The organism is Streptomyces sp. SAI-170, assembly GCF_049739565.1.
In the GTDB taxonomy this organism is placed as follows: Bacteria; Actinomycetota; Actinomycetes; order Streptomycetales; family Streptomycetaceae; genus Streptomyces.
On sequence record NZ_JBMGQD010000001.1, the window covers coordinates 5,112,501 to 5,227,843 of the forward strand.

Annotated in this window: 90 protein-coding genes, 1 tRNA gene, 2 rRNA genes, 1 other RNA gene and 1 pseudogene (2 of these 95 cut by a window edge); 60 read left to right on the forward strand and 35 right to left on the reverse strand. The window is 71.3% G+C overall.

Going from position 1 to position 115,343, the window contains the following annotated elements:
* Both RKD23_RS22905 and rrf read left to right on the forward strand, forming a co-directional pair.
* A 23S ribosomal RNA gene (locus RKD23_RS22905) occupies positions 1-1,919 on the forward strand (it extends 1,204 nt beyond the left edge of the window).
* A gap of 88 nt (positions 1,920-2,007) precedes the next feature.
* Positions 2,008-2,124, forward strand: a 5S ribosomal RNA gene (gene rrf / locus RKD23_RS22910).
* A 105-nt stretch (positions 2,125-2,229) separates the two neighbouring features.
* Here rrf and RKD23_RS22915 read toward each other — a convergent pair.
* The 5 genes from RKD23_RS22915 to RKD23_RS22935 are packed head-to-tail and all read right to left on the reverse strand — an operon-like array spanning position 2,230 to position 7,804.
* Entirely contained in the window at positions 2,230-3,540 is a 1,311-nt protein-coding gene (locus RKD23_RS22915; protein WP_424855363.1) for a DUF58 domain-containing protein, read from the reverse strand.
* The gene (locus tag RKD23_RS22920) at positions 3,540-4,529 is read right to left on the reverse strand and encodes an AAA family ATPase (RefSeq protein WP_424855364.1); all 990 of its coding nucleotides are present in this window, start codon (positions 4,527-4,529) and stop codon (positions 3,540-3,542) included. Before RKD23_RS22920 ends, RKD23_RS22915 begins: the two co-directional genes overlap by 1 nt.
* On the reverse strand, positions 4,529-5,728 hold the full coding sequence (locus RKD23_RS22925; protein ID WP_424855365.1) for a DUF4350 domain-containing protein: 1,200 nt from the start codon (positions 5,726-5,728) through the stop codon (positions 4,529-4,531). Before RKD23_RS22925 ends, RKD23_RS22920 begins: the two co-directional genes overlap by 1 nt.
* The gene (locus RKD23_RS22930; protein ID WP_424855366.1) at positions 5,725-6,447 is read right to left on the reverse strand and encodes a DUF4129 domain-containing protein; all 723 of its coding nucleotides are present in this window, start codon (positions 6,445-6,447) and stop codon (positions 5,725-5,727) included. Before RKD23_RS22930 ends, RKD23_RS22925 begins: the two co-directional genes overlap by 4 nt.
* Before the next feature lie 4 nt (positions 6,448-6,451).
* A complete protein-coding gene (locus tag RKD23_RS22935; RefSeq protein WP_424855367.1) occupies positions 6,452-7,804 on the reverse strand; it encodes a glycerophosphoryl diester phosphodiesterase membrane domain-containing protein in 1,353 nt (450 codons plus the stop codon).
* A gap of 140 nt (positions 7,805-7,944) precedes the next feature.
* Between RKD23_RS22935 and mtnA the strand changes: the two genes are divergently transcribed.
* The 7 genes from mtnA (at position 7,945) to RKD23_RS22970 (ending at position 16,779) form a co-directional block, all read left to right on the forward strand.
* The gene (gene mtnA / locus RKD23_RS22940) at positions 7,945-9,087 is read left to right on the forward strand and encodes an S-methyl-5-thioribose-1-phosphate isomerase (RefSeq protein WP_424855368.1); all 1,143 of its coding nucleotides are present in this window, start codon (positions 7,945-7,947) and stop codon (positions 9,085-9,087) included.
* A 144-nt stretch (positions 9,088-9,231) separates the two neighbouring features.
* Positions 9,232-9,921, forward strand: a complete 690-nt coding sequence (gene mtrA, locus RKD23_RS22945) for a two-component system response regulator MtrA (RefSeq protein ID WP_381170004.1) — start codon at positions 9,232-9,234, stop codon at positions 9,919-9,921.
* A gap of 1 nt (position 9,922) precedes the next feature.
* On the forward strand, positions 9,923-11,956 hold the full coding sequence (gene mtrB / locus RKD23_RS22950; protein ID WP_424855369.1) for an MtrAB system histidine kinase MtrB: 2,034 nt from the start codon (positions 9,923-9,925) through the stop codon (positions 11,954-11,956).
* Positions 11,946-13,787, forward strand: coding sequence for an LpqB family beta-propeller domain-containing protein (locus tag RKD23_RS22955; RefSeq protein ID WP_424855370.1), 1,842 nt, complete (start codon positions 11,946-11,948; stop codon positions 13,785-13,787). Before mtrB ends, RKD23_RS22955 begins: the two co-directional genes overlap by 11 nt.
* 157 nt (positions 13,788-13,944) lie before the next feature.
* Positions 13,945-14,826, forward strand: coding sequence for a ComF family protein (locus tag RKD23_RS22960; RefSeq protein ID WP_424855371.1), 882 nt, complete (start codon positions 13,945-13,947; stop codon positions 14,824-14,826).
* A gap of 315 nt (positions 14,827-15,141) precedes the next feature.
* Positions 15,142-15,831: a ribosome hibernation-promoting factor, HPF/YfiA family gene (gene hpf / locus RKD23_RS22965; RefSeq protein ID WP_424855372.1), complete on the forward strand. Its 690-nt coding sequence runs from the start codon at positions 15,142-15,144 to the stop codon at positions 15,829-15,831.
* Between the two features lie 201 nt (positions 15,832-16,032).
* A complete protein-coding gene (locus RKD23_RS22970; RefSeq protein ID WP_424855373.1) occupies positions 16,033-16,779 on the forward strand; it encodes a response regulator in 747 nt (248 codons plus the stop codon).
* Positions 16,780-16,830: 51 nt separating this feature from the next.
* On the opposite strand, the gene RKD23_RS22975 is transcribed toward RKD23_RS22970, so the two are convergent.
* The gene (locus RKD23_RS22975) at positions 16,831-18,003 is read right to left on the reverse strand and encodes a winged helix-turn-helix domain-containing protein (RefSeq protein WP_424855374.1); all 1,173 of its coding nucleotides are present in this window, start codon (positions 18,001-18,003) and stop codon (positions 16,831-16,833) included.
* 47 nt (positions 18,004-18,050) lie between these two features.
* Positions 18,051-18,626: a GNAT family N-acetyltransferase gene (locus RKD23_RS22980; RefSeq protein ID WP_424855375.1), complete on the reverse strand. Its 576-nt coding sequence runs from the start codon at positions 18,624-18,626 to the stop codon at positions 18,051-18,053.
* Between the two features lie 251 nt (positions 18,627-18,877).
* On the opposite strand from RKD23_RS22980, the gene secA reads away from it, so the two are divergent.
* The gene (secA, locus tag RKD23_RS22985) at positions 18,878-21,700 is read left to right on the forward strand and encodes a preprotein translocase subunit SecA (protein ID WP_424855376.1); all 2,823 of its coding nucleotides are present in this window, start codon (positions 18,878-18,880) and stop codon (positions 21,698-21,700) included.
* 120 nt (positions 21,701-21,820) lie between these two features.
* Here secA and RKD23_RS22990 read toward each other — a convergent pair whose 3' ends face one another.
* Positions 21,821-23,017, reverse strand: coding sequence for an Rv3235 family protein (locus tag RKD23_RS22990; protein ID WP_424855377.1), 1,197 nt, complete (start codon positions 23,015-23,017; stop codon positions 21,821-21,823).
* A 319-nt stretch (positions 23,018-23,336) separates the two neighbouring features.
* On the opposite strand from RKD23_RS22990, the gene RKD23_RS22995 reads away from it, so the two are divergent.
* A complete protein-coding gene (locus RKD23_RS22995) occupies positions 23,337-23,852 on the forward strand; it encodes a DUF6912 family protein (RefSeq protein WP_424855378.1) in 516 nt (171 codons plus the stop codon).
* Positions 23,853-23,910: 58 nt separating this feature from the next.
* On the forward strand, positions 23,911-24,576 hold the full coding sequence (locus tag RKD23_RS23000; protein WP_424855379.1) for an HAD family hydrolase: 666 nt from the start codon (positions 23,911-23,913) through the stop codon (positions 24,574-24,576).
* Positions 24,577-24,691: 115 nt separating this feature from the next.
* Here RKD23_RS23000 and RKD23_RS23005 read toward each other — a convergent pair whose 3' ends face one another.
* Entirely contained in the window at positions 24,692-25,258 is a 567-nt protein-coding gene (locus RKD23_RS23005; protein ID WP_404047313.1) for a DJ-1/PfpI family protein, read from the reverse strand.
* A gap of 642 nt (positions 25,259-25,900) precedes the next feature.
* Between RKD23_RS23005 and RKD23_RS23010 the strand changes: the two genes are divergently transcribed.
* Positions 25,901-30,835: an NAD-glutamate dehydrogenase gene (locus tag RKD23_RS23010; protein ID WP_424855380.1), complete on the forward strand. Its 4,935-nt coding sequence runs from the start codon at positions 25,901-25,903 to the stop codon at positions 30,833-30,835.
* A 78-nt stretch (positions 30,836-30,913) separates the two neighbouring features.
* On the opposite strand, the gene RKD23_RS23015 is transcribed toward RKD23_RS23010, so the two are convergent.
* Positions 30,914-31,777, reverse strand: coding sequence for an ABC transporter ATP-binding protein (locus tag RKD23_RS23015; protein ID WP_424855381.1), 864 nt, complete (start codon positions 31,775-31,777; stop codon positions 30,914-30,916).
* Positions 31,770-32,705 carry an ABC transporter permease gene (locus RKD23_RS23020; protein ID WP_424855382.1) on the reverse strand — a complete coding sequence of 312 codons (936 nt, stop codon included), beginning with the start codon at positions 32,703-32,705 and terminating at the stop codon, positions 31,770-31,772. Before RKD23_RS23020 ends, RKD23_RS23015 begins: the two co-directional genes overlap by 8 nt.
* Before the next feature lie 222 nt (positions 32,706-32,927).
* Here RKD23_RS23020 and RKD23_RS23025 point away from each other — a divergent pair, with 222 nt between their 5' ends.
* Positions 32,928-33,551 carry a TetR/AcrR family transcriptional regulator gene (locus RKD23_RS23025; RefSeq protein WP_424855383.1) on the forward strand — a complete coding sequence of 208 codons (624 nt, stop codon included), beginning with the start codon at positions 32,928-32,930 and terminating at the stop codon, positions 33,549-33,551.
* 61 nt (positions 33,552-33,612) lie between these two features.
* Positions 33,613-34,188, forward strand: a complete 576-nt coding sequence (locus tag RKD23_RS23030; protein WP_424855384.1) for a hypothetical protein — start codon at positions 33,613-33,615, stop codon at positions 34,186-34,188.
* A 6-nt stretch (positions 34,189-34,194) separates the two neighbouring features.
* Here the strand turns inward: RKD23_RS23030 and galE are convergent, their stop codons facing one another.
* Together galE and RKD23_RS23040 are read right to left on the reverse strand one after the other, a co-directional pair.
* Positions 34,195-35,175: a UDP-glucose 4-epimerase GalE gene (gene galE / locus RKD23_RS23035; protein ID WP_424855385.1), complete on the reverse strand. Its 981-nt coding sequence runs from the start codon at positions 35,173-35,175 to the stop codon at positions 34,195-34,197.
* A 125-nt stretch (positions 35,176-35,300) separates the two neighbouring features.
* The gene (locus RKD23_RS23040; protein WP_424855386.1) at positions 35,301-35,780 is read right to left on the reverse strand and encodes a MarR family winged helix-turn-helix transcriptional regulator; all 480 of its coding nucleotides are present in this window, start codon (positions 35,778-35,780) and stop codon (positions 35,301-35,303) included.
* A 115-nt stretch (positions 35,781-35,895) separates the two neighbouring features.
* Here RKD23_RS23040 and RKD23_RS23045 point away from each other — a divergent pair, with 115 nt between their 5' ends.
* Positions 35,896-36,309 carry an organic hydroperoxide resistance protein gene (locus RKD23_RS23045; RefSeq protein ID WP_404047293.1) on the forward strand — a complete coding sequence of 138 codons (414 nt, stop codon included), beginning with the start codon at positions 35,896-35,898 and terminating at the stop codon, positions 36,307-36,309.
* Between the two features lie 16 nt (positions 36,310-36,325).
* On the opposite strand, the gene RKD23_RS23050 is transcribed toward RKD23_RS23045, so the two are convergent.
* The 6 genes from RKD23_RS23050 to RKD23_RS23075 form a co-directional block, all read right to left on the reverse strand.
* Entirely contained in the window at positions 36,326-37,885 is a 1,560-nt protein-coding gene (locus RKD23_RS23050; protein ID WP_424855387.1) for a hypothetical protein, read from the reverse strand.
* A 200-nt stretch (positions 37,886-38,085) separates the two neighbouring features.
* Positions 38,086-40,365 carry a bifunctional glycosyltransferase/CDP-glycerol:glycerophosphate glycerophosphotransferase gene (locus tag RKD23_RS23055; protein WP_424855388.1) on the reverse strand — a complete coding sequence of 760 codons (2,280 nt, stop codon included), beginning with the start codon at positions 40,363-40,365 and terminating at the stop codon, positions 38,086-38,088.
* A 129-nt stretch (positions 40,366-40,494) separates the two neighbouring features.
* Positions 40,495-41,352, reverse strand: coding sequence for a carbohydrate ABC transporter permease (locus tag RKD23_RS23060; RefSeq protein WP_424855389.1), 858 nt, complete (start codon positions 41,350-41,352; stop codon positions 40,495-40,497).
* On the reverse strand, positions 41,349-42,698 hold the full coding sequence (locus tag RKD23_RS23065) for a carbohydrate ABC transporter permease (protein WP_424855390.1): 1,350 nt from the start codon (positions 42,696-42,698) through the stop codon (positions 41,349-41,351). The genes RKD23_RS23060 and RKD23_RS23065 overlap by 4 nt, the downstream gene beginning before the upstream one ends.
* A gap of 7 nt (positions 42,699-42,705) precedes the next feature.
* Positions 42,706-44,091, reverse strand: a complete 1,386-nt coding sequence (locus tag RKD23_RS23070; RefSeq protein ID WP_424855391.1) for an ABC transporter substrate-binding protein — start codon at positions 44,089-44,091, stop codon at positions 42,706-42,708.
* Positions 44,092-44,607: 516 nt separating this feature from the next.
* Positions 44,608-47,805, reverse strand: coding sequence for an FHA domain-containing protein (locus RKD23_RS23075; RefSeq protein ID WP_424858315.1), 3,198 nt, complete (start codon positions 47,803-47,805; stop codon positions 44,608-44,610).
* A 328-nt stretch (positions 47,806-48,133) separates the two neighbouring features.
* Between RKD23_RS23075 and RKD23_RS23080 the strand changes: the two genes are divergently transcribed.
* From RKD23_RS23080 to RKD23_RS23095, 4 genes are all read left to right on the forward strand, one after another.
* Positions 48,134-49,798 (forward strand): serine/threonine-protein kinase, encoded by a 1,665-nt coding sequence (locus RKD23_RS23080; protein WP_424855392.1) that lies wholly within the window; start codon positions 48,134-48,136, stop codon positions 49,796-49,798.
* A gap of 130 nt (positions 49,799-49,928) precedes the next feature.
* The gene (locus RKD23_RS23085; protein ID WP_424855393.1) at positions 49,929-51,167 is read left to right on the forward strand and encodes a serine/threonine-protein kinase; all 1,239 of its coding nucleotides are present in this window, start codon (positions 49,929-49,931) and stop codon (positions 51,165-51,167) included.
* Positions 51,168-51,343: 176 nt separating this feature from the next.
* Positions 51,344-52,447: a peptide chain release factor 2 gene (gene prfB / locus RKD23_RS23090; protein ID WP_424855394.1), complete on the forward strand. Its 1,104-nt coding sequence runs from the start codon at positions 51,344-51,346 to the stop codon at positions 52,445-52,447.
* Between the two features lie 302 nt (positions 52,448-52,749).
* Positions 52,750-53,415 (forward strand): hypothetical protein, encoded by a 666-nt coding sequence (locus RKD23_RS23095; protein ID WP_424855395.1) that lies wholly within the window; start codon positions 52,750-52,752, stop codon positions 53,413-53,415.
* A 65-nt stretch (positions 53,416-53,480) separates the two neighbouring features.
* On the opposite strand, the gene RKD23_RS23100 is transcribed toward RKD23_RS23095, so the two are convergent.
* Entirely contained in the window at positions 53,481-53,675 is a 195-nt protein-coding gene (locus RKD23_RS23100) for a hypothetical protein (RefSeq protein ID WP_404047263.1), read from the reverse strand.
* A gap of 195 nt (positions 53,676-53,870) precedes the next feature.
* On the opposite strand from RKD23_RS23100, the gene ftsE reads away from it, so the two are divergent.
* The 8 genes from ftsE (at position 53,871) to dacB (ending at position 61,448) form a co-directional block, all read left to right on the forward strand.
* A complete protein-coding gene (gene ftsE, locus RKD23_RS23105; RefSeq protein WP_399642071.1) occupies positions 53,871-54,560 on the forward strand; it encodes a cell division ATP-binding protein FtsE in 690 nt (229 codons plus the stop codon).
* 37 nt (positions 54,561-54,597) lie between these two features.
* Positions 54,598-55,515: a permease-like cell division protein FtsX gene (gene ftsX, locus RKD23_RS23110; RefSeq protein ID WP_424855396.1), complete on the forward strand. Its 918-nt coding sequence runs from the start codon at positions 54,598-54,600 to the stop codon at positions 55,513-55,515.
* Between the two features lie 67 nt (positions 55,516-55,582).
* The gene (locus tag RKD23_RS23115; RefSeq protein WP_424855397.1) at positions 55,583-56,746 is read left to right on the forward strand and encodes a S41 family peptidase; all 1,164 of its coding nucleotides are present in this window, start codon (positions 55,583-55,585) and stop codon (positions 56,744-56,746) included.
* Between the two features lie 58 nt (positions 56,747-56,804).
* A complete protein-coding gene (gene smpB, locus RKD23_RS23120; RefSeq protein WP_404047375.1) occupies positions 56,805-57,347 on the forward strand; it encodes an SsrA-binding protein SmpB in 543 nt (180 codons plus the stop codon).
* A 95-nt stretch (positions 57,348-57,442) separates the two neighbouring features.
* Positions 57,443-57,811, forward strand: a transfer-messenger RNA (tmRNA) gene (gene ssrA / locus RKD23_RS23125).
* Positions 57,812-57,908: 97 nt separating this feature from the next.
* Positions 57,909-58,793 carry a DUF4232 domain-containing protein gene (locus tag RKD23_RS23130; protein WP_424855398.1) on the forward strand — a complete coding sequence of 295 codons (885 nt, stop codon included), beginning with the start codon at positions 57,909-57,911 and terminating at the stop codon, positions 58,791-58,793.
* Positions 58,794-58,860: 67 nt separating this feature from the next.
* Positions 58,861-59,829, forward strand: a complete 969-nt coding sequence (locus RKD23_RS23135) for an alpha/beta hydrolase family esterase (protein WP_424855399.1) — start codon at positions 58,861-58,863, stop codon at positions 59,827-59,829.
* Positions 59,830-59,858: 29 nt separating this feature from the next.
* A complete protein-coding gene (dacB, locus tag RKD23_RS23140) occupies positions 59,859-61,448 on the forward strand; it encodes a D-alanyl-D-alanine carboxypeptidase/D-alanyl-D-alanine endopeptidase (protein WP_424855400.1) in 1,590 nt (529 codons plus the stop codon).
* Between the two features lie 3 nt (positions 61,449-61,451).
* Here the strand turns inward: dacB and RKD23_RS23145 are convergent, their stop codons facing one another.
* From RKD23_RS23145 to RKD23_RS23170, 6 genes are all read right to left on the reverse strand, one after another.
* Entirely contained in the window at positions 61,452-62,459 is a 1,008-nt protein-coding gene (locus RKD23_RS23145; protein WP_424855401.1) for a LacI family DNA-binding transcriptional regulator, read from the reverse strand.
* The gene (yicI, locus tag RKD23_RS23150; protein ID WP_424855402.1) at positions 62,459-64,708 is read right to left on the reverse strand and encodes an alpha-xylosidase; all 2,250 of its coding nucleotides are present in this window, start codon (positions 64,706-64,708) and stop codon (positions 62,459-62,461) included. Before yicI ends, RKD23_RS23145 begins: the two co-directional genes overlap by 1 nt.
* 12 nt (positions 64,709-64,720) lie before the next feature.
* The gene (locus tag RKD23_RS23155; RefSeq protein WP_424855403.1) at positions 64,721-65,545 is read right to left on the reverse strand and encodes a carbohydrate ABC transporter permease; all 825 of its coding nucleotides are present in this window, start codon (positions 65,543-65,545) and stop codon (positions 64,721-64,723) included.
* Complete coding sequence (locus tag RKD23_RS23160) at positions 65,542-66,450, reverse strand: carbohydrate ABC transporter permease (RefSeq protein WP_424855404.1); 909 nt, start codon at positions 66,448-66,450, stop codon at positions 65,542-65,544. The genes RKD23_RS23155 and RKD23_RS23160 overlap by 4 nt, the downstream gene beginning before the upstream one ends.
* Positions 66,447-67,748, reverse strand: coding sequence for an ABC transporter substrate-binding protein (locus RKD23_RS23165; protein ID WP_424855405.1), 1,302 nt, complete (start codon positions 67,746-67,748; stop codon positions 66,447-66,449). The genes RKD23_RS23160 and RKD23_RS23165 overlap by 4 nt, the downstream gene beginning before the upstream one ends.
* Positions 67,749-67,906: 158 nt before the next feature.
* Positions 67,907-69,241: an MFS transporter gene (locus tag RKD23_RS23170; protein ID WP_424855406.1), complete on the reverse strand. Its 1,335-nt coding sequence runs from the start codon at positions 69,239-69,241 to the stop codon at positions 67,907-67,909.
* A 107-nt stretch (positions 69,242-69,348) separates the two neighbouring features.
* Between RKD23_RS23170 and RKD23_RS23175 the strand changes: the two genes are divergently transcribed.
* The 9 genes from RKD23_RS23175 to RKD23_RS23215 all read left to right on the forward strand — a co-directional run bounded on the left by RKD23_RS23175 (position 69,349) and on the right by RKD23_RS23215 (position 81,294).
* On the forward strand, positions 69,349-70,317 hold the full coding sequence (locus tag RKD23_RS23175) for a LysR family transcriptional regulator (RefSeq protein ID WP_424855407.1): 969 nt from the start codon (positions 69,349-69,351) through the stop codon (positions 70,315-70,317).
* 147 nt (positions 70,318-70,464) lie between these two features.
* A complete protein-coding gene (locus tag RKD23_RS23180) occupies positions 70,465-70,638 on the forward strand; it encodes a hypothetical protein (protein WP_424855408.1) in 174 nt (57 codons plus the stop codon).
* 214 nt (positions 70,639-70,852) lie between these two features.
* Positions 70,853-71,995, forward strand: coding sequence for a hypothetical protein (locus tag RKD23_RS23185; RefSeq protein WP_424855409.1), 1,143 nt, complete (start codon positions 70,853-70,855; stop codon positions 71,993-71,995).
* Positions 71,995-74,193 carry a polysaccharide deacetylase family protein gene (locus tag RKD23_RS23190; protein WP_424855410.1) on the forward strand — a complete coding sequence of 733 codons (2,199 nt, stop codon included), beginning with the start codon at positions 71,995-71,997 and terminating at the stop codon, positions 74,191-74,193. Before RKD23_RS23185 ends, RKD23_RS23190 begins: the two co-directional genes overlap by 1 nt.
* Positions 74,194-74,210: 17 nt before the next feature.
* Positions 74,211-75,557, forward strand: coding sequence for an acyltransferase family protein (locus RKD23_RS23195; RefSeq protein ID WP_424855411.1), 1,347 nt, complete (start codon positions 74,211-74,213; stop codon positions 75,555-75,557).
* A gap of 1,106 nt (positions 75,558-76,663) precedes the next feature.
* Positions 76,664-77,314 (forward strand): hypothetical protein, encoded by a 651-nt coding sequence (locus tag RKD23_RS23200; protein WP_424855412.1) that lies wholly within the window; start codon positions 76,664-76,666, stop codon positions 77,312-77,314.
* A gap of 79 nt (positions 77,315-77,393) precedes the next feature.
* On the forward strand, positions 77,394-78,281 hold the full coding sequence (locus RKD23_RS23205) for a hypothetical protein (protein WP_424855413.1): 888 nt from the start codon (positions 77,394-77,396) through the stop codon (positions 78,279-78,281).
* 156 nt (positions 78,282-78,437) lie between these two features.
* Entirely contained in the window at positions 78,438-79,835 is a 1,398-nt protein-coding gene (locus tag RKD23_RS23210) for a nitrate/nitrite transporter (RefSeq protein WP_424855414.1), read from the forward strand.
* A 307-nt stretch (positions 79,836-80,142) separates the two neighbouring features.
* Positions 80,143-81,294, forward strand: coding sequence for a uroporphyrinogen-III synthase (locus tag RKD23_RS23215; RefSeq protein ID WP_424855415.1), 1,152 nt, complete (start codon positions 80,143-80,145; stop codon positions 81,292-81,294).
* 20 nt (positions 81,295-81,314) lie between these two features.
* On the opposite strand, the gene RKD23_RS23220 is transcribed toward RKD23_RS23215, so the two are convergent.
* From RKD23_RS23220 to RKD23_RS23250, 7 genes are all read right to left on the reverse strand, one after another.
* Positions 81,315-81,992: a hypothetical protein gene (locus tag RKD23_RS23220; protein WP_424855416.1), complete on the reverse strand. Its 678-nt coding sequence runs from the start codon at positions 81,990-81,992 to the stop codon at positions 81,315-81,317.
* Complete coding sequence (locus RKD23_RS23225; RefSeq protein ID WP_424855417.1) at positions 81,989-82,636, reverse strand: hypothetical protein; 648 nt, start codon at positions 82,634-82,636, stop codon at positions 81,989-81,991. The genes RKD23_RS23220 and RKD23_RS23225 overlap by 4 nt, the downstream gene beginning before the upstream one ends.
* A gap of 87 nt (positions 82,637-82,723) precedes the next feature.
* A complete protein-coding gene (locus RKD23_RS23230; RefSeq protein ID WP_424855418.1) occupies positions 82,724-83,941 on the reverse strand; it encodes a hypothetical protein in 1,218 nt (405 codons plus the stop codon).
* Positions 83,938-84,261, reverse strand: coding sequence for a hypothetical protein (locus tag RKD23_RS23235; protein ID WP_424855419.1), 324 nt, complete (start codon positions 84,259-84,261; stop codon positions 83,938-83,940). The genes RKD23_RS23230 and RKD23_RS23235 overlap by 4 nt, the downstream gene beginning before the upstream one ends.
* Positions 84,262-84,783: 522 nt before the next feature.
* Entirely contained in the window at positions 84,784-85,800 is a 1,017-nt protein-coding gene (locus RKD23_RS23240; protein ID WP_424855420.1) for a hypothetical protein, read from the reverse strand.
* Positions 85,801-85,805: 5 nt separating this feature from the next.
* Positions 85,806-86,459 carry a hypothetical protein gene (locus RKD23_RS23245; RefSeq protein ID WP_424855421.1) on the reverse strand — a complete coding sequence of 218 codons (654 nt, stop codon included), beginning with the start codon at positions 86,457-86,459 and terminating at the stop codon, positions 85,806-85,808.
* A 97-nt stretch (positions 86,460-86,556) separates the two neighbouring features.
* On the reverse strand, positions 86,557-87,096 hold the full coding sequence (locus RKD23_RS23250) for a DUF1772 domain-containing protein (RefSeq protein ID WP_424855422.1): 540 nt from the start codon (positions 87,094-87,096) through the stop codon (positions 86,557-86,559).
* 255 nt (positions 87,097-87,351) lie between these two features.
* Here RKD23_RS23250 and RKD23_RS23255 point away from each other — a divergent pair, with 255 nt between their 5' ends.
* From RKD23_RS23255 to RKD23_RS23285, 7 genes are all read left to right on the forward strand, one after another.
* Positions 87,352-87,951, forward strand: coding sequence for a CGNR zinc finger domain-containing protein (locus RKD23_RS23255; protein WP_424855423.1), 600 nt, complete (start codon positions 87,352-87,354; stop codon positions 87,949-87,951).
* Between the two features lie 229 nt (positions 87,952-88,180).
* Positions 88,181-88,762 carry a sigma-70 family RNA polymerase sigma factor gene (locus RKD23_RS23260; protein WP_399642039.1) on the forward strand — a complete coding sequence of 194 codons (582 nt, stop codon included), beginning with the start codon at positions 88,181-88,183 and terminating at the stop codon, positions 88,760-88,762.
* A 50-nt stretch (positions 88,763-88,812) separates the two neighbouring features.
* Positions 88,813-89,574, forward strand: a complete 762-nt coding sequence (locus tag RKD23_RS23265; RefSeq protein WP_424855424.1) for an anti-sigma factor family protein — start codon at positions 88,813-88,815, stop codon at positions 89,572-89,574.
* 395 nt (positions 89,575-89,969) lie between these two features.
* On the forward strand, positions 89,970-90,488 hold the full coding sequence (locus RKD23_RS23270; protein ID WP_424855425.1) for a cupin domain-containing protein: 519 nt from the start codon (positions 89,970-89,972) through the stop codon (positions 90,486-90,488).
* Between the two features lie 474 nt (positions 90,489-90,962).
* Positions 90,963-93,260 carry a HelD family protein gene (locus RKD23_RS23275; protein ID WP_424855426.1) on the forward strand — a complete coding sequence of 766 codons (2,298 nt, stop codon included), beginning with the start codon at positions 90,963-90,965 and terminating at the stop codon, positions 93,258-93,260.
* 400 nt (positions 93,261-93,660) lie between these two features.
* Entirely contained in the window at positions 93,661-95,082 is a 1,422-nt protein-coding gene (locus RKD23_RS23280; RefSeq protein ID WP_404047167.1) for an NAD-dependent malic enzyme, read from the forward strand.
* 354 nt (positions 95,083-95,436) lie between these two features.
* On the forward strand, positions 95,437-95,718 hold the full coding sequence (locus tag RKD23_RS23285) for an HU family DNA-binding protein (protein ID WP_360212855.1): 282 nt from the start codon (positions 95,437-95,439) through the stop codon (positions 95,716-95,718).
* A 94-nt stretch (positions 95,719-95,812) separates the two neighbouring features.
* On the opposite strand, the gene murA is transcribed toward RKD23_RS23285, so the two are convergent.
* Positions 95,813-97,156, reverse strand: coding sequence for a UDP-N-acetylglucosamine 1-carboxyvinyltransferase (gene murA, locus RKD23_RS23290; protein ID WP_424855427.1), 1,344 nt, complete (start codon positions 97,154-97,156; stop codon positions 95,813-95,815).
* 246 nt (positions 97,157-97,402) lie between these two features.
* Between murA and RKD23_RS23295 the strand changes: the two genes are divergently transcribed.
* From RKD23_RS23295 to RKD23_RS23340, 10 genes and pseudogenes are all read left to right on the forward strand, one after another.
* Entirely contained in the window at positions 97,403-97,975 is a 573-nt protein-coding gene (locus RKD23_RS23295; protein ID WP_404047161.1) for a YqgE/AlgH family protein, read from the forward strand.
* Positions 97,976-98,004: 29 nt separating this feature from the next.
* Positions 98,005-98,292, forward strand: coding sequence for a DUF3039 domain-containing protein (locus RKD23_RS23300; RefSeq protein ID WP_386379745.1), 288 nt, complete (start codon positions 98,005-98,007; stop codon positions 98,290-98,292).
* Between the two features lie 253 nt (positions 98,293-98,545).
* Entirely contained in the window at positions 98,546-99,829 is a 1,284-nt protein-coding gene (locus tag RKD23_RS23305; protein ID WP_424855428.1) for an extracellular solute-binding protein, read from the forward strand.
* Positions 99,826-100,704 carry a carbohydrate ABC transporter permease gene (locus tag RKD23_RS23310; RefSeq protein WP_424855429.1) on the forward strand — a complete coding sequence of 293 codons (879 nt, stop codon included), beginning with the start codon at positions 99,826-99,828 and terminating at the stop codon, positions 100,702-100,704. Before RKD23_RS23305 ends, RKD23_RS23310 begins: the two co-directional genes overlap by 4 nt.
* Positions 100,701-101,525 carry a carbohydrate ABC transporter permease gene (locus RKD23_RS23315; RefSeq protein WP_424855430.1) on the forward strand — a complete coding sequence of 275 codons (825 nt, stop codon included), beginning with the start codon at positions 100,701-100,703 and terminating at the stop codon, positions 101,523-101,525. The genes RKD23_RS23310 and RKD23_RS23315 overlap by 4 nt, the downstream gene beginning before the upstream one ends.
* A 10-nt stretch (positions 101,526-101,535) precedes the next feature.
* Positions 101,536-103,173, forward strand: a complete 1,638-nt coding sequence (locus tag RKD23_RS23320) for a beta-N-acetylhexosaminidase (RefSeq protein WP_424858316.1) — start codon at positions 101,536-101,538, stop codon at positions 103,171-103,173.
* Positions 103,174-103,397: 224 nt separating this feature from the next.
* Positions 103,398-104,291, forward strand: a complete 894-nt coding sequence (locus tag RKD23_RS23325) for an FAD binding domain-containing protein (RefSeq protein WP_424855431.1) — start codon at positions 103,398-103,400, stop codon at positions 104,289-104,291.
* Positions 104,288-105,934: a 2Fe-2S iron-sulfur cluster-binding protein gene (locus RKD23_RS23330; RefSeq protein ID WP_424855432.1), complete on the forward strand. Its 1,647-nt coding sequence runs from the start codon at positions 104,288-104,290 to the stop codon at positions 105,932-105,934. Before RKD23_RS23325 ends, RKD23_RS23330 begins: the two co-directional genes overlap by 4 nt.
* Positions 105,931-108,246, forward strand: a complete 2,316-nt coding sequence (locus RKD23_RS23335; RefSeq protein WP_424855433.1) for a xanthine dehydrogenase family protein molybdopterin-binding subunit — start codon at positions 105,931-105,933, stop codon at positions 108,244-108,246. Before RKD23_RS23330 ends, RKD23_RS23335 begins: the two co-directional genes overlap by 4 nt.
* Positions 108,247-108,774: 528 nt before the next feature.
* A pseudogene (locus tag RKD23_RS23340) lies at positions 108,775-109,200 on the forward strand (SUKH-4 family immunity protein); the annotation flags it as partial.
* On the opposite strand, the gene RKD23_RS23345 reads toward RKD23_RS23340, so the two are convergent.
* A tRNA-Cys gene (locus RKD23_RS23345) sits at positions 109,196-109,270 on the reverse strand. The pseudogene RKD23_RS23340 and the gene RKD23_RS23345 overlap by 5 nt on opposite strands.
* 222 nt (positions 109,271-109,492) lie before the next feature.
* On the opposite strand from RKD23_RS23345, the gene RKD23_RS23350 reads away from it, so the two are divergent.
* From RKD23_RS23350 to RKD23_RS23375, 6 genes are all read left to right on the forward strand, one after another.
* On the forward strand, positions 109,493-110,953 hold the full coding sequence (locus tag RKD23_RS23350) for an MFS transporter (RefSeq protein ID WP_424855434.1): 1,461 nt from the start codon (positions 109,493-109,495) through the stop codon (positions 110,951-110,953).
* A gap of 82 nt (positions 110,954-111,035) precedes the next feature.
* Entirely contained in the window at positions 111,036-111,236 is a 201-nt protein-coding gene (locus tag RKD23_RS23355) for a hypothetical protein (RefSeq protein ID WP_424855435.1), read from the forward strand.
* Positions 111,233-111,607: a type II toxin-antitoxin system death-on-curing family toxin gene (locus RKD23_RS23360; RefSeq protein WP_424855436.1), complete on the forward strand. Its 375-nt coding sequence runs from the start codon at positions 111,233-111,235 to the stop codon at positions 111,605-111,607. Before RKD23_RS23355 ends, RKD23_RS23360 begins: the two co-directional genes overlap by 4 nt.
* Before the next feature lie 111 nt (positions 111,608-111,718).
* Positions 111,719-113,518: a DEAD/DEAH box helicase gene (locus RKD23_RS23365; RefSeq protein ID WP_424855437.1), complete on the forward strand. Its 1,800-nt coding sequence runs from the start codon at positions 111,719-111,721 to the stop codon at positions 113,516-113,518.
* Between the two features lie 366 nt (positions 113,519-113,884).
* Complete coding sequence (locus RKD23_RS23370) at positions 113,885-114,526, forward strand: IclR family transcriptional regulator (protein WP_404047140.1); 642 nt, start codon at positions 113,885-113,887, stop codon at positions 114,524-114,526.
* Positions 114,527-114,619: 93 nt separating this feature from the next.
* Positions 114,620-115,343: the 5' portion of a S16 family serine protease gene (locus RKD23_RS23375; protein WP_424855438.1), read on the forward strand. The gene runs 68 nt beyond the window's last position; only the first 724 of its 792 coding nucleotides appear in the window; it begins with the start codon at positions 114,620-114,622; the stop codon falls past the right edge of the window.

Sequence of the window (115,343 nt, forward strand, 5' to 3'; positions counted from 1 at the left end):
CACTGGTCTAGTGATTCCGCGCCGACAATGTAGCGGGGCTCAAGCGTACCGCCGAAGTCGTGTCATTCCAGCATGTACTCCCAACGGAGGCTGGGATGGGTAGGGGAGCGTCGTCTGCCGGGTGAAGCAGCCGCGGAAGCGAGTTGTGGACGGTTGACGAGTGAGAATGCAGGCATGAGTAGCGATACAAACGTGAGAAACGTTTGCGCCGATTGACTAAGGGTTCCTGGGTCAAGCTGATCTGCCCAGGGTAAGTCGGGACCTAAGGCGAGGCCGACAGGCGTAGTCGATGGATAACCGGTTGATATTCCGGTACCCGCTGTGAAGCGTCAAACATCGAATCCAGTGATGCTAAGGCCGTGAAGCCGCCCTGGAGCCTTCGGGTGAAGGGGAGTGGTGGAGCCGCCGGCCCAAGTTGGTAGTAGGTGAGTGATGGGGTGACGCAGGAAGGTAGTCCATCCCGGGCGGTGGTTGTCCCGGGGTAAGGGTGTAGGACGCAAGGTAGGCAAATCCGCCTTGCACATAGTCTGAGACCTGATGCCGAGCCGATTGTGGTGAAGTGGATGATCCTATGCTGTCGAGAAAAGCCTCTAGCGAGTTTCATGGCGGCCCGTACCCTAAACCGACTCAGGTGGTCAGGTAGAGAATACCGAGGCGTTCGGGTGAACTATGGTTAAGGAACTCGGCAAAATGCCCCCGTAACTTCGGGAGAAGGGGGGCCATGTCTGGTGATCCGTTTTACACGGTGAGCTGGGTGTGGCCGCAGAGACCAGCGAGAAGCGACTGTTTACTAAAAACACAGGTCCGTGCGAAGCCGTAAGGCGATGTATACGGACTGACGCCTGCCCGGTGCTGGAACGTTAAGGGGACCGGTTAGTGACCTTTCGGGGTTGCGAAGCTGAGAACTTAAGCGCCAGTAAACGGCGGTGGTAACTATAACCATCCTAAGGTAGCGAAATTCCTTGTCGGGTAAGTTCCGACCTGCACGAATGGCGTAACGACTTCTCGACTGTCTCAACCATAGGCCCGGTGAAATTGCACTACGAGTAAAGATGCTCGTTTCGCGCAGCAGGACGGAAAGACCCCGGGACCTTTACTACAGTTTGATATTGGTGTTCGGTTCGGCTTGTGTAGGATAGCTGGGAGACTTTGAAGCTCACACGCCAGTGTGGGTGGAGTCGTCGTTGAAATACCAGTCTGGTCGTGCTGGATGTCTAACCTGGGTCCGTGATCCGGATCAGGGACAGTGTCTGATGGGTAGTTTAACTGGGGCGGTTGCCTCCCAAAGGGTAACGGAGGCGCCCAAAGGTTCCCTCAGCCTGGTTGGCAATCAGGTGTTGAGTGTAAGTGCACAAGGGAGCTTGACTGTGAGACCGACGGGTCGAGCAGGGACGAAAGTCGGGACTAGTGATCCGGCGGTGGCTTGTGGAAGCGCCGTCGCTCAACGGATAAAAGGTACCCCGGGGATAACAGGCTGATCTTCCCCAAGAGTCCATATCGACGGGATGGTTTGGCACCTCGATGTCGGCTCGTCGCATCCTGGGGCTGGAGTCGGTCCCAAGGGTTGGGCTGTTCGCCCATTAAAGCGGTACGCGAGCTGGGTTTAGAACGTCGTGAGACAGTTCGGTCCCTATCCGCTGTGCGCGTAGGAGTCTTGAGAAGGGCTGTCCCTAGTACGAGAGGACCGGGACGGACGAACCTCTGGTGTGCCAGTTGTTCTGCCAAGGGCATGGCTGGTTGGCTACGTTCGGGAGGGATAACCGCTGAAAGCATCTAAGCGGGAAGCCTGCTTCGAGATGAGGACTCCCACCCACTTGATGGGGTAAGGCTCCCAGTAGACGACTGGGTTGATAGGCCGGATATGGAAGCACGGTAACGTGTGGAGTTGACCGGTACTAATAGGCCGAGGGCTTGTCCTCAGTTGCTCGCGTCCACTGTGTTGGTTCTGAAACCACGAACAACCCCACGTATGTCACAGGCGTGGTGCGGTTGACAGTTTCATAGTGTTTCGGTGGTCATAGCGTAGGGGAAACGCCCGGTTACATTCCGAACCCGGAAGCTAAGCCTTACAGCGCCGATGGTACTGCAGGGGGGACCCTGTGGGAGAGTAGGACGCCGCCGAACAATCATTCAAGAAAACCCCGCACCTTACGGTGCGGGGTTTTCTGCGTTTACGGGAAAATACATGCCCTAGGACTAAGAGGGGCTCTCTGAAGAGAGCCCCTGCTCTCAAAGCCGGCCGGCCGTCTTCAACGCCAGGTAGGCGTCCGCCAGTGCCGGAGCGAGTTCGTCCGGGGTGGCGTCGACGACTGTGACGCCGTGGCGGCGGAGTTGCTCAGTGGTGCGGTTGCGCTCCGCCTGGGCCTGGGCGGCGGCTGCGGCTTCGTAGACCGCGTCCGTGCTGCCCCTCGCTTTGGCCATGCCGGCGATGTGCGGGTCGGCCACCGATGCCAGCAGGACGGTGTGGCGCTGGGTGAGTTGGCCGAGGACGGGGAGGAGGCCCTCCTCGATCGGGGCCGCGTCGAGGGTGGTCAGCAGGACGATCAGGGAGCGGCGCGGGGCGGACCGTAGGGCAGTGGCCGTAAGGCCTCGGGCGTCGGTCTCGAGGAGCTCGGGTTCCAGGGTGGCCATGGCGTTGACCAGGGATGGGAGGAGGTCTCCTGCCGTGCGGCCCTGGACGAGAGCGCGGATGCGGCGGTCGTAGGCCAGCATGTCGACTCGGTCGCCGGCGCGGGAGGCCAGGGCGGCCAGGAGCAGTGCGGCGTCCATCGAGGCGTCGAGGCGTGGGGCGTCTCCCACGCGGCCTGCTGAGGTGCGGCCGGTGTCGAGGACCAGGAGGATGTGGCGGTCGCGCTCAGGGCGCCAGGTGCGTACGGCGACCGTGGTCTGGCGGGCGGTGGCGCGCCAGTCGATGGAGCGGGTGTCGTCGCCGGGGACGTACTCGCGGAGGCTGTCGAATTCCGTGCCCTCGCCGCGTTGCAGGACGCTGGTGCGGCCGTCGAGTTCGCGCAGGCGGGCCAGCTTCGAGGGCAGGTGCTTGCGGCTGGTGAACGGGGGCAGGACGCGTACCTTCCAGGGGACGACGTGGGTGCCCTGGCGGGTGAAAAGGCCGAGGGGGCCGTAGGAGCGGATGGTGACGCGGTCGGCTCGGCGGTCGCCTCGGCGGGTGGGCCGTAGGCGGGTGGTGGCGCGGCGGCGTTCGCCTGCGGGGACCGTCAGGCGGTGGCGGGAGGCCTCGACCTCGGTGCCGGGCTGCCAGCTGCTGGGGGGCCAGGCGTCGCGGAGGTGGGCGCGCAGGGGGCGGCGGGACGGGTTGGTGACCGTGAGGGTCACGTCGGCGGTGTCGCCGAGGCGGACCGAGGTGTCGCCGGAGCGGGTGAGGCCGAGGCGGCGTACGGGGGCCGCCAGGGCGTAGTCGCAGGCGCAGGCCAGGGCGAGGGGGCCGTTCACGGCGAGGATGCCCGTCCAGCTGGGTTCCCAGATGCCGATGGGGAGGGAGCCGAGGGCCGCGAGGAGGGCGGCGCGTCCGGTGAGTGCCATCAGCGGGGGACGGGGACGTGGGACAGGATCGCGGTGATGACCGAGTCGGCGGTCACGCCTTCCATCTCGGCTTCGGGGCGCAGTTGGACGCGGTGGCGGAGGGTCGGGAGGGCGAGGGCCTTGACGTCGTCGGGGGTGACGTAGTCGCGGCCGGTGAGCCATGCCCACGCGCGCGAGGTGGCGAGGAGGGCGGTGGCGCCGCGGGGGGAGACGCCCAGGGTGAGGGAGGGCGACTCGCGGGTGGCGCGGCAGATGTCGACGACGTAGGCGGTGATCTCGGGGGAGACGGTCGTCTTGGCGACGGCGGCGCGGGCGGCTTCCAGGTCGGCGGCGGTCGCGACAGGGCGTACGCCGGCGGCCTTGAGGTCGCGCGGGTTGAAGCCGGCTGCGTGGCGGGTGAGGACGTCGATCTCGTCCTGGCGTGAGGGCAGAGGGACCGTCAGCTTCAGCAGGAACCGGTCCAGTTGGGCTTCGGGGAGGGGGTACGTGCCCTCGTACTCGACCGGGTTCTGGGTCGCGGCGACCAGGAACGGGTCGGGGAGCAGGCGGGGGGTGCCGTCGACGGTGACCTGGCGTTCCTCCATGGCCTCCAGGAGGGACGACTGGGTCTTCGGGGGCGTGCGGTTGATCTCGTCGGCGAGAAGGAGGTTGGTGAAGACAGGGCCGGGCTGGAAGGAGAACTCGGCGGTGCGGGCGTCGTAGACGAGGGAGCCCGTGACGTCGCTCGGCATGAGGTCGGGGGTGAACTGGACGCGCTTGGTGTCAAGTTCCAGTGAAGATGCGAGCGCGCGGACGAGCAACGTTTTGGCGACTCCAGGGACTCCTTCAAGGAGAACGTGTCCGCGGCAGAGGAGGGCGACTACGAGACCGGTGACGGCGGGGTCCTGGCCGACCACGGCCTTGGCGATCTCGGCGCGCAGGGCCTCCAGAGCGGCCCGGGGGTCGCCCGAATGCCCGGTCTGCCCGGCGTTGTCAGTGGTCGGGTCCATCATGGACGGCGTACCTCTCTTTCGAGGGCGTCGAGTTGGTCGGTGAGTGCGATCAGAGCCGCGTCGTCGCTGGGCGGCGCACCGAAGAGGAGGATGTGCAGGGGCTGTCCGTCCCGGTGGAGGTGGGTGGACAGAGCGGGCAGCAGGGCTTCGGGGGAGTGTGCCTGGGAGACGGGGACGCCTACGAGGGGAGCGAGGCGGGTGCGGGTGGTGGAGCGAAGAGCGGCGGCCGCGCGGTCGCGGGCGTTGGCCTTGCGGTAGAGGCGGGCTCGGCCTTCGACGGTTTCGGAGGCGCGGATCGCCACGGGGAGTTGTTCGGGCACGAGGGGGCCCAGTCGGCGTGCCCGCCAGAGGGCGGCGAGGGCTGCGGCGATGAAGAGTTGCAGGGTGCCCCAGAGCCAGCCCGAGGGGAGCAGGTCGAAGAAGCCGCGCTCGTCGTCGCCGGTGTCGGTGGCCGAGCTGTCGGAGAGCGAGGGGAGGTACCAGACGAGATGGGGCCGGGAGCCGAGGAGTTGGAGGGCGAGCGAGGCGTTGCCCTGCTCGTCGAGATGTTCGTTGACGAGGATGTCCGTGGCGCCGAGGACGACCGTGTCGCCGTCCCCGGTCGTGTCGGGGATGCGGACGAGGGTGGGCAGGCGTCTGCTCGGGTAGCACTCGTCGGCGTCGGGGCGGGTGACGGTGTAGCGGATGCCGCCGGTGTCGGCGTCGCCCGCGCGGCGGGCCTCGGGGAGCGGGCAGTCGGCGGAGAGCGTGGTGTCGATGCTGGTCGCGGGGTCCGCGGTGACCCCGGGAGCGAGGCCTTCCACGGAGGCGATGCCGGGGGCGACGAGGACGGTGCGCCCGCCGGAGGCGGCGGTCGCGAGGAGCAGCCGGGCCTGTTGACGGTCGGTCAGCAGGTCGGGTACGGCGACCAGGAGGGTCGTGTCGGGTGCCACCGCGGCGCGGGCCGCGTCGAGGGTGGTGACCGTGCGGGTGTCGACGCCGCGGTCGGCGAGGAGTTCGGCGACGGCCCGGCTGCCCTGCGGGGTGGCGGAGCGCGGGTCGAGGGCGCCGGTGCGGGTGTCGGAGCGGATGAGAGCGAGGACCACCGCTCCGGCGACGAGCAGCGCGAGCGCGAGGGCGATGCCCCGCGTGCGGGTCCAGACCTGGCGGGCGGTGGGGGAGACGGACGTGGTGGGGAGCGTGGTGTCAGCGGTCATCCGGCTGCTCCCTGGCGGCTGTTGTCGGCCGTGGTCGCCGTACTGCTCTCGCTCAGCCGGGGTTTGGTGCGTTCCAGGTCGCGGTCGAGTTCGGCGATGTCGCGGTACGACGTCTCGGTCGCTGTGCGGCCGCCGTATGTGACGTCGTCGAAGTGCCGGGCGGCGGCGCGCAGTCGGTCGGTGTGGGCGGGCAGGGCGCGGCCCGCGGCGGCGGCCGCCTCGTCGGCGGTGCGGCCGGGCCGTGCGTCGAGCAGGGCGCGTTCCTCCAGGGAGCGGACGATGGCCCGCATGCGTTCCTGGACGGCCTGGTCGAAGTGGCCCTGGGCGGCGTGTGCCTCCGCTGCCGCGCGGTGTTCGGCGGCGCTGCGGGGGCGGTCGTCGAACAGGGCGGGGGTGGAGACGGGGCCGCGCTGCGGGGTGCCCAGGCGCCACCACAGGGCGCCGAGCGCGGCGAGGACGGCCAGCACGATGACGACGAGTCCGAGTGTCCCGCCGGGGGCGAGGCCGCCTGCTGCCTCGAAGGTGCTGCCGAGCCAGTCCCAGAAGGCGTCGAAGGCGCGTTCCAGCAGGCTCGGTTCGTTCTCGTGGTACATCCGCTTGGCCAGCTCGCGCCGGGCCGCCTCCCGCGCGGGGTCGCGCGGGACGGTCAGGGGCGGCTTGGTGTCGCCGGTTCGCGCCAGGATGGGCAGCGCTGTGAGAACTCCCCCCGTCAGGATCACCGCATCAGCTCCCGGTGGGGGCGCCGTGGCCCTGGACGCCGGCGGCGCGGGCCAGGTCGAGGTCGAGGGCCTCGCGGCGGATGCGCTGGTCGATGTAGAGGAGCACGGTCACGCCGGCCGAGATCGGGTACGTGATCATGGAGCCGATCACCGAGCCGATGCCGCTGATGATGAGGTACGTCCAGCCGAACTCGGCGTTGCCGGTGAGGAGGTTGCTGACGCCGTCGTCGCTGACGAGCAGGGCGACGACAGCGAACGGTATGGCGATGACCATGGCGACGACGTTGGCGATGATCACGGCGAGCAGCTGGATGCCGAAGACGCGCCACCAGGAGCCGCGGACGAGCTTCACCGAGCGGCTCATGGCCTTCCTGATGCTCTGCTTCTCGAGCATCAGGGCGGGCGAGGCCAGCGAGAAGCGGATCATCAGCCACAGCACGAGGACGAAAGCCCCGGCGAAGCCCAGGAAGACGAGCGTGACCGCGGCGGGCGGGGAGCCGGCCAGCCCGGCGAGGGCGCCGGGCAGAAGGCCCACGGCGAAGATGCCGGTGGCGATGAGCGGCAGCAGCAGGAGCAGGCCGAGCAGCTTGAGCACCTGCGGGCGGGCGTCGCGCCAGGCCTCCTTGGCGGTGACGGGCTTGCCGAGGACGGCGCGGCTGGTGACGGCGGTGAGCAGGGCGGTCACCGCGACCGTGGCGATCAGTGTCACCAGGGACAGCAGTGCCAGGCCGAGCAGGCTCTCGCCCATGGCGCGGGTGACCTCTTCGAGGCTGGCGTCGGGGTCGCTGAGGCTGTCGGTGCTGGTGGTGTCGTTCAGGACGAAGCCCTGGAGCAGGATGACGACGATCTCGGTGAGGACCGCGATGGTCAGCGAGATGCCGAGGACCGTGCGCCAGTAGGTGCGCATGGTGGAGACGGCTCCGTCGAGGATCTCGCCGACGCCGAGGGGGCGCAGCGGGATCACGCCGGGCTTGGCCGCGGGCGGCGGGCCGCCCCAGGGGGTGCTCCAGCCGCCAGGGGCGCCGGGCTGGCCGCCGTACCCGCCCGGACCTGCGGGGCCTCCCCAGCCGCCGGGGGCGCCGGGGGGCGGGGTGCCCCAGCCCGGGCCTGGCGGTGGGGGCGGTGGGGTCCGGCCCTGGCCAGTGGGCGCGGACCACTGTCCGGGTGGCGGTTGGTGCTGCGACCACTGCGCGCCGGGTGTCGGTGGCTGGTCAGCCGGCTGGGCGGGTGCCGGCGGCTGGTCGGCGGGCTGCGTGGGGGTCGGGCGGTCGGCGGGCTCGGGGGAGCCGGATGCGCCGGGTTGCTGCCCGTCGGACGGGGCGGATCCGGGCGAGGCCCAGCCCGGAGTGTCGTTCATCGTCGCTCCTTCACGGTGCCCGTCCGCGGTCGCGGCGGCAGGTTGGCCAACATCGTGCCATGGGGCCGTCGGGGAGGGACCGGCCGCGGTAGGGGCTGTGCACCTTCAATTGTCCGCCGGATACGGGGCAGACTGACCGCATGGCTGATCAGTACGCGCAATCCGGCGAGGACGGCCGGCCGACCGGAATACCTGTCATCCGTTGGGAGGAGCCGCCCGAAGGGCCCGTGGTGGTCCTGCTCGACCAGACGCGGCTGCCCACCGAGGAAGTCGAGTTGGTGTGCACGGACGTGCCCGCGCTGGTGGAGGCGATCCGTTCGCTCGCCGTGCGCGGGGCGCCGCTGCTCGGGATCGCGGGGGCGTACGGTGTCGCGCTCGCCGCCGCCCGTGGCTTCGACGTGGACGAGGCCGCCGTCGCGCTGGCCGGGGCCCGGCCGACCGCGGTGAACCTGTCGGTCGGTGTGCGCCGCGCGCAGGCCGCGCATCAGGAGGCGGTCGCCCGCGGTGCCGGTCCGGAGCAGGCCGCGGTGGCCGCCCTGGCGGCGGCACGGCAGCTGCACCGGGAGGACGCCGAGGCAAGCGCCCGGATGGCCGCGCACGGGCTGGCGCTGCTCGACGAGCTGCTGCCCGGTGGCGGGCACCGGATCCTCACGCACTGCAACACCGGGTCGCTGGTGTCGGGCGGTGAGGGCACGGCGTTCGCGGTGGCGCTCGCCGCGCACCGGCAGGGAGAGCTCAGGCGGCTGTGGGTCGACGAGACGCGGCCGTTGCTGCAGGGTGCTCGCCTGACGGCGTACGAGGCGGCGCGCAGCGGCATGGCGTACACCCTGCTCACGGACAACGCGGCGGGTTCGCTGTTCGCGGCAGGGGAGGTGGACGCGGTGCTGATCGGGGCGGACCGCATCGCGGCCGACGGGTCGGTGGCGAACAAGGTGGGGAGCTATCCGCTCGCGGTGCTCGCTCGCTATCACCATGTGCCGTTCATCGTGGTGGCGCCGGTGACCACCGTGGATCTGGGGACGCCCGACGGGGCGTCGATCGAGGTCGAGCAGCGCCCCGGCTTCGAGGTGACCGAGGTCACAGCGCCTCAGGTGTCGGTGTCCGCACAGGGTGGCGGGATCGCGGTGGCGCCGCTGGGGACGCAGGCGTACAACCCTGCCTTCGATGTGACGCCGCCGGAGCTGGTGACGGCGATCGTCACCGAAGAGGGTGCCGTTTCGCCCGTGACGGCCGAGGGGCTGGCCGAGCTGTGCGCCAGGTCCGGTCAGGTGCCGATCGCCTAGGCCGGGGCCGTGCTCGCCGGGGGAAGCGGACGCCGTCGGCGTCCGCCCCGGCGGGCACGGGCAGACAGTGACCGCGTCGTACGACTATCGTCACTGGCCAGTGACCTCGCTCACCAGCGTGTCTGTCGCCGTTATGAGAATGGGATGATGTCGTTTATGAAGGGACGAGTCCTTGTCGTCGACGACGACAGCGCACTGGCCGAGATGCTGGGCATCGTGCTGCGCGGGGAAGGTTTTGAGCCGTCTTTCGTAGCCGACGGCGACAAGGCGCTGGCCGCTTTCCGCGAGGCCAAGCCGGATCTGGTGCTGCTGGATCTGATGCTGCCCGGCCGCGACGGCATCGAGGTGTGCCGCCTGATCAGGGCGGAGTCCGGGGTGCCGATCGTGATGCTGACGGCCAAGAGCGACACCGTCGATGTGGTGGTGGGGCTCGAGTCCGGGGCCGACGACTACATCGTCAAGCCGTTCAAGCCCAAGGAGCTGGTGGCCCGTATCCGGGCGCGGCTGCGCAGGTCGGAGGAGCCGGCGCCGGAGCAGCTCGCCATCGGTGACCTGGTGATCGACGTGGCCGGGCACTCCGTGAAGCGGGAGGGGCAGTCGATCGCGCTGACGCCGCTGGAGTTCGACCTGCTGGTGGCACTGGCACGCAAGCCGTGGCAGGTGTTCACGCGTGAGGTGCTCCTGGAGCAGGTGTGGGGCTACCGGCACGCGGCGGACACGCGCCTGGTGAACGTACATGTGCAGCGGCTGCGCTCGAAGGTCGAGAAGGACCCGGAGCGGCCGGAGATCGTGGTGACCGTCCGTGGCGTCGGTTACAAGGCCGGACCGAGCTGACATGTCCGGGGACAGCGCCGCTTCGGCCCCCGGACGCTCCGGGGCCCGTCCGGGGCGGCCTGTCGGCCGGAGGACGGCGTCCTCGCGCTGGGGACGGTTCCTGGAGGGCGGGCTGCTGCAGGGCGGAGTCCAGGGCAGCCCGGTCCTGAGGTTGTTCATGCGCTGGGTGCGCCGGCCGCTGCTGCCGGTGATGCGGCTGTGGCGGCGCAACATCCAGCTCAAGGTCGTCGTCACTACCCTGCTGATGTCGCTGGGCGTCGTACTGCTGCTCGGCTTCGTCGTGATCGGGCAGGTGCGCAACGGCCTGCTGGACGCCAAGGTGAAGGCCGCCCAGAGCCAGGCCACGGGCGGCTTCACGGTGGCCAAGCAGAGGGCCGACGAGACCGCCAGCGCCACCGCCGACGACGCGCCCGGTGTGGACGGCCGGCCGGAGCAGAACGTCATCCAGTGGATGAGCGACCTTGTCGGCTCGCTCTCCAGCGGCGGTCAGGGCGCGTTCGACGTGGTGACCATGCCCGTCGGGGACGACGGCGGCAGCGGGCGCAGTCCGCGGGCCTCCGGCGGTGTGAAGCCCGACAAGAGCATCCCCGCGGACCTGCGCGAGCGCATCGGGGACGGCGAGGCCGCGCAGAAGTACACGCGCGTGTACTACAGCGAGCGCGGCAAGGAGTCCCAGCCGGCGCTCGTCATCGGCAAGGAGGTCAACGACCCCAACGGCGACCCGTACCAGCTGTACTACCTCTTCCCGCTCACGCAGGAGGAGAAGTCGCTCAGCCTGGTCAAGGGCACGCTGGCGACCGCCGGCGTCTTCGTCGTCGTCCTGCTCGGGGCGATCGCCTGGCTGGTGGTGCGGCAGGTCGTCACGCCGGTGCGGATGGCCGCGGGGGTCGCCGAGCGGCTGTCGGCCGGGCGGCTCCAGGAGCGGATGAAGGTCACCGGCGAGGACGACATCGCGCGTCTGGGCGAGGCCTTCAACAAGATGGCGCAGAACCTCCAGCTGAAGATCCAGCAGTTGGAGGACCTGTCGAGGATGCAGCGGCGGTTCGTGTCGGACGTGTCCCACGAGCTGCGGACGCCGCTGACGACCGTGCGGATGGCCGCCGATGTCATCCATGAGGCGCGCGAGGACTTCGACCCGGTGACCGCGCGGTCGGCGGAGCTGCTCGCCGACCAGCTCGACCGGTTCGAGTCGCTGCTCGCGGACCTGCTGGAGATCAGCCGGTTCGACGCGGGCGCGGCGGCGCTGGAGGCGGAGCCGATCGACCTCAGGGAGGTCGTACGGCGGGTGGTCAGCGGGGCCGCGCCGCTCGCAGACCGCAAGGGCACCGAGATCCGGGTCGTGGGCGACCAGCAGCCCGTCGTCGCCGAGGCGGACGCCCGGCGGGTGGAGCGCGTGCTGCGCAACCTCGTCGTCAACGCCGTGGAGCACGGCGAGGGCAGGGACGTCGTGGTCAAGCTGGCCGCGGCGGGCGGGGCGGTCGCGGTCGCGGTGCGCGACTACGGCGTCGGACTCAAGCCCGGCGAGGCCACGCGCGTGTTCAGCCGCTTCTGGCGCGCCGACCCGGCACGCGCGCGTACCACCGGCGGTACGGGTCTGGGCCTGTCCATCGCCCTGGAGGACGCCCGGCTGCACGGCGGCTGGCTGCAGGCGTGGGGTGAGCCGGGCGGCGGGTCGCAGTTCCGGCTGACGCTGCCGCGCACCGCGGACGAGCCGCTGCGGGGCTCGCCGATACCGCTGGAGCCCAAGGACTCGCGGCGCAACCGCGGACTGGACGGGGCGGGGCTGCCGCACGGGGAGAAGAGCGCCACCGTGCCCGCGCAGCAGCCGACCGGTCAGGCTCCGCTGGACCGGATCGGGCCGCTCACGACCGCCGCACCCCCGTCGGCCGACCCCACCGCGCTGCCGGGCAACGGCGCGCGCGTGGTGTCCCGCCCCCCGGGCGGCGTACGGCCGGCGGACGAGCCGCCCGCGTCGCGGCCGGGTACGGCACAGACGGAGCCGGACGAGCATGGGGAGGCATTTCGTGGGCGCTGACCGCGAGGGGGGCGCCCGGCGGATGCCGCGGCGCGCGGTGGCCTACGCCGCCTGTGGTGTCGTACTGCTGTCCGGATGCGCGTCGATGCCGGACGAGGGGGAGCTGCGCGGGGTGGACTACACGCCGCGGCAGGACTCGCAGGTACGGGTGTTCGCGGTGCCGCCGGCGGAGGACGCCACCCCGCAGGACATCGTGGACGGCTTCCTGGAGGCCCTGACCAGCGACGACCCGCACTACGAGACGGCGAAGCTGTATCTGACCCCCGCGGCGGCGAAGAAGTGGGAGCCGGAGCGCTCCACCACGGTCCTCGCCAACGGCATGGAGACCTACGTCGACGCCGCGGAGAACCGGGACAGCGGGTCCTCCTACTACGTGACGCTGAGCGGCACCCAGATCGGCGCGCTCGACGCGCAGGAGTCGTACAGCCCGGCCGGGGGCGACTACCGGCGGCAGATCCAGCTGTCGCGCAGCAAGAAGACCGGGCAGTGGCGCATCACCAGGCCGCCGCAGGGCATCGTGATCGGCCAGTCGGACTTCCAGCGCAACTACATGTCCGTCAACAAGTACTACTTCGCCTCCAACGGCGTGGCGGGGACGCCGTCGCGGCCGATGGCCGTGGCCGACCCGGTGTACGTACGCGAGCGCGTGGACCCCATGACGCACATGGTGCGTTCGCTGCTGGACGGCCCCACGGTGTGGCTCGATCAGGTCGTCAGGACGAGCTTTCCCACCGGCGCGAAGCTCAAGGCCGGCGTGGAGTCGCTGGCGCCCGACGATCAGAACAAGCTGACCGTGCCGCTGAACGACAGCGCCGCGCGGGTCGGGCCGGCCAAGTGCCGTGAGATGGCGGCGCAGTTGCTGTTCACGCTGCAGAACCTCACCTCCGCCGTGGACCAGATCGAGCTGGAGGCGGCCGGCCGGCAGCTGTGCCTGGTCACCGACGACGGCGCGGAGGCGGCGGCCGCGCGCGGTGCGACCGAGCGTCCGGGCTACCTGTACTTCCTGGACGGCAGGCACCGGCTGGTACGGATGCCGGCAGGCAGCGAGGACAAGGAGGCGCCGGCGGTGCCGGGCGCGCTCGGCACCGGGGCGAAGCAGCTGTGGGCGGCCGCGGTGTCGCGGCGCGAGGACCTCGCGGCCGGGGTGAGCCTGGACCGCCAGGAGCTGTACGTCTCGGCGCTGGAGTCCGAGGGTGCGCTCGGTGAGCCCCTGCTGGTCAGCCAGGGCAAGGCGGAGACCGACCGGCTCACCGCGCCGAGCTGGGACGCCGCGGGGAACCTGTGGGTGGCCGACCGGGACCCGAAGCGCCCGCGGCTGCTGGTGTTCGACGACGGCAAGGGCAAGCCGCTGGAGGTGGAGACGCCCGGGCTCGACGGCCGTATCGACTCGCTGCGGGTGGCCGCCGACGGGGTGCGGATCGCTCTCGTGGTGGAGAAGGACAAGCGGCAGTCGCTGCTGATCGGGCGCATAGAGCGGTCCGACAAGCCGGCCGAGTCCGATGAGCGGGCCCGTATGTCGGTGATCGAACTGCGCTCCGCCACACCGGTGTTGGAGGAGGTCACGACCATGTCCTGGGTCGGCGAGAGCCGGCTGGTGGTGGTGGGCACCGAGCAGGGGGGCGTGCAGCAGATGCAGTACGTCCAGGTCGACGGCTCCACCCCGGAGGCCCCGGCGCCCGCTGCGCTCACCGGCGTGGAGGAGATCGCCGGGACCGAGGACGGCGGGGCGCCGCTGGTGGCCCACTCGGAGGACGGGATCGTGCGGATGCCCACGGGAGAGCAGTGGCAGAAGGTCGTCAAGGACGGCTCGGCGCCGGTGTACCCCGGGTGATGCGCTGAGGTTGTGCGCGGCGTTCACGGCCGTTCTGCCGGGCTGGAGTCCGGCGGGGCGGCCGTTTTCGTGCGGTCCCTCGGGGGCGGCGGAGTTTTCCACAGGGAGTTATCCACAGGGGTGGCCGGTCGGCGCGGGCGTTGGCACAGTGGTGGCCATGCGGGGGTGGTGGCAGGACCTGACGGATCTGGTGCTGCCGGCCGAGTGCGCAGGCTGTGGCAGGCCGCGTACGGTGCTCTGCCCGGAGTGCCGTGCCGTCCTGAGCGGTGCCGCACCGCGCCGGGTGCGGCCGGTGCCCGAGCCGACGGGGCTGCCGACCGTGCACGCGGCCGCCCGGTACGAGGACGAGGTACGGGCCGTGCTGCTGGCCCACAAGGAGCGCGGGGCCCTGTCCCTGGCCCGGCCTCTGGGCGCGGCCCTCGCGGGCTCCGTACGGGCCGGCCTGCCCCGTCAGGTGGCCTCGGGGCTCGGGCCCGACCGGCCGGTGCTGCTGGTGCCTGTGCCGTCCGGGCGTGGGGTCGTGCGGGCGCGGGGGCACGATCCGGCGCGGCGGATCGCGCTGGCGGCGGCCGGGGAGCTGCGGCGGGGCGGCACACCGGTCCGGGTGGTGTCCGTGCTGCGGCAGCGCCGGCCGGTGGCCGACCAGGCGGGGCTCAACTCCCGGCAGCGGCAGCGCAATCTCTCCGGCGCGCTGACCGTGGTGCGCGGCGGGGCCGGGTTGTTGCGGGGCGGCGCGGTGGTGCTCGTCGACGACCTGATGACCACCGGGGCGTCGCTGGGGGAGGCGGCGCGAGCCGTGCGGGAGGCCCTGGACGGGGCGGAGGCCGTGGCCGGTTCTGGGTACCGCGATGTGATGACGGCCGTGTACGCGGGGGTGAGTCGGGAAAGGACAGGGGAACAGATGACGGGAGGGACAGAAGGGAGCACGGGCGGACGAGGTGGCGCACCGGGAATGTCAGCGTCGAACACAGCCGGAGACGCGGTCTGCGCGGCTGTGGTCGCAGCCTCGCCTGATGCTTTCGCTATAAACCGGAACTGACTGAGAAGTTGCATCGTTGCAGGTAATGAGAGCGTCAATTCACCTGAACGGAGGTACGGCGCTGTAGAGGGTGACGACATCCGTCCGGGCGAGATATGTTCGGTTGTGAGAGAAAGCCGCAGGCCATCCCTCGCAAATCCGAATGCCGTGCCGCTGGTTTTCCGCAATCACCGCGGCGGCGGGGTGGAGATCTTGCCCATGGGGGAGGAGGAGGTGGAAGTCACCGAGTCCGCGGTTCCGGAACTGGCCGGAACCTGGTGCACAAGGGAGATGCTCCGCCACTGAGAGCGGGGCGATCCGGGAACGGAGTTCTGCGTGGACATCGTCGTCAAGGGCCGCAAGACCGAGGTGCCCGAGCGGTTCCGCAAGCACGTGGCCGAGAAGCTGAACCTGGACAAGATCCAGAAGCTCGATGGCAAGGTGATCAGCCTCGACGTCGAGGTGTCCAAGGAGCCCAACCCCCGACAGGCCGACCGTTGCGACCGAGTGGAGATCACGCTCCGCTCCCGCGGTCCGGTGATCAGGGCAGAGGCAGCGGCCAGCGACCCGTACGCGGCACTCGACCTCGCTGCGGAGAAGCTGGATGCCCGGCTGCGCAGGCAGCACGACAAGCGTCACACGCGCCGCGGGTCCCGTCGGCTGACAGCGGCCGAGGTCCCCGACCACGTTCCGGGCGCGGCGACGCTCAACGGCAACGGCCTGGCCTTCTCGGCTGACGAGCCGGGCGGAGTGCCGACCAAGAAGATCGGTTCGCTCGAAATTCAGGGCGAGGGCCCTCTCGTCGTCCGAGAGAAGACCCACGTCGCCTCCCCCATGACCCTCGACCAGGCCCTCTACGAGATGGAGCTGGTCGGGCACGACTTCTACCTGTTCGTCGACTCCGAGACCAAGGAGCCCAGTGTCGTCTACCGGCGGCACGCCTACGACTACGGCGTGATCCACCTCAGCACCGACACAATGGTCACCCAGCCGCCCTCGCCCGAGGCGGGCGGTTCGATCGGCTGAGCCACCCGGATGACAGATCCGGTGCCCCTGGAGCGCGCGTGCGCCCCCAGGGGCACCGGTGTGCGACCGCACGCGCCCCGCTCTGTCACCTCGGTGTCGTCCAGGCATGAAATCATGGCCGCTACGGCTCAACCGGTGGGCCGTTGCCTTGGGTTGGCGATGGCTCAGGACCACAGGCCACGGCCTTCAGGGGGAGGAACGATGGCGGACAGCTTCGGACCGATGCATGACGGGGGTGCCGGTGACGGCGTCGCCGGCATGGGCCCGGACACAGGCCCACGACGCGCGGAGCCGATCCGAGTCCTGGTCGTCGACGACCATGCCCTCTTCCGGCGCGGCCTGGAGATCGTGCTCGCCGCCGAGGAGGACATCCAGGTCGTCGGGGAGGCCGGTGACGGTGCCGAGGCCGTCGACAAGGCCGCTGACCTGCTGCCCGACATCATCCTGATGGACGTACGGATGCCCAAGCGGGGCGGTATCGAGGCGTGCACCTCCATCAAGGAGGTGGCCCCCAGCGCGAAGATCATCATGCTGACGATCAGCGACGAGGAAGCCGACCTCTACGAGGCCATCAAGGCGGGCGCGACCGGCTATCTCCTCAAGGAGATCTCCACCGACGAGGTGGCCACCGCCATTCGCGCGGTGGCCGACGGGCAGTCGCAGATCAGCCCCTCCATGGCGTCGAAACTGCTCACCGAGTTCAAGTCGATGATCCAGCGCACCGACGAGCGACGGCTCGTGCCCGCGCCCCGGCTCACCGACCGTGAGCTGGAGGTTCTCAAACTCGTCGCCACGGGGATGAACAACCGCGATATCGCCAAGGAGTTGTTCATCTCCGAGAACACGGTCAAGAACCATGTGCGCAACATCCTGGAGAAACTGCAGCTGCACTCCAGGATGGAGGCCGTGGTGTACGCGATGCGGGAGAAGATCCTCGAGATCCGCTGACGTCGGCCGCTCCGGCCGAGCCTCGGCCTAGGCCGAGGCCCAGGCTGTGGCTCAGCCGAGCAGGCGGGCCAGCTCCACCGTGAGGGGTTCGCGCAGCTCGGGAGCCTCCACCCGCTCCAGTCGTACGTCCGTGCAGTCCACCCATCTCGCCGCCTCGACCAGCGCCTGCGCCGCCGGGAGGACCGCCTTCGGGCCCTCCAGAGAGATCTGCCGCGCCACCAGGGTGCGGCCCTCGCGGGCCGGGTCCACCCGGCCGATGAGGCGGCCGCCGGCGAGGAGGGGCATCGCGAAGTAGCCGTGGATCCGCTTCGGCTTGGGCACGTACGCCTCCAGCCGATGGGTGAAGCCGAAGATCCGCTCGGTTCGGGCGCGCTCCCAGATCAGTGAGTCGAACGGCGACAGCAGCGTCGTACGGTGCCGCCCGCGCGGCGGCGTGACCAGCGCGGCCGGGTCCGCCCAGGCCGGCTTGCCCCAGCCCTCCACCGTCACCGGCACCAGCCCGGAATCGGCGATCACCGCGTCCACCTGCTCGCCCTTGAGACGGTGGTAGTCGGCGATGTCCGCGCGCGTGCCCACGCCCAGGGCCTCGCCGGCCAGGCGGACCAGGCGGCGCAGGCACTCGGTGTCGTCCAGCTCGTCGTGCAGCAGATGGTCGGGGACCGCGCGCTCGGCCAGGTCGTAGACCCGCTTCCAGCCGCGGCGCTCGACGCAGACCACCTCGCCGTACATCAGCGCGCGCTCGACGGCGACCTTCGTCCCCGACCAGTCCCACCACTCGCTGGTGCGCTTGGCGCCGCCCAACTCGGTGGCGGTCAGCGGGCCTTCGGCGCGCAGCTGCTTGACGACCTGGTCGTAGACCCCGTCCGGCAGCTCGTGGTTCCACTGCGGGCGGGACCGGTAGCCACGGCGCCGGAACGCGAAGTGCGGCCACTCCTCGATGGGCAGGATGCAGGCCGCGTGCGACCAGTACTCGAAGGCGTGCGTGTCCTTCCAGTAGGCGTCCTCGACGGTTCTGCGGCCGACCGCGCCCAGACGCGCGTACGGGATCAGCTCATGGGAGCGGGCCAGCACGGAGATGGTGTCGAGCTGGACCGCGCCGAGATGCCGCAGCACGCCGCGCACGCCCGATCTGCGGTCGGGGGCGCCGAGGAAACCCTGGGCGCGCAGGGACAGGCGGCGGGCCTCGTCGGCGGAGAGCTCTGCGATCGGGCGCGAGGACGTCATGGCTCGCACGATAGGGCCTGCCACTGACAATGCGTCCTGACCTGCGACTACGCCCTGGGCGCCGGCAGGTACGGGGCCGCGGACGGCAGGCCCAGGTCGGAAGGCAGCAGTGAGCCGACCCAGCAGTCGCGGCGTACGCCCTTGTTGTTGATGGCCGAGCGCAGGGTTCCCTCCAGGGTGAAGCCGACGCGTTCGGCGACCGCGCGGGAGGGGTGGTTGCCGACCTCGGCCCGCCACTCCAGCCGGTCGACGGCCAGCGAGGTGAAGGCCCAGCGGGCGGCGGTCAGGGTCGCCTCGGTGACGTAGCCGCGGCCGCGGTGCTCCTTGGCCGCCCAGAAGCCGACCTCGCCGACCCCCAGGGCGCGCATGCTGATGCCCAGCATCCCCGCCAGCTCGCCCCGGGGCAGGAACACACCGAAGGTGTACATCGAGTCGTGCGTCCAGCCGTCGGGCACCACCTGCTGCGTGAAGCTCTCGGCGTGCTCGCGCAGATACGGCGACGGGAACTGGGGGATCCAGCGCTGCATGTCGGCGTCCTGGGCGGCCGCGAGGACCGCGTCGGTGTCCTGCGGTCCGACCGTGCGCAGCAGGAGGCGTTCGGTGGTGAGCGATACAGGTTCCATCGGCCGATTCTGCTCGTCCGGCCGCGCGCGGGCCATCAGGTTTCGCCCTGTGTGAGCGCGCGATCACATATCGCGCATTTCTTCTCGCCGGTGCGGCACTATCCGATTGCCCCGTCCGTTGTTCTCGGTGAAACAGCCGTCGGCCGACAGGCCTCCCGGCCCAGCCGGGTCCTCGCATACGATGGCCGTTGCTCAGTAAGTCAAATCGAAACCGACCGTCCCAGGCCCGACCGGCAAGGAGACCAACCCCCGTGTCCGTCCTCTCGAAGATCATGCGTGCAGGCGAAGGCAAGATCCTGCGCAAGCTGCACCGCATCGCGGACCAGGTCAACTCCATCGAAGAGGACTTCGTCGACCTCTCCGACGCCGAGCTGCGGGCCCTCACCGATGAGTACAAGCAGCGCTACACCGACGGCGAGAGCCTGGACGACCTGCTGCCCGAGGCGTTCGCCACCGTGCGCGAGGCCGCCAAGCGCGTCCTCGGCCAGCGGCACTACGACGTCCAGATCATGGGTGGCGCCGCGCTGCACCTCGGCTACGTGGCCGAGATGAAGACCGGTGAGGGCAAGACGCTGGTCGGCACCCTGCCCGCCTACCTGAACGCCCTGTCGGGCGACGGCGTTCACCTCATCACGGTCAACGACTACCTGGCCGAGCGCGACTCCGAGATGATGGGCCGCGTCCACCGGTTCCTGGGCCTGTCCGTCGGATGCATCCTCGCCAACATGACGCCGGCGCAGCGCCGCGAGCAGTACGCGTGCGACATCACGTACGGCACGAACAACGAGTTCGGCTTCGACTACCTGCGCGACAACATGGCGTGGTCGAAGGACGAACTGGTGCAGCGCGGGCACAACTTCGCCATCGTCGACGAGGTCGACTCCATCCTCATCGACGAGGCCCGTACGCCGCTGATCATCTCCGGCCCGGCCGACCAGGCCACCAAGTGGTACGGCGACTTCGCCAAGCTGGTCACCCGCCTCAAGCGCGGTGAGGCCGGCCAGCCGCTCAAGGGCATCGAGGAAACCGGCGACTACGACGTCGACGAGAAGAAGCGCACCGTCGCCATCCACGAATCCGGTGTCGCCAAGGTCGAGGACTGGCTGGGCATCGACAACCTCTACGAGTCGGTGAACACCCCGCTCGTGGGCTACCTGAACAACGCCATCAAGGCCAAGGAACTCTTCAAGAAGGACAAGGACTACGTCGTCATCGACGGCGAAGTCATGATCGTCGACGAGCACACCGGCCGTATCCTCGCCGGCCGCCGCTACAACGAGGGCATGCACCAGGCGATCGAGGCGAAGGAAGGGGTGCCGATCAAGGACGAGAACCAGACGCTCGCCACGATCACCCTGCAGAACTTCTTCCGCCTCTACAACAAGCTCTCCGGCATGACCGGTACGGCGATGACCGAGGCCGCCGAGTTCCACCAGATCTACAAGCTCGGCGTCGTCCCGATCCCGACCAACCGGCCCATGGTCCGCAAGGACCAGTCGGACCTGATCTACCGCACCGAGGTCGCCAAGTTCGAGGCGGTCGTCGACGACATCGTCGAGAAGCACGAGAAGGGCCAGCCGATCCTCGTCGGCACCACCTCGGTCGAGAAGTCCGAGTACCTCTCGCAGCAGCTCAGCAAGCGCGGCGTGCAGCACGAGGTGCTCAACGCCAAGCAGCACGACCGTGAGGCGACGATCGTCGCCCAGGCCGGCCGCAAGGGCGCCGTCACCGTCGCCACCAACATGGCCGGCCGTGGTACGGACATCAAGCTCGGCGGCAACCCCGAGGACCTCGCCGAGGCGGAGCTGCGCCAGCGCGGCCTCGACCCCGAGGAGCACATCGAGGAGTGGGCGGCGGCGCTGCCCGCGGCCCTGGAGCGGGCCGAGCAGGCCGTCAAGGCCGAGAAGGACGAGGTCGAGTCCCTCGGCGGCCTGTACGTGCTGGGCACCGAGCGCCACGAGTCGCGGCGTATCGACAACCAGCTGCGCGGTCGTTCCGGCCGTCAGGGCGACCCGGGCGAGTCCCGCTTCTACCTGTCGCTGGGCGACGACCTGATGCGGCTGTTCAAGGCGCAGATGGTCGAGCGCGTGATGTCCATGGCCAACGTTCCGGACGACGTGCCGATCGAGAACAAGATGGTCACGCGCGCGATCGCGTCCGCGCAGTCGCAGGTCGAGACGCAGAACTTCGAGACCCGTAAGAACGTTCTGAAGTACGACGAGGTCCTCAACCGCCAGCGTGAGGTCATCTACGGCGAGCGGCGCCGCGTCCTGGAGGGCGAGGACCTGCACGAGCAGGTGCAGCACTTCATGGACGACACCATCGACGCCTATGTCGCGGCCGAGACCGCCGAGGGCTTCGCCGAGGACTGGGACCTGGACCGGCTGTGGGGCGCGTTCCGCCAGCTGTACCCGGTGCGGGTCACCATCGAGGAGCTGGAGGAGGCGGCCGGCGACCGGGCCGGGCTCACCGCCGAGTTCGTCGCCGAGTCCATCAAGGACGACATCCGCGAGCAGTACGAGGCGCGTGAGGCGCAGCTCGGCTCCGAGATCATGCGTGAGCTGGAGCGCCGGGTCGTGCTGTCGGTCCTGGACCGCAAGTGGCGCGAGCACCTCTACGAGATGGACTACCTCCAGGAGGGCATCGGCCTGCGCGCGATGGCGCAGAAGGACCCGCTGGTCGAGTACCAGCGCGAGGGCTTCGACATGTTCACCGCGATGATGGAGGGCATCAAGGAGGAGTCCGTCGGCTACCTGTTCAACCTGGAGGTCCAGGTCGAGCAGCAGGTCGAGGAGGTCCCGGTCGAGGACGCCAAGCCGGTGGCCGACCTGGAGAAGCAGGACTCCGTGCCGGCGCAGGCGGGCGCGCGTCCGGAGATCCGCGCGAAGGGGCTGGACGCCCCGCAGCGGCGCAACCTCCACTTCTCCGCGCCGACCGTGGACGGCGAGGGCGGCACCATCGAGGGCGACTTCACCGAGGACGGCGAGCCGGTGCGCTCCGAGGCGGACGGCCTCACGCGCGCGGAGCGCCGCAAGCAGGCGCGTGGCGCCGGCGGGCGTCGTCGCAAGAAGTGACGTCGAGCGCGGTGTCGTGACGCCGTGACGCTGTTGCGGCTTCGCAGCAGCGCCACAGTGGCTTGAGCAGTGCCTTGAAGGGCCGGGTCTCCCCAGGGGACCCGGCCCTTCGTCGTCGGTTCAGGGGGCGTGGGTGCGGGGTTGGCCGCCGCCCGTCGCCCCGAGTTCGACGGCCGTGCAGCGCCAGCGGTGGTCCTGGCTCAGTTCCAGACGGAAGGCCATGGCCCGGAGCCGGTCGCCCGCGGCGATGCGGGCGAAGGCCTCGATGGCGCCGTTGCGGGGCACGTAGTACCCGATGTCACGGACGACCGGGCGCACCCCGCCCCGCGTGCGCAGCGGGCCGCGCTCCGCCAGTCGCGCCAGATCGTCGTAGGCCTGGCCGACGGTGTGCCGCAGCATCCAGTGGACGGGGCGCTGGCCGCTCAGCACGAGCACGAGACGGTCGGCGAAGAGGTCGGTGGGCCGGGGCTGGGGGACGAGGCGGCGGGTCTGGGCGGGGACTGTGGTGGGGCGCGCAGGGGCGGCCGGGGCGTTCCTGGAGTCCATCGGCGCCGCCCCGGGCGGGACTGACTGCCGGCGGGTGGGCGTGGCCGTCCGCGAGGCCGTCGGTACGGGGCTCAGCGGGCGCTGGAGCGCACGGGCCGGGGCACCCTGAGGTGCTGGGCCGCCATAGGCCGTGGGGCCCGCGGTGGGCACTTCCTGGGCCGGGGAGGCAGTGCTGCCGGCCGCGCGGCCCATGGCGGGCGAGCCCGGGGTCGGAGTCGTGGCGTTGCGAGTCCCTGGCGGGCGGGTGCCCGCCGGGCCCGTGTTGCCACCGGCTCGGGTGGAGGGGCCACCCGGGCGGCGGGGGTCGCGGCGGGTCGGGGGCCGGGTACCCGAGTGGCCGGGCGAACCGGGGCGACCTGCCACAGCGGAGTCGTGGGCCGCTGCGGCGTCCCAGGGCTGGGCGTGGCCCTGAGCGGGCACGGTGTCCTGGGCCTGAGCGGAGTGCGGCGTCGGCGCGGTGCCCCGGGCCGGCGCCGTGTCCCGGATCCGCGGGAGGGTCTGGCCCGGCGCGTTCCCGTGGACCTCAGCGTGTGCCTGCGTCTGTGCGGCACGCAGGGTCTGCCCAGTGGTGCCGGGCTGGACGGGGCTGTCCGGCTGAGTCGTGCCAAGGACCGCCTGCCCCTGGGCGGGTGTCGAGGTGCGGGGCCGTCCGGTGTCGGGAGTCGTGCGGGCGGCGGTCGGGGTGGTGCGGTGGGGTGGGCGGGGGTGCGGTGTCCTGGTCATGACCTTGTCCATGACGCGCAGGCCGGTCATTGCGGTGATGACGTCCATGAGGTCCCCGTTCGACGAGCCCAGGAGATACCGGGCAGTAACTTCGCGGTGGGGATCTTGTACGGGGTCGCGGACAAGTGCGGCAAGGAGGGGCAAGTCGTGTGGCCGGTCTGTGGGGGATTCACCTATCAGGGGGACGTGATGGGGAGGACCCCCAGGTCAGCGAGGTGACAGGGGGTGAATCGGCGGCGTGGGGTGGACGGCTTCCCGGCCGTGGGCGGGGGCTCGAAAGGGGACGCCGGACCGTATCCTGAAGGCTCTTCGGATGCTGGAGGCCCTCAGGGCTTCGTCAGTCCCTCGACATGAAAGCGGCCGGCCCATGCGCGTCTACGTCCCCCTGACCCTCTCCGGTCTCGCCGAGGCGTACAGGACGGGTGAGCTGGGAGCCGGCCCGCTCGTCGCCTACGCCGTCACCCCGGCCCTGCGCGAGTGGTACCTCTCCGACGACATCGAGGAACTGGAGTACGCCGCCCTCGGCCGCGCCGCGCTGGCCTCGCTGCGGCTGCTCGCCGGGGAGCCCGGTGCCGTGCGGCGCCGCGTCGTCGTGGCCGTCGACGTGCCGGACGGCTCCGCCGTGGCCGACCCCGACCGCGGCCTCGACCCGGCCGCGCTCGGCGAGGTGCGGGTCGCCGGGCCCGTACGGCTGGCGAAGGCGGCGTCGGTGCATGTCGACGCCGACGACGCGGAGGCGGACGTGACCGCGGCGGTCGAGGCGCTGCCGGCGGCGGACGGCGGGGACGACGACGCGCAGTTCACGGTGGACGGCGCCGAGGACCACGAGCTGCTGTGGTACGCCACGCAGGAGATCCCGAACCTGGTCGGCCGGCCCGCCTGAGCTGCGGCCTCGACCTGCGGGTCTCCTCATTGTCAGTGGCGGCGGGTACGTTTTCGGCATGGGGATGCACAACGGGGCGCACATCGTCTGGGACTGGAACGGCACGCTGTTCCACGACAACGACGCCATCATCGGGGCGACGAACGCGGCGTTCGCCGAGCTGGGGCTGGAGCCGATCACGCTGGAGCGGTATCGGGCGCTGTACTGCGTGCCGGTGCCGAAGTTCTACGAGCGGCTGATAGGGCGGCTGCCGACGGACGCCGAGTGGCTGGTGATGGACGAGACCTTCCACCGGTACTACGCCGAGCACCGCGTGCGGTGCGGTCTCACCGAGGGCGTGACGGAGCTGCTCGTGGACTGGCGGTCGGCGGGGCGCAGCCAGTCGATCCTCAGCATGTACGGGCATGAGGAGCTGGTCCCGCTGGTGCGCGGCTTCGGAATCGCCGATCACTTCATACGCATCGACGGGCGGACCGGGCCGTCCGGCGGCAGCAAGGCCGAGCACATGGTGCGACACCTCGGGTCGCTCACCGGCGTGGAAGCGCGGCGCACGGTGGTGATCGGCGACGCCGCCGACGACGCCGTGGCCGCGCTGCACGTGGGAGCCAGGGCCGTGCTGTACACCGGCGGGTCGCACAGCCGGGCCAGCCTGGAGACCGTGGGCGTGCCCGTGGTGGACACGCTCCAGGAGGCGGTCGCCGAGGCCGAGCGGCTCGCCGCCTAGACGGCGCCGGCCGTACGCCCGCAGGGGCGCGGGGAACTGCGCGACCAGCCCCCACGACCCGCACCCGCCGACCGGCAGCGAGCGGCACCCGCATGGGGCGCACGCCGACCGCCCCTTACGTCACCGGTGCCTTCGCCCTGAGCACCGTAAGGAATTCGCGCATCCACGCCGAGTGGTCCGGCCAGGCGCGGGACGAGACCAGGGTGCCGTCGACGACCGCCTCGGCGTCCTGGAAGGTGGCGCCGGCGGCCTGCATGTCGAGTTCGAGGGCGGGATAGGCGGTGACACGGCGGCCACGCAGGCCGTCGACGGCAGCGGTGAGGAGGGGGCCGTGGCAGATCTGGGCGACGGGTTTGTCCGCGTCGAAGAAGGACTTCAGGATCTTGCGGAGTTCGGGGTCGTTGCGCAGATACTCGGGCGCGCGGCCGCCGGGGATGACGACGGCGGCGTAGTCACCCGGCTCGACCTCGGAGAAGGCGAGGTCGGCGGGCCAGGTGTAGCCGGGCTTCTCGGTGTACGTGTCGAAGCCGGGTTCGAAGTCGTGGACGACGAACCGCAGCTTCTTGCGCTCGGGGGCGGCGATATGGACCTCGTAGCCCTCCTCGCGCAGACGTTGGTAGGGGTAGAGGACTTCCAGGGACTCCGCCGCGTCTCCGGTGACGATGAGGATCTTCGCTGTCATGGCCGTGCGCTCCCCTCAGGACCGTGGCTTCATGGCCAACCTGCCTCCTGGGCGGCGCGCTGCCAAGAGGCGCAGTCGCTTTCAGGCTGCGCGCCCCTGCCGCGAGAGTCGACTTTTCGCCCCGTGCGGACCCAGGTGGAGGGGGTCTCACCCGGTCGCCCCTGTGCAGAACGTCAAAGTTCGCCCCCCAGTTTTGTACACATACGGCTCATGACGTGCCCCCCTGAAGGAGCGATAGCCTTGGTGGCGTGATCAGCGCGATATCTCGCGGGGGCACCGATGCCCCTGCCCTGCGCCCGGAGAGCACGGAGTACATCCGTGACCGGGCGGCGGTCGCTGGTCTTCGCGGGCGGGTCGGGGCCATGGTGGCCCCCAGGACGCCGCACACTCCCCGGAGCCAGGCGGCGCCGACAACGGTGCCGTGTCCCGTCGATCGCTTCGGTCCGTGTGATCGTTCCGGTCCTTCGGGCTACCCGGGTCCCATGGGGGCGTCGGTGTCGACTGTCGGCCTCCCGCTCTTCTCCCTTTGCGGCACTGCGTCGAAGCAGACCGGACACCCCGCGTCGCGGCGCAGGTCCGGAGGGGGAGAGACCGTACATCCTTCAACGTCACGCAACGGCGCGCGACAGGAGTCAGAGGACAATGCAGACCAAGCTGGACGAAGCCAAGGCCGAGCTGCTCGATCGGGCCGCCCGGGTAGCTGAGAACAGCCCGGTCGGGGGGAACCTACCGACTGGGACGACGGAACACGGCACCCCGGACCGGGCCGCTGTGCTCTCGTTCCTCCAGCGCTACTACCTGCACACCGCCCCGGAGGACCTCACCGACCGTGACCCGGTCGATGTCTTCGGAGCCGCCTACTCGCACTACCGACTGGCCGAGAACCGCCCGCAGGGCACGGCCAACGTGCGCGTGCACACCCCGACGGTCGAGGAGAACGGCTGGACGTGCAGCCACTCCGTCGTCGAGGTCGTCACCGACGACATGCCGTTCCTCGTGGACTCCGTCACCAACGAGCTGACCCGTCAGGGCCGCGGCATCCATGTGGTGATCCACCCCCAGGTCGTCGTCCGCCGCGATGTGACCGGCAAGCTCATCGAGGTCCTCGGCAAGCCGTCGACCGGCGAACTGCCGCACGACGCGCACGTCGAGTCCTGGATCCACGTCGAGATCGACCGCGAGACCGACCGCTCCGACCTCAAGCAGATCACCGCCGACCTGCTGCGCGTCCTGTCCGACGTCCGCGAGGCCGTCGAGGACTGGGAGAAGATGCGCGACGCGGCGCTCCGGATCGCCGACGGCCTGCCCGAGGAGCCGGTCGCCGACGACCTGCGCCGCCAGGAGATCGAGGAGGCCCGCGAGCTGCTGCGCTGGCTGGCCGCCGACCACTTCACCTTCCTCGGCTACCGCGAGTACCAGCTGCGCGACGACGACTCCCTGGCCGCCGTGCCCGGCACCGGCCTCGGCATCCTGCGCTCCGACCCGCACCACGCCGGTGACGACCAGCACCCGGTCAGCCCGTCCTTCGAGCGGCTGCCCGCCGACGCGCGTGCCAAGGCCCGCGAGCACAAGCTGCTGGTGCTGACCAAGGCCAACAGCCGCGCGACCGTGCACCGGCCGTCGTACCTCGACTACGTCGGCGTGAAGAAGTTCGACGAGAACGGCGAGGTCGTCGGCGAGCGCCGCTTCCTCGGCCTGTTCTCCTCGGCCGCCTACACCGAGTCCGTGCTGCGGGTGCCGGTCATCCGCCGCAAGGTCGACGAGGTGCTGCAGGGCGCCGGGTTCTCGCCCGCCAGCCATGACGGCCGCGACCTGCTGCAGATCCTGGAGACGTACCCGCGCGACGAGCTGTTCCAGACGCCCGTCGACGAACTGCGGGCCATCGCGACGTCCGTGCTGTACCTCCAGGAGCGGCGCCGGCTGCGCCTGTACCTGCGCCAGGACGAGTACGGCCGCTACTACTCCGCGCTGGTCTACCTCCCGCGCGACCGCTACACCACCGGTGTGCGCCTGCGGATCATCGACATCCTCAAGGAGGAGCTCGGCGGCGTCAGCGTCGACTTCACCGCCTGGAACACCGAGTCGATCCTGTCGCGGCTGCACTTCGTGGTCCGGGTCCCGCCGGGCACCGAGCTGCCGCAGCTGTCCGACAGCGACAAGGAGCGCATCGAGGCACGCCTGGTCGAGGCCGCCCGCTCCTGGGCCGACGGCTTCTCGGACGCGCTCAACGCCGAACTGGGCGAGGAGCGCGCCGCCGAGCTGCTGCGCCGCTACAACAACGCCTTCACCGAGGGCTACAAGGCCGACCACAGCCCGCGCGCGGCGGTCGCCGACCTCGTCCACCTGGAGCGGCTGACCGAGCAGGACAACTTCGCGCTCAGCCTCTACGAGCCGGTCGGCGCGGCCCCCGACGAGCGCCGCTTCAAGATCTACCGCCGGGGCGACGCGATCTCCCTGTCCGCGGTCCTGCCGGTCCTGAACCGGCTCGGCGTCGAGGTGATCGACGAGCGGCCCTACGAGCTGCGCTGCTCCGACCGCAGTGTCGCCTGGATCTACGACTTCGGCCTGCGCGTGCCCAAGGCGCAAGGAGGCTCGGGCGGCGACTACCTCGCCGACGACGCCCGTGAGCGCTTCCAGGAGGCGTTCGCCGCGACCTGGACCGGCAAGGCGGAGAACGACGGCTTCAACGCACTCGTGCTCAGCGCCGGTCTTTCCTGGCGGCAGGCGATGGTGCTGCGCGCGTACGCCAAGTACCTGCGGCAGGCCGGCTCCACCTTCAGCCAGGACTACATGGAGGACACCCTCCGCAACAACGTCCACACCACCCGGCTGCTGGTGTCGCTGTTCGAGGCGCGGATGTCGCCCGACCGGCAGCGCGCCGGACACGAACTGGTCGACGCCCTCCTGGAGGAGCTGGACGCCGCGCTCGACCAGGTCGCCTCGCTGGACGAGGACCGCATCCTGCGCTCCTTCCTCACCGTCATCAAGGCGACGCTGCGCACCAACTTCTTCCAGGAGGCCGCGGGCGGCACGTCGCACGGCTACGTCTCCATGAAGTTCGACCCGCAGGCCATCCCGGACCTCCCGGCGCCGCGCCCGGCGTTCGAGATCTGGGTGTACTCGCCGCGGGTGGAGGGCGTGCACCTGCGCTTCGGCAAGGTCGCGCGCGGTGGTCTGCGCTGGTCCGACCGGCGTGAGGACTTCCGCACCGAGATCCTCGGCCTGGTCAAGGCGCAGATGGTGAAGAACACCGTCATCGTGCCGGTCGGCGCCAAGGGCGGCTTCGTCGCCAAGCAGCTGCCGGACCCGGCAGTGGACCGTGACGCGTGGCTGGCGGAGGGCATCGCCAGCTACAAGACGTTCATCTCGGCGCTGCTCGACATCACCGACAACATGGTCGCGGGCGAGGTCGTGCCCCCGGCGGACGTGGTCCGCCACGACGAGGACGACACCTACCTCGTCGTCGCCGCCGACAAGGGCACCGCGACCTTCTCCGACATCGCCAACGGGGTCGCCGCGGAGTACAACTTCTGGCTCGGCGACGCCTTCGCCTCCGGCGGCTCTGCCGGCTACGACCACAAGGGCATGGGCATCACCGCCCGCGGCGCCTGGGAGTCCGTCAAGCGGCACTTCCGCGAGCTGGGCGTGGACACGCAGTCCGAGGACTTCACGGTCGTCGGCATCGGCGACATGTCCGGTGACGTGTTCGGCAACGGCATGCTGCTCAGCGAGCACATCCGCCTGGTCGCCGCCTTCGACCACCGGCACATCTTCATCGACCCGAACCCGGACGCGGCCACCTCGTACGCCGAGCGCCGCCGGCTGTTCGAGCTGCCGCGCTCCAGCTGGGCCGACTACAACACCGAGCTGCTGTCCGCGGGCGGCGGGATCTTCCCGCGCAGCGCCAAGGCCATCCAGCTCAACAGCCACATCCGCGAGGCCCTCGGCATCGAGGAGAAGATCTCCAAGATGACCCCGGCCGACCTGATGCGGGCCATCCTGGCCGCGCCGGTCGACCTGCTGTGGAACGGCGGCATCGGCACCTACGTCAAGTCGTCGCACGAGTCGAACGCCGATGTCGGCGACAAGGCCAACGACGCCATCCGCGTCGACGGCAGCGACCTGCGGGTCAAGGTCGTCGGCGAGGGCGGCAACCTGGGCCTGACCCAGCTCGGCCGGATCGAGTTCGCGCTGCACGGCGGGCGGATCAACACCGACGCCATCGACAACAGCGCGGGCGTGGACACCTCCGACCACGAGGTGAACATCAAGATCCTGCTCAACAGCCTGGTCACCGAGGGCGACATGACCGTCAAGCAGCGCAACAAGCTGCTCGCGGAGATGACCGACGAGGTCGGCCGGCTGGTGCTGCGCAACAACTACGCGCAGAACACCGCGATCGCCAACGCCCTCGCCCAGTCCAAGGACATGCTCCACGCCCAGCAGCGCTTCATGCGCCACCTGGTGCGCGAGGGCCACCTCGACCGGGCGCTGGAGTTCCTGCCCACCGACCGCCAGATCCGCGAGCGCCTCGGCACCGGCCAGGGCCTGACCGGTCCGGAGACCGCGGTCCTCATGGCGTACACGAAGATCACGGTCGCCGAGGACCTGCTGGCCACCACGCTGCCGGACGACCCGTACCTGCGCGGACTGCTGCACGCCTACTTCCCGAGCGCGCTGCGCGAGGAGTTCGGCGAGCACATCGACAGCCACCCGCTGCGCCGCGAGATCACCACGACCGTGCTGGTCAACGACACGGTCAACACCGGCGGTACGACGTATCTGCACCGGATGCGCGAGGAGACCGGCGCGTCGCTGGAGGAGATCGTGCGGGCGCAGACCGCCGCGCGGGCCATCTTCCGCTCGGCGGCGGTGTGGGACGGCGTCGAGGCGCTCGACAACCAGGTCGAGGCCGCGGTGCAGACCCGTATCCGGCTGCACTCGCGCCGCCTCGTCGAGCGCGGCACGCGCTGGCTGCTCAACAACCGGCCGCAGCCGCTGGAGCTCGCCGAGACGGTCGCCTTCTTCGCCGAGCGGGTGGAGCAGGTGTGGCAGCAGCTGCCGAAGCTGCTCAAGGGCGTGGATCTGGAGTGGTGGCAGCAGATCTACGACGAGCTGACCGAGGCCGGTGTGCCGGACGAGCTGGCCACGCGCGTGGCCGGGTTCTCCTCGGCCTTCCCGGCGCTGGACATCGTCTCGGTGGCCGACCGCATGGGCAAGGAGCCGCTGGACGTCGCCGAGGTCTACTACGACCTCGCCGACCGGCTCAGCATCACCCGGCTCATGGACCGCATCATCGAGCTGCCGCGCGCGGACCGCTGGCAGTCCATGGCCCGTGCCGCCATCCGCGAGGACCTGTACGCGGCCCACTCGGCGCTCACGGCGGACGTCCTGGCGGTGGGCAACGGCTCGTCCACTCCTGAGCAGCGCTTCAAGCACTGGGAGCAGAGGAACCAGGCGATCCTGGGCCGCGCCCGGACGACCCTGGAGGAGATCCAGAGCTCGGAGATGTTCGACCTGGCCAACCTGTCGGTGGCGATGCGGACGATGAGGACGCTGCTGCGGACTCACTCGTAACGCACTCAGGTTCTACGAGGAAGGCGCCCCGGGCCTGGAGGCTCGGGGCGCCTTCGTGCGTGTGTCGCCGGCGGGCGGTCAGGCCGGGACGGTCTGTGCGGCGGGCTTCGCCTGAGGCTGGGGCTTCGGCTTCGGCCCGGGCTTCGGCCCGGCCCCAGGGTCGGCGGTGAACTTCTCGTACTGCCGCATGACCTCCTCCGTCGGCCCGTCCATGCGCAGCTCCCCGCGCTCCAGCCACAGCACGCGGTCGCAGGTGTCGCGGATGGACTTGTTGTTGTGGCTGACGAGGAACACCGTGCCCGCGTGCTTGCGCAGTTCGCGGATACGGGCCTCGGAGCGCTTCTGGAAGGAGCGGTCGCCGGTGGCGAGGGCCTCGTCGATCAGCAGGACGTCGTGGTCCTTGGCGGCGGCGATGGAGAAGCGCAGCCGGGCGGCCATGCCGGAGGAGTACGTCCGCATGGGCAGGGTGATGAAGTCGCCCTTCTCGTTGATGCCGGAGAAGTCGACGATCTCCTGGTAGCGGTCCCTGACCTGCTCGCGGGACATGCCCATGGCGAGGCCGCCGAGGTGGATGTTGCGCTCGCCGGTGAGGTCGTTCATCAGCGCCGCGTTCACGCCGAGCAGGGAGGGCTGGCCGCCGGTGTAGATACGGCCGTTCTCCACGGGGAGCAGTCCGGCGACGGCCTTGAGCAGAGTGGACTTGCCGGAGCCGTTGGTGCCGATCAGGCCGATGGCCTCGCCCTTGTACGCGACGAAGGACACGCTCTTCACCGCGTGCACCTTGCGCACGCCCGACGCCCTCTCGGTCTTCTCGCGGCGCAGGATGCGGTTGAGGGCGGCGGTGGCCGAACCGCGGCCGGCGCCGGTGCCGTTGACGCGGTAGACGATGTCGACCCGGTCGGCGACGACGGTGGGGACCTTCTCTTCGGTGTGCTCAGCCACGGCCGTAGGTCTCCTCAGCCTTCCAGAAGTAGATGAAGCCGCCGACTCCGGCGAGCAGCGCCCAGCCGGTCGCGAGCATCCACACGTGCGGCGGGAGCTGGCTCGAGTGGAAGCTGTCGATGAGGGCGAAGCGCATCAGGTCGATGTAGACGGCCGTCGGGTTGGCCTGCAGGACGGTGCCCACCCAGGACGGCAGATCGGTGTGGGTGCGCAGGATGTGGTCGATGCTGAACATCACGCCGGACGCGTACATCCACGTCCGCAGCACGAACGGCATCAGCTGCGCCAGGTCCGGCGTCCTGGAGCCGAGGCGGGCCAGGATCATCGCCATGCCCGCGTTGAACGTGAACTGCAGCACCAGCGCCGGGATCGCGAGGGCCCAGGACGCGGCGGGCGGCACGCCGAAGCCCAGCAGGATCACGACCAGCGCGGCCATCGAGAACAGCAGCTGCTGCAACTGCTGCAGACAGAACGAGATCGGCAGCGCGGCCCGCGGGAAGTGCAGGGCCCGCACCAGTCCGAGGTTGCCGGAGATCGCGCGCGTGCCCGCCAGGATCGAGCTCTGCGTGAACGTCCAGATGAACACGCCCGTCACCAGGAACGGCACGTAGTCCGGCACTCCGCGCTTGGTCTGCAGCAGCACGCCGAAGATCAGGTAGTACACGGCCGCGTTCAGCAGCGGCGTCATCACCTGCCACAGCTGGCCCAGCTTCGCCTGGCTGTACTGCGCGGTGAGCTTGGCCGTCGAGAACGCCGCGATGAAGTGACGGCGGGCCCACAGCTCCCGGATGTACTGGGGCAGGGAGGCGCGGGCGCCGCTGACCGTGAGCCCGTGACGCGCCGCGAGCGCCGCGAGGTCGCCGTCGTCTGCCTGGGCGGGGGCCGGGGCGGGCGCCGTGGGGGGCGGTGAGTGGAGGACCTGGCTCACATCCGCTGCTTTCGCTCGGGGGAGGGGTGCGGCGGGTTTACCGCGCTCTTACGTCGGGACGGGACCGTATCGTCGCAACGCGAGCGTAGGCCGAGGGGGCGTCGGGACGCAACCGTTTCGTCGTGACGCGCCGGTGGCATCAGCGCAGGACGGACCCGGTGCGTCGTGACGTGGTCCACGTTGCGACGCAACCGTTTCGTCGCAACGCCCTATGCTGTCCGCATGACCAACGCCGACGGATCCCAGCCGCGCCCGCGTCGCCGGGCACCCGCAGGTGCTGCCGTGCTGCGGGAGGACGTGACCGAGGCGATCCGGGCGGCTGTCTTCGAGGAACTGGCGGCGGTCGGGTACGCCCGCATGTCGATCGAGGGCATCGCGCGCAGGGCGGGTGTCGGCAAGACGGCGGTGTACCGGCGATGGCGCTCCAAGCTGCACCTCGTGCTGGACATCGTGTCGGCGATCGCGGTGCAGGGTCTGCCGGCGCCGGACACCGGCTCGCTGGAGGGGGATCTCCGGCTGCTCTACGAGGTCACGGCGCGCGCCCTGCGACACCCGGTGGCCTCGCAGATCATCCCCGACCTCCAGGCGGAGGCGGCCCGCAACCCGGAGATCGCCGAGCTGATGCAGAAGGCGCTGCGTGAGGGGCAGGAGGGCGTCGCCCTCAAGATCGTGGCGGCGGCGGAGCGGCGGGGCGAGATCCGGACGGGCGTCGACGACGAGCTGGCCCTCGACCTGATCTCCGGCCCCCTCTACTGGCGCTCGGTCGTCATCCGCAGCCCGAAGCTGCCCAAGGGGTACCTGGCGGCGCTGGCGAGGGCGACGACGGGTGCGCTGACGGCCCTCTGAGGCCGCGCAGTGTCAGTGGCCCCTCATAAGGTGCGTGCAGCATCTGGATGAGGGGGGTCCCATGGGGTTTTCAGGCCACTTGGTCTTCGCGTGCAGCGACGGGTCGTTGCTGCGGGCGCCGGTGTTCGAAGGCGTCGACGAGGAGTTGAGGGACACCGTCCAGGCGTGGCCGTCCAGGGCGGGGGGTTGGCATACGCTCCAGTTGGAGCATGGGCTGTGGGAGGACGGCGACCTGCCCGCGCTGGTCGAGTGGAGTGGTGCGCCCGCGTGTGTCGCCGTGGTGTCCGACAGCGATCTCGCCCTCGTGACCGGGTTGCGTCCTGACAGGACGGGTTGGCAGGCATGGCTCAACCTGGACGCCGCGGCGGCGCTGCTCGTGGAGGAGCCCGAGGACGTGGACGACATGAGCGAGTGGCTGGGCACGCCGGGGTTCGACGAGGCCGTGAGACGGAAGCGGGCGGAGTTGGAGGCGGAGGTTCCGGCGGCCGCCGAGGGCGCTCTCGGCTGGGCTGCGGCCGCTGGTGTCACGCCCGTCGCGCAGCAGAGCCGGGTGGAGGAACTGCTGCTGTCGCGCGAGGTCTTCGTCGAGGAACTCTTCGGTGCGCTGCTCGACGAGCTGGGTTTCCGGGAGGCCTGAACGGCCCTACACCCGAGCCGCCTCCGGATGCAGGCGTACCCAGCCCTCCCAGGCTGAGGTGATCATGTCCTGGAGGTCGTGGCCGGCTTTCCAGCCGAGTTGGTGGGTGATGCGGTCGGCGCAGGCGACGACGCGGGCGGGGTCGCCGGGGCGGCGGGGGGTGATGAGGGGTGGGCGGTCGTAGCCGGTGACGGCGTTGATGCGGTCGATCATCTCGCGGACGGAGACGCCTTCGCCGCGGCCGATGTTCAGGGTGAGGTCGCGGCCCCGGGACGCGGTCAGGGCGCGGGCCGCCGCCACATGGGCCTCGGCGAGGTCCACGACGTGGATGTAGTCGCGGACGCAGGTGCCGTCCGGGGTGGGGTAGTCGTCGCCGAAGATGCGGGGCGGGGCGTTCTCGGTGAGCTTCTCGAAGACCATCGGGATCAGGTTGGACACGCCCACGTCGGCCAGCTCCGGGCTCGCCGCCCCGGCCACGTTGAAGTAGCGCAGGCAGGCCGTGGACAGGCCTGTCGCCCGGCCGGTCGCGCGGACCAGCCATTCGCCGGCCAGCTTGGTCTCGCCGTAGGGGGACATCGGCGCGCACGGGGTCTCCTCCGTGACGAGGTCCGTGTCCGGGGTGCCGTACACCGCCGCCGAGGACGAGAAGACGAAGGACTCCACCCCCGCCGCCGTCACCTCCTCCAGGAGCACCCGCAGGCCCTCCACGTTCTGCCGGTAGTAGTGCAGCGGGCGGTCCACCGACTCGCCGACCTGCTTCTTCGCCGCCAGATGGACGACTCCGGTGACCCCGTGCCCGGTCAACGCCTCGCGCAGCCGCTCGCCGTCCAGCGTCGAGCCCACCACCAGGGGCACCTCCCGGGGCAGCCGCTCGGCGATGCCCGACGACAGGTCGTCGTACGCCACCGCCTCCTCGCCCGCCGCGCGCAGCGCACGCACGACGTGCGCCCCGATGTATCCGGCGCCGCCGGTGATCAGCCAGGTCATGTGGCCGTCGTCCCCTCGTCCGTCCGCTCGGAGGCCCGCACACCTCTGGTGCCTCCTCGACAGTCAATCAGCCGGCACCCGCCCATGAGGGCGGAATGTCACTCCTCGTGGCTGCAACGGCGCACTCAGTGTCCGGCCGCCTCCTGCTCCGCCGCCGCGTCCAGGGCGCCCGTCAGGCGGTCCAGGCGTTCCCGGAGGTCGCGGATCTCCGCGAGGTCGAAGCCGGTCGCCTCGACGATGCGGCGCGGGACCGCGAGGGCGCGTTCGCGCAGGGCCTCGCCCTCGTCGGTCAGGCGGACCTCCACCGAGCGCTCGTCGCGGGCGCTGCGCTCACGGCGCACCAGGCCGGCCGCCTCCAGGCGCTTGAGCAGCGGGGAGAGGGTGCCGGAGTCGAGGCGCAGGTGTTCGCCGAGCTTCTTGACCGGCTGCTCGCCCCGTTCCCAGAGGACCAGCATCACCAGGTACTGGGGGTAGGTCAGGCCGAGGTCCTTGAGGATCACGCGGTAGACGCCGTTGAAGGCGCGGGAGGCGGCGTGCAGGGAGAAGCAGATCTGGCTGTCCAGACGGAGCCAGTCGTCCTCGGTGGCGGCCGGTGTCGGGGTCATGGCTCCAGGGTAGCCCTTGGTCGCTATTCAATCATTGGCCATCTAGTTGTGCACAACTTAATTGTGTGCTCTACTCGTATCCGTCAACGACTTCTCCGAGAGGGATGGTTCATCCATGGACGCGCTCTACACCGCAGTCGCCACCGCCACCCACGGCCGTGAGGGCCGTGCCGTCTCCTCCGACGGCAAGATCGACCTCGCGCTCGCCATGCCGGTGGAGCTGGGCGGCAACGGTCAGGGCACCAACCCGGAGCAGCTCTTCGCCGCCGGGTACGCCGCCTGCTTCGGCAGCGCCCTGGGCCTCGTCGGCCGCCAGGCCAAGGTCGACGTCAGCGACGCCGCCGTCACCGCCGAGGTCGGCATCGGCAAGCAGGGCGAGGGCTTCGGCCTCGCCGTCACCCTCCGCGTCGAGCTGCCCGCGCACCTGGACGAGCCCACCGGTCGCAAGCTGGTCGAGGCCGCCCACCAGGTCTGCCCCTACTCCAACGCCACCCGCGGCAACATCGACGTCGAGCTCGTCATCGAGTAACCGTCCAAAAACCTGCTCAGCGGCCCCCGACCCGCGCCAGCACCTCTCCCGTCCGCTCGCTCCACGCCACCACCACGGCCTCCTCGGGCACCGTGTGCCGGGGCGTGAGCAGCAGCCACCGCACATGGTGGCGCCGGACGACGGCGGAGCGCCCGGCGCGGGTCGAGTCGTCGGCGAGGTAGGCGTGCACGTCCGCCAGCTTCCGTCGCCGTACGCGTTCGTCGAGCGCCGGGTCCGGCCGGGCGGGCGCGACGAGGTTCGCGCCGTGTCCGGCGAGCGCGTGGGCGGCGCGCTGGTCCCCGGTCAGCACGACCTCGCGGGGGCGCATGTACCGCGCCGCCCAGTCGTACGACGGTCCGCGCGGCGGCTGGTCGAAGCCGACGGGGTCCAGCGAGCGCGGGACGACCGCCCCCGCGTGCACGGTGAGGAAGCCCGCGCAGGCCGCCACCGCCGAGGCCGAGCCCAGCAGGCGCCGCCACACGGGCCAGGGCCGGGGCGCCGCGAGCTCGATCGCGAGCGCGAACTGCAGCGGCACCAGAGTGAGTCCGAGGATGCCGGCGTAGGCGTGGTGGCCGCTGAGCCGGCCGTACGCCACCACCAGGCAGTCCAGCGCGAACATCAGCACCAGCGGGTCACGCCGTCCGCCGCGCCGCCACCGCAGCCACAGCGCGGGCAGGCCCACCGCGAGCGCCAGCCAGAAGCGGCCGAACAGGTCCTCGTACGGCTGCGGCTGCCCGTGCCCGGCTGAGGCGAACGCCTCCCACACGTCGAAGTACGGCCAGCTCAGCGCGGTCCCCGCCGCCACCGCGCCGGTCAGTGCCCAGCGGCCCGCCACGGCCGCGCCCCACCCGCGCTGCCGGCCGACGACCGTCGCCGTGCCGCCCGCCAGCGCGGCGACCGAGATGATCGGGTGGACCAGCGCGATCAGGCCGTAGAGCAGGCCCAGGCCCGCATGGCCGGTCAGGCTCGGCAGTCCGCGCGGCCCGACGAACCGCACCCGGGCCGTGTCCAGGGCCCGCGTCCCCGTCAGCGCCCAGGCCCAGAAGGCGAGGCCGATCGCGAACGCCGACGGGTCGGCGAGATTGCCGGTCATCGGCATCAGGCCCAGAAAGCCGCTCCACCAGGCCGGCTCGGTGCCCCACAGCAGCGCCATCGCGCCCAGCGCGAGCACCGGCGCCCAGGGGCGAGGCGTGAGCATCCGCACGAAGCGGCCCAGCCCCGTCAGCACCACCAGCAGGTTCAGCGGGCCGGTGAGCCGGACCGTCTCCCAGCCGGACAGCCCCGTCAGCCGCGCGAACACGCCCTGGGTAACGGCGTACGGCGAGTAGAAGGGGCTGCCCGCGCCGGGCAGGTCGGCCACCGGATGGCGCGGATCGAGCAGGTCGGCCTCGAGGCGTTCGACGACCGCCGCGTGCAGGCCCGCGTCGCAGCACAGCGGGACGCGCCAGTAGGCCGGCGTCATCACCAGCCAGAACAGGAACCCGAACACCTGGTACGGGGTCGGCCGCCACAGCCGGCCGCCGCGCAGGGCCGTGGCGCCGCGGGCGGGCCGGCCGGTCAGGACATCGGCGCTCACCGGGCGGTCGCAGAACGGGGCGTGAGGGGCATTGGCCGTATATTCCCGAGCGGGTCAACGGCACTGCCGTGACTCACTCCATCGAGTGAGGCGAGCGGGAACGGGGCGACGAGCCGCCCGGCCGTCCCGAGGGCCGCCAGGTCGACGGCCGCGACGGGGTCGGCCGCGACGAACTGCGGAGCATACGCACTCCAGGGAGGTCAGCTGCGGTCGGTGACGGAGAGCGGACCGGAAGGCCGCGGAACGGTCGCGAGGGGCGAGCGCGCGAACGAGGCGGCCGCCGACGGCACGGGATGGCGCGCCTCCAGCGGCACCACGGCCGGCAGGTCCGCCTCCTCGAAGCCCAGCACGACACGGCGTACGACCCGCTCGGCCGCGCGTCCGTCGTCGTACGGGCAGAACCGCTCGCGGAAGGCCGCCCGCAGCTGCGCCGAACGGGAGCCGGTCCAGTGCCCGGTCGCGAAGATGTCGATCAGCTCGTCCTCACTGCGCGCGACCGCGCCCGGAGGGAAGGACCGCAGGTCGAAGTAGGTGCCGCGGGCGGCCTCGTAGGCCTCCCGGTCCTCGGCGTGGATCACGATGGGCCGGTCGAGGTTGGCGTAGTCGAACATGATCGACGAGTAGTCGGTGACCAGCGCGTCCGAGGCCAGGCACAGCTTCTCGACGCTCGGGTGGTCGCTGACGTCGATGACGCGCGCGGTACCCGCCCCGGCCTCGCCGAGCGGGCCCGGCTGCGCGGGGTGGGCGCGGGCGAGGACCACGAACCGCGGGCCCAGGCGCCGCAGGACACGCTCCAGGTCCAGGGTGGTCGCCCGGGTGCGGCGGTAGTCGCGGTGCGTCGGCGCGTACAGGATCGCCACCGAGCCGGGCGGGATGCCGAGGGACTCCCGCAGCCGGGTCACGTCCGCCGAGGTCGCCTGCTGGAAGACGTCGTTGCGCGGGTAGCCGTACTCCAGCGTGGTGTAGCGGCCCGGGTAGACGCGCTCCCAGGTCAGGGTGGTGTGGCGGTTGGCGGACAGGACGTAGTCCCAGGTGTCGACGTGCCCGGCCAGCCGCCCGAAGTCCGTGCCGCGCGCGGCGGCGGGGCGTTCGCGCAGGTCCAGGCCCATGTGCTTGAGCGGGGTGCCGGCCTGCGTCTGCACGAACACCTGGCCGGGGCGCTTGACCGGGCGGCGCTCGAAGCCGCTGTTGTCCACCAGGTACTTGGAGCGGGCCAGCGCCGTCCAGTACGCGGCCGTGCCCGGGGTCAGCCTGCGGACGCCGGGCGGGACGGTGTGGTGGTGCTCGGGGCGGGCGATCCAGGCCGTGCGGATGTGCGGGGCCAGCTCGCGGAAGGCCGCCTCCAGCGCGCCCGGGTTGCAGGAGTGGCCCCGGCCTCCGTACGCGGCGAACACCGCCCGGTCCTCGCGTACGGGCAGCCGGAGCTGGACGCGGTAGTGCAGCTGGAGGGCGGCCGAGCCGAACGCCCTGCCGAGGCGGGCCGCGAGCCGGGCCGTGCGGCGGGCCAGGCGGCCACCCAGGAGCAGGGCCCGGTAGGTGCGGTGGGCGCCCCCGCGGACCAGGGCGTGCCGCAGCCGGGCGCGCAGCGGCAGGGGGCCGCCGCCCGGGGTGCGGTGGCGGCGGTAGTGGGCGCGGGCCCGGCGCAGGAACTCAGGCCGGCTGCCGCGCGGCAGGCGGTCGGGGCAGCGGAACACCGATGCCAGCCGGTCGACCATGCCGCGGAACAACACCGGCCGCCACTGGGCGAGTTCGGGCCGCGCGTCGAGATGGGCGAAGAGCCGGTCGTACTGCTCGAAGAGGTCGAAGTGCCGCTCGCTCGTGGCCGACCGGAGGGCGCCGTGCCGGCGCTGCCGGTGCAGCACGCACACCCGGTCCAGCGTCGCGATCGACTCGGCCGCCGTCAGCGCCTGCCCTGTCCAGGGCGTGTCCTCGTACCAGCCCGGCGGGAAGGTGAGGCCCTCGCGCTCGACGAACTCCCGTCGGCAGGCCTTGTTCCAGGCGGCCGGCGGCATCCGCAGCAGCCCCGGCCGGTCCTCCAGGCGGAACGGGGCCGGGCCGCGCTCGGTGAGCTGCCCGGCCGGCTCGTCGCGCAGGCGCTCCCCGGTCCGGTCGACGCGCCCGAAGTCGTGCACCAGCACATCCGGCTCGCCGGTCTCCTTCAGCCGGTCCGCGATCGCCTGGAGCGCGCCCGGGGCGAGGGTGTCGTCGCCGTCCAGGAACAGCAGATAGTCGCCGGTCGCCGCCTCCATCCCCGCGTTCCGGGCCGGGCCCGGCCCGGCGTTCTCCCGCAGCCGCACCGGCCGCACCCGTGGATCACGGGCCGCCACCTCGTCGAGGATCGCCCCGCAGGCGTCCGGCGAGCAGTCGTCCACGACGACCAGTTCGAGATCGCCGTACGACTGGGACAGGACCGATTCCAGGCAGGCGTGCAGATACGCCTGAACCTTGTACGCGGGGACGATGACACTGAACCTGGGCAACGGAACATCCATGGGTCGGCGCGGGCGTTCTGCCCGGGAACGGCCGATGGAGTGACGGGGTTACGCCGTGTACGCCATACGGGGGGAGCCCCGTGGAGGGCGGGACCGTGAAGTCCCGCCCCGCACCGGCTACTTCACCGCGCCGGCCATCACACCGGACACGAACTGCCGCTGGAACGCGAAGAACACGACCAGCGGGATCACCATCGAGATGAACGCGCCCGGCGCCAGCACGTCGATGTTGTTGCCGAACTGCCGGACCTGCGTCTGCAGCGCGACCGTGATGGGCTGGCTGCCCGCGTCGGTGAACACCAGCGCCACCAGCATGTCGTTCCACACCCACAGGAACTGGAAGATGGCGAGGCTCGCGATCGCCGGGGCCGCCAGCGGCATCACCACCCGCGCGAACAGCCGCAGTTCACCTGCGCCGTCCAGACGGGCCGCCTCCAGCAGCTCGCGGGGGATCTCCGCGAAGAAGTTCCGCAGCAGGAACACCGCGAACGGCAGACCGAACCCGACATGGAACAGCACCACCCCGAGGATCGACCCGAACAGGCCGATCTTGCCGAACAGTTCGGCGATCGGGATCAGCGCCACCTGCACCGGCACCACCAGCAGCCCCACCACCGCCAGGAACCACCAGTCGCGGCCCGGGAACTCCATCCACGCGAACGCGTAACCCGCGAGCGCCGCGACGATGACCACCAGGATCGTCGCCGGGACCGTGATCAGTACGGTGTTGAGGATCGAGTCGGTGATGTCGCTGTTGTTCAGGAGCTTGTCGTAGCTGTCCACGGTGAGCTGCGCGGGCTCGGTGAACACCGTCCACCAGCCGCTGGCGTTCATGTCCTCCGGCGAGCGCAGCGAGGACAGCAGCAGACCGATCGTCGGCACCAGCCAGAACAGGCCCACGACGATCAGGAACACCCGGACCAGACTGCCGCTGACCCACCCGACGAGCCTGCCGCCCAGGGACTTGGCCGTCATCGCCGCACCTCCCGCCTGAGCCTGCGCACGTTGAACCACATCACCGGGATCACCAGCAGCAGCAGGAACACCGCGATGGCGCTGGCGATGCCCGGCTGGTCCTCCGAGAAGCCCTTGCGGTACAGCTCCAGGGCCAGCACGTTCGCGTCGTCCTGCGAGGAGCCCGGCGCGATGATGAAGACCAGGTCGAACACCTTCAGCACATTGATCATCAGGGTGACGGCCACCACCGCGAGCACGGGCGCCAGCAGCGGCACCGTGACCCGGCGGAACACCTGCCACTCGTTGGCGCCGTCCACCCGCGCCGCCTCCAGCAGATCCCGCGGAATGCCCGCGAGCCCCGCCGCGATCAGCACCATCGCGAAACCCGCCCACATCCAGATGTACGACCCGATGATCGCGGGCGTCACCAGCGACGGGCCGAGCCAGTCCAGACCGTTGTACGCCTCCTTGAAGTTGCTCGCCGGGAGCCGCAGCAGCGCCCCGTCCGCCTCCTCGGGCAGCGTGAACGAGCCGTCGTCGGCGGCCTTCGTGGACGCCACCACCTTGCCGTCCTTGACCGCCTCGATGCGCATCCCCGGATAGCCGACCTCGGCCGGGTCCGGCTTGCCGAGCGTGCCGACGCCCTTGCCGCGGGTGAAGTCCTGCCAGGTCGTGCCGGTCACCTTGCCCGGGTCGGCCTTCGGCGCGGCCGCCCGCTCGGCGCCGTCGGGCATCTGGTCGGGCGGGACGCCGACCAGCGGCAGGGAGACCGGGGTGCCCGCGCGCACCGGGTCCCTGGTGACGAACGCGCCGCCGCCCGCGGGCTCCAGCGGCGACTCACGGCCCGGGTGCGCCTTCGGGAACGCCGACGCCTGCGCGAACGTGTCGTGCACACCCACCCACACCGCGTTCGCCACGCCCTTGTCCGGGTCCTGGTCGTACACCAGGCGGAAGATGATGCCCGCGGCCAGCATGGAGATCGCCATCGGCATGAAGACGACCAGCTTGAACGCCGTGCCCCAGCGCACCCGTTCGGTGAGCACCGCGAAGATCAGACCCAGTGCGGTGGCCACCGTCGGCGCGAACACCACCCAGATGACGTTGTTCTTCAGCGCCGTGCGGATGCCGTCGTCCGTGAAGAGCGCCTTGTAGTTGTCGACGCCGGCGAAGGAGTCGCCGGACTGGTCGTAGAAGCTGCGGAAGATCGAGTACCCGATCGGGTAGACCACGAGCGCGCCGAGCAGCACCAGCGCGGGCAGCAGGAAGAGCACTGCCACGGTTCTGCGGGTGCCGGTCACGCTCTTGCGCTGCTTACCAGGGGCGGCAGGAGTCTCAGGGACCCCTGCCGCCGGTGCCGTCACCATCGCCGGCTCAGTTTCCGAATGCCTTGGCCGCGTCCGCCTCCAGGGTCGCCTGGGTTCCCGCGATGTTCTTCGGGTTCTTCAGGAAGTCCTGCAGCGCCTTCCACTCGCCCTTGCCGGGCGTGCCGCCGAACGCCTGCGGCGCCTGGTCGGACATGTCGAAGCGGAAGTCGTCGCCGGCCGCGATCAGGGCCTTCGCCATCTCCTGCTGCACCGCGTTCGGATACGCCGACGGGTCGACGTTCTTGTTCGGCGAGAGGTAGCCGCCCAGGCCCGCCTGGATCGTCGCCGCGTCCGGGGAGGCCAGGAAGGTGGCCAGCGCCTGTGCCGCCTTGGAGTCGTCCAGGATCACCGCCGCGTCGCCGCCGGACACCACCGGCGCGGTGTCGCCGACCGCCGGGAACGGGAACACCTTGGCCTGCTCGCCGACCTTCGCGTCCGTCTCCGCGATGTTGACCTGCACGAAGTCGCCCTCGTAGACCATGGCCGCCTTCGGCTGGTCACCTCCGGTGAAGGTCTGCGTGACGGAGGCCGGGAACTCCGTCTGCAGCGCGCCCGCCGCGCCGCCCGCCACGTAGTCCTTCTTGCCCCAGATCTCCGCGAGCTTGGACAGGGCGTCCTTCACGGACGGGTCCGTCCACTTGATCTCGTGCTTGGCGAGCTGGTCGTACTTCTCCGGGCCTGCCTGCGAGAGGTAGACGTTCTCGAACCAGTCGGTGAGCGTCCAGCCGTCCGCGCCGCCGATCGAGAACGGGGTCACGCCCGAGTCGTAGACCGTCTGCGCGGTCGTCAGCAGCTCGTTCCAGGTCTTGGGCTCCTCGGCGCCCGCGTTCTCGAACACCGGCGCGTTGTACCAGATCAGGGACTTGTTGGCGGCCTTGTAGTACACGCCGTACTGCTTGCCGTCGACCTTGCCGAGGTCCTGCCAGCCCTGTGAGTAGTTCTTCTTCAGCTGCTCCTGGGCCTCCGGGCCGACCGGTGTGGCCCAGCCCTTGTCGACGGCCTGCTTGATCGCGCCGACCTGCGGGAGGATCGCGATGTCCGGCGGTGCGCCGCCCGCGATCTTCGAGCCGAGGAAGTTGATGATCGGGTCCTGCGCGGGGACGAAGGTCACCTTCGCGCCGGTTCTCTTCTCGAACTCCGCCAGGACTTTCTTGAAGTTGGCCTGCTCGGGGCCGGTCCATACGGCGGCGACCTCGAGGCTCTCGCCGTCCAGTTTGGGGAGGGTGACGGTGGAGGGGGAGGGGGACTCCTGGGTGTTGCCGACGCCCTCCTGGCCGTCGTCGCTGTCGTTGTCACCGCAGGACGTCAGCGAGAACGCGAGCGCTCCCGCGAGGAGGGCCGTGGCGGCCCTGGCGGTCCTGCGTGTCCGGATCGTGTTGCTCGTGCTGCGCATCACTGCCCCGTTCTTCGTTCCTCGTCGAACGTCCGAACGCTGTCCGTGGGCTCTGGTCTACGCCGGGTCCGGGAGGTCGGCAAGTGCACGCGTCGTGTCAACCAGGTGATCGTGACCGCGTCGTGACGGGGGCGGATGCCTGCGGGTGCCTGCGGGTGCCTGCGGGTGCCTGCGGGTGCCTGCGGCGGCCTGCGCGGCTCCGGTGGGGGTTGCTGTAGCGCACCCGCTGTGTGGGTGGGCCGGGGCCGGGCCGGGGGGTTGTCCGTCCTCGGTCCGGCGATCTGGTCGGCTACGGGGGTCGGACCCTGTTTCCGCCGGCCGCTGCGGGCGGACAACCCCCCGTCCCGTCCCCTCCCCGCCGTCCGCGACTGACCCCATCGCCCACCGTCCGTGGTTCCTTACGACCGTACGCGGCTGACGGTCGCGCCCTTAAGGGGCGCGGGGAACTGCGCGACCAGCCGACGACGGCCGGCAGTCGCGTACGGCGGGGAAGGCACGGTTGGGATGGCGGCACGGTCAGAGCAGGGACGGTACCTCTGGGGCTGCGACCTCGCGTGTGGCGCGTTGGAGGGCGCTGGCGAGGAGGGCCAGGTCGGTGGGGCCGTTGCCGAGCTCGCGGACGGGGCGGCGGGTCGGGGGGTCGCCCATGCGCTCCCAGTCCAGCGGGACGACCGTCGGGCGCAGGGTCGCCGTACGGGGGATGCGACCGGTGACGCGGCCTCCCTGGAACGGCGTTGTGCGGCCGTCCGCGCAGGTCAGGCGGCCTCGGCCGGGGGCGGGTTCGTCCGGGCCGGGGGCGGGGGTTTCCAGCGTGACGCGCAGGGCCGCCCGGCGGGCCGGTTCCGTCTCCGCCGTACGACCGCCGGGGGCCGTCGCCGCGACGAGGTGCACGCCGAGCCGCTCGCCCTCGCGGGCCACCGCCTCCAGGGCCCGCATCACGGACCCGGCGGCGGGGCGGCCGGGGGAGCCCAGGGCGGGGGAGACCAGGGCGTCCAGGTCGTCCACGACGACCACCAGGCGGGGCAGGGGCGGGGGCACGTCCGTGGTGCGGCGGGCCGCGGCGGGGCGGAGCCGGAGGGTGGAGCTGGGCGGGGTGTCGAGGTCGGCTGCGCCGGGTGTCGAGGCGGTGTGGGCGCGTGCGTGGGTCGCCGCCGGTGCGGTGCGCTGGGCGACCAGGCGGCCGGAGAGCTGCTGCCGGGTGTGCCAGGCGGCGAAGTCCTCCTGGCCGAGCAGCTCGGCGCGCCGCTTGAGCTCGGCGCTCAGGGACTGGGCGAAATCGCGCATGCGGACGGGGTCGTTGGCCAGCAAGTGGGTGGTGACGTGCGGGACGTCCGTGCAGACATGCAGCCCGTCGCCGTGGCCGCTGCCCGCGCCCACGGTGTCGCGGCCGTCCATGAGGACGATGCTCAGCCGGTCGGGGCGTTCGGCCGCCGCGAGCGAGGCGACGACCGCCCGCAGCAGCTCGGTACGGCCGCTGCCGGAGGGTCCCTCGACCAGCAGGTGCGGTCCGTCCGCCACCAGGTCGGCCACCACCGGGCCGCGCGGACCGGCGCCGAGGACCGCCGAGGCGCGGCCGCCGGGCGTCGAGGTGTCGTCGGCGGCGTCGGCCCAGCGCGCCATCAGCGACGCCGGGGTGGCCCGGGCCAGGCCCAGCTCGTCCAGCAGCCGCGCGGCCTGCGGCAGCGGGGCGGACACCCGGGGGTGCCGCTCGCCGGAGCCGTCGGTGCGCAGTGGCGCCAGGGCCCGCGCGAACCGCTCGGCCCATGGGGCGGACACCGCGTCCACCCGGCCGACGGTGCCATGGCCGACGGGTGCCCGGTCCCCGCCGGAGCCGGTGCGGGCGACGCGCAGCAGCCGCAGGGCGCCCGCCACGTCGCCGCTGAGCAGCGCGACGGCCCCGCACTCGCGGAACACCGGCGCCGCCGCGCAGGCCGCCTCGTAGGTCTCGGTCACCGGGGAGGCGGGCGAGGCCGCCGTCGTCTCGGCCAGACACAGCACATGGATGCCGGCCCGCGGGCCCTCCGCAGCCAGCCGCGCCACCGCGTCCCGCAGCCCGGTACCGCCGGGGTCGCCGTCCACGACGACCACGGTGTACGGGCCCGGGAAGCCGCTCACCCGGTCGGTGCCGTCGTCGTCCCGCGCCCAGGAGGGGCGGCGGGCCGCTGCGCGCGGGGAGGAGACGGGCTGGGGTATCGGCGTCGGCCGGCTTCCGCGCGACCGTTGGTCGGCGAGGTGGTCCTCCAGGCGGCGCAGGAGTTCCTCGGTGCGGGCGGCGGCCTGTTCGCGGTCGTAGGCGAGGAGCAGGCGGCAGTCCTGGCCGTGACCGGGCCGCAGATGCGGCAGCCAGCCGAGCCAGGCCCACTCGGCGGTGCGCTCCGCCACGGGCCGGGCCCGGTCGGTGCTGATCAGCACCAGGTCCAGGGTGTCCGCGGAGTGCAGCGCCGCGAGCTGGGCCAGCACCGCACGGGCCAGTCCGGCGAGGCGGGGCCGCGGTCCGGCCAGGCCCAGCGCGCCCGCCTCGCGCAGGTCGGCGGTCACCGGCACGGCGGGCAGCAGGCCCGAGCCGTCCGGTGCGGTGCGGTCGGCGGTGCCGAGCCGGACCGTGAGGGCCTCGGGGTGCCCCGGGGTGCGCTCCCACAGGCGGGGGCCGGGGCCCAGCGCGGTCAGCAGCAGGGCAGCGGGGTCGGGCCAGGTCTCGGGCAGCCCGGGTGCGGTGGGCTGCGCGGGGGCGTCGGCGTCCTGGGCGTCGTAGGCCGTGGGGGCCGCCGTCCGGTCCTCGGGCTCGGGCCGGCCGCCGGCCAGTCGTCGGGCCCAGGCGGAGAGTCCGCCCCGGCGTCGTCCGCCCTCGCGGCCGGGGGCCGTCGCCGCGGGGGTGTCCTCCTGTGTGAACCGGCCCACGCCGAACGGGCCGGCGTGGGTGTCGGCCTCCGCCGAGGGGCGGTGCTCGATGAGGGGGGCGCCGCCCTGGCCGGGGACGACCGGGGGCTCGGGCCGGTGGGACGGCGTGGCAGCCACCGCGGGCGTTCCCGGCTCCTCCGGCGTCACCCGGATGTGGCCCTCGCCGTCGGGTGCCGTCGTCAGGCGGGGCATGGGGCCGGACGCCGGGGCGGTCAGCCGCAGGGCCGACTCGCCGATCCGCAGCAGCGCACCGGGCGCGAAACGGACCGGGCGGGTGTCCACGCGCGTGTCGTCGAGGACGGTGCCGTTGGTGGAGCCGAGGTCGGCGACCGTGACACGGCCGTCGGTGCCGAGCGTGACCGCGCAGTGCAGCCGTGACACGTCCGGGTCGTCCAGGGGGACGTCCGCGTCGGCGGAGCGGCCGATGCGCACCTGGCCGCCGTGCAGCAGATGGACCCCTCCCGCGTCCGGGCCGGCCACCACATGCAGCTGGGCAGGGGCGTCGTCCACTTCCGGGTGCGGCTCGGGGCCCGCGGGGGCGCCGACCGACAGCACGGCGCCGTCCACCAGGGGCGGCTCGCCGAGGGTGCAGCGCTGGGTGTCGAGGCGCTCCTCGCCGGCGTAGAGCACCGGGGAGCCGCCGCGCTCGGGCCGGTCGGCGGTGCCGTCCCCCGAGACCGCCGAGGCCAGTGCCGACGCCACCGCGGCCAGGGCCGTCCCCGCGGGCGCCGTGACCAGCACGTCACGGCTCGTGGCCCGGGCGCGCGCCTCGGCGGCGGGGCCCAGCGGGTCTACGACGGTCAGCCGGATCTGCATCGCCGTCAGCGGTCCCTTCTGCGCGCGGGCGCGGACTCCCCCCACCACCACACGAGCACGTCGGCCAGTACTGCACGCATCCTCGCACCTGCCACCGACAACGCGCCCGCCGCCCGGGAAGAAGTGATCTTGATTGGTCGGCTCTGCCCGTAAAAGTGCCTGATCCCGGTCACGCGGACGATCAGTAGAGATCGGTCACGCCCGGCCCGGGCAACCAAAAGGAACGGGGCCGACGTCTTTCCTTCGAACCTCTGGTTCGATCCGCACAGCACTACAGTGGGTCGGAACATCGGGACACTCTTCGGGCAAGCAGCAGGGAGCGCGTGACGTGCGGCCAGTCGGCAGCAAGTACTTCCTCGAGGAGCCGCTCGGCCGCGGCGCCACGGGAACCGTCTGGCGAGCCCGCCAGCGAGAGACGGCCGGTGCCGAGGCGGCCGTGCCCGGCCAGCCCGGCGAGACCGTCGCGATCAAGGTGCTCAAGGAAGAGCTCGCCAGCGACGCGGACATCGTGATGCGCTTCCTGCGCGAGCGCTCGGTCCTGCTCCGGCTCACCCACCCCAACATCGTCCGGGTCCGTGACCTGGTCGTCGAGGGCGAGCTGCTGGCCCTGGTGATGGACCTCGTCGACGGCCCCGACCTGCACCGCTACCTCCGCGAGAACGGCCCCTTCACGCCCGTCGCGGCCTCGCTGCTCACCGCGCAGATCGCCGACGCGCTCGCCGCCAGCCACGCCGACGGAGTGGTCCACCGCGACCTGAAGCCGGCCAACGTCCTGCTCGCGCAAGCCGGCGGCGAGATGCACCCGCTGCTGACCGACTTCGGCATCGCCCGCCTGGCCGACTCGCCGGGCCTGACCCGCACCCACGAGTTCGTCGGCACGCCCGCGTACGTGGCTCCCGAGTCCGCCGAGGGCCGACCGCAGACCTCCGCCGTGGACATCTACGGCGCCGGCATCCTGCTGTACGAGCTGGTCACCGGCCGTCCGCCGTTCTCCGGCAGCTCCGCCCTGGAGGTCCTGCACCAGCACCTCAGCGCCGAGCCGCGCCGTCCCTCCACCGTGCCCGAGCCGCTGTGGACGGTCATAGAGCGCTGTCTGCGCAAGAACCCCGACGACCGCCCCAGCGCGGAGAACCTCGCCCGTGCCCTGCGCGTGGTCGCCGAGGGCATCGGGGTGCACGCGAACTCGGCGCAGATCGCCGCCGCCGAGAACGTCGGCGCGCTGCTCGCGCCCGACCCGGCCCCCGCCGCCGTACCGGGCGCCGCCGATCCCACGCAGGTGCTGCCGCACAGCGGGCAGGGCGGCTACGACCCCAACGGCGCCACCAGCGTGCTGCCGCACACCGGCCCGGCCGGTGCCGCGGACCCCACCGCCGTACTGCCGAACACCGGAGCGGCCGACCCGACCGCGGTCATGCCGCCGGTGCCGCAGGGGCAGCCCGGCGCGCCCGAGGAGCCGCACCCCTGGCAGTCGCAGCTGCGCGCGGCCCGCGACCGCAACGAGCAGACGCAGGTCCAGTACCTCGACCCGAACCAGGACCCGCTGCGCCGCCGCCCCCAGCGGCAGGTCGCCCGGCCGCAGCAGCAGCCGCGCCCGCAGCAGCCTCAGCAGCAGCGCCCGCAGCAGGGACCGCCGCCCGGGTACGGCCATCCGCAGCAGCAGCGCTACCAGACGCCCCAGCCCCCGGCGCCGCAGCCGCAGCGGTACGCCCCCGCGGCGCCCGCCCCGCAGCCGCAGCAGCCCCAGCCGCCGGTGCGCGAGCCCCGGCAGCCGCGGCAGCGCAGCGCCAACCCGGTGCGCATCCCGGGGCTCGGCTGCCTCAAGGGCTGCCTGGTCATGATCGTCGTGCTGTTCGTGGCGGGCTGGCTGATCTGGGAGCTGAGCCCGCTGCAGGACTGGATCGGCACCGGCAAGGGCTACTGGGAGCAGATCAGCGACTGGTTCGGCACGGTCTCGGACTGGATCGGGGAGCTCGGCGGGAACTCCTCGCAGTAGCACCACGGCCCGCTGGTGACGGTGAGTCTGTGGATTTGTCGACACCTGGCGGGTGATTTATGCCTCGGCGGTGAAGGTTGGCTCGCCGGACGCGTACTTTTAACGACAACACGCGTCTGTAGGAGCAGTCTTGGCACGGAAGATCGGCAGCCGGTACACCGCCAACCAGATCCTGGGGCGGGGCAGCGCCGGCACGGTGTGGCTGGGCGAGGGCCCCGACGGGCCCGTCGCCGTCAAGCTGCTGCGCGAGGACCTCGCGTCGGACCAGGAGCTCGTCGGGCGCTTCGTGCAGGAGCGCACCGCCCTGCTCGGCCTGGAACACCCGCACATCGTCTCCGTACGCGACCTCGTGGTCGACGGCAACGACCTCGCGCTCGTCATGGACCTGGTCCGCGGCACCGATCTGCGCACCCGCCTGGAGCGGGAGCGGCGGCTCGCCCCCGAGGCGGCCGTCGCGATCGTCGCGGACGTCGCCGAGGGGCTCGCCGCGGCGCACGCGGCCGGGGTCGTGCACCGGGACGTCAAGCCGGAGAACGTGCTCCTGGACATGCAGGGCCCGCTCGGGCCCGGCGGGGCGCACCCCGCCCTGCTGACCGACTTCGGCGTCGCCAAGCTCATCGACTCACCGCGCCGGACCCGCGCCACGAAGATCATCGGCACGCCGGACTATCTCGCGCCGGAGATCGTCGAGGGGCTGCCGCCGCGCGCGGCCGTCGACATCTACGCGCTCGCGACCGTGCTGTACGAGCTGCTGGCGGGGTTCACGCCGTTCGGCGGGGGGCATCCGGGCGCGGTGCTGCGGCGGCATGTGACCGAGACGGTCGTGCCGCTGCCCGGCATCCCGGAGGAGCTGTGGCAGCTGCTCGTCCAGTGCCTGGCCAAGGCACCGGCCTCCCGGCTGCGCGCCTCCGAGCTCGCGGCACGGCTGCGCGAGCAGCTGCCGACCCTGACGGGGATGCCGCCGCTGGACGTGGACGAGCCGGACAGCGAGCCCGAGGAGGAGGCCGCGGGCGGCGTGGCCGGGCGGGGCGAGGTGCCTGCGGCGCGGGAGCGGAAGGGGGCCGTGTCGCTGGTCCCGGGCGCGAAGCCCGACTCCAACCGCGACACGCATACGTCGATGAGGGTGCCCGCGCCCGACGAGCTGGCCGGCGGCGCCCGAGGTACGGCCCGTGCGCCGCGGGCCTCCGGCGCGCCCCGGCCGGGTTCCGCCCGGCACCGGGCCTCCGCCCGCAGGCGGCGTATCACCCTGGGGGCGGCCGCGGTGGCCCTGGTCGCCGCTGTGGGGGTCGGCACATGGGCGGCCACCTCGGGTGACGACCCGGGCACCCCCTCCGACGACCGCGGCTCCTCGTCCCCGGCGTCCCCCTGAGCCCCGGGGCTCCGCCCCGGACCCCGGCCTTTGCCCACCCACCGCCCGTTACGAGCCCGCCAAGAGGTGAAGCCAGGCCGTCCGTCCCCCGGCCTCGTCCCCCTGTGAACCGTGCTCACCGCCTGTGAACCCCACTCACGGACCTCGCCGCCCGGCGGAGCCGTTACGCTGGGAGCGTGGCAGTCGTCGATGTATCCGAAGAGCTCAAGTCCCTCTCCTCGACCATGGAGTCGATCGAGGCCGTTCTGGACCTCGACAAGCTGAGGGCAGACATCGCCGTGCTCGAGGAGCAGGCGGCCGCGCCGTCCCTGTGGGACAACCCGGACGAGGCGCAGAAGATCACCAGCAAGCTGTCCCACCTCCAGGCGGAGGTGAGGAAGGCCGAGGCCCTGCGCTCGCGGATCGACGATCTCTCCGTGCTGTTCGAGATGGCCGAGGAGGAGGACGACCCGGACACCCGTGCCGAGGCCGAGTCCGAGCTCGCGGCCGTCAAGAAGGCGCTGGACGAGATGGAGGTCCGCACGCTGCTGAGCGGTGAGTACGACGCCCGTGAGGCGCTCGTGAACATCCGTGCCGAGGCGGGCGGCGTCGACGCCGCCGACTTCGCCGAGCAGCTCCAGCGCATGTACCTGCGCTGGGCGGAGCGCCACGGCTACAAGACCGAGCTCATCGAGACGTCGTACGCCGAAGAGGCCGGCATCAAGTCGACCACCTTCTCCGTGCAGGTGCCGTACGCCTACGGCACGCTCTCCGTCGAGCAGGGCACCCACCGCCTCGTGCGGATCTCGCCCTTCGACAACCAGGGACGCCGCCAGACCTCCTTCGCGGGCGTCGAGGTGCTGCCGGTCGTCGAGCAGACCGACCACATCGACATCGACGAGTCCAATCTGCGCATCGACGTCTACCGGTCCTCCGGACCCGGTGGCCAGGGCGTCAACACGACCGACTCCGCGGTCCGCATCACGCACCTGCCCACCGGCATCGTCGTCTCCTGCCAGAACGAGCGCTCGCAGATCCAGAACAAGGCCACGGCCATGAACGTTCTGCAGGCGAAGCTGCTCGAGCGGCAGCGCCAGGAGGAGCGGGCCAAGATGGACGCCCTCAAGGACGGCGGCAGCTCCTGGGGCAACCAGATGCGTTCGTACGTCCTGCACCCGTACCAGATGGTCAAGGACCTGCGCACGGAGTTCGAGGTCGGCAACCCGCAGGCCGTGCTCGACGGTGAGATCGACGGCTTCCTGGAGGCCGGCATTCGCTGGCGCAAGCAGCAGGAGAAGTAACTTTGTCGATTTGACAGTTTGATGATCGACTCGCCAACCGCCCTCGTTTTCGAGGGCGGTTGGCGTTTGTCCGGGTTTCGCAGGACGCTCACAGGGGCGAATTCCGGCATCACGCACCGGAATTGGGCAATGCGTACGCAACGGCCTTGACGTTGCTTTGAAAAATGGGAAGGGTGAAGCGTGGCATGCGTATTCCTGGGACGCATGTGAACCGGGGGGCTTCGCTTCGATCCGACTACCTCCGTTGATCACCGTCCCGAGCGCCGCCTCATCGACGATCAGCTACTGGGGGTAGCAGCCTGATGACCAACAAGACGCGGATCCGAGTCGCGCGCATAGCGGCCGGTGCCGTGATCGCCGCCGGTGCCTCGCTGACCGCCGCGGGAGCCGCTTCCGCCGCCGAGTCCGACGAGTGCGTCCTCGGCATCCTGTGCGCCGACGAGTCCCCGAGCCCCGACCCGGAGCCGGACCCGACCAACACCGGTCTGCCGACCGACATCCCCACGGACCTTCCGACGGACCTGCCGCCGGAGCCCACGGAGGAGCCGACGGAGCCGACCGAGGAGCCGGAGCCCACCACCGAGGAGCCCAGCGAGGACCCGAACCCGACCGAGGACCCCTCGGAGGACCCGAACACCGGTAACGGCAACGGCAACGGCAACGGGAACGGCCAGGGCGACGGCAACGGCAACTCCGGCAACAACACCGACCCGGACGGTGGCTCCGGCGACTCGGCGCAGGGCGAGGGCTCCTCGTCCCTGACCGACACGGGCACGGACACCGGTACGGGCACCGGCACCGGCGCGGGCTCCGACACCACCGCCCAGGGCGGCGGCCAGGAGCTCGCCGAGACGGGTGCCGCCCAGACCACCTTCCTGGTGATCGGCGCCGCCACGATGATCGCCGGCGGCATCGGCTTCCGCATCCTGCCGCGACTGGTCGGCGGCCGGGGCGGTGCGGCTGCCTGACGGCGGCCGGCGCCTCTCACGCCAGTTCCAAGGGCCTGGAGCCTCGCGCTCCGGGCCCTTCGGCGTCACACGGTCTGGTGGGCTGCCAGCAGCGCCACAGCGGCGATCAGGATGGCCAGCAGCGCGATGAGCGCCATGGGGTTCAGACCGGCGAAGAAGTTCTCCTGCTGCAGTCGCTCTCTGTTCGCACGGCACACCGGACAGCGACCCTCCGCCACAGGGGCGGCACAGTTCGCGCACACCAACCGGTCGTACGTCATGCGCTCGCCCTCCTCATGCCGGGTCCTTACCTCAAGAACGCGCCCGGGGGTGAGAACGTTCCCCCTCCACTGTGCCAGGTTCTTGCGGTGCGCAAAAACGAACAAGGTACACACAACCGCTCCCGGAGCCTGCGGTTGCGCACCCGGTTCGCGTATGGTCACGCACATCTACCCCCGGCGACCCGTGGTGCACCCGTGATCCGATTCGACAACGTCTCCAAGGTCTACCCCAAGCAGAGCCACCCCGCACTCAGGGATGTGTCCCTGGAAGTGGAGAAGGGCGAATTCGTCTTTCTCGTGGGGTCCTCCGGCTCCGGCAAGTCCACGTTCCTGCGGCTGGTCCTGCGCGAGGAGCGGGCCAGCCACGGGCAGGTGCACGTACTGGGCAAGGACCTCGCGCGCCTCTCCAACTGGAAGGTGCCGCACATGCGCCGCCAGCTGGGGACCGTGTTCCAGGACTTCCGGCTGCTGCCGAACAAGACGGTGGCGGAGAACGTCGCCTTCGCGCAGGAGGTCATCGGCAAGTCCCGGGGTGAGATCCGCAAGTCCGTGCCGCAGGTGCTGGAACTCGTGGGCCTCGGCGGCAAGGAGGACCGGATGCCGGGCGAACTGTCCGGCGGTGAGCAGCAGCGCGTGGCCATCGCGCGGGCGTTCGTGAACCGGCCCAAGCTGCTGATCGCGGACGAGCCCACCGGCAACCTCGACCCGCAGACCTCCGTCGGCATCATGAAGCTGCTCGACCGGATCAACCGGACCGGCACGACCGTGGTGATGGCGACGCACGACCAGAACATCGTGGACCAGATGCGCAAGCGCGTCATCGAACTGGAGAAGGGCCGCCTCGTGCGCGACCAGGCACGTGGCGTCTACGGCTACCAGCACTGACGACCGACTGCTCCACGGAAAGGCTTGACCAGACGCCATGCGCGCCCAGTTCGTACTGTCGGAGATCGGTGTGGGTCTCCGCCGCAACCTGACGATGACCTTCGCCGTCGTCGTGTCCGTCGCCCTGTCCCTGGCGCTGTTCGGCTGCACGCTGCTGATGAGCGATCAGGTCAACACCATGAAGGGCTACTGGTACGACAAGGTCAACGTCTCGATCTTCCTCTGCAACAAGAGCGACGCCGAGTCCGACCCCAACTGCGCCAAGGGCGCGGTGACCGAGGATCAGAAGAAGGAGATCCTCGCGAGCCTCGACAAGATGAACGTCGTCGAGAAGGTGACGTACGAGTCGCAGGACGAGGCGTACAAGCACTACAAGGAGCAGTTCGGCGACTCCCCGCTGGCCAGCTCCCTGACGCCGGACCAGATGCAGGAGTCGTACCGCATCAAGCTCGAGGACCCGGAGAAGTACCAGGTCGTCGCGACGGCCTTCAACGGGCGTGACGGCGTGCAGTCCGTGCAGGACCAGAAGGGCATCCTGGACAACCTCTTCGAGCTGCTCAACGGCATGAAGTGGGCGGCGCGGGCGGTCATGGCGCTGATGCTGGTGGTGGCGCTGATGCTGATCGTCAACACCGTGCGCGTCTCGGCGTTCAGCCGTCGGCGGGAGACCGGGATCATGCGCCTGGTCGGCGCCTCCGGCTTCTACATCCAGGCGCCGTTCATCGCGGAGGCGGCCGTCGCCGGACTCATCGGCGGCAGCGTGGCCTGCGCCTTCCTGGTGGCCACGCGCTACTTCATCATCGACCACGGCCTCGCCCTGTCCGAGAAGCTCAATCTGATCAACTTCATCGGCTGGGACGCCGTCCTCGGCACCCTCCCGCTGATCCTGGTGACCAGCCTGCTGATGCCCGCGCTGGCCGCGTTCTTCGCGCTGCGCAAGTACTTGAAGGTGTGACGCACGCCCCGAGGGCCGTACGGTCAACCGACCGTACGGCCCTTGCCGTTGTCCTAGACTCACCGCCATGTCAGGTCGTGACCTGTTCTGTCAGCCCCGCCGTGTCGGCCGCGGGGCTGCCCTGACATTGGTGTTCGCGGGGGTGCTGGCCGCCGGTGCGGCGACCGGGGCACTGCCCGGTGAGGAGCGCAGACCCGAGCCGGAGGTGAGCCGGACCGCCGCCGCGTCGCTCAGCCGGCACGAGGTGGCCGAGGCCGCGGCCGAGGCGATGGCCGACGGCAAGTCCCCGGAGGAGGCCGCCGAGCGCGCGGTCAGCCGCAGCGGGGACCGGTGGGGGGCCGTGTACTCGGAGGGCGAGTACGAGGAGTTCACCGAGGCCCTGGACGGGCGCTACACCGGCGTCGGGCTGTGGGCCCGGCGCGAGCGGGACGGGCGGATCGAGGTGGCCCGGGTGCGCTCGGGCTCACCGGCCGACGGGGCCGGCATCCGCGAGGGCGACCGGCTGCGCAGCGTCGACGGCCGCACGGTCGACGGGCGCCCGGTCACCGAGGTCGTCTCCCTGCTGCGCGGCGACGCCACCGAAGCGGCCGTCGGTACGACGGTCAGGCTCGGCCTGGAGCGCGGCACACGCGCGTGGAGCGTCACCCTGCGCCGCGCGAGCCTGTCCACGGAGCCGGTGACCGTACGGGGGCTGCCCGGCGGGGTCACCGTGATCAAGGTCGCCGCGTTCACCAAGGGCTCGGGCGAGCGGGTGCGGGGCGCCGTACGACAGGCCCGTCCCGGCGGGATCATCCTCGACCTGCGCGGCAACTCCGGAGGCCTGGTCACCGAGGCCGTCAGCGCCGCCTCGGCCTTCCTCGACGGGGGCCTGGTCGCCACCTACGACGTCGAGGGCGAGCAGCGCGCCCTGCACGCCAAGCCCGGCGGCGACACCGAGAAACCCCTGGTCACGCTGGTCGACGGGGGCACCATGAGCGCGGCCGAGCTGGTCACGGGCGCCCTGCAGGACCGCGGCCGGGCGGTCGTCGTGGGCGCCCGCACCTTTGGCAAGGGCTCGGTGCAGATGCCGAGCCGGCTGCCCGACGGCTCGGTCGCCGAGCTGACCGTCGGCCACTACCGCACCCCGGCGGGCCGGGGCGTCGACGGCCGGGGCATCACCCCCGACCTGGAGGCGGACGGGGAGGCCCTCAAGCGGGCCGAGACGGTGCTGAGCGGACTGGGCAAGCAGTAAACGGCTTCCCGTCGGACCCCTGTGTAGTGCGAAAATGGACGGCACTATGAGCAAGGGAATGTACGTACCCAAGGAGTCCCAGCCGAAGCAGGGCGGGACGGCCGCCAAGGCCAAGGACGGCGAGAAGGGCGGCAAGCGCAAGATCGTCGCCCAGAACAAGAAGGCGCGGCACGACTACGCGATCATCGACACCTACGAGGCCGGCATCGTGCTGACCGGCACCGAGGTGAAGTCGCTGCGTCAGGGCCGTGCCTCGCTGGTCGACGGGTTCGTCCAGATCGACCGGGGCGAGGCGTGGCTGCACAACGCCCATATCCCCGAGTACAGCCAGGGCAGCTGGACCAACCACTCCGCGCGCCGCAAGCGCAAGCTGCTGCTGCACCGCGAGGAGATCGACAAGCTGGAGGTCAAGGCGGGGGAGACGGGTCACACCATCGTGCCGCTCGCCGTGTACTTCAAGGACGGCCGCGCGAAGGCCGAGATCGCTCTCGCGCGAGGCAAGAAGGAGTACGACAAGCGCCAGACCCTGCGCGAGCAGCAGGACCGCCGGGAGTCGGACCGGGCGATCGCGGCGGCGAAGCGCAGGCAGCGGGGCGCGTAGCCCCGCCGGGAATACGCTGGCACCGGCGTGCGTTGGTCACGTACGATGGCAGCAGCACCGGCCGGTGACCGGTGTGCAGATTGAAAAATCAACATGGGGATGATCGGTTTCGACAGCGGCTGTCGAAGCAGGGGAAGCGTGTCGAGGAAGCGGCCATGATCTCGTAAACCACAGGCCGAAACAAATAATCGCCAACACCAAGCGCGATTCCTTCGCCCTCGCTGCCTGATCAGCGACTTGCGAAGTGTCAGCCCGGGGCTGTTCCCGACCCGGATCCTGGCATCAGCTAGGGAACTAAACCTTGATCCCGGTCACGGGGTGAAGAGGGAAATCTAACAGTGACTGAGCCCGTTCCGGACTTGTCTGGGTGATCCGGAGGGCTGAGAAACTCGTACCAGACTGCACACGGAGAAGCCCTGATTCCGCACCGTTGGACGCGGGTTCGATTCCCGCCATCTCCACCAGCCCCTTCGGGGGTACACCCCATGTGGGCACAGGCCCCGTCGCTTCCGAGCGGCGGGGCCTGTGTCATGCGGTGATCCCGTGTGATGGGGTGGGCGGATGCCGATACGTCTTCGTGCCGTTCCCGCCGCACTCGCCGGTGTCCTGCTGCTCGCCGCGTGCGGCTCCGAGCAGGCCTCGCCGCAGAGCACCACAGGCCCGGCGACCTGCGGCCCGTCCACGGGTCCGAGCCTCGCTCCCGACCCGTCGCCCGAGGACGGCGTGAAGGTCGTCGCACTGGACACCTGCGGGTCCGAGGCCTCCGCCGAGATCGAGGTGACGAACCAGAGCTCCGAGGCCGCCGCCTTCACCGTCACCCTGGGGTTCGTCTCGGAGCTGGGAGGCGACACCGTGGAGCACGTCGTCCCGTCCGTCGGCCCGGGCAGGACCGTCCGGAGCGCCGTCGATCTGGGGGCGTGGTCCCAGGTGTCCGAGCTCAAGATCCTCAAGGTGCGCAGCGTGCCCGCCGCCGAGGAGCCCTCCGCGTCGGGGCCGTGCCCGGCCTCCGGGGTGCATGTGTACGCCGACCAGGGCGACGCCGCCATGGGGCTGCGCGTGGTCGGGCTGCATCTCGTCAACTGCGGCAGCACGCCGTACGAGCTGAACGGCTACCCCGAGGTCGAGCTCCTCGACGAGGCGCATGACCCCATTGAGGGCGTACGCATCCTGAAGGGGACCGAGCAGATCAGCACCGGTCTCGGCGGCGAGGGCGGCCCTCGGCCCGTCGTCCTCGAGCCCGGTGAGGCCGCGGCGGCCACGCTGGCCTGGCGCAACACCACCCAGTTCGGGGAGGCGGTGAACGTGCCCTACGTCCGGCTGGTGCCCAAGTCCGGTGCGCGGCCGGTCATCGTGACGCCGGAGCTCGACCTCGGCACGACCGGGCGGCTCGGCGTCGGGGCATGGCGGAAGGACGAGAGCGGCGTCCAGAGTTCCGGCCGCCCATAGCCGGAGGGCCCCTTGTGGGGTCCCACTCCATATCGGCCGTTGGTTCACGGTTCTACGTTCCCTCCCCATGACACAGACCAGAGCCGCAAGCTTCCTCGCCGTCCTGACGGCCCTTCTCGCCGTCCTGATCTCCCCGGCGCCCGCGTCCGCCGCCTCCCTCCAGGAGGTCACCGGCTTCGGGACCAACCCCGGGGCCCTGAAGATGTACCGGTACGTCCCCGACGGGCTGCCCGCGGGCCGGCCCGTCGTCGTCGCGCTGCACGGCTGTACGCAGAACGCGTCCGGGTACGGGACCGGCAGCGGCTGGCTGCAACTGGCCGACCGCTGGGGGTTCTCCGTCGTCCTGCCGCAGCAGCAGGCCGCCAACAACTCCTCGACCTGCTTCAACTGGTTCCAGACCGGCGACATCCAGCGCGGCCAGGGCGAGGCCGCGTCCGTCGCGCAGATGGTCGACCGGCAGCTCGCCGACACCGGCGGCGACGCCTCCCGGGTCTATGTGACCGGGCTGTCCGCCGGAGGCGGGATGACGGCCGTGATGATGGCGGCGTACCCGGAGAAGTTCGCGGCCGGAGGGGTCGTCGCCGGGCTGCCCTACGGGTGCGCGCAGGCCGCCGGGTCGCCGTACGTGTGCATGTACGTCGGGGCCACGCAGACCCCGAAGCAGTGGGGCGACCGGGTGCGGGCGGCGCAGCCCGGATACACCGGGCCCTGGCCGGTGCTGAGCGTCTTCCAGGGCAGCGCCGACTACACCGTCAAGCCGGTCAACATGACCGACCTGATGCGGCAGTGGACCGATGTGCACGGCGCCGACCAGACCGCGGACGTCTCCGACACCGTCGCCGGCTACCCGCACCAGGTGTTCCGGGACCCGGCCGGGCGGCCGGTCGTCGAGACGTACAGCCTCACCGGGATGGGGCACGGGCAGCCCGTCGATCCGGGCAGCGGCAGCGAGCAGTGCGGGACCGCCGGGGCGTATCTGCTCGACGTGAATCTGTGCGCGGCCTCTCGTATGGGTCGCGCGTGGGGTCTGTCGTAGGTCCCCGTCATCCGGGATGCTCCTGAGGCATGAGCAGACCCGGCATCAACCTTCCCAAGAGACTGTGGACTTGGCCCGTGACGCTGGTGCTCGCCGCCGCCGTCCTCGGGCCCGGGGCACCGGCCGGTGCGGACGCCGACCGCACCGGCCTGCCCGAGGCCATCGACACCGTCCTCGGCGACCCGCGCATGGAGGGCGGCATCGCGAGCGTCGTCGTCGCCGACGCGGCGAGCGGTGACGTGCTGTACAGCCATCTGCCCACCACCCGCCTGATGCCCGCCTCCAACACCAAACTCGCCACCTCCGCCGCCGCGATGGAGATCCTCGGCCCGGAGCACCGGTTCACCACCGACGTGCTCACCGGCGGGCGCCGCGTGGGCTCCACCCTCGTCGGCGACCTGTATCTGCGCGGCACCGGCGACCCCACGCTGCTGGCCGCCGACTACGACCGGCTCGCCGCCGATGTCGCCGCCACGGGCGTCACCCGGGTCGAGGGACGGCTCCTCGCCGACGACACCCGCTTCGACGACCAGCGCCTGGGCCGCTCCTGGGCCGCCGACGACGAGTCGTCGTACTACTCCGCACAGATCAGCGCGCTGAGCCTGGCCCCGGACACCGACTACGACACCGGCACGGTCATCGTCACCGTCACCCCGGGGGCGAAGGCCGGCGACGAACCCGCCGTCACGGTCACGCCCGACACCGACTACGTCGACGTACGGGTCGACGCCACCACGGTCGCGGCGGGCGGGGCGAACGACCTCACCGTCGAGCGCGAGCACGGCGGCAACACCCTCCACGTCACCGGCACCACACCCGTCGGCGGCTCCGGCGCCAAGGAGTGGGTGACCGTGTGGGAGCCCACCGGCTACGCCGCAGCCGTCTTCCGGGACGCGCTCGCCGCGCACGGCGTACGGGTCACCGGGCCGACCCGCCTGGGACGGCAGACCCCGGCCGGCGCACGGCAGTTGGCGTCCCACGCGTCCATGCCGCTGAAGGACCTGCTGATCCCGTTCATGAAGCTGTCCAACAACATGCACGCCGAGGCCCTCACCAAGGCCATGGGGTACAAGGTGTCCGGGCAGGGCACCTGGCCGGCCGGGCTCGCCGCGGTCTCCGGCTACCTCAAGGGCGTCGGCGTCGACACCGCCCGCGTCCGCCAGGTCGACGGCTCGGGCCTGTCCCGCATGGACAACTTCCCCGCGGCCCAGCTCACCCGGCTGCTGCTCGCCGTACGCGCCGAGCCCTGGTACGCCGACTGGTACCGCTCCCTGCCCGTCGCCTGCGACCCCGCCCGGTTCGTGGGCGGCACCCTGCGCACCCGGATGTGCAACACGCCCGCCGCACGCAACGCCCGCGCCAAGACCGGCTCGCTGACCGGGGCTTCGGCGCTGTCCGGGTACGTCACCGACGCGGACGGGCGTGAACTGGTCTACAGCATCGTGCTGAACAACTACCAGGCCTCGTCGGTGAAGCCGCTGGAGGACGCCATCGTCGTCACCCTGGCCCGCTCCACCGCCGATGAGGCCGCGACGCTCGCGACCGTCCGGAGCACCGCCCCGGGCAGCGGCCCGGACAGTGGCCTGGAGTGCGCCTGGGCCAAGCCCGCCCGCTGCTGAACCTCACGGCGTGCGGGGCGCCGTGGACGCCCGTACCGTCAGCCGGGGCCGCAGCGAGGTGGCCCCCGGTACGGGCGTCCCGGCGAGCTTCCCGACCAGCAGTTCCACCGCGCGGGTGCCGAGCTCGGCGGTCGGCAGCGCGACGGACGTGACCGGCACCCGCACGGACTCGGCGAGGTCGTCCGGGCAGATCGCGGTGACGGACAGATCGCCCGGCACCCGCAGTCCGAGCTGCTCGAACGCGTCGACCAGCGGCTCCAGGACGGCCTCGTTGTGCACCACCACGCCGGTCAGCGCGGGCTGGGTGCGCAGCAGTTGTTCGGCGACCCGGCGGGCGGCGGCGGGCGCCACCTCGCAGGGGTGCACCCGCGAGGACATCCCGGCCCGGTCGGCGGCCGCGGTGAAGCCCTGCACCACCCGCTGGGCGAACGCCGTCCGGCGCACATAAACCTCCGGCGGCGACCCGACCAGCGCCACCACCCGGTGCCCGAGCCGCGCCAGATGGTCCACACAGGCCTCGGCGGCCGCCCGGAAGTCCAGGTCGACGCAGGTCAGCCCGGCCGGCTCGGCGGGGAACCCGATCAGCACCGAGGGCCGGTCCAGGGAGCGCAGCAGCGGCAGCCGGGGGTCGTCGAGCTGGACGTCCATCACGATCAGCGCGTCCACCAGCGCGGTGTCGGCGACCCGGCGCAGCCCGTCGTCGCCCTCCTCCTGGGTCAGCAGCAGCACGTCATGGTCGTACCGCCGTGCCGTGGTCACCACCGACACCGCGAACTGCATGACGACCGGCACATGGATGCCCGCCCGCAGCGGCACCACCAGCGCCAGCACGTTCGCCTTGCTGCTGGCCAGCGCGCGGGCGCCGGCGTGCGGGCGGTAGCCCAGCTCGCGGACGGCCTCCTCGACGCGCCGCCGGGTCTCCTCGGAGATCGGGCGCTTGCCGCTCAGGGCGTAGGAGACGGTGCTGGGGGAGACCCCGGCGCGTCGCGCCACATCGGTGATCTTGACCATCAGTCCAGCTCCAGCAGCAGGAACCCGGTCCCGGCCGGCGCCCGCACGATCCGCTCCCCGGCCGCCAACGCCCAGGGCGCGGCCGGATCGCCGCACGAGGCCCGCAGAGCGGTCCCTTCCCGTACGACGGTGAAGTGCGTGTCCCCGACCCGGACCGCCACCTGGGCGCCGCGCTCCAGGCCGTACGCGCGCAGGGTGACGCCTTCGGCGTGCGGGTAGTCGGGCCGGTCGTCGACCGCGCCCACCGGGATCACCGCGCCCGGTCTGACGAGCAGCGGCACGCTGGTGAAGCCGTGCCGCTCCCGCACCCAGCGCGGCCCGGTGACCGTCTCGCCGGTCGTGAAATGCGTCCACGTGCCCTCGGGCACGTAGTACGACACCTCGCCCGAGTCGCTGAAGACCGGCGCGACCAGCAGGTCGGGGCCGAGCATGTACTGCCGCTCCAGATGCGTGCAGGCGGGGTCGTCCGGGAACTCCAGGACCATCGCCCGCATCACCGGCACGCCCTCGGTGTGCGCGACGCGGGCGGCCTCGTACAGATAGGGCATCAGCCGCAGCTTCTGCCGGGTGAAGTGCCGCAGCACGTCCACCGACTCCTCGTCGAACAGCCACGGCACCCGGTAGGAGGAGCTGCCGTGCAGCCGGCTGTGCGAGGACAGCAGGCCGAAGGCGATCCACCGCTTGAACAGGGCGGGTGTGGGCGTGCCCTCGAAGCCGCCGATGTCATGGCTCCAGAACCCGAACCCGGTCAGACCGAGCGAGATTCCACCGCGCAGCGACTCCGCCATCGACTCGTAGGTCGCCTCGCAGTCGCCGCCCCAGTGCACCGGGAACCGCTGGCTGCCCACGGTCGCCGAGCGGGCGAACAGCACGGCCTCGCCCTCGCCGCGGTGCCGGCGCAGCACGTCGAAGACGGTCCGGTTGTACAGATAGGTGTAGTAGTTGTGCATCCGCTCCGGGTCGGAGCCGTCCGACCAGACCACGTCGACCGGCACCCGCTCGCCGAAGTCGGTCTTGAAGCAGTCCACGCCCTGCGCGAGCAGCGCCTCCAGCTTGGACGCGTACCAGTCGCGGGCGGCCGGGCTGGTGAAGTCGACCAGCGCCATCCCCGGCTGCCACAGGTCCCACTGCCACACGCTGCCGTCCGGCCGCTTCAGCAGATGCCCGAGCGCCTTGCCCTCGGCGAACAGCGGGGAGCGCTGCGCGATGTACGGGTTGATCCATACGCTGACCCGCAGATCCTTCTCGTGCAGCCGGGCCAGCATCCCTTCCGGGTCGGGGAACACCCGGGTGTCCCACCGGAAGTCGCACCAGTTCAGCTCGCGCATCCAGAAGCAGTCGAAGTGGAACACCGACAGCGGCAGTTCGCGCTCCCGCATGCCCTCGATGAACGAGGTGACGGTCTTCTCGTCGTACGACGTCGTGAACGAGGTCGACAGCCACAGGCCGAAGGACCAGTCGGGCGGCAGGGCCGGGCGGCCGGTGAGGGCGGTGTAGCGGCGCAGGATCTCCTTCGGGGTGGGCCCGTGGATGACGTAGTACGTCAACTGCTGTGCCTCGACGCTGAACTGGACGCGGGAGACGGTCTCCGAGCCGACCTCGAAGGACACCTTGCCGGGATGGTCGACGAAGACGCCGTAGCCGGCGTCGGTGAGGTAGAAGGGGGCGTTCTTGTAGGCCTGTTCGGTGGACGTGCCGCCGTCGGCGTTCCAGATGTCGACGACCTGGCCGTTCTTGACGAGCGGTCCGAAGCGTTCGCCGAGGCCGTACACGCAGGTGCCGACGGTGAGGTCCAGCTGCTCGCGCAGATAGTGGGCGTCGGTTCCGTCCCGCATGATGCCCATGCCCTTGGGGCCGCTGGAGGTGAGGGTGCGGCCGCCCGCGAGGAAGTCGACCTGCCAAGGGCCTGTACGGGAGACCCGGACGGAGAGGGCGCCGGAGGTGAGGGTGGCGTGCTCGTCGTCGTACTCGGTGTGCGCGGCGCACTTCTCCTCGGCGAGGGCGAACGCGGGGCCGGCCGGCCGCTCGCCGTCGAAGTGGGTGAGGGTGACGCCGATGACGTCCGGCATCGGGGTGTGCACGCTGATCGTCACGACCGGTCCCTTCAGCAGGTCGCCGCGGTGGCGGACGGGCTGGGTCGGCGCGTGGATCTCCAGCCGGCCGTCCTCGGCGGTGACGTCGAGGACCTCGGCCGGATGGGCGGCGGTGACGCCCTCGCGCAGCAGCCAGTGACCATCGGTGAACTTCACGTGGGGGTGTCCTTACTTCACGGCTCCCACGGCGATGCCGCGGGTGAGCGTCCGCTGGAAGACGAGGAAGAAGACGAGGGCGGGCAGCACGCCGAGCAGGGCGGCCGCGTTGGTCATCGTGGCGTCCATCAGCCGCTGGCCCTGGAGCACGCCGAGGGCCACGGACACGGTCTGGTTGTCGTTGGAGATCAGCATCACCAGGGGGAGCAGGAACTCGTTCCAGGTCCAGACGAAGAAGAAGACCATCAGCACCCCGAGCGTGGGCCGGCTGACCGGGACGACGACCCGCCACAGGATCTGCCACTTGGACGCCCCGTCGATCCGGGCAGCCTCGATCACCTCACGCGGGAACTGGCCAAGGACCGAGGAGAGCAGATAGGTACCGAACGCCGTCTGCAGCACCGTGAACACGATGATCACGCTCAGCCTGGTGTCGTACAGGCCGAGTTCCTTGCTCAGGTAGTAGACCGGGTAGACCAGCGCCTCCTGCGGCAGCGTGTTGGCCAGCACGAAGAACGCCAGCACCCAGGTGCGGCCCTTGATCCGGCCTATGCCGATCGCGTACGCGTTCAGCACCGACAGGCCCACGGCGAGCACGGCCACGGACCCGCTGATGAGGAGGGAGTTGAGGAGCTTGCGCGGGTAGTCCACCCGTTCCCAGAAGTTCTCCAGGCCGTCCAGATGGATGCCCTCGGGGAGGCTGAGCGGGCCGCTCTGCGCGTACTCCGCGGGCGACTTGACCGCGTTCATCACCACGATCAGGAACGGCACGACCATGAAGAGCGCGGCGAGGCACAGCGCGATCAGCACCGGGTAGCGGCGCAAGGCCCTGGTCATGACTCCTCCGCGCGGGTCTGGAGCCTCAGCCCGACCAGCGAGAGCGCGAGGATGATCACGGTGAGCGCGGTGGAGATCGCGGCGCCGTAGCCGACCTGCGTCTTCTCGAAGAACGTGGTGAAGGAGAAGTAGGAGGGCACGTTCGTGGCCCCGCCGGGCCCGCCCTTGGTCAGCACGTACACCGCGCCGAACACCTTCAGCGCCGCGATCGTGCACCAGGTCAGCACGACGTAGATCTCCCCGCGGATCTGCGCCAGCGTGATGTGCCCGAAGCGGCGCCACCAGCCCGCCCCGTCCAGCTCGGCCGCCTCGTACAACTGCGGGTCCACCCGCTGGAGTCCCGCCATGAACACCACCAGCGGGAAGCCGAGCTGCACCCACACCATCACGCCCATGACGCTGTACAGGGCGAGGTCCGGGTCGCCGAGCCAGTCCTGCTGCCAGGAGGAGAGCCCCACGGCCTTCAGCAGTTCGTTGAGCGAGCCGTTCTCCGGCGCGAGGATCCAGCTCCAGACGATGCCCGCGACCGCGATCGGCAGCACCTGCGGAAGGTAGAAGCAGGCGCGCAGGACGGTGACCGTACGGGTGCCGAAGTGCTTGCCGACGTAGTCGAACAGGGCGGCGGCCAGCACGAGTCCGAGGGCCGTCGGTACGGCGGCCATCGCCAGGACCATGAACAGGCTGTGCCGGAACGACGCCCAGAACTCGCTGTCGTCCAGCAGCTCCCGGTAGTTGGCGAGGCCCGACCACCGCGGGGTGCCCACGCCCTGCCAGTCGGTGAAGCCGACGTAGGTGTTCATCGCGACCGGCAGCACGACGACCGCGAGGAAGGCGAGGGCGCCGGGCAGCAGGAACAGGGCGTAGGAGTGGCGCAGTCGGCTTGTCCCGCCTGTCGTGCTCGTCATCGCTTCGGCGCGCCCTTGTCGTACGCCTCCTGGAGGGCGTCCAGGTAGGCGTCCGGTTCGGTGCTGCCGGTGAGCAGCTTCTGGGTCTCGGAGACGAGGACGTCGTAGAAGCCGGGGACCGGCCAGTCGGGGTAGAAGGCGAGGCCGTCCCGGGCGGTGAGGGTGTTGAAGTCGGCGATGAGCTTCTTCGACTTGGGGTCGGTGACGGCGCTCGCGTCGGCCGCGACCGGGACGCCGCCCTTGTTGCCGAGGAGGTTCTGGATCTTCTTCGACAGGGTGATGTCGATGAAGTCGTAGGCCAGTTCCTTGTTCTCGGCGCTCTGGGGGACGACCCACAGATTGCCGCCGGAGCCGAGGGTGAGGTCCGAGCCGGGCCACAGGAAGGTGCCCCAGTCGAAGGTGGCCTCGTCCTGGAAGCGGCCGTACCACCAGCTGCCGGAGAACAGGATGGGCGTCTTGCCCTGGAGGAAGGAGACGCCCGCCTCCTCGGCCTTGGTGCCGCTGGACGTCCCGGCGAGGTAGCCCTTGTCGACCCAGTCGGCGAAGGTCTGCGCGGCGTACGTCCAGGCCGGGTCGTGGAAGTCGGTCTCGCCCCGGTACAGCTCGTAGGCGTCGACCCACGAGCGGTCCGCCTTCGACAGGGCCAGCTGGTAGAGGTACTGCTGGGCGAGGTACTCGGCGCCGGCGTTGGCCAGCGGGGTGATGTCGTGCTCGGCGAAGGTGTCCATCGCCGCGGTCAGTTCGTCGAACGTCCTCGGCTCGGGGATGTCGTGCTCGGCGAACAGGTCCTTGTTGTAGAAGACCATCGTGTACTCGGCGTAGTTCGGCACGCCGTACCACTTGCCGGAGCCCATCACGCCGTTCGCGTCGTACAGGCTGGTCGTGCGCACCCCGGGGCCGAGCTTGTCGTCCCAGCCGCGTTCGGTGGCCTCCGGGGTGAGGTCGGTGAGCAGGCCCTGGCGGGAGAGCAGGCCGGCCGTGGCGTTGCCCTTGTTGTACTCCATCAGGTCGGGCGCGTCGGAGGAGTTGAGGACCATCGGGGCGGTCTTCTGGATCTGCTCGAACGCCTTCTCCTCGTACGTGACCCGCACGCCGGGGTGCGTGGCCTCGAACTCCTTGATCGCCTCGGCCCAGGCGATGCCCATCGCGCTGTTGGGGGCCTCGTAGTGCCAGAGGCGGAGGGTGCTGCTGCCGGCGCCGCCGTCGCCGTCGTCCGCGCCGCCGCAGGCGGCCAGCAGCAGGGCTCCCGCGAGGATCACCGCGCCTGCCGCCGCCGTACGCCTTCTTGCCGTCAACATCCTGTGCCTCCAGGGGAGGGGAGCCGGATGGTGCATCGGGTCTTGATGTGTCGAAGCGATTCGATAGGGGGCGTCGAAGCGCTTCGACGGAGGAAGGTATGTGGGGGCGGGGTGGGCGTCAATGGGTCGGACGGGAGCGGTTGTTGCGGAGGTACGTGTCAGCGGCGGGGCGTGGGGGTGAGGCGGCGGGTCGTGACGAGGATGATCAGCAGGGCCGCCGCGGCCGCGGTGACCGGGATGCCGTAGCCGGCGGTCTCCGAGAGGTGCTCGGCCGTCCAGCCGCCCAGCGCGCTGCCGCCGGAGATGCCCGCGAGGAGGCCGGTGACGGCGAGGGTCATGCCTTCGTTGAGGCGGCCCTCGGGGGTGCGCTCCTGGATCAGGCTCATGCCCGTGATCATCGTCGGGGCGGTCGCCATCCCGGCCACGAGCAGCGCGGCGGCCAGGACGAGGAGCGATCCGGTGAGCTGTGCGGCGAGCAGAGGAAGGGTCATCAGGGCCGTCATCGCGGCGATGGACCAGGGGTAGCGGCGGGCGGCCGGCCCGCCCGGCTTGAGCGCCCCGTAGACCAGCCCCGCGATGCAGGACCCGGTCGCCTGGAGGCCGAGTACGACACCCGCTGCCGAACGGTGTCCCTGTGCGTCCGCGAACGCGATGGTGACGACCTCCATGGCCCCGAAGACGACGCCCATGGCCAGGCAGGCGAGCAGCAGCGGCGGCATGCCCGGGGCGCGCAGGGGCGAGCTGCCGGACGCGGCCGGCGGTGAGGGCGGCGGCTCCGTCGAGCGCTGCGCGAGGAACGCCGCCATGCCGGTCAGCAGCAGCGCCCCGCCGACGAGCGTGCCCGCCTCCGGGAAGAGGGTCCCGCACAGGAACGCGGCGAGTACCGGGCCCAGCATGAAGCACAGCTCGTCGGCGGCCTGTTCGAAGGAGTTCGCGGTGTGCAGGGCGTCGGGGTCGCCCTTGAGCAGATGGTTCCAGCGGGCCCGGGACAGGCCGCCGATGTTCGGGCAGGTCGCGGTGGCGGCGTACGCGCCGAACAGGGTCCAGTCCGGGGCGCCGTACCGCACGCACAGCAGCAGCGCGAGCCCGCCGAGCACCGCGAGGAGCGTGGCGGGGGCGGCGATCCGGGCCTGGCCGTGCCGGTCGATCAGCCGCGCGGTCCACGGGGCGACCAGCGCGGTCGCGGCGAGGCCGGTCGCGGTGACGGCCCCGGCGAGGGCGTACGAGCCGCGGGCGTCGGCGATCATCATCACCGCGCTCACGCCGAACATGCCCATGGGGAGGCGGGCGATCAGATTCCCGATCGTGAAGATGCGAGTGCCGGGGCGGGAGAGGAGACGGCGGTAGGGGCCGGGTGGGCGTGCGGGGTGCTCGCGGGGGTGTTCTCGGGGGCGGAAGTCGGCGGCTATGAGGGTGTCGGCGGTGACGGCGAGGTGAAGGCGAGGGCTGTCGTGGCGGGCGCGGCGGGGGCTGTTCTGGAGCGTATGCGGCATGGTGATCAGCCTCGCGCCGAGCCGATCAAGGGGTCCAACACCTTTCCGGCATCCATTCACGCACTCCTGTTGTCAATCCGGCGCGGGTGGCGTTGTAGGTTCGGCGGATGCCGCCGCCCCACCTCGACCCCCGCCTCCTGCGCGGCTTCGTCGCCGTAGCCGAGGAACTGCACTTCACCCGCGCCGCCGCCCGGCTCTACGTCTCCCAGCAGGCGCTCAGCCGGGACGTACGGCGGCTGGAGCGGGAGCTGGGCGCGGAGCTGTTCGTGCGCAGCACCCGGCAGGTGACGCTGACGGACGACGGTGAGCGGCTGCTGCCGCACGCGCGGCGGGTCCTCCAGGCCCAGGACGACCTGCTGTCCGCGTTCGGGCAGGCCCGCCCGCTGCTGGTCGACTGCAACTCCACCGGCCTCGGCACCCCGCGCCGCGTCCTGCACCGGGCCCGCGAACTCGCCCCCGGCCATGAGCTGATGGCCCGCTACGAGAGCGGCCTCACCGGAGCCGTGGCCGAACTGCTCGCCGGGCGCCTCGACGTGTCGTTCGGCCGCTACGCGGGGCTCGCCCCGGCGCTGCGGGCCGGGCTCGACCATCAGCCCGTGCGCTACGAGCCCATGGCCGTCCTGCTGCCCGAGGACCACGCCCTGGCCACGTGGGAGCGGGTGCCGCTGGCCGCGCTGGCGGGTGAGGTGGTGTACGCGGGCGCCGGCAATCCGCGGACGCCGGAGTGGACGGACCTCGCCCATCGCCTGTTCGAGGGACGCGGCATCGAGGTCGCGTCACCCCTTCCGATGGCCGTCGGTGACGAGGAGTTCGGGCGGATCATGGCCAAGACCCGCAACCCCGTGCTGGCCGTGGTCGACTTTCCGGCCATGCCCGGAGCCGTGCTGCGGCCGCTCGTCGATCCTGTGCCACTGTCGCCAGTGTCACTCGTCTGGCGAAAAGGGCTGGTGCATCCGGGGCTGGACGCGCTGCGGGAGGCTGCGGTGCAGGTCGCGGGGGAGGAGGGGTGGCTCCGGCGACCGGAAGGGGGATGGATTCCGGCCACCGATGCGAAGATCATGTCGGGTCCCGAGTGACACGTGGGAACCAGGGAACCTCCACGTGCGCTACATTCATGGCCTGAGCACGGTGTGGTAAAGGGGGCGCTCGGATCGGGTGGGGGCCTGATCTCGATCGACGGGTGCTCGGCGTCGTACGCGCACCCCGAACTGTCCCGTGGGGGGATGCGCGCACGTGAACAACTGGCGAGAAGACGCCCAACCGGAGTGGCCCGAGGCCACGTCCGGCTCGTCGGACATCCCGGCCCCGCCGCTGCCCAGGCCTGTGCCTACGCCTATGCCCATGTCTTCGGGCATGCCGTCGCCGACGCCGTCGCCCGTGCCTTCGCCTTCCGCTGAGACGCAGGTGCTGCCTGACGCGGCCCTCGCCGGCTGGCACGCCGCCGTGGCCGACAGCGGGGCGGACGAGACGGCCGTAGGGCCGAGGGCCGTACGGCCACGGCAGTCGCCGGAGTCGATGCCGCGTAGGGGGCGTGGGGGTGAGGCTCCCGGGAGTGTGCCTGGTGGGCCGGCCCGTGGCGGCATGCCTGGTGGCGAGATACCCAGGGGCGGAATGCCCGGTAGCGGCACCGGAATGCCCGGTGGGCCGCTGTCCGGTGGCGGTACGACCGCGGGAGGGTGGCCTACCGCCAGCAGGGGCCGGCACGCCGCACCGCGGCCCGGTCAAGGGCCCGCGCCTGCTCCAGCGTCCTTCAGCCTGTCGGCTCCGCCCACAGCTTTCACCCCGTTCGCTCCCTCTGCTCCCCCCACTGCTTCCGCCCCCGCCGCCTCCTGGTTCGATGGTGCCGACGCGGGCGCCGTCGCGGACGCGGACGCCACCGCCGTACTGCCGACCACCCCCGAAGCCGGTGGCACCGCCGCCCCCCGCGACCCCTGGGCCGAGACCGAGGAGGAGGCGCCCCGGGCCGGGGCCGCCGCGGCCACGCACGACCCGCACGAGGTGACGGTCCAGCTGGACGCCGTACAACTGGGCGACGTGGCGCTGCGCCCGGTGAAGGGCGGCGTGACCGGCGCTCAGGACGGCTCCGACGGGCCGGTGTTCGTCGACGAGACGGGCCGCCGCAGCCGCATGTGGCGCCGACTGGGCGTGGCCGTGGGAGTCGCCTGCGCGGTCTACGCGGTCGTCATCGTCGCCACCCTGCTCTCCGGCAGCTCCGACGCGCCCTGGCTGCCTGTTCCCGGGCAGAAGGGCGGCAAGCCGGCGGGGCAGGTGGACTCGCCTGTGCTGCCGTCGGAGTCGGGGTTGCCGTCGGAGACGGGTGCCGCCGTGTCGCCGGAGGCCGACCCGAGCGCGACGGCCGGTTCGACGCCGGCCGTGGGAGGCGACCCCGGCGCTGCCGGTACGGCGCCCACCGCCGAGGCGCCCGCCGCCGGTGCCACGACCGGGCCCGACCCGGCCCAGTCGAGGACGACCGCCCCGCAGCCCGGAGGCGGCGTGACCCAGCCCGACCCCGAGCCGACGGAGACGGCCACCGAGCCCGACCCCGAGCCGACGACGCCCAGCGCCGACCCGACCACGCCCGACCCGTCGTCCGAGACCGGCGGCGGCGACAGCGGGGGCGGCGACGGCGGCACGACGGGGAACGGCCCGCTCGCATCCGACCCTCTGGCGGCGGAGCAGGGCGGCAGTGAGCCGTCCACGCTCGCCGCACCCGCCTCCGCTCAACCCTCCCCGTCCCCGGAGTACATCCTCTGATGGCATCCCGCAAACGCCGTCACGGGCCCCCGGCCGGAGCCCGAGACGGCTCCCGGCGCCCCCGTGTGCCCATGCGCCTGCTGCTCCCCGCGCTCGTCCTCGTCGCCCTGATGGCGATGCTGATGCTGCGCGGCTATGTGCACAGCGAGATCCTTGCCGACCACCGCGTCCGGCCGCCTGCCTCCTCCGACCACGTACCGGAGAAGATCCTCGAAGGCGGACCGGTCATCGACACCCGCGGGGGCCGGGCCGTCACCCTGAGCGTCGAGAGCCACCGGCTGGTGCTCACCTTCGACGACGGCCCCGACCCGGAGTGGACGCCGAAGGTCCTGGACGTGCTGAAGAAGCATCACGCGCACGCCGTCTTCTTCGTCACCGGCACCATGGCCTCCCGCTACCCCGACCTGGTGCGGCGCATGGTGGAGGAGGGCCACGAGATCGGCCTGCACACCTTCAACCACCCCGACCTGTCGTACCAGTCGAAGAAGCGCATCGACTGGGAGCTGTCGCAGAACCAGCTGGCCATCACCGGCGCGGCCGGTATCCGCACCTCCCTGTTCCGTCCGCCGTACTCGTCCTTCTCCGACGCGATGGACGACAAGTCGTGGCCGGTGACCGAGTACATCGGCAGCCGCGGCTACATCACGGTCGTCAACAACACCGACAGCGAGGACTGGCGCAAGCCCGGCGTCGACGAGATCATCCGCCGCGCCACCCCCAAGAACGGCAAGGGCGCGATCGTCCTGATGCACGACTCCGGCGGCGACCGTCACCAGACGGTCCAGGCGCTGGACAAGTTCCTGCCGCAGATGCAGGCCGAGGGGTACAAGTTCCAGAACCTCACCGAGGCCCTCGGCGCGCCCAGCGCCCACTCCGAGGTCACCGGCCTCGACCTGTGGAAGGGCAAGGCGTGGATCTTCCTGGTCCAGGCCTCGGAGAAGATCACCGATGGTCTGGTGGCCGGGCTCGCCGTCATCGGCACCCTGGTCATCGGCCGGTTCGTGCTGATGCTGCTGCTCTCCGGCTACCACGCCCGCCGGGTGCGCCGCCGCGGCTTCCGCTGGGGGCCGCCGGTCACCGAACCGGTGTCCGTGCTGGTGCCGGCGTACAACGAGGCCAAGTGCATCGAGAACACGGTCCGTTCGCTGATGGACAGTGAGCACCCCATCGAGGTCCTCGTCATCGACGACGGCTCCTCCGACGGCACCGCGCGGATCGTGGAGGCCATGGGCCTGCCCAACGTACGGGTGATCCGCCAGCTCAACGGCGGCAAGCCCTCCGCGCTCAACCGGGGCCTGGCCAACGCCCGGTACGACATCGTCGTCATGATGGACGGCGACACCGTCTTCGAACCGGCCACGGTCCGTGAGCTGGTCCAGCCCTTCGGCGACCCGCGCGTGGGCGCGGTCGCGGGCAACGCCAAGGTCGGCAACCGTGACTCGCTGATCGGCGCGTGGCAGCACATCGAGTACGTGATGGGCTTCAACCTCGACCGCCGTATGTACGACGTGCTGCGCTGCATGCCGACGATCCCCGGCGCGGTGGGCGCCTTCCGGCGCTCCGCCCTGGAGCGGATCGGCGGCATGAGCGACGACACGCTCGCCGAGGACACCGACGTCACCATGGCGCTGCACCGCGACGGCTGGCGGGTCGTCTACGCCGAGAACGCCCGCGCCTGGACCGAGGCCCCCGAGTCCGTCCAGCAGCTGTGGTCGCAGCGCTACCGCTGGTCGTACGGCACCATGCAGGCCATCTGGAAGCACCGCAAGGCGCTGGTCGAGCGGGGCCCGTCGGGCCGCTTCGGCCGCGTGGGCCTGCCGCTGGTGTCGCTGTTCATGGTGGTGGCCCCGCTGCTGGCGCCGCTGATCGACGTGTTCCTGCTGTACGGAGTGGTGTTCGGCCCGACCCAGAAGACGGTCGTGGCATGGCTGGGCGTCCTGGCCATCCAGGCGTTCTGCGCCGCGTACGCCTTCCGCCTGGACAAGGAGCGGATGACTCATCTGATCTCGCTCCCGCTCCAGCAGATCTTGTACCGCCAGCTCATGTACGTCGTACTGCTCCAGTCCTGGATCACCGCCCTCACCGGCGGCCGGCTGCGCTGGCAGAAACTGCGCCGCACGGGTGTCGTCGAGGCACCCGGCGGCCCGGTACCGCGCCAGCGCGCGGCCGTTGGTGACGATCGGAGGCCGGTGGGATGACCCAGGGGATGCAGGGAATGCAGGGTTCGTACGGTTCGTACGGCTCGAACGACGGGGCGCCGGGGGCGTACGACCCGTACGGCGTCCCGCACCAGCGGACGACGGACGCGGCGCCGGCACCGGCACCGGAGCCGGCGGCCGTTGCCCCCAAGAAGGCTCCCGGGCGTGACCGCTACCTGGACCTGCTGCGCTCCATCGCCCTGGTCCGTGTGGTGGTGTACCACCTCTTCGGCTGGGCGTGGCTGACGGTGCTGTTCCCGTCCATGGGCGTGATGTTCGCGCTGGCGGGCTCGCTGATGGCGCGCTCGCTGAGCCGCCCGGCCTGGGGCGTGATCCGGGGCCGGGTGCGCAGGCTGCTGCCTCCGCTGTGGGCGTTCAGCGCGGTGGTGCTGGCGCTGATGTTCGCGGGTGGCTGGAACCCGACCAAGAACACGGAGGACGGCCCCACCTGGGCGCTCCTCGAACTGGTCAACTACATCGTCCCGATCGGCGCCCCGCCGTTCCCCTGGCACATCGGCTCCAAGTCGGGGCTGCTGGAGGACACCTGGGCCGTGCAGGCGGCGGGCCCGCTGTGGTACCTGCGGGCGTATCTGTGGTTCGTGGTGGCGTCGCCGCTGCTGCTGTGGGCGTTCCGCCGCGTGCCGTGGGCGACGGTGTTCGCGCCGCTGGCGCTGACCGCGGTGGTCGGCACCGGCCTGGTCACGATCCCGGGCGAGACGGGCAACGCGGTGACCGACTTCGCGGTCTACGGCGGTTGCTGGGTGCTGGGCTTCGCCCACCAGGAGGGTCTGCTCAAGCAGATTCCGCGCTATGTCGCGATCTCCTGCGCGGGTCTGCTGATGGCCTTCGGCCTGTGGTGGGCCTCGGGCCATCTCGGCCCTGACGGCTGGGACCTCAACGACATCCCGCTGGCCCAGGCCACCTGGTCCTTCGGTTTCGTCGTCATCCTGCTCCAGTACTCCCCGTCCTGGCAGGAACTCCCCGGCCGCCTCGCCAAGTGGGACAAGCTCGTCACCCTCTCCAACAACCGGGCCGTGACGATCTACCTCTGGCACAACATGCTCATCATGGCCACGATCCCGATCATCGACCCGGTCTACGAGCTGCCCTTCATGCAGAGCGACCGTGCGGTGGCCGCGCTCGACTCCACGTACATGATCTGGATGTTCTGCCTGGTCTGGCCCCTGATCGGCCTCGCCGTCCTCGCCTTCGGCTGGATCGAGGACCTGGCGGCCAAACGCCCGCCCCGCCTCTGGCCGAACGGAGCGGCCCGGCCCACCTCCCGCCGAGGCGCCTCCGGCGGCCCGACGCCACCGGCCGGCGACACCCGCGGTTCTTCACGCCGCCGCCGCGCATCGGTCTGACCTGGGGATGGGGGAGCCGGGGGACGTGACCTCGAAGGGCGCCGGACATGCATCCGCGAAAGCATCGGATGACCTTGGGGTCGGCGAGGGGGCGGCCGGGTTTCCGCTGTGCGGCGGGGCTTCGGACACGGGGCTTGCGCCGGCCGGTGGGGCATCGGTGACCGGGCTTCCGCTGCCGGGCGGGGTTTCGGGGTCCGGACTTCCGCCGGTCGGCGGGGCTTCGAGCTCCGGACTTCCGCCGGCCGGCGGGGCTTCGGGGTCCGGGCTTCCGCTGTCTGGTGAGGCGTCGGTGAGTGGCCCGCCGCCTGGCAGGGGGACGGACTCCAGCCTTCCGTCGGCCGGCCGGGCAGGGGACACCGGCCTCCCGTCACTTGGCGGGGCTCTCGACGAAGCCCTGCCGCCGTCCCGTCGGCCCGAAGGCGGTGACTCGGCTGTGCCTCGGGGGCCCGGGGAGGGCAGCCTGTCGACGCTCGAACGGGCTGCGGGTGATGGCAAGGCGTCGCCGCTCGGTCGACCTGAGGGCGAGGGCGAGCCCTCGGCGCTCGGGCGGCCCGGGGGTGACGGTGGTTTCCGGACACCTGGCCGGCCTTCGGACGCCGGCCCGCCGCCCCCCGGCCCGCCTCTGGGCGCCGACTCGTCCGGCGCTGACCGGCCACCGTCCCCGCCGGCGTATCGCGAGTCCCCCTTCGGCTCACCCTTCGCGGCCGGCTACGGGACGCCTACGCCTGCGGAACTGCCCAGCGAACCTCACGCGCTGGTCCCCGGATCGCGTACGCCGTCCCCTCCCGTGCCGCCGGAGGCGACCCGGCGCACCTCACCTTGGGCCGGGCCCCACGACAGCCCGGCATCCGGGGCCACGCGCCGTGGCGTTCGTCTCATGGCTGCCGCGTGCACGGCGGTGGCGACGCTGCTCGTCGTGGTGGCCGGCTGGTACACGCTGACGCGCTGAAGGACGGGGCCGCGAAGGCTTCGGTCCCTCGCTCTACGCCCTCTGACCGCGTCAACTCGGAGGCATGCGAGGACATTTCGCCCTGGTGCGGCCCCATGCGAGCCTCGCTACCGTGTGGGTTGCCTCCCGGACCCCACATGCCCCACCAGGAGCTCCTGTGACCTGCCGTCGGCTTCGACACGTTCCTGCCCTGACCGCCGTAACAGCGGTGCTGCTCGTCTTGACGGGCTGCGGCGGAGGGAGCGACGCCTCCAAGGCAGACGACAACAGAGCGGGCGTGAACACCGACGTGAGCCCGTCGCCGTCGCCCACGAAAGCGGTCACGAACCGGCCGGAGATCACCCTCCCGTCGGACCTGAAGCTGGTCTTCGAGGACGGGCGGACCGGCGACCCGGTCAAGGACGCCGTCCTGGCGGACAGCGCGGAGCGTATGCGGGCCGTCGACGCCGCGATCACCGGTACCGACCCCAAGGGCGAGGCGATCGGCTACTACAACACCGGCAAGGCCCTGGAGGCCGCACTCTCCTGGGTCGCGCAGTTCAAGGACGCCGGGGCCACGATCACCGGTGAGGTGCGCTACTACGACCGCGAGGTCACCCTCAAGGGCCAGAACTCCGCGACCCTCACCTTCTGCGCCGACGAGGGCAAGGGCTTCAGCAAGGACAAGAAGACCGGCGAGGTCGCGAGGACACCGGTCACCGAGAACAGCTACGTCCTCTACAACACCAGCCTGGACAAGAACGCCGACGGCGTCTGGCAGACCTCCCAGGTCCTCTCGGCGCGGGGAGCCGCCCGGTGCCGGCCGTAGGGGGATGCTTCGGCGGAGCGCATATGGAAAGCTTCCCCCGTTGCGCCTGTGAACAGCGATGCCGACGAGGAGCGGGTGGATGAAGAAGCGGCAAGTCCGCAAGATGCTGGGGCAGATGGCGACCGGGCAACCCGTCACGGTGCGCAGTCCCATGGCATCCGTGAAGAAGCTCGCTCGATTCGCTTATGTCGCCCAGCAGTTCGGGTACGAGTACGCGGACGTACGGCAGGGCGGGCAGCACAACAGCGAGTACACGATGCTGCTGGTGCCCGACCACTCCCCGCAGGGGCGGGCGCGGGCCGCGCAGAACTGGGCGCAGTATCCGAACGCCGGGGACGGGGTGTCCCTGCCTCCGCTCGTGCCGAACGCGGTGGACCTGCTGAAGGCGCGGATCAAGTTCGACATCTCCGGGCGGCACGCGGAGAAGCAGCGCATCCGGCTCGCGGCGATCGGCATCCCGCTCGCCTGCGTGGGCCTCGTCTTCGAGCTCGGCACCGACACCACGGCGTTCGTCGTCGCCGGAGTCCTGTGCGCCGCCGGACTGGGCCTGCTCCCGCTCGGCCTCGCCTACTCCCGCCGCGACAACGCCAGGCAGGCCGCCCTCCTCCAGGCCGCCGGCTTCACGCAGGTGCGCGACGAGACGGGGCGGCTGCGCTACGTGCCGCCGGGCGGGCAGCTGCCGGGGCACGGGAACCCGTTCGCGGGCGGGACGGCTCCTGGGGTGCCGCCGCAGACGCCGTACGCCCCGGGCGTCTCGCAGCCGTATGCCGCCGGGCCTCACGCCGTCGGGCCCCATGCCGTCGGGCCCCATGCCGTCGGGCCCCAGGCACCCGGACCCCACGCACCTGGGCCCTACACCCCCGGCCCCTACGGCCCCGTACCCCCGCAACCTCAGCATTCACAGCCGGCCCACCACCCCCAGCCGTACCCCCAGCAGAACCCCCACTGGCAGCCGCCCCGCACCTGAGCCCATGCCCGGGACCTCTCATCCGCCCCTTCCCCCGGGTGAGAGCAAAGTTCCTTACCGGTCACTCGTAGCCACAGACAGGAAACGCGCCCTCCCTACCTTCGGGACTCAGCCACTCCCAGCCACACCTGAGCCCCGGAGCACGTGGAGGCGTTCATGACAGCATCAGGTACGACCCCCTCACCCCCCGCCACCGCCACCACTGCCAGGGGCGGCCGCTGGATCGAGCGGTGGGACCCGGAGGACGAGGTCTTCTGGGAGGACACCGGCTGGAAGGTCGCCCGCCGGAACCTCGCCTTCTCCGTCCTCTCCGAGCACATCGGGTTCTCGATCTGGACCCTGTGGTCGGTGATGGTGCTGTTCATGGGCCCGGAGTACGGGCTGACCCCGGCGGACAAGTTCCTGCTGGTGTCCATGGCGACGCTGGTCGGCGCGATCGTCCGCGTCCCCTACACCTTCGCCGTCGCGCTCTTCGGTGGCCGGAACTGGACGATCGTATCGGCGAGCCTGCTGCTGATCCCGGCGGTGGCCGCGTTCATCGTCATGGAGCCGGGGACGTCGTACTCCACCTTCCTGATCTGCGCGCTCCTCACCGGTGTCGGAGGCGGCAACTTCGCGTCCTCCATGACCAACATCAACGCCTTCTTCCCGCTGAGGAAGAAGGGCTGGGCGCTCGGCCTGAACGCCGGCGGCGGCAACATCGGTGTGCCCGTCATGCAGCTGATCGGCCTCGCGGTGATCGGCGCGAGCGGCGGACCGCGGGTGCTGCTGGGGATCTACATCCCGCTGATCGTCGTCGCCGCCGTCCTGGCCGCGATGTACATGGACAACCTCTCCAGCGTGAAGAACGACACCGGCGCGGCCAAAGACGCGGTGAAGGAGGGCCACACCTGGATCATGGCCTTCCTCTACATCGGCACCTTCGGCTCCTTCATCGGCTACAGCTTCGCCTTCGGGCTGGTGCTGCAGACGCAGTTCGGCCGTACGCCGCTGCAGGCCGCGTACGTCACCTTCATCGGCCCGCTGCTCGGCTCCCTGATCCGCCCCATCGGCGGCCGGCTCGCCGACCGCTACGGCGGCGCGAAGATCTCCCTGTGGAACTACGTGGCCATGGCCGCCGCCACCGCGGTGGTCCTGCTGGCGAGCGAGCAGGAGTCGCTGCCGCTGTTCACCACGGCCTTCATCGCCCTGTTCGTGCTGAGCGGGCTCGGCAACGGTTCGACGTTCAAGATGATCCCCGGCATCTTCCAGGCCAAGGCGCTCGCGCAGGGCCTCACGGGTGAGGAGGCCGCGGCGTACGGCCGGCGACTGTCCGGGGCGTCCATGGGGCTCATCGGCGCGATCGGAGCGCTCGGCGGACTCGGGATCAACCTCGCCTTCCGCCAGTCCTTCCAGACCGCCGGCACGGGCACGGGAGCGTTCCTCGCCTTCCTCGCCTTCTACGGCGCCTGCTTCGTGGTGACCTGGGCCGTATACCTTCGCCGCCCGGCGGCAGGACGCGGCTCCACGGCCGCTGCCGAGGCGAAGCCCGAGCTCAGCTACGCCGAGGTGTGACGTAACACCGGCGCAATCAAGCGGAACCGAGCCTGTCACGCGCCGTTGACAGGCTCGGCCGCATGTAGGTGCAAAGGGGTCCGCTGGGGCCTGTCGTTCGGATCAGGTCGGCTGAGAAGGACCGTGTGTCTCAGCCGGGTCGAGCAGGGTCTGGTGCGTGCAGCTGCAAGGCCGAGGAGGGCGTCGACGCGGAGCGTCGGCAACCGACGACAACGCCGCAGATGTGCGTGCCAGACCCCGCGACGCCGGGCTGATCCGAACGACAGGCCCCAGGCCCCGCTGACTCGAAGAGTGCGGGACGAGAGTTATGTACGACGAACAGCAGTCGCCGGAGCATGGACCCCTCGCCGGTTTCACCGTCGGGGTGACGGCCGCGCGCCGCGCCGAGGAGCTCGGGGCGCTGCTCCAGCGCCGCGGCGCCTCGGTCCTGCGCGCGCCCGCCCTGCGGATCGTGCCGCTGGCGGACGACGGTGATCTGCTCGCCGCGACCAAGGAACTCATCGACCGCGTCCCTGATGTGGTGGTCGCCACGACGGCCATCGGCTTCCGCGGCTGGATCGAGGCCGCCGACGGCTGGGGCCTCGGCGAGACCCTCCTGGACCGGCTGCGCGGCGTCGAGCTGCTCGCCCGCGGCCCGAAGGTCAAGGGCGCGATCCGCGCGGCGGGGCTCACGGAGGAGTGGTCGCCGGAGTCGGAGTCGATGGCGGAGGTCCTCGACCGGCTCCTCGCGGAGGGCGTGGACGGCCGCCGTATCGCCATTCAGCTGCACGGCGAGCCGCTCCCCGGCTTCGTGGAGGCGCTGAAGGCCGGCGGCGCCGAGGTCGTCGGCGTCCCCGTGTACCGCTGGATGCCGCCGGAGGACATCGCGCCCGTCGACCGCCTCCTAGACGCGGCTGTGACCCGGGGCGTGGACGCGGTGACCTTCACCAGCGCCCCTGCGGCGGCGTCCCTTCTGTCGCGCGCCGAGGAGCGGGGCCTGCTGCCGGAACTCCTCTCGGCCCTCAACCACGACGTGCTGCCGGCCTGCGTCGGCCCGGTCACGGCCATCCCTCTCCAGGCCCTCGGCGTCGAAACGGTCCAGCCCGACCGCTTCCGCCTCGGCCCCCTCGTCCAGCTCCTCTGCCAGGAACTCCCCGCCCGCGCCCGCTCCCTGCCCATCGCCGGCCACCAGGTCGAGATCCGCGGCCACGCCGTCCTGGTCGACGGCACCCTCCGCCCCGTCCCACCCGCAGGCATGTCCCTGCTCCGCGCCCTCTCCCGCCGCCCCGGCTGGGTCGTCGCCCGAGCAGACCTCCTCCGCGCCCTCCCCGGCGCCGGCCGCGACGAACACGCCGTGGAAACCGCCATGGCCCGCCTCCGCACGGCCCTCGGCGCACCGAAGCTGATCCAGACGGTGGTGAAGCGGGGGTATCGGCTGGCGTTGGATCCGGCGGCGGATGCGAAGTATGCGGATGCGTGAGGGGGATCGGCGGGTCTGTGTCACGCAGGCCGGCGTGGATGCCCGGACCGCGGATCCTCGAAGCTGACGGATTCGGCGATCTGTCGTACGACGGCCCGGTACTCCTTTCGCCGGGCCGTGGCGGTCGTACTGAGCGTGAGGACAGCCAGGCGCCGGCAGTCCGGGTGCGGTAGGTGCACGTGGAACTGCAGGAGGGGGTACGGCGGCAACCCGCTGTCCTGCCCCGGCGTGCGGGTCGTCTCACTGAACGCGGCGGGCCCGCAGGCCAGTTCGCCGTAGTCGAGGTGCGTGTGCCCCTCCCTGCCGGTCACCGCACGGGCGGCCGTCACGCCCCGCGGGGCGACGGCGGTGTCTCGCCAGGTGATGGTGAGCAGGGACAGCAGCGGCTCGCGCCGGTGCCCCTCCACGTCGTCACGGTGAAATCCGACCGCGCAGTAGACGGTGCCCGACTCACACAGTGCCCCGAGAAGCTGCTGCCCCGCCGCGAAACGGGCCACGAACTGCTGCCGCGCCATCTCTCCTGAGAGCGCGTCGAGAAGCGGTCCTACGGCCTCCCGCAGCGCGTCGGCCCTGGTGGAGTCGAGGGCGGGGAGGAGCGCGTCGAGAGGCAGCGGGGTGAAGCCGGGAGGCTCGGCGAACCAGAGCTCGGCCTGGGGGTCGTCGACCGAGTCGTCGAGGACGATGGCGGGAGAGCTCATGGCGCCTGCCCGGGGAGAAGCGGAGTTTCAGGGGCATCGGACGCTGACTCGGGAAGACGTGCTCCGGCCCGGCGGGCGCGCTCCGCGTCGTACGGAGTGACGTCCTCCCAGTGCCTGCGGGCGGCCCTGCTGTCGAAGGCGGACGGCTGGTAGAGGAAGTGCAGGCGCCGGGGCGAGGCTCCGTTCTTCGCAGGCACGGCCACGACACCGAGGAAGCGGGGGTCGCCCGCGAACCAGAGTGTGTCCAACTGCGCTTTCAGCTCCGGCTTCGTCCGCGGGCCTCCGATGCGCCTCAGCCACCACAGGGAGCGGTAGTGCTTGACGAAGACGAGGGGGACTCCCGTTTCCGTGTCTCCTTGAGGGAGCGGGAACTCGATCCACATCCCTTTCGCCTCGGCTTCCGGGTGGTCACCGAGACTGCGGGCGGTGTCATGGAGGGTCCTCCAGGGGTACGTCTGGAGAACTCGGATCGCGTTGAGGGCGGAGCCGACGTGGTGCAGCTGGACGAACGAGCGGTAAGTGGAATAACAGAGGAGCAGGGCGAAGAGCGGGCTGAAAGCAGGAGACAGAAATACGACCAGGACGTACAGCAGGCCCACGAAGCTCGCAGGCCAAGCGAGGAGGCCCGCAGCGCTCAGGGCCATGTGTCTGGTCCAAGCCCATCGAGTGTCGGGGTGGTCCCAAGCCGTCGGGCAGTCATCGTGGTTCATCGGTCTTCCTCTTCCAAGGCATCAACGGAGGTGCTGCGCGAGGTTCCAAATGCCTCCGCTGTCCAATAGCAGGCGTGTTCCGTCAATGCCTGCAACGGTTCCGTCCTTGTACTTGCTGTCCTTGGCGTCTGTGGCCTTGTTGTAGAGACCGAAGCCGGCTGTACCCACTCCCGCGATGCCTGAGGCAGCTGACACCGCATTGGCCGCAGATGTGGGGTTGTCGGCACCGCGTACCGCTCCAGCGATCAGGGCGTTCTCCAGCCCGGCGACGCTCTTGGCCTCGTCCATCGTCTTGGTTCCATAGACAGCCAGTTTTTGGCCGAGGCTGAGTGTTTCGGTGGTGTGGCCGGCAGCCCGAGCCCCCATCTGGACGCCCTTGGCCACAGCACCAAGTCCTGGGAGTGCAGACACCGCGTCTGCTCCCACCGAGATGAAATTGCTCCAGAAATCGGCGTCGAGCTCGCCCGTCGTAAAGCCGTCCATCAGAGATTCGAGCGTCTCGGCATCGGAAATGCGCAGAGTCAGCGCCGTAGCGCTCAACGCCGACCCCGCCAGCATCAGTGCAGCGACCATCGCCATGCCCAGCGGGCCGGCGAAGAGGAGGGCGACGACGCCGATGACGCCGGCGGTGAAGCTGAGGATGTCGGGGAGGTTGTCGGCAAGCCAGTCGAGGGCCTCGTCGAACCAACCCGGTTCATGAGGGGCGAGTTTCTTTGTGGCATCGCGGATCTTGCCGGCCCGATGGCGGGCCTTGTCCTCGTGTTCCTTCGCGAGCAGCCGCGCCCGATGCCGGATGCGCTCCAGGGCGGCCTCAGCCTCCTCGACCGCGGAGTCGTCGCCCGCCTCGGTCTTGGCAGCGCGCCCCTTCGCCCGGTCCACCGCATCGCGCGCGTCCTCGGCCTCCTGCTCCAGCCCCTTGGCGCGACGCTGGAAGTCGTCGAGTTCCCCTTCCCAGCGCTCCAACTGGCGGGCGGCCTTGCGGACGGAGTGTGCTGCGTTCTTCAGGTTCAGAGGCAGCGGGCCGCCGTCGAGTTGCTCGCGGAAGGCGACGGCCGCGTCGCCCTTCCAGTAGCTGCCGTCGAGGAGCCGTGTGACCAGGTCGTGGGTGTCCTGGAGCACCTTGGCGCACGCGAAGAGCTTCCGGTGGAGCGTACGGACCGAGTCTGTGTCGCCGGGAGTGGGGTTGAACCCCAGGTGCGGGCAGGAGGACGTCGACTTCACGTCCTGAATGAGCGTCACCGGTTCGCTCCGGTTTTCGCCGCCCGGTCCCTGGCTTTCTTCAGCGCCTCTTCCAGCGCCTTGTCGACTTCGCGATAGCTGTTCTTGCTCTTTCCGATGATCTCGGCGAGGTCCTCTGTCTGCTTGCCGATCTCCTCGGCGCCGTACTTCCAGTCCTCCTGGAACTGCTCACACGCCGAGTCGAGATCGTCCGTACCCAGACCGCTGATCGTCGCGTCGGACAGGGCCTTACGGACACCTCGTAGTGAACTGGTCGATCTGGACAGCGACTTCATGAAGCTCGTGAGTTCGTCGCCGTCCACGGCCAGTCGCTGCGCCATGCGCCCTTGTTCCCCTCTGCCGGTTCAGCACACCTCGGGCGCACGCACGTGCACCGCTAGAGGGAACGACGTCCTTTCGCGTTCGTGACGGCTGCGTCCATCAGCGGTTGACCGCCTGCCCTCGCCGTGGGTACCGGGCGCGACAACATGGCGCTGCGATGTCGCCATCGTCGCCGGTCGCCCCGGTGCTCACGGCAGGCATACCTTGCGCCCCCGCTGAGACGTCAGCCCTCGTCTTCGACCACTCGAAGGTGTACGTGAGGTCCGACGGGAGCGTGATCCTCGGCCGGTTCGTGTCGTCCGATGTGGCCGTTGCGGTTGAGGGCGGCGAGTTCGGGGCGGTGGCCGCCCCCGCGATCTTGTTGCTGGCGTCAGAGACCTGCTTCCCGCCGCCGCAGCTTGCGAGGAGGAACAAGGTCGCTGTTACGGCAGTGCAGGCGGGTGCGGGGTGGGGCCGGCGGCGGGGCACAGGGACTCTGGTAAGGCACGTGGGAAGCATTCGCACCGTAGCGGCGGTCCCCGTCAGCGGTTGATGGCCTGGATCTCCTGGACGACGACGTCCTGGGTGGCGCCGAACGTGCCGTCGGGGAGGTCGCCGCCCGCTCCGCCGGTGCCGGTCCAGGTGATCTGCCAGGTGATGGTCGCCCGTAGGGGGTAGGAGCCGTTGCCCGAGGAGCGAAGGTAACGGACGCCGCAGGGTGGGGTTTCGCCGGCCTTGCCTCTGGCGTATGGCTCACCGATGTGACCGTCGGCGATCTCGCAAACGCCGGACGACGGGTAGGTCTCGGCATCCGTGGTGCCAGGGTCGATCCGCAGAGAGCGCGGCTCCGCCGTGGCGGTCGCCTGGATACCGAGTACCGGGACGGAGGCGGTTACGGAGACGGGCTTGAAGTCGGCCGTGTCCAGCCAGGCCCAGGTCGGGAGGTTGACCTTGGTCGTGTTCGCAGGAGCCAGAGTGACCTCGGTGCCAGGGACGCGAATCTCCGCGTAGGCGAGTTCGGCGAGGATCTCGGGAGTGACGGCGTTTTCGATGTCGGCGGGCGGAACGCTTCCCTCGTCCACCCAGAAGTAGTCCTTGTCGCAGGAGTCCCAGCCTGGCGGGTAGTCCTCGTTGACGTACGAGCCCCACCAGTACCCCTTGCCGGTTTTGTCCTTGTTGAAGTCCTTGGAGTGGTTCTCTTCGTTCAGGTACTTCTTGCGTTGGGCGGCATCCCACTCGTATCCGGTGGATTCGGCACCCCAGATCGGTTCCAGGTACTTCTGCAACTGCTCGGGGGTGTACTTCGGGGCGTACCAGCAGGGTGGGGGCGTCCAGGAGGTGCTTGACGTCAGTGCGCCCGCGGACGCGCCACCGCCGTTCTTCGAGCGGTCGAAGACGACGCCGCCGACAGTGACGGAGACGGTGCCGTCCCCACCGGTGTCGGCACGCTGCTCCGTCTGGCCGTCCGTGCTGCCTCCGAATCCCTTCTCGGCATGAGCGGGGCCGGCGACAGCCAGAGACACAGCGGTGAGTCCGGAAGCGAGGAGCAGCCGGTTCATTCTGGTCAAGGTTGGCACTTGTCGCTCCCCCTCTGCGATTCCAGCCGCTCGGTGACCCAGACGCCGTTGTCGTTCTTGCGCAGGGTGCTGGCATAGATGACGTAGCTGTCCTTCGTCACCGGCGTCACGTCTGTCTTGCCGGTCTCCAGGAACTTGTTGAAGACCTTGCTCTGGTCCTCGCAGTACACGAGGGCCGCGGTGCCGTCGTCCTTCACCGTCAGGCTCTCGTTGTAGTAGCGGGTCACACCGGTGGTGCGGGCCTTGTGGTCGACGAAGTCCTGGATGTACTGCTGGCTCCCGGCCGCGGCCGTACCCTCGGAGTAGAAGCGGTACGCCGCGTGCAGAGGGTCCTGTTCGGCGATGGCCATGTCCACGGCCTTGATCCGCTGCTCGGCGTCGTTGAGCGCCGCGTCCTTGGACGGGTCGCCCGTCTTGTTCCACTCGAACTTGTACGTGACATCCGAAGGCAGCCTGATCTCAGGGCGCTTGACGCCTGCAGAGGCGGATGCAGTCGGTGACGCCGACTGCTCGGGCGCCGTGTCCGCGCCTGCGATCTTGTCGTTCGCCTTGGATCTGTCATCGCTACTGCTGCATGCGGACAGCGACAGGGCCGCGACGGCCGTCAGTGCGGCTGCGAGCACGATGGGGCGGCGGTTCACGTTCAACTCCCGGTGGGGCGAGATCCTCACGAGCGGACCCACGTTATCGACGGGGCTGGAGTGACACCAGGCGTACTGCCGTCGTCCAGGGGTGTGGTCACACGGTCGCCGCGTCCGCGTCAGCCGACCTGGCCGGCGCAGGTCGGCCTCGCCTCAGAAGTGCCCCCGTCAGCAGCGCCAACGCCACAGTCGACAGCACCGCCCGAGCCGCGTTCCAAGCCACCCACGCGTCCTCGAAGTGCTCGCGGGCCGAGGTGGCGGAGGCGGTGGTGGAGGCGAGTTGGTCGTTGAGGGGGATGTTTCCGGCCATGGTGAGGAGGAAGGTGAGGGCGTAGGCGGCGCAGGCGGTCCAGGTCCACCAGCGGTGGGGGGCGGTGCGGGACTGCCAGGCGGCGAGGGCGCAGAGCAGGAGGGCGCCCATGAAGGCGGAGAGGAACAGGGGGTTCTGGATGACGTCGTTGATGTCGCGCATGACCTGGACGAAGACGCGGTCGTCGCTGCGGGACAGGGCGGGCATCACGGCGCAGGCGAAGATGAAGAACGTGCCGGCCATCAGGCCTGTGGTGACGGTGGCCGCGCCCAGGATCATGGTGGCGGTCGTGCGGTTCGTGGTCGTTCCTCTTCGGTTCGTGTTCATGGCTTCAGTCAACTGGGCCCGCCTCCCGAGCGACATCGTTCAGGCGCGCTGTTCCATACGCGCGCGTCCACGGAGGGGTATCGCCGCCGTACGCGGGCAGGCACTGTGGTGAGGAACCTTCCTGGGACCCTCCTGGGGCCCTCCTGGGACCCTCCTGGGGCCCTCCTGGGGCCCTCCTGGGACCTCCCTGGCACCTTGCTGGGAACCTTCCGCACCTTCCCCACCGTGTTTCAACCGCTAGGCGGTGACAGGCACATGACCTCGGTACCGGGTACACCCACCGTCCCGTACGAGCTGCGGTTCGACGCCGGGCGCGTCTGTCTCGACCTGCTGGCGACCGGGCATCCCGGCGACCGGCTGGGCTCGCCGGAGGTGCTGCGGGCGTGGATCGTGGGCAGTGGGCTCGTGCCGGTGGGCACACCGCTGGGGCATGCGGATATCGGGTGGGTGGGAGAGTTCCGGGAACTGCGCGGCGTCGTCGGGGCGTTGGTGGAGGGGCAGCTCGACGCACGGCCCGTGCACGATGCCGTGCTGGTGCGGCTCAACGACCTCGCCCGGCCCTCGCCTCCCGCCCCCGGCGTCGTACGCGCAGCCGACGGCAGCCTCGTACGGGCGCTGGACGGACAGCCGGAGTGTGCCGCGCTGCTCGGGGCGGTCGCGCGGGATGCCGTGGAGCTGCTCACCGATCCTGTGGCGCGGGCCGCGCTGCGGCGGTGTGCGGGGGACAACTGCCTTCTCGTGTACGTCGACACGTCCCGGGGACGTCGTAGGCGCTGGTGTTCCAGTGAGGTGTGCGGGAACCGGGAGCGGGTCGCCCGGCATCGGCGCCGTGCCGCCGCCCTCGCTCGTGCCTGACGCATGACGCATGACGCATGACGCATGACGCGCTCGTCCGAGGATCTCCTTCCCTCCCAACTCCTCGACCTGTGAAGGAAAATCGCGGAAACCCGGGAGGGAATGTGCCTCCATGTCACCACTCGTGACATGACCCCGCAGAAAACTGTCGCTTCCCTTTGAACACCCGCAGCCCCCCGTCCGTACCCGTCGTCGAGCGACCGACTGGGGGATCCCCCGGACACCGGAGGTGGGCGTGCGCAAGGATGCGGCCGTGGCCAAGGAACGTGGAACGAGGGCCCGACATCGCATGTCCCAGCCCTCGGAGCCCGACGAGGAGCTGATGCGCGCGCTGTATCAGGAGCACGCCGGACCCCTCCTGGCCTATGTGCTGCGGCTGGTCGCGGGAGACCGGCAGCGGGCCGAGGACGTCGTGCAGGAGACGCTCATCCGTGCCTGGAAGAACGCCGGTCAGCTCAATCGGGCGACCGGTTCGGTACGCCCCTGGCTGGTGACGGTCGCGCGCCGCATCGTCATCGACGGCCACCGCAGCCGGCAGGCCCGGCCGCAGGAGGTCGATCCGTCGCCGCTGGAGGTCATCCCCGCGGAGGACGAGATCGACAAGGCACTGTGGTTGATGACGTTGTCCGATGCTCTCGACGACCTGACGCCCGCCCATCGGGAAGTGCTCGTCGAGACGTACTTCAAAGGGCGTACCGTCAATGAGGCGGCGCAGACCCTGGGGATACCCAGTGGCACGGTCCGGTCCCGGGTGTTCTACGCCCTGCGTTCGATGAAGCTGGCACTTGAGGAGCGGGGGGTGACGGCGTGATGAGCAGCTACGGAGGATTCGGCCCGGGCGGATCCGGACATCCTGGACCCATGCAGGGATCACAGGGCCCGAACGAGCACGAGACCGTCGGCGCCTACGCCCTCGGGATTCTCGACGACGTCGAAGCAACCGCTTTCGAGGCTCACCTCGCGACCTGCGAGTGGTGCGCGCAGCAGCTCGACGAACTGGCCGGGATGGAGCCGATGCTGGCGGCGCTGGCCGACCTGCCGGGTACCGGCACGCCCGCGGTCGGGGAGTCGTTGTCCGCCCGGCCGAGCCCGCGGCTGGTGGAGCGGCTGGTCGACGAGGTCGCCGAGCGGCGGGCCCGTAAGCGACGGCGCGGGTTCTATCTCGTCGCCGCAGCGGCCGCGCTGATCATCGGCGGGCCGCTCGTCGCCGTCGCGGCCTCCGGCGGCGACACCGGCACCAAGGTCGAGGCGCATCCGTCGAGCCCCGCCAAGGAGGCCTTCGACGTCATGCACGACAAGGTGCGGGCCACCGACCCCGCCACCCAGGTCAGTGCCACGGTCGCACTGGAGAAGAAGGCCTGGGGCACGCATGCCGTGCTGGAGCTGACGAACGTCAAGGGGCCCGAGAAGTGCTCCCTGATCGCCGTCGGCAAGAACGGCGAGCGCGAGACGGTGACCTCCTGGTCCGTCCCCAACTGGGGCTACGGCATCCCGGACTCCGCCGCCGAACAGGCCCGCCAGCCGCTCTACGTCCACGGCGGCGCGGCCTTCGCCCCGAACGAGATCGACCACTTCGAGGTGATGACCTTCGACGGCAAGCGGCTGGTGGAGGTGGACGCGTAGGGCTGTCCGCCGGACCCGTCCTGGTCCTACGGCCCCCAGGGCGTGGGGCGCCGAGCCGTGTCCGGTGCCGACCCCAGGCCCCAGGCCCCAGGCCCCTCCGGGCGGCGTGGGGCGCGAGTGGTGCCCGCGCCGGGCCCCCGCGTTCGGGCCCGCCGGGACACCGGTGGGCCCCGGCGGACGGGCCCGTACTCAAGTCAGGCGCCCGGCTGCCGTGGCTCGGCCCGGCCCGGCCCGGGTGCCTTCCGGGGCGGGGCGGCGGCCCCTACGGCCCACCAACTGCAGTACTAGGTCCCCAGCCCTCGGCCCGGGCCGACCCAAGATCATCCGCAAGCCCGATGCCCCCTCCTGCACGCGGGAGCCACCATGCCGGTGGAACCTGCCAAGAGGAGCGCATCATGTCGTACCCGGAATACCCCGCGTACCCGGAAGACCGCTACCACCGCGACAAGGGCGAGGTGAACGCGGTCTTCCGCCCGGCCGACAGCCCACCGGACATCTCCTCACCCGGCGCCTCCACCCACTACCTCGCCACCAACGCGTCGACCGGCGGCGAATTCGGCCTGTACAAGGTGGACCTGGGTGCACGGTCCGCCGGGGCCAAGACCCACTTCCACAAGGCGATGTCGGAGTCCTTCTACATCCTCTCCGGCGCACTGGAGCTGTACAACGGCGAGAAGTGGGTCACGGGCCGCGCGGGCGACTTCCTGTACGTACCGGTCGGCGGCCTGCACGCCTTCAAGAACGTGACCGACGAGCCCATGTCCATGCTCATGCTCTTCTCCCCGGGCGCCCCGCGCGAGGAGTACTTCGAGCGGGTCGCGGAGGTGGCGCAGCGCGGTGGCGAGGAGCTCAAGCAGTTCCGCATACGGCACGACAGCTACTTCCTGGAGGACTTCGAGCCCGGGGAGGAGTAGTTCGGGGCTCGCGCAGGACTTCCGCTCCCCACTGCCATGGCCACTCCGCGGCCGGCCCGGCCTGTACGAGTTCGTCGGCGGTGTCCCTTCCGGGGCGGGGGCGCCGAGCCGCGCTCGCGGCAGGCCCCCCCGGCCCGCCTTCGCCAGGACGTGGACGGCCCCGGCGGCCGGGCTCGTCCGAAAGCCCGGCCGCCTGCCCGAAGCCCAGATGCCAGGCCGCTTGCCCCAAGCCCGGATGCCCGGAAGCCAGGCCGTCTCCCCGAAGCCCGGCAGCCGGTCCCTGACCCGCCCCCGGGTGCCTTCCGGGGGCGGAGACGCCGAGCCCCGCCCGCACCAGCCCAAAAAACGCCCTCGCCAGGACACGGACGGCCCACCCCCCGGCCCCATCCCCAAGACAGCCCCCGGCCGCCGTAGCCTGACCCGCCCCCCTTCGCGTACGGTTGACGGCTGCCCAGCACGTCAGAAGGGGGCCCGGTGGCCGCTCAGGCTCAACAGGAAACCGCGGTCGGCGCGGCCTCGGACTCGGTCCGTGACCGTGAGATCAGCGTGGAACAGGAACACCTGGACCGGGTGTACCGACGCCTGGAGGAGAAGATCCACGAGGCGGAGTTCCTCATGCACGACGCGGCCAAGCGCGGCCAGGTCGGTACGCCCGGCGCGCTCGCCGAGCGGGACGCGCAGGTCTTCCGGGCGGGTGTCCACCTCAACCGGCTCAACAACGAGTTCGAGGACTTCCTCTTCGGGCGGATCGACCTGCTGCTGGGGAAGGACGGGAAGAAGGGGCCGGACGGCGCCTACACCGCGGTCGAGCCCGCGGAGGGGGCCGTGCGGGCGGACAACACCGCCGACATCGCCGAGACCCTGCACATCGGCCGGATCGGCGTCCTCGACCAGGACTACGCCCCGCTGGTGATCGACTGGCGCGCCCCGGCCGCGGCCCCCTTCTACCGCTCCACGCCGGTCGACCCGGGACGCGTGGTCAGAAGGCGCGTCATCCGCTCCAAGGGGCGCCGTGTCCTCGGTGTCGAGGACGACCTGATGCGGCCCGAGCTGAAGGCCACCCTCGGCGGACAGGAGCTGCCCGTCATCGGCGACGGCGCCCTGATGGCCGCGCTCGGCCAGGCCCGCAGCCACACCATGCGGGACATCGTCGCCTCCATCCAGGCCGAGCAGGACCTGGTGATCCGCGCGCCCGCCGCGTCCGTGACGTACGTCGAGGGCGGGCCGGGGACGGGGAAGACCGCCGTCGCCCTGCACCGGGCCGCCTACCTGCTCTACCAGGACCGGCGGAGGTACGCGGGCGGCATCCTCATCGTCTCGCCCACGCCCCTGCTGGTCGCCTACACCGAGGGCGTGCTGCCCTCGCTCGGCGAGGAGGGCCAGGTCGCCATCCGGGCGATCGGCTCGCTCGTCGACGGGGCCGAGGCCACGCTGTACGACTCTCCGGCCACGGCCCGCGCCAAGGGCTCGTACCGGATGCTGAAGGTGCTGCGGAAGGCCGCGCGCGGAGCTCTGGAGCTGAACGATTCGCCAGAGCGGCTGAGGGTCGTCGCCTTCGGCCGCCGCCTGGAGCTGGAGGCCGCCGAGCTGGACCGCGTCCGGCGCAACGCCCTCGGCGGCACGGCCCCCGTCAACCTGCTGCGCCCGCGCGCCCGCAAGCTGCTGCTGGACGCCCTGTGGGAGCAGTCCGGCGGTGCCGCCCGGCACACCGACCCGGAGCTGGCGGCCGAGCTGCGCTCCTCCTTCGACGAGGACGTGACGAGCGAGGACTCCTTCATCGCCTTCCTCGACGCCTGGTGGCCCGAGCTGACCCCGAAGGCCGTCCTGGCCGCCATGGCCGACGAGCGCCGCCTCGGCCGCTGGGCGCGCCGCATCCTCAACCCCGGCGAGGTCCGCAAGGTCGCCCGCTCCCTCAGACGCGACGGCCACTCCGTGCACGACATCGCGATGCTCGACGAGCTCCAGGCGATCCTCGGTGCCCCGGCCCGCCCGAAGAAGAGGCGCGAACTGGACCCGCTGGACCAGCTCACCGGCCTGGAGGAGCTGATGCCGACGCGCGAGGAGTCGCAGCGCGAGCGCGCCGAGCGCCTCGCGCAGGAGCGCACCGAGTACGCGCACGTCATCGTCGACGAGGCCCAGGACCTCACCCCGATGCAGTGGCGCATGGTCGGCCGCCGCGGCCGGCACGCCACCTGGACGGTCGTCGGCGACCCGGCCCAGTCCTCCTGGTCCGACCCGGACGAGGCCGCCGAGGCCCGTGACGAGGCCCTGGGCACCCGCCCGCGCCGCCGCTTCGAGCTGACCGTGAACTACCGCAACCCCGCCGAGATCGCCGAGCTGGCGGCCAAGGTGCTGGCCCTGGCCATGCCGGGCGCCGAGTCCCCGTCCGCGGTGCGCTCCACCGGCGTGGTCCCGCGGTTCGCCGTCGTACGGGACTCCCTGCGCGAGTCCGTGCGGGCCGAGGCCGAGCGGCTGCTGGAGCAGGTCGACGGCACGGTCGGCGTGGTCGTCGCGATGAACCGGCGCGAGGAGGCGCGGCGCTGGCTCGACGGGCTCGGCGACCGGGTGGTGGCGCTGGGCAGCCTGGAGGCCAAGGGCCTGGAGTACGACGCGACGGTCGTGGTCTCGCCCGCGGAGATCGCCGACGAGTCCCCGGCCGGCCTGCGCGTGCTCTACGTCGCGCTGACCAGGGCGACCCAGCAGCTCACCGTCGTATCGGCGGAGCGGGACGAGCCGGACGCGGCCGGGGTGCCGGATCTGCTGCGGGACTGACGCGCCCATGATCCGAGGAGGCGACTTCCCATAACCCGGGCCAACCCGGCGCAGGGGAATGGTCCGGCGGCATCCGTTTGTTAGCCTTGTCGTGACACCGGCTCGATCCAAGCCCCCGGGCCCAACCTTCGTCCCTCAGAGGGACCACTTGCCGCGAGGCGAGCATGGCGGGTCGGTGTCATGAGCGTACGAAGAGGCCCACGTCGAATGTGACGTGGGCCTCTTTGTCGTCGCAGGACTGGCTGATCGATTCTCGTATCGTGGAAGATGTTTTCCGAAGTCGCACCTCGCCCTGTGAACAAAACGTCCGCAAGTCGGGGCGACTACTCCCTACTCGGGGGTAGGTGCGACGATCGGACGGCACAACTTCGCGACACCGTGAAAGCAGAGGAAGTCGGCCATGGCAACGGCGCCCAGCGTCTCCTACTCGATGACGATCCGGCTGGAGGTGCCCGCGAGCGGAACCGCCGTCTCGCAGCTCACCACCGCCGTGGAGTCCTCCGGAGGCTCGGTGACCGGCCTCGACGTCACCGCTTCCGGCCACGAGAAGCTCCGGATCGACGTCACGATCGCGGCCAGCTCCACCGCTCACGCCGACGAGATCGTCCAGCAGCTGCGCGGCATCGAGGGCGTCACCCTCGGCAAGGTCTCCGACCGTACGTTCCTGATGCACCTCGGCGGCAAGATCGAGATGGCGTCCAAGCACCCCATCCGCAACCGTGACGACCTGTCCATGGTCTACACGCCGGGTGTGGCCCGCGTCTGCATGGCCATCGCCGAGAACCCCGAGGACGCCCGCCGCCTCACCATCAAGCGCAACTCCGTTGCGGTCGTGACGGACGGCTCCGCCGTGCTGGGCCTCGGCAACATCGGCCCGATGGCCGCGCTGCCGGTCATGGAGGGCAAGGCGGCCCTGTTCAAGCGGTTCGCCGGGATCGACGCCTGGCCGATCTGCCTGGACACCCAGGACACCGACGCGATCGTCGAGATCGTCAAGGCCATCGCCCCCGGGTTCGCCGGCATCAACCTCGAGGACATCTCCGCGCCCCGCTGCTTCGAGATCGAGGCCCGGCTGCGCGAGGCCCTGGACATCCCCGTCTTCCACGACGACCAGCACGGCACCGCGATCGTCGTCCTCGCCGCGCTCACCAACGCCCTGCGGGTGACCGGCAAGGCCATCGAGAACATCCGGGTCGTCATGTCCGGTGCCGGCGCCGCCGGTACGGCCATCCTGAAGCTGCTGCTCGCCGCCGGTGTGAAGAGCGCCGTCGTCGCCGACATCCACGGTGTCGTGCACGCGGGCCGCGCCGACCTGGTGGACGCCCCGGCCGACTCGCCGCTGCGCTGGATCGCCGACAACACCAACCACGAGGGCCTCACCGGCACCCTGAAGGAGGCCGTGCGCGGCGCGGACGTCTTCATCGGTGTCTCCGCCCCCAACGTCCTCGACGGCGACGACGTGGCCGCCATGGCGGACGGCGCGATCGTGTTCGCGCTCGCGAACCCCGACCCCGAGGTCGACCCGGCGATCGCCCGCCAGACCGCGGCCGTCGTGGCCACCGGCCGCTCCGACTTCCCGAACCAGATCAACAACGTGCTGGTCTTCCCGGGTGTCTTCCGCGGTCTGCTGGACGCCCAGTCCCGCACGGTCAACACCGAGATGATGCTGGCCGCCGCCAAGGCGCTCGCGGACGTGGTGACCGAGGACGAGCTGAACCCGAACTACATCATCCCGTCCGTCTTCAACGACAAGGTCGCGGGCGCCGTCGCGGGCGCCGTGCGGGAGGCCGCGAAGGCGGCGGGAGAGGCGCAGCACGCCTGACGTGCCGCAGTGCACGTCCGGTTGCACGTCCGGTGCACTTTCCGATGCACTTGCCGATGCGTGAACACCAGGGCTGTGAACCTTGCCACGGACGCTCTTCGGCGCGTCGTGGAACCGGGCCCGGCCGATCAGCCTCTAGGGTGTCGGCCAGGCTCCGGCCCTACTTTTCGTGTGACTCGTGTGACTCCCAAGGGTGTTCTCACGACTCCTGCGGGTGCCGGATTGGCTTTCCCGCCGCAGGTAGAGGCAGGATGCGTCCCTGGGCGCGAGCGCATCGGCATTCGCAGCAGCGCCTACTATGCGGCTCCGTCGCGTGGGGCGCCCCAACGGCAAGAAGAACACGGGAGTAACAACATGAACCGCAGTGAGCTGGTGGCCGCGCTGGCCGAGCGCGCCGAGGTGACCCGCAAGGACGCCGACGCCGTGCTGGCCGCGTTCGCCGAGGTTGTCGGCGATGTCGTCGCCAAGGGCGACGAGAAGGTCACCATCCCTGGCTTCCTCACCTTCGAGCGCACGCACCGTGCCGCTCGCACCGCGCGCAACCCGCAGACCGGTGAGCCGATCCAGATCCCGGCCGGGTACAGCGTGAAGGTGTCCGCGGGCTCGAAGCTCAAGGAAGCGGCCAAGGGTAAGTAACCCCCCGCTTCAGCGCCGCTCTGGGCGCAGCAACGCCGATGGGGCGGTCACCCGGGACTCCGGGTGACCGCCCCATCGGCGTATCTCTTTCGGGTCAGAGTGCCTTGCCCGGCAGCTCGACCTTCGCGCCGAGCTCCATCAGCTTGTCCATGAAGTTCTCGTAGCCGCGGTTGATCAGCTCGATGCCGTGGACCCGGGACGTGCCCTGGGCGGCCAGGGCCGCGATCAGGTACGAGAAGCCGCCGCGCAGGTCGGGGATGACCAGGTCGGCGCCCTGGAGCTTGGTGGGGCCGGACACGACCGCGGAGTGCAGGAAGTTGCGCTGGCCGAAGCGGCAGTCGGAGCCGCCCAGGCACTCGCGGTAGAGCTGGATGTGGGCGCCCATCTGGTTCAGGGCGGAGGTGAAGCCGAGGCGGGACTCGTAGACCGTCTCGTGGATGATCGACAGGCCGGTCGCCTGGGTCAGCGCCACCACCAGCGGCTGCTGCCAGTCGGTCTGGAAGCCGGGGTGCACGTCCGTCTCCAGCGCGATGGACTTCAGCCGGCCGCCGGGGTGCCAGAAGCGGATGCCCTCGTCGTCGATCTCGAAGGCGCCGCCCACCTTCCGGTAGGTGTTCAGGAACGTCATCATCGAGCGCTGCTGGGCGCCGCGGACGTAGATGTCGCCCTCGGTCGCCAGCGCCGCGGACGCCCAGGAGGCGGCCTCCAGGCGGTCCGGGAGGGCGCGGTGGGTGTAGCCGCCGAGCTTGTCCACACCGGTGATGCGGATCGTGCGGTCGGTGTCCATCGCGATGATGGCGCCCATCTTCTGCAGGACGCAGATCAGGTCCTCGATCTCCGGCTCGACGGCCGCGTTCGAGAGCTCTGTCACGCCCTCGGCCAGGACGGCCGTCAGCAGCACCTGCTCGGTCGCGCCGACCGAGGGGTAGGGCAGCCGGATCTTGGTGCCGCGCAGCCGCTGCGGGGCCTCCAGGTACTGGCCGTCCGCGCGCTTCTCGATCGTCGCGCCGAACTGCCGCAGCACCTCGAAGTGGAAGTCGATGGGCCGGCCGCCGATGTCGCAGCCGCCGAGGCCGGGGATGAAGGCGTGGCCGAGACGGTGCAGCAGGGGGCCGCAGAAGAGGATCGGGATGCGCGACGAACCGGCGTGGGCATCGATGTCAGCGACGTTCGCGCTCTCGACGTGCGACGGGTCGAGCACCAGCTCGCCCGGCTCGTCACCCGGGCGGACCGTCACGCCGTGCAGCTGCAGCAGGCCGCGTACGACCCGCACGTCGCGGATGTCCGGAACATTGCGCAGTCGGCTCGGCGCGCTGCCCAGCAGTGCGGCGACCATGGCCTTCGGTACGAGGTTCTTCGCACCGCGGACACGGATCTCGCCCTCGAGCGGGGTTCCGCCGTGGACAAGCAGTACGTCATCAGCGCCGTTGACGGTCATGAATCTCGCGTTCCGTTGGGTGGGGCAGGGGGCCAGAGAGAGACAGAGTAATCGCCGTCGGCCCCCGGTCCGTAAGCCTGAGGAGGCCATGGTTCCGTCATAGCTCTGTCACAACACGAACCGTTTCTCCGTGGGCACATGGGGTCACCGTGCGCCGTCGCCGCGCCCCGTGCGCCGTGAGCTGCGCGCACTCGCGCACGGCGATGGGGTCCCCACGGCGAGGCAAGATGCGGGATCATGTCTGGCATGACCGAGGTGTCCTCGCTCACAGGGCGGCTGCTCGTGGCCACGCCCGCCCTGGCGGACCCGAACTTCGACCGCGCGGTGGTGCTCCTTCTCGACCACGACGAGGAGGGCTCCCTCGGCGTCGTCCTCAACCGCCCCACCCCGGTGGGTGTGGGCGACATCCTGGAGGCCTGGGCGGACCTGGCCGGTGAACCCGGCGTCGTCTTCCAGGGCGGTCCGGTCTCCCTGGACTCGGCTCTCGGGGTCGCGGTGATCCCCGGCGGCGCCACCACGGACGGCGCCCCGCTCGGCTGGCGGCGCGTGCACGGCGCGATCGGCCTGGTCGACCTGGAGGCCCCGCCCGAACTGCTCGCCTCCGCGGTCGGCTCCCTGCGCATCTTCGCCGGATACGCGGGCTGGGGCCCGGGCCAGCTGGAGGACGAACTGGTCGACGGCGCCTGGTACGTCGTCGAGTCCGAGCCCGGCGACGTGTCCTCCCCGGCCCCCGAGCGGCTCTGGCGCGAAGTGCTGCGCCGCCAGCGCAACGAACTGGCGATGGTGGCCACGTATCCGGACGACCCTTCGCTCAACTGATGCGTGTGAGCTTCAGTACCCTGGGGCGTATGAGCACTCTCGAGCCCGAGCGCGGGACTGGTACGGGGACCCTCGTCGAGCCCACGCCGCAGACTTCCCACGGCGACGGCGACCACGAGCGCTACGCCCACTACGTCCAGAAGGACAAGATCATGGCGAGCGCCCTCGACGGGACCCCCGTCGTGGCGCTCTGCGGCAAGGTCTGGGTGCCTGGCCGTGACCCGAAGAAGTACCCCGTGTGCCCCATGTGCAAGGAGATCTACGAATCCATGGGCTCGGGCGGAGACGACAAGGGCAAGGGCGGCGACAAGAAGTAGTCCGGCTCGCCTGACTTCGCGAAGGCCCCCGGGGCGCGTGTGACGCGCTTCCGGGGGCCTTCGCGCGTCATGAAGCGGTCGTACGGATCGGTCGTGCGAATCGGTCGCATGAATCGGTCGCATGAATCGGTCGCAGGAATTGGTTCAGACCTCTTGTGGACGGCTTCCCTCAGTCTCTAGCCTCTGAGGCGTTGTGCAGAGCAAAACCGCCATTGCGCATGTTGCAACGCACCCGTGCTTGGAGGCTCGCTCCATGAAGTTCCCCCCACGTCTCGCCCTGCTCCTGGCCGCCGCCGTCCTCGTCGCCTGTACCCCCCGGACCTCCGGCAGCACCTCCACCGACGACGACACCTCCGGCACTCTGCGCGTCTGGCTCTTCCAGGAGGTCGACAACGGCCCCAAGGAGAAGGTCGTCGCCGCGGTCGTGGACGCCTTCGAGAGGGCCCACGACGACACCGAGGTCGCCGTCGAGTACATCCCCGTAGAGACCCGCGCCCAGCGCGTCAGGGCCGCCTTCAGCGACCCGGGCAGCGCACCCGACGTCATCGAGTACGGCAACACCGACACGGCCGGTCACGTCCGCGACGGCGGACTCCTCGACGTCACCCGCGAGTTCACCGCCTGGCCCGAGTCCGCCGACACCGACCCCACGGCACGGCGCTCGGTGACGGTCGACGGCAAGGTCTACGGCGCCCCGTTCTTCGTCGGCGTACGCGCCCTGTACTACCGCACGGACGTCTTCGACGAGCTCGGCCTGGAACCGCCCCGCAGCCAGGCCGAGTTGATCACCGCCGCCCGCACGATCCGCAAGGCCAGGCCCGACCTGTACGGGCTCGCCGTCGGCGGCGCCTACACCTACGGCGCGCTGCCCTTCGTCTGGGCCCACGGCGGCGACCTCGCCACCGGCGGGGACGGCACCTACAGCGCAGCCATCGACAGCGCTGCCGCCCGCCGGGGCATCGAGGCGTACACGTCCCTGTTCGGCGACACCAACTGCCCTGCGGCGACCTGCGCCGGCTGGACGGGCAACGACACCGTCACCGCCTTCGCCGCGGGCAGGGCGGGCATGGCCGTCGGGGGCGACTTCAGCCACGCGGCCGTCGAGGCGGGCGACGTGCCGTACGGGGTCGTACCGCTGCCCGGGGTGCGGCCCGGTTCCATCGCGCCGGCCTTCGCGGGCGGCAACAACATCGGAGTGCTGCGCAGCACGTCCCACCGCACGCTCGCCGTCGACCTGATGAAACGGCTCGCCTCCAAGCGGACGCAGGGCGAGTTGTTCGACGCGATGGGGTTCCTGCCGACGTACAGCGACGTACGGCAGGAAGCGGCGGCCCGGGAGCCGTTCGTGGAGCCGTTCGTCGAGACGCTGGCCGCCGGGACGAGGTTCGTGCCCGCCTCGCCCGCGTGGGCGCGGATCGACGCCTCGCAGGTGCTGCCGACGATGTTCCAGGAGATCGTCAGCGGCAAGAAGGGCGTGGCCGAGGCCGCGGGGGACGCGGCGCGGAAGATGGACGACGCGTTCGGGGCGGCCGGGTGAGAAGACAGGCCGCGACTCCCTGGCTCCATCTGGCCCCCGCGGTCGTCGTCCTCGGCGCGCTGCTCGTCTACCCGGTCTGCCAGCTCGGGCTCATCTCGCTCTTCGAGTACACACAGGCGCAGGTCAGCGGAGGCGAGCCGACCTCCTTCCGCGGACTGGCCAACTACACCGAGCTGTTCGGCGACCCGCCGTTCCGGGACGTCCTGCCGGCCACCGTCCTGTTCGCCGCGGCCTGTGTCCTGTCCACCCTGACGGTGGGCTGCGCCCTCGCGGTGCTGCTCACGCGTGTGCGCGCCCTGCCGCGCCTGGCGCTGATGCTGGCGGCCCTCGGCGCGTGGGCCACTCCCGCGGTCACCGGGTCGACGGTGTGGCTGTTCCTGTTCGACCCGGACTTCGGGCCGGTGAACCGGGTCCTCGGACTCGGCGACTTCTCCTGGACGTACGGGCGCTACAGCGCGTTCCTCCTGGTCCTGCTCGAAGTGGTGTGGTGCTCCTTCCCGTTCGTGATGGTGACGGTGTACGCCGGTGTCCGAGCGGTTCCCGCCGAGGTGCTGGAGGCCGCCGCGCTGGACGGGGCGTCGGCGTGGCGGACCTGGCGGTCGGTCCTGGCGCCGATGCTGCGGCCGATCCTGGCCGTCGTCACCGTCCAGTCGGTCATCTGGGACTTCAAGGTCTTCACGCAGATCTACGTCATGACGGGCGGCGGCGGCATCGCGGGCCAGAACCTGGTGCTGAACGTGTACGCCTATCAGCAGGCCTTCGCCTCCTCGCAGTACAGCCTCGGCGCGGCGATCGGCGTGGTGACGCTGCTGATCCTGCTCGCCGTGACGCTGGTGTATCTGCGGCTGCTGCGGCGGCGCGGGGAGGGGCTGTGAGGCGGCCCGGGCGGTTGCTCGCGGAGGGCGTGGCGCTGTGCGTCGCCGTCGTCGTGGCCTTTCCGCTGTACTGGATGGTGCTCGGTGCCTTCCGGCCGGCCGGGGAGATCGGGTCGACCGCGCCGCGGCCGTGGACGTCCTCGCCCACGCTGGATTCCTTCCGGCGGGTCTTCGGGCAGCAGGAATTCGGCCGCTACTTCGCCAACAGCGTGGTCGTGGCGGTGAGTGTGGTGATCGCCTCGGCGTTCATCGCGTTTCTCGCGGCGGTGGCGGTGACGCGATTCCGGTTCCGCTTCCGGACCACCCTGCTGGTGATGTTCCTGGTGGCCCAGATGGTGCCCGTGGAGGCGCTCACGATCCCGATGTTCTTCCTCATGCGGGACCTCGGGCAGTTGAACACGCTGGGGTCCCTGATCCTGCCGCACATCGCCTTCTCGCTGCCCTTCGCGATCTGGATGCTGCGGGGGTTCGTGAAAGCGGTTCCGGAGAGCCTGGAGGAGGCCGCGTACCTCGACGGGGCGAGCCGGGCGCGCTTTCTGTGGCGGATTCTCTTCCCGCTCGTCCTGCCGGGCCTGGTGGCCACGAGCGTGTTCTCCTTCATCTCCGCCTGGAACGACTTCCTGTTCGCCAAGTCCTTCATCGTCAGCGACACCTCGCAGTCCACGCTGCCGATGGCGCTGCTGGTGTTCTACAAGCCGGACGACCCGGACTGGGGCGGGGTCATGGCGGCGTCCACGGTGATGACGATTCCGGTGCTGGTGTTCTTCGTACTCGTACAACGACGTCTGGTCTCCGGGCTGGGCGGGGCGGTAAAGGACTGACGTGACCGACATGCAACTGATTCCGGCGCCACGGGCGATCGACGGCCCCACGCGCGGTGCCGTGCTGTTCGACCGGAGCACCCCTGTCTGGGCCGGACCGGGGACGGAGACGACGGAGCGCTGGCTGCGCTCCACCCTCGGCCCGGCACTCGGTCTGCCGTTCCCGGCGGGCCCGAAGGACGCCCCGGGAGGCCTGCGGCTGCTGGTGGACGACTCCCTGGAGCCGGAGGCCTACCGGCTCACGGCCGTCCCCCACGCGGGCGTCGAGATCCGCGGCGGTGACGCGGCCGGTGTGTTCTGGGGCGCGCAGACGCTACGGCAGCTGCTCGGCCCCGACGCCTTCCGGCGGGCGCCCGTACGGCCCGGGGCGACTCTGGGAATCCCGAGCCAGGTCATCGAGGACGCGCCCCGTTTCCGCTGGCGCGGCCTCATGCTCGACGTCGCCCGGCACTTCATGCCCAAGGACGGTGTCCTGCGCTATCTCGATCTGATGGCCGCCCACAAACTCAACGTGCTTCATCTGCACCTGACGGACGACCAGGGCTGGCGGATCGAGATCAAGCGGTATCCACGGCTGACCGAGGTCGGCTCCTGGCGGGCCCGCACGAAATTCGGGCACCGCGCCTCACCGCTGTGGGAGGAGAAGCCGCACGGGGGCCACTACACCCAGGACGACATCCGCGAGATCGTCGCCTACGCCGCCGAGCGGCATATCGCGGTCGTCCCGGAAATCGACGTCCCCGGACACTCGCAGGCCGCCATCGCCGCGTATCCGGAACTCGGCAACACCGACGTCATCGCCGCATCCATGGCAGGGGGCACCGCCCTCTCCGTCTGGGACAACTGGGGGATCTCTTCCAACGTACTCGCCCCTACTGACAACACCCTGCGCTTCTACGAAGGGGTGTTCGAGGAAGTCCTGGAGCTGTTCCCGGGCGAGTTCGTGCACATCGGCGGGGACGAGTGCCCCAAGGACCAGTGGCGGCGGTCGGCCGTCGCACAGGCCCGGATCGAGGAACTCGGGCTCGCCGACGAGGACGAACTCCAGGCGTGGTTCATCGGCCACTTCGACAAGTGGCTCTCCGCGCGCGGGCGCAGGCTCATCGGCTGGGACGAGATCCTGGAGGGCGGGCTCGCCGAGGGCGCCGCGGTGTCCTCCTGGCGGGGTTACGCGGGCGGGATCGCGGCCGCGCGCGCGGGCCACGACGTCGTCATGTGTCCCGAGCAGTTCGTGTATCTGGATCATCGTCAGGACGCCGGCGCGGACGAGCCGGTCCCCATCGGCCACGTCCGCACCCTGGAGGACGTCTACCGCTTCGAGCCCGTTCCCGCGCAACTGACCGACGAGGAGGCGGGACATGTGATCGGCACCCAGGCCAACGTGTGGACCGAGGTGATGGAGGACCAAGGGCGCGTGGACTACCAGACGTTCCCCCGCCTCGCGGCCTTCGCCGAGGTGGCCTGGAGCGCCCTGCCCGCCCCGCAGGAGCGGGACTTCGCCGACTTCGACCGCCGTATGGCCGTCGCCCACTACCGGCGCCTCGACGCCCTGGGGGTCGCCTACCGGCCGCCCACCGGGCCCTGGCCCTGGCAGAAGCGGCCCGGTGTCCTGGGGCGCCCGCTGGAGGGACCGCCGCCGAACCGATAATGCCAAAAGGTGCCAAGTGTCACCGAAGAGTGCCAATTCGCGCTCACCGGTGAAGCCGTGCGAAAACGGACCATCTCCTCGGTGAGGTGGGCGAATGCCTCCTAGCGGACCCCCGCGTTCGGCCCCTGCGATGATGTGCCAGAGTTGCCACGTCCGCCTTGTCGGCACGTACCGTACGGCAACACAGGTGGGACCAGGTGGGGCAGCGGGAAGGGGCAGCCGGTTTGACCACGCACGCACCGCAGGCGGCGCAGGCCGTCACCCTGCCCACGACGTTGGACGAGGCCGTGGCGGCGCTCGCCGCCATGCCCGCGGCCGTGCCCGTCGCGGGTGGCACCGACCTGATGTCCGCCGTCAACTCCGGGCAGCTCAGACCCACCGCACTCGTCGGCCTCGGCCGGATCAGCGAGATCCGCGGCTGGCAGTACCAGGACGGCCACGCCCTGCTCGGCGCCGGACTCACCCACGCGCGGATGGGCCGCCCCGACTTCGCCGCCCTCATCCCGGCGCTCGCCGCCGCCGCGCGCGCGGCCGGGCCGCCGCACATCCGCAACGCCGGCACCCTCGGCGGCAACATCGCCACCGCCGCCCCGACCGGTGACGCGCTGCCCGTGCTGGCCGCCCTGGAGGCGACGGTGATCGTCGCCGGACCGGGCGGCGCCCGCCGGGAGATCCCGGTCTCGCACCTGCTGGCCGGCATGGAGATGCTGCGCGGCGGCGAACTCATCGGCTACGTGCGCGTGCCGCTGCTGCACGCCCCCCAGGTCTTCCTCAAGGCCACCGGCCGCACCGGCCCCGGCCGCGCGGTCGCGTCCGTCGCGCTCGTCCTCGACCCCGCCCGCCGGGGTGTGCGCTGCGCGGTGGGCGCCATAGCGCCGATGCCGCTCAGGCCGCTGGAGGCCGAGCAGTGGGTCGCCCAGCTCATCGACTGGGACAACGACCGCGCGATCGTCCCCGAGGCCCTCGGCGCCTTCGGCGAGTACGTCGCCGCCGCCTGCATCCCCGACCCGGTCCCGGCGGAGGACGGCTCGGTGCAGCCGCTTCCGCCCGCAGTACTGCACCTGCGGCGCACCGTCGCCGCGCTGGCCCGACGAGCACTGGGGAGGGCACTGTCGTGACCGACGACCAGCACGGAGAGGGCACGCCCCAGGCGCCGGGCCGCTGGGACCCGCTGCCCCAGGGCGACTACGACGACGGCGCCACCGCCTTCGTGAAGCTCCCCGAGGGCGGCATCGACGCGCTGCTGGCCTCCGCCGACAGCCCGCTGGCCGCGCCCGGGCACGGCTATGTGCCGCCGCAGATAACGGTCGCCCCGGCCTCCGGTGCGGGCACCGACCCCGCGGCCACCGGCACCTGGAGCATGCCCGCCGAGGGCGTCCAGTGGCCCGCGCCCGAGACGGGCTCCGTGGGCGACGACCGGTTCACCTACCACCCCGGCGCGACCGGGCAGTGGACCTTCGGGGACGCCAACGCCCCGGCCCAGGAGGCCGCGCCCGCGCCCGGGCACGAGGTCACCGGGCAGTGGTCCATCCCCGTCGCGAACGGCGACCTTCCCGACGAGTCGGGCGAGTACACCACGTCCGCCCTCGTCGAGCAGTGGGGCGCCACGCCCCCGGCCACGCTGCCGGGCGGCGCACCCGCCCCCTGGGCCGCACAGCAGGAGCCCGGCCGGACGTGGGGCGGGCAGCAGGTGGCCGAGCCGGGCGGCCCGTACGCCGACCCGTTCCCCGCGCAGGCCCCGGAAGCCGCCTCTGAGGCGCCTGAGGGAGTTCACGGCCCGGAGAGCCCGGAGAGCCCGGAGACGGCCGTCGAGGCGCCTGTCGGGGCCCAGGGGGAGCCGGAGCAGGGCGCGGGCCCGGACGACGCCGTGGAGGCCGTCTCCGAGGCGTCCGGCACCGCCGCCGAGGCGACCGCCGCTCCCGAGGCCGAGGCCGGGCCCGAGGCGGCCCCGGACACCGCGGGCGACCCCGCCGCCGACGACGTACCGGCCGAAGCCGCCGACGCGGCAGCGGGCGCCGACGACGCACCGGACGCCCAGGACGCGGCTGCCGAACTCCCCCCGCCCCCGGGCGAGGAGCACCCCCTCGCCTCGTACGTCCTGCGGGTCAACGGCGCCGACCGGCCCGTGACGGACGCCTGGATCGGCGAGTCGCTGCTGTACGTGCTGCGCGAGCGGCTCGGGCTGGCCGGGGCGAAGGACGGCTGCTCGCAGGGCGAGTGCGGGGCGTGCAACGTACAGGTGGACGGCCGGCTGGTCGCGTCCTGCCTGGTGCCCGCGGCCACCGCCGCCGGCAGCGAGGTGCGGACGGTCGAGGGCCTGGCCGCCGACGGACAGCCCTCCGACGTGCAGCGCGCGCTCGCGCGGTGCGGCGCCGTCCAGTGCGGCTTCTGCGTCCCCGGCATGGCGATGACCGTGCACGACCTGCTGGAGGGCAACCCGGCGCCGACCGAGCTGGAGACCCGGCAGGCGCTGTGCGGCAACCTGTGCCGCTGCTCGGGCTACCGGGGCGTGCTGAACGCCGTGCAGGAGGTCGTCGCCGAGCGCGAGGCGCACAGAGGCGCCGAGAGCGGCGAACGCGACGGCGACGAGGCACGTATCCCTCACCAGGCGGGCCCGGGCGCCGGCGGCGTCAACCCGTCGGCGTTCGAGGCGGGCCTGCCACCGGGCACCCCGCACCCGCACGACCTGCCGCACGACCAGGCGTACGGACACGGCCACGATCAGGGCCACGGACAGGGACAGGACGGAGGCCAGGCGTGAGCAACGAAGCCGCCACCGCGACCACCACCACCGCGGAGGCCGCCCCCGCTCCGGAGGCGATCCCGCACGGCCTCGGCTCCTCGCTCGCCCCGGCGGACGCGCGTGCCAAGACCGAGGGCACCTTCCCCTACGCGGCCGACCTGTGGGCCGAGGGCCTGCTGTGGGCGGCCGTGGTGCGCTCGCCCCACCCGTATGCGCGCATCACCTCCATCGACACCACACACGCGCGTGAGATGCCCGGCGTCCGCGCGGTCGTGACGCACGAGGACGTGCCGGGCAGTCCGGTGCACGGGCGCGGCACGGCCGACCGGCCGGTGTTCGCCTCCGACCTCGTACGCCATCACGGCGAGCCCATCGCCGCCGTCGCCGCCGAACACCCCGACACCGCGCGGATGGCCGCGGCCGCCGTCATCGTCGAGTACGAAGTACTCGACCCGGTCACCGACCCGGAGCACGCCTTCGAGGCGGAGCCGCTGCACCCCGACGGGAACCTGATCCGGCACATCCCGCTGCGCCACGGCGACCCGGAGGCCGCCGGCGAGGTCGTCGTCGAGGGCCTGTACCGCATCGGCCGCCAGGACCCGGCCCCGATCGGCGCCGAGGCCGGTCTCGCCGTGCCCCGCCCGGACGGCGGCGTCGAGCTGTACACCGCCTCCACCGACCCGCACACCGACCGCGACGCCCTTGCCGCCTGCTACGGTCTGGCGCCCGAGCAGGTGAAGATCGTCGTCACCGGCGTCCCCGGTGCCACCGCCGACCGCGAGGACCAGGGCTTCCAGCTGCCGCTCGGCCTGCTCGCACTGAAGACCGGCTGCCCGGTGAAACTCACGGCCACGCGCGAGGAGTCCTTCCTCGGCCACGCCCACCGTCACCCCACGCTGCTGCGCTACCGCCACCACGCCGACGCCGAGGGCCGGCTGGTGAAGGTCGAGGCGCAGATTCTGCTCGACGCGGGCGCGTACGCCGACACCTCCTCCGACGCGCTCGCCGCGGCCGTCTCCTTCGCCTGCGGGCCGTACGTCGTCCCGAACGCCTTCATCGAGGGCTGGGCGGTGCGCACCAACAACCCGCCCTCCGGCCATGTACGCGGCGAGGGCGCCATGCAGGTGTGCGCGGCCTACGAGGCGCAGATGGACAAGCTCGCCAAGAAACTCGGCGTCGACCCGGCCGAGCTGCGCCTGCGCAACGTCCTGGCCACCGGTGACGTGCTGCCCATCGGCCAGACGGTGACCTGCCCGGCCCCTGTCGCGGAACTCCTCCAGGCGGTACGGGACTTCCCGCTGCCCGAGCTGCCGATGGACACCCCCGAGGACGAGTGGCTGCTGCCCGGCGGCCCCGAGGGCGCGGGCGAGCCGGGCGCGGTGCGCCGGGGCGTGGGCTACGGGCTGGGCATGGTGCACATGCTCGGCGCCGAGGGCGCCGACGAGGTCTCCACCGCGACCGTGAAGGTCCAGGACGGCGTGGCGACGGTGCTGTGCGCGGCCGTCGAGACGGGACAGGGCTTCTCCACGCTGGCCCGGCAGATCGTGCAGGAGACGCTCGGCGTCGACGAGGTGCATGTCGCGCCCGTCGACACCGACCAGCCGCCCGCCGGCCCGGGCTGCCGGGGGCGTCACACCTGGGTGTCGGGCGGCGCGGTGGAACGCGCGGCCAAGATGGTCCGCACCCAACTGCTCCAGCCGCTGGCGCACAAGTTCGGCATGTCCACGGAGCTCCTCCAGATCACCGACGGCAAGATCACGTCGTACGACGGGGTCCTGTCGACCACCGTGGCCGAGGCCATGGAGGGCAAGGAGCTGTGGGCCACCGCCCAGTGCCGGCCCCATCCCACCGAGCCGCTGGACGAGGCCGGGCAGGGCGACGCCTTCGTCGGGCTCGCGTTCTGCGCGATCCGCGCCGTCGTGGACGTCGACGTGGAGCTGGGCTCGGTGCGGGTGGTGGAGCTGGCCGTCGCGCAGGACGTCGGGCGGGTGCTCAACCCGGCCCAGCTGACCGCCCGGATCGAGGCCGGGGTCACGCAGGGCGTGGGCATCGCCCTCACCGAGAACCTGCGCACGCCCCGCGGCACGATCCGCCACCCCGACCTCACCGGCTACGCGCTGCCGACGGCCCTGGACGCGCCGGACATCCGCATCGTGAAGCTGGTGGAGGAGCGGGACGTCGTCGCGCCCTTCGGCGCCAAGGCGGCCAGCGCGGTACCGGTGGTCGCCTCCCCGGCGGCGATCGCGTCCGCGGTACGCGCGGCGACGGGGCGGCCGGTGAACCGGCTGCCGATCAGGCCGCAGGCGGCTGTGGTGGTCGCGGGTCAGTGAGACCGGGGGCCGGGCCAGTGAGGCCCGGGGGGGGGCGGGGCTGGTGTGGCGCGGGTCCGGGTCAGTGAGGTCCGTGGATCTGGGCTGGTGTGGCGCGGGTCCGGGTCAGTGGGTCCGGGCTGGTGAGGCGCGGGGTCTGGGCTGGTGTGGTGCGGTGGTCCGGGCCAATGAGGACCGGGAGCCGGGCAGGTGAGCACCGGGGTCCCGGCTGGTGTGGTGCGAGGGCCGGGCTGGTGTGATCCGGGTGGCCCAGGCTGGTGGGGCGCGGGGGCCGGGCTGATGTGGTGCGGCCGCCCAGGCTGTGTGGCGCGGGGCCGACGATCGCGGGGTCGGTTGGCCGGGCTTGCGGGGTTTTCCCCAAGTCGGGGGCGTTGTCAGTGGTGCCGCGTAGTCTTCTGGCAGTGGGCGGCGCTGCCTGGATTCCGTGGCGGCTGCTGCCCCTGAGCACCAACGCGCACGGGGGAAACAATGACGCTGCTGACGAGTGAGCCGCCGCTGCGGCTGCCGCCGAAGTTCGCACAGGGCCGCTCCGGGCTGGCCCTCGACCTGCCCTACCGCCTGCTGGACCGGGAGTTCGGCCGGGGCCGCGTCGTCCGCTTCGAGGACGTCGACTTCCCGACGGCCCTCATCCACGAACCCACCCGCCGGTTCCTGCGCGAGACGGGGCTGCCGGAAGAGGGCTTCCTCTTCGTCCTGGACACGGAGTTCCCGCTGGCGCCACTGGGGGAGTACGTCGCGGAGGAACGTCCTGAACTGCCTCTGCCCACGGCCGATACCGACCACCTGATACGCCTCGGCCGCCTCACGCAGGACAGCAGCGTCGTCCTCGACGGCCGTACGGGCCGCCTCCTCGACTGGAGCGAACCCGAAGGCACACTGCATCCGCTGAGCGCGGACGTCTCCACCTTCGCCTTCTCCCTGTGGCAAGTGCGCCGGGAGTCCGCGCTGTTGGAGGCCGTGGCGGGAATCGAACCCGCGTAAGTCGCTTTGCAGGCGACTCCCTGAACCACTCGGGCACACGGCCGTTGGCGAGTCCGCCGGGGTTCGGGCCCCTGTCGAACTCGGTGAAACGACCGTAGGCCGGGGCCTGTTGAGAGCTCAAGGGACGGGCCCGCCCTGCAACGGGACTGCCATACGCCGTTCATGAAAGGGGGGCGTCATCGTGCCGGTCGTACGACCAAGGTCCCAGTCCGAGCGAGTCTCCCGACAGGGGTCAAATACTGCTTCGGGCCTTACGCTGACGACCATGACAGCCCTGGAACCGCGCGACACGGACGTCGCCGCACAGAACTCCGATCCCACCTCGGCCGGGCGGGCCGACGAGGGCGTGCTGAGCCGTGCCTACCGGGCGCTGAGCATCGGGATCGTGTCCGTGGTGCTGCTGATCGCGTTCGAGGCGACCGCGGTGGGGACGGCCATGCCGGTGGCCGCGCGGGAGCTGGACGGGGTGTCGCTGTACGCGTTCGCGTTCTCCGGGTACTTCACGACGAGCCTGTTCGGGATGGTGCTGTCCGGCCAGTGGTCGGACAGGCGCGGCCCGCTCGGGGCGCTGACCGGGGGCATATCGGCCTTCGCGGCGGGGCTGCTGCTGTCCGGGACGGCCGGCGCGATGTGGCTGTTCATCCTCGGCCGGGCGGTCCAGGGGTTCGGCGGCGGCCTGGTGATCGTCGCGCTGTACGTCGTCGTGGGCCGCGCCTATCCGGAGCGGCTCCGCCCGGCGATCATGGCGGCGTTCGCCGCGAGCTGGGTCGTACCGTCGATCGTCGGCCCCCTCGCGGCGGGTGCGGTGACCGAGCACGTCGGCTGGCGCTGGGTGTTCATCGGCATCCCGGTGCTGGTGGTCTTCCCGCTGGCCCTCGCGCTGCCGCAGATACGCAGCCGGGCGTCGGGTCCGGTGGGGGAGAAGGCGGACAGCGAGGTGCGTGGGTCCTCCGACCGGCGCCGCATCCGCCTCGCGCTCGGTATCTCCCTGGGGGCGGGACTGCTGCAGTACGCGGCGCAGGACCTGCGGTGGATATCGCTCGTGCCCGGCGTCGCCGGGGCCGCGCTGCTGGTGCCGGCCGCGCTGGGGCTGCTGCCGCGCGGCACCTACCGGGCGGCGCGGGGGCTGCCCTCCGTGGTGCTGCTGCGCGGGCTGGCGGCGGGGTCGTTCATCGCGGCCGAGTCGTTCGTGCCGCTGATGCTGGTCACGCAGCGGGGGCTGTCGCCGACGCTGGCCGGGTTCTCGCTCGCGGCGGGCGGCGGGACGTGGGCGCTGGGCTCGTGGGTGCAGTCGCGGCCTCGGGTGGAGCCCTACCGGCAGCGGCTGATCACGCTGGGCATGGTGCTGGTGGCCGTGGCCATCGCCACCGCGCCGAGCGTACTGATCGACTGGGTGCCTGCCTGGACTGTTGCGGTCGCCTGGGGCTTCGGCTGCTTCGGCATGGGCCTGGTGATCTCCTCCACCAGCGTGCTGCTGCTCCACCTCTCCGCCCCGGAGGAGGCCGGCACCAACTCCGCCGCGCTCCAGATATCCGACGGCCTGTCCAACGTCCTCCTCCTCTCCGCGGGCGGCGCCGCCTTCGCGGCACTCGGCGGCGGCACGGTCACCCACGCCGCGACCGAGGCCTCCGGCTCCCACCCGACGGCCTTCGCGGCGGTGTTCCTGCCGATGGCGGCGGTGGCGCTGGTGGGGGCGTGGGTGACGACGCGGCTGCGGGAGCGGTGAGCGGCTCGCGCGGGCGGGGAAGGGCGCGCGTCGGTGGTAAACGCCTCGCGGCGCAGGGTCGGTCCCGCATAGCCTCGCCGCCATGTACGAGCTGACCGTGTCCCTGCCGCCCGACCTGGGCCGTGCCCTGGAGGACCTCGCCGACGCCACCGGACGCCGTCCGCAGGACATCGCGCGGGACGCCGTCGAGGAGCGGCTGGCGAAGGAGGCGTCGCGGGTGCGGGTTGCCGCCGAGGTGCTGGCCGGCGCCCACGCCGACCTGCTGCGGAGGCTGGGCGAATGACCAGGCACCTCCGCGTCGGGGAGGCCCGGACGATCGCGCGGATCGCGTTCGGCGGGAAGGAGCCCGGGGTGCGGGAGCCCGGGCTGTTCGAGTCCGCCGTACGGCGCCCACGGGCGCGGATGTTCGGCGAGCAGGCCTACACCGACGTGCACGAGCAGGCCGCCGCCCTGCTCCACGCCCTCGCGACGAACCATCCGCTCGTCGACGGCAACAAGCGCACGGCATGGCTGGCGGCGGCCACGTTCCTGGCGGTGAACGGCGTCGATCTCACGGGATGCGACCAGGACGTGGCGTACGACCTGGTCGTCGCCGTGGCCGCGGGTGAGCTGAGTGACGTGGGGGAGACCGCGAGGCGGCTGCGGCTGCTGTGACGTCAGTCCCACCCGCGGGCGACCGGGTGTCGTTCGCGCGTTGACGGGGCCGGGTCGCCGGTAGGGTGGCCCGGTTGTCATACGTAGCCGAGCCACCCCCGTACGGAGACCGTGACTACCACCGCCGCTTCTGCCTCCCACTCCCACCACCTGTCGCCGGCCTTCCCGGGCCGCGCCCCCTGGGGCACCGCGAGCAAGCTGCGCGCCTGGCAGCAGGGTGCGATGGAGAAGTACATCCAGGAGCAGCCGCGTGACTTCCTCGCGGTCGCCACGCCCGGCGCAGGCAAGACGACCTTCGCGCTGACGCTGGCGTCCTGGCTGCTGCATCACCACGTCGTGCAGCAGGTGACCGTGGTCGCGCCGACCGAGCATCTGAAGAAGCAGTGGGCGGAGGCCGCGGCGCGGATAGGAATCAAGCTGGACCCGGAGTACAGCGCGGGCCCGCTCGGCAAGGAGTACCACGGCGTGGCCGTGACGTACGCCGGTGTCGGGGTGCGGCCCATGCTGCACCGCAACCGGGTCGAGCAGCGCAAGACCCTGGTGATCCTGGACGAGATCCACCACGCCGGTGACTCCAAGTCGTGGGGCGAGGCCTGCCTGGAGGCCTTCGAGCCCGCCACCCGCCGGCTCGCGCTGACCGGTACGCCGTTCCGGTCCGACACCAACCCGATCCCCTTCGTGACGTACGAGGAGGGTCAGGACGGCATCCGGCGGTCGGCGGCCGACTACACCTACGGCTACGGCTCCGCCCTCGCCGACCACGTCGTGCGCCCGGTGATCTTCCTGTCCTACAGCGGCAACATGCGCTGGCGCACCAAGGCGGGCGACGAGATCGAGGCCCGGCTCGGCGAGCCGATGACCAAGGACGCGATCAGCCAGGCCTGGCGGACCGCGCTGGACCCGCGCGGCGAGTGGATGCCCAGCGTGCTGCGCGCCGCCGACCAGCGGCTGACCGAGGTCAGGAAGGCCATCCCGGACGCGGGCGCTCTCGTCATCGCCTCCGACCAGGACTCCGCGCGCGCCTACGCCAAGCTGATCCGCGAGATCACCGGCACGAAGGCGACGCTCGTGCTGTCGGACGACGCGGGAGCCTCGAACCGGATCGACGAGTTCAGCGACAGCAACGACCGGTGGATGGTCGCCGTCCGCATGGTGTCCGAGGGTGTCGACGTGCCCCGGCTCGCGGTCGGTGTGTATGCGACCACCATCTCCACACCGTTGTTCTTCGCTCAGGCCGTCGGACGTTTTGTGCGTTCGCGCAGGCGGGGCGAGACGGCGTCGGTGTTCCTGCCGACCGTGCCCGACCTGCTCACCTTCGCGCACGAGATGGAGGTCGAGCGCGACCACGTCCTCGACAAGCCGAAGAAGGACGGCGAGGAGGACCCGTACGCCGAGGAGGACAAGCTCCTCCAGGAGGCCGAGCAGCAGAAGGACGAGGACACCGGCGAGCAGGACATGCTGCCGTTCGAGGCGCTGGAGTCCGACGCCGTCTTCGACCGGGTCATGTACAACGGCGCCGAGTTCGGTATGCAGGCCCACCCGGGCAGCGAGGAGGAGCAGGACTACCTCGGCATCCCGGGGCTCCTGGAACCCGAGCAGGTGCAGCTGCTGCTGCAGAAGCGGCAGGCCCGGCAGATCGCCCACAGCCGCAAGAAGCCGGACGCGGAAGCCGATCTTCTGGAGATGCCCGCCGAGCGGCGGCCCGTCGTCACGCACAAGGAGCTGATGGAGCTGCGCAAGCAGCTCAACACGATGGTCGGGGCGTACGTCCATCAGAGCGGCAAGCCGCACGGGGTGATCCACACCGAGCTGCGGCGGGTGTGCGGCGGGCCGCCGAGCGCGGAGGCCACGGCGGGGCAGTTGCGGCAGAGGATCGCCAAGGTGCAGGAGTGGGCCACTCGGATGCGGTGACCGTGGCCGGTCGGTGTCGTCTTCCGGGTGCCGCGCCGTCGTGGTCGGTCGCGCCCACGCGGCGGAGCCGCATATCGAGCAGAGCCCCGCGCCCCCAGGGCGTTTCCGGGCAAAGGTGAGCAGGTCACTCCGACCCTTGCCCGGATTCTGGACTTAGCCTTCCGCTGAGCGAACCCCCTTCGCTAATGTCCCGCTACGCACACGCCCCGTGGCAGCGCCGCCGCGGAGCGCAGCCGTGAAGCGACTGGGTCCGGACAAGCCGGGCCGTCAGCCGATCGGCGGCCTCTGAAAGCGCGTCGCTGACGGGACTCGGCGACGCATCTGCCGCGAGGGGGCTGCCGACCTCACCACTAAGGAGTGGGCGTCGTGACCGCGGAGACCTCCCAGACGCTCGACCGGGGACTCAGAGTCCTCAAGCTGCTGGCCGACACGGACCACGGGCTGACTGTTACCGAGCTCTCCCACAAACTCGGCGTCAACCGGACCGTCGTCTACCGCTTGCTGGCCACACTGGAGCAGCACGCGCTCGTACGCCGTGATCTCGGCGGGCGTGCCCGGGTCGGGCTCGGCGTGCTGGGGCTGGGGCGGCAGGTGCATCCGCTGGTGCGGGAGGCCGCGCTGCCGGCGCTGCGCTCACTGGCCGAGGACATCGGCGCGACCGCGCATCTGACCCTCGTCGACGGGGCGGAAGCCCTCGCCGTCGCGGTAGTGGAGCCGACCTGGACCGACTATCACGTCGCCTACCGCGCGGGTTTCCGGCATCCGCTGGACCGGGGCGCCGCCGGCAAGGCGATACTCTCCGCCCGCCAGAAGCCCTTCGAGGACCCCGGCTACACACTGACCCACGGCGAGCTGGAGGCCGGCGCGAGCGGCGCGGCCGCACCCCTGGTGGGGGTGACCGGCGTGGAGGGCAGCGTGGGCGTGGTCATGCTGGCCGACGCGGTGCCCGAGCGGGTCGGGCCGCGGGTCGTCGAGGCGGCGCGTGAGGTCGCCGAGGCCCTGCGCTGACCGCCGTACGACCGGGAAGGGCCGGCTCTCCCCCGCGGGAGGCCCTTGGCGGGCGGGCACGGCCGCACTCAGGGGTCACGTTAGATTGACCCCGTGCTCTCTCGTCTCTCGCGCCCCCAGGCCGTCGCCGTCTGTGCCGTCCCCGTCGTGGCCCTGCTCGCCACGGCCGCGTTCGCGCCGCTGCCGTTCTCGGTGGCGCAGCCGGGGATGACGGCGAACGTGCTGGGCGAGAACAAGGGCGACCCGGTGATCACGATCTCCGGCGCCCGGACCGACGAGACGCGCGGCGAGCTGCGGATGACCACGATCGAGGCGACCAGCCCGGACGCGCGGGTGTCCCTCGCCGATGTGCTGGACAGCTGGTTCCGCACCGACCGGGCGGTCATGCCGCGCGACTCGGTCTATCCGAGCGGTGACACGGTCGAGGAGATCGAACGGCACAACACCGAGCAGATGAAGGAGTCCCAGGACGCCGCCGCCGAGGCCGCCCTGAACTACCTGAAGCTGGACGCCGACGACGTGAAGGTCACCCTGAAGCTCGCCGACGTCGGCGGTCCCAGCGCGGGCCTGCTGTTCTCCCTGGGCGTCGTCGACAAGCTGAACGGCGACGGCCCCGGCCGTGATCTCACCGGCGGCCGCGTCATCGCCGGTACGGGCACCATCGACGCGGCCGGCCGGGTCGGCGCGGTGGGCGGTGTGGCCCTGAAGACGCAGGCCGCCAAGCGCGACGGCGCGACGGTCTTCCTGGTCCCGAAGGCCGAGTGCTCCGACGCCCGCTCGGAGCTTCCCGAGGGCCTGCGGCTGATCCCGGTCACCA

Coding starts and splice junctions, on each gene's coding strand:
- RKD23_RS23135 (WP_424855399.1), top strand. CDS start 58,861: ATGACACAGACCAGAGCCGCAAGCTTCCTCGCCGTCCTGACGGCCCTT.
- RKD23_RS23145 (WP_424855401.1), bottom strand. CDS start 62,459: ATGGTCAAGATCACCGATGTGGCGCGACGCGCCGGGGTCTCCCCCAGC.
- RKD23_RS23225 (WP_424855417.1), bottom strand. CDS start 82,636: ATGGCCCTGAGCGCTGCGGGCCTCCTCGCTTGGCCTGCGAGCTTCGTG.
- RKD23_RS23195 (WP_424855411.1), top strand. CDS start 74,211: ATGCAGGGTTCGTACGGTTCGTACGGCTCGAACGACGGGGCGCCGGGG.
- RKD23_RS23355 (WP_424855435.1), top strand. CDS start 111,036: ATGTACGAGCTGACCGTGTCCCTGCCGCCCGACCTGGGCCGTGCCCTG.
- RKD23_RS23170 (WP_424855406.1), bottom strand. CDS start 69,241: ATGCCGCATACGCTCCAGAACAGCCCCCGCCGCGCCCGCCACGACAGC.
- RKD23_RS23295 (WP_404047161.1), top strand. CDS start 97,403: ATGACCGAGGTGTCCTCGCTCACAGGGCGGCTGCTCGTGGCCACGCCC.
- mtnA (WP_424855368.1), top strand. CDS start 7,945: ATGGCTGATCAGTACGCGCAATCCGGCGAGGACGGCCGGCCGACCGGA.
- RKD23_RS23350 (WP_424855434.1), top strand. CDS start 109,493: ATGACAGCCCTGGAACCGCGCGACACGGACGTCGCCGCACAGAACTCC.
- RKD23_RS23010 (WP_424855380.1), top strand. CDS start 25,901: ATGCAGACCAAGCTGGACGAAGCCAAGGCCGAGCTGCTCGATCGGGCC.
- RKD23_RS23265 (WP_424855424.1), top strand. CDS start 88,813: ATGCAGGGATCACAGGGCCCGAACGAGCACGAGACCGTCGGCGCCTAC.
- RKD23_RS23305 (WP_424855428.1), top strand. CDS start 98,546: ATGAAGTTCCCCCCACGTCTCGCCCTGCTCCTGGCCGCCGCCGTCCTC.
- RKD23_RS23235 (WP_424855419.1), bottom strand. CDS start 84,261: ATGGCGCAGCGACTGGCCGTGGACGGCGACGAACTCACGAGCTTCATG.
- RKD23_RS23240 (WP_424855420.1), bottom strand. CDS start 85,800: ATGAACCGGCTGCTCCTCGCTTCCGGACTCACCGCTGTGTCTCTGGCT.
- RKD23_RS23065 (WP_424855390.1), bottom strand. CDS start 42,698: ATGGTGACGGCACCGGCGGCAGGGGTCCCTGAGACTCCTGCCGCCCCT.
- smpB (WP_404047375.1), top strand. CDS start 56,805: ATGTACGTACCCAAGGAGTCCCAGCCGAAGCAGGGCGGGACGGCCGCC.
- RKD23_RS23005 (WP_404047313.1), bottom strand. CDS start 25,258: ATGACAGCGAAGATCCTCATCGTCACCGGAGACGCGGCGGAGTCCCTG.
- RKD23_RS23000 (WP_424855379.1), top strand. CDS start 23,911: ATGGGGATGCACAACGGGGCGCACATCGTCTGGGACTGGAACGGCACG.
- RKD23_RS23175 (WP_424855407.1), top strand. CDS start 69,349: ATGCCGCCGCCCCACCTCGACCCCCGCCTCCTGCGCGGCTTCGTCGCC.
- RKD23_RS23040 (WP_424855386.1), bottom strand. CDS start 35,780: ATGACCCCGACACCGGCCGCCACCGAGGACGACTGGCTCCGTCTGGAC.
- RKD23_RS22975 (WP_424855374.1), bottom strand. CDS start 18,003: ATGACGTCCTCGCGCCCGATCGCAGAGCTCTCCGCCGACGAGGCCCGC.
- RKD23_RS23205 (WP_424855413.1), top strand. CDS start 77,394: ATGAAGAAGCGGCAAGTCCGCAAGATGCTGGGGCAGATGGCGACCGGG.
- RKD23_RS22935 (WP_424855367.1), bottom strand. CDS start 7,804: ATGAACGACACTCCGGGCTGGGCCTCGCCCGGATCCGCCCCGTCCGAC.
- RKD23_RS23180 (WP_424855408.1), top strand. CDS start 70,465: ATGCGCGCACGTGAACAACTGGCGAGAAGACGCCCAACCGGAGTGGCC.
- RKD23_RS23115 (WP_424855397.1), top strand. CDS start 55,583: ATGTCAGGTCGTGACCTGTTCTGTCAGCCCCGCCGTGTCGGCCGCGGG.
- RKD23_RS23060 (WP_424855389.1), bottom strand. CDS start 41,352: ATGACGGCCAAGTCCCTGGGCGGCAGGCTCGTCGGGTGGGTCAGCGGC.
- RKD23_RS23280 (WP_404047167.1), top strand. CDS start 93,661: ATGGCAACGGCGCCCAGCGTCTCCTACTCGATGACGATCCGGCTGGAG.
- RKD23_RS22995 (WP_424855378.1), top strand. CDS start 23,337: ATGCGCGTCTACGTCCCCCTGACCCTCTCCGGTCTCGCCGAGGCGTAC.
- RKD23_RS23095 (WP_424855395.1), top strand. CDS start 52,750: ATGACCAACAAGACGCGGATCCGAGTCGCGCGCATAGCGGCCGGTGCC.
- mtrB (WP_424855369.1), top strand. CDS start 9,923: ATGTCCGGGGACAGCGCCGCTTCGGCCCCCGGACGCTCCGGGGCCCGT.
- galE (WP_424855385.1), bottom strand. CDS start 35,175: ATGACCTGGCTGATCACCGGCGGCGCCGGATACATCGGGGCGCACGTC.
- RKD23_RS23215 (WP_424855415.1), top strand. CDS start 80,143: ATGTACGACGAACAGCAGTCGCCGGAGCATGGACCCCTCGCCGGTTTC.
- RKD23_RS22970 (WP_424855373.1), top strand. CDS start 16,033: ATGGCGGACAGCTTCGGACCGATGCATGACGGGGGTGCCGGTGACGGC.
- RKD23_RS23100 (WP_404047263.1), bottom strand. CDS start 53,675: ATGACGTACGACCGGTTGGTGTGCGCGAACTGTGCCGCCCCTGTGGCG.
- RKD23_RS23220 (WP_424855416.1), bottom strand. CDS start 81,992: ATGAGCTCTCCCGCCATCGTCCTCGACGACTCGGTCGACGACCCCCAG.
- ftsX (WP_424855396.1), top strand. CDS start 54,598: ATGCGCGCCCAGTTCGTACTGTCGGAGATCGGTGTGGGTCTCCGCCGC.
- RKD23_RS23270 (WP_424855425.1), top strand. CDS start 89,970: ATGTCGTACCCGGAATACCCCGCGTACCCGGAAGACCGCTACCACCGC.
- RKD23_RS23320 (WP_424858316.1), top strand. CDS start 101,536: ATGCAACTGATTCCGGCGCCACGGGCGATCGACGGCCCCACGCGCGGT.
- murA (WP_424855427.1), bottom strand. CDS start 97,156: ATGACCGTCAACGGCGCTGATGACGTACTGCTTGTCCACGGCGGAACC.
- RKD23_RS23075 (WP_424858315.1), bottom strand. CDS start 47,805: ATGCAGATCCGGCTGACCGTCGTAGACCCGCTGGGCCCCGCCGCCGAG.
- RKD23_RS22920 (WP_424855364.1), bottom strand. CDS start 4,529: ATGGACCCGACCACTGACAACGCCGGGCAGACCGGGCATTCGGGCGAC.
- RKD23_RS22960 (WP_424855371.1), top strand. CDS start 13,945: ATGCGGGGGTGGTGGCAGGACCTGACGGATCTGGTGCTGCCGGCCGAG.
- RKD23_RS23190 (WP_424855410.1), top strand. CDS start 71,995: ATGGCATCCCGCAAACGCCGTCACGGGCCCCCGGCCGGAGCCCGAGAC.
- RKD23_RS23155 (WP_424855403.1), bottom strand. CDS start 65,545: ATGACCAGGGCCTTGCGCCGCTACCCGGTGCTGATCGCGCTGTGCCTC.
- RKD23_RS22980 (WP_424855375.1), bottom strand. CDS start 18,626: ATGGAACCTGTATCGCTCACCACCGAACGCCTCCTGCTGCGCACGGTC.
- RKD23_RS23250 (WP_424855422.1), bottom strand. CDS start 87,096: ATGAACACGAACCGAAGAGGAACGACCACGAACCGCACGACCGCCACC.
- RKD23_RS23285 (WP_360212855.1), top strand. CDS start 95,437: ATGAACCGCAGTGAGCTGGTGGCCGCGCTGGCCGAGCGCGCCGAGGTG.
- RKD23_RS23030 (WP_424855384.1), top strand. CDS start 33,613: ATGGGGTTTTCAGGCCACTTGGTCTTCGCGTGCAGCGACGGGTCGTTG.
- RKD23_RS23255 (WP_424855423.1), top strand. CDS start 87,352: ATGACCTCGGTACCGGGTACACCCACCGTCCCGTACGAGCTGCGGTTC.
- RKD23_RS23300 (WP_386379745.1), top strand. CDS start 98,005: ATGAGCACTCTCGAGCCCGAGCGCGGGACTGGTACGGGGACCCTCGTC.
- RKD23_RS23025 (WP_424855383.1), top strand. CDS start 32,928: ATGACCAACGCCGACGGATCCCAGCCGCGCCCGCGTCGCCGGGCACCC.
- RKD23_RS23160 (WP_424855404.1), bottom strand. CDS start 66,450: ATGACGAGCACGACAGGCGGGACAAGCCGACTGCGCCACTCCTACGCC.
- dacB (WP_424855400.1), top strand. CDS start 59,859: ATGAGCAGACCCGGCATCAACCTTCCCAAGAGACTGTGGACTTGGCCC.
- RKD23_RS23070 (WP_424855391.1), bottom strand. CDS start 44,091: ATGCGCAGCACGAGCAACACGATCCGGACACGCAGGACCGCCAGGGCC.
- RKD23_RS23165 (WP_424855405.1), bottom strand. CDS start 67,748: ATGTTGACGGCAAGAAGGCGTACGGCGGCGGCAGGCGCGGTGATCCTC.
- mtrA (WP_381170004.1), top strand. CDS start 9,232: ATGATGTCGTTTATGAAGGGACGAGTCCTTGTCGTCGACGACGACAGC.
- RKD23_RS22925 (WP_424855365.1), bottom strand. CDS start 5,728: ATGACCGCTGACACCACGCTCCCCACCACGTCCGTCTCCCCCACCGCC.
- RKD23_RS23130 (WP_424855398.1), top strand. CDS start 57,909: ATGCCGATACGTCTTCGTGCCGTTCCCGCCGCACTCGCCGGTGTCCTG.
- RKD23_RS23185 (WP_424855409.1), top strand. CDS start 70,853: ATGCCCGGTAGCGGCACCGGAATGCCCGGTGGGCCGCTGTCCGGTGGC.
- RKD23_RS22990 (WP_424855377.1), bottom strand. CDS start 23,017: ATGGACGTCATCACCGCAATGACCGGCCTGCGCGTCATGGACAAGGTC.
- RKD23_RS23210 (WP_424855414.1), top strand. CDS start 78,438: ATGACAGCATCAGGTACGACCCCCTCACCCCCCGCCACCGCCACCACT.
- RKD23_RS23045 (WP_404047293.1), top strand. CDS start 35,896: ATGGACGCGCTCTACACCGCAGTCGCCACCGCCACCCACGGCCGTGAG.
- RKD23_RS23360 (WP_424855436.1), top strand. CDS start 111,233: ATGACCAGGCACCTCCGCGTCGGGGAGGCCCGGACGATCGCGCGGATC.
- RKD23_RS22915 (WP_424855363.1), bottom strand. CDS start 3,540: ATGGCACTCACCGGACGCGCCGCCCTCCTCGCGGCCCTCGGCTCCCTC.